At 37.8% G+C, this 115,343-nt stretch carries 101 protein-coding genes and 1 other RNA gene (2 of these 102 only partly in view); 43 read left to right on the forward strand and 59 right to left on the reverse strand.

Features of this window, described 5'->3' with window-relative positions; genetic code table 11:
• The 6 genes from RBH95_RS12765 to rlmB all read left to right on the forward strand — a co-directional run.
• Positions 1 to 174, forward strand: partial view of a POTRA domain-containing protein gene (locus RBH95_RS12765; RefSeq protein WP_307899960.1) — the 3' end only. Its footprint begins 1,515 nt before the window's first position; the window shows 174 of its 1,689 coding nt (coding positions 1,516–1,689); its start codon lies off the left edge, out of view; its stop codon occupies positions 172 to 174.
• Between the two features lie 100 nt (positions 175 to 274).
• Complete coding sequence (locus RBH95_RS12770) at positions 275 to 3,427, forward strand: SusC/RagA family TonB-linked outer membrane protein (RefSeq protein WP_307899961.1); 3,153 nt, start codon at positions 275 to 277, stop codon at positions 3,425 to 3,427.
• Positions 3,428 to 3,437: 10 nt separating this feature from the next.
• Positions 3,438 to 4,886 carry a SusD/RagB family nutrient-binding outer membrane lipoprotein gene (locus tag RBH95_RS12775; protein ID WP_307899962.1) on the forward strand — a complete coding sequence of 483 codons (1,449 nt, stop codon included), beginning with the start codon at positions 3,438 to 3,440 and terminating at the stop codon, positions 4,884 to 4,886.
• Positions 4,887 to 4,907: 21 nt separating this feature from the next.
• Positions 4,908 to 5,831: a hypothetical protein gene (locus tag RBH95_RS12780; RefSeq protein ID WP_307899963.1), complete on the forward strand. Its 924-nt coding sequence runs from the start codon at positions 4,908 to 4,910 to the stop codon at positions 5,829 to 5,831.
• 13 nt (positions 5,832 to 5,844) lie between these two features.
• Positions 5,845 to 7,071 (forward strand): hypothetical protein, encoded by a 1,227-nt coding sequence (locus RBH95_RS12785; RefSeq protein WP_307899964.1) that lies wholly within the window; start codon positions 5,845 to 5,847, stop codon positions 7,069 to 7,071.
• 134 nt (positions 7,072 to 7,205) lie between these two features.
• Entirely contained in the window at positions 7,206 to 7,940 is a 735-nt protein-coding gene (rlmB, locus tag RBH95_RS12790) for a 23S rRNA (guanosine(2251)-2'-O)-methyltransferase RlmB (RefSeq protein WP_307899965.1), read from the forward strand.
• On the opposite strand, the gene RBH95_RS12795 is transcribed toward rlmB, so the two are convergent.
• Positions 7,937 to 8,695 (reverse strand): rhomboid family intramembrane serine protease, encoded by a 759-nt coding sequence (locus tag RBH95_RS12795; protein WP_307899966.1) that lies wholly within the window; start codon positions 8,693 to 8,695, stop codon positions 7,937 to 7,939. The genes rlmB and RBH95_RS12795 overlap by 4 nt on opposite strands.
• A 146-nt stretch (positions 8,696 to 8,841) precedes the next feature.
• Here RBH95_RS12795 and RBH95_RS12800 point away from each other — a divergent pair, with 146 nt between their 5' ends.
• Entirely contained in the window at positions 8,842 to 10,122 is a 1,281-nt protein-coding gene (locus RBH95_RS12800; RefSeq protein WP_307899967.1) for a replication-associated recombination protein A, read from the forward strand.
• On the opposite strand, the gene RBH95_RS12805 is transcribed toward RBH95_RS12800, so the two are convergent.
• The 4 genes from RBH95_RS12805 to radC form a co-directional block, all read right to left on the reverse strand.
• On the reverse strand, positions 10,119 to 10,919 hold the full coding sequence (locus RBH95_RS12805; protein WP_307899968.1) for a hypothetical protein: 801 nt from the start codon (positions 10,917 to 10,919) through the stop codon (positions 10,119 to 10,121). The genes RBH95_RS12800 and RBH95_RS12805 overlap by 4 nt on opposite strands.
• Before the next feature lie 38 nt (positions 10,920 to 10,957).
• Positions 10,958 to 11,647: a YjjG family noncanonical pyrimidine nucleotidase gene (locus RBH95_RS12810; RefSeq protein ID WP_307899969.1), complete on the reverse strand. Its 690-nt coding sequence runs from the start codon at positions 11,645 to 11,647 to the stop codon at positions 10,958 to 10,960.
• Complete coding sequence (locus tag RBH95_RS12815; protein WP_307899970.1) at positions 11,634 to 12,938, reverse strand: polysaccharide deacetylase family protein; 1,305 nt, start codon at positions 12,936 to 12,938, stop codon at positions 11,634 to 11,636. The genes RBH95_RS12810 and RBH95_RS12815 overlap by 14 nt, the downstream gene beginning before the upstream one ends.
• 90 nt (positions 12,939 to 13,028) lie before the next feature.
• Complete coding sequence (radC, locus tag RBH95_RS12820; RefSeq protein ID WP_307899971.1) at positions 13,029 to 13,727, reverse strand: DNA repair protein RadC; 699 nt, start codon at positions 13,725 to 13,727, stop codon at positions 13,029 to 13,031.
• Positions 13,728 to 13,861: 134 nt separating this feature from the next.
• Here radC and RBH95_RS12825 point away from each other — a divergent pair, with 134 nt between their 5' ends.
• Together RBH95_RS12825 and RBH95_RS12830 are read left to right on the forward strand one after the other, a co-directional pair.
• Complete coding sequence (locus RBH95_RS12825; RefSeq protein ID WP_307899972.1) at positions 13,862 to 14,311, forward strand: DUF1569 domain-containing protein; 450 nt, start codon at positions 13,862 to 13,864, stop codon at positions 14,309 to 14,311.
• 6 nt (positions 14,312 to 14,317) lie between these two features.
• A complete protein-coding gene (locus tag RBH95_RS12830; RefSeq protein WP_307899973.1) occupies positions 14,318 to 14,911 on the forward strand; it encodes an FMN-binding negative transcriptional regulator in 594 nt (197 codons plus the stop codon).
• Between the two features lie 26 nt (positions 14,912 to 14,937).
• On the opposite strand, the gene RBH95_RS12835 is transcribed toward RBH95_RS12830, so the two are convergent.
• Both RBH95_RS12835 and RBH95_RS12840 read right to left on the reverse strand, forming a co-directional pair.
• Positions 14,938 to 15,576, reverse strand: a complete 639-nt coding sequence (locus RBH95_RS12835) for a hypothetical protein (protein WP_307899974.1) — start codon at positions 15,574 to 15,576, stop codon at positions 14,938 to 14,940.
• Between the two features lie 12 nt (positions 15,577 to 15,588).
• Positions 15,589 to 16,227: a hypothetical protein gene (locus RBH95_RS12840; protein WP_307899975.1), complete on the reverse strand. Its 639-nt coding sequence runs from the start codon at positions 16,225 to 16,227 to the stop codon at positions 15,589 to 15,591.
• A 228-nt stretch (positions 16,228 to 16,455) separates the two neighbouring features.
• On the opposite strand from RBH95_RS12840, the gene RBH95_RS12845 reads away from it, so the two are divergent.
• Positions 16,456 to 19,089: a mechanosensitive ion channel family protein gene (locus RBH95_RS12845; RefSeq protein WP_307899976.1), complete on the forward strand. Its 2,634-nt coding sequence runs from the start codon at positions 16,456 to 16,458 to the stop codon at positions 19,087 to 19,089.
• A 3-nt stretch (positions 19,090 to 19,092) separates the two neighbouring features.
• Entirely contained in the window at positions 19,093 to 19,302 is a 210-nt protein-coding gene (locus tag RBH95_RS12850) for a putative signal transducing protein (RefSeq protein ID WP_307899977.1), read from the forward strand.
• Between the two features lie 73 nt (positions 19,303 to 19,375).
• On the opposite strand, the gene RBH95_RS12855 is transcribed toward RBH95_RS12850, so the two are convergent.
• The 3 genes from RBH95_RS12855 to RBH95_RS12865 form a co-directional block, all read right to left on the reverse strand.
• Positions 19,376 to 20,380 (reverse strand): DUF6340 family protein, encoded by a 1,005-nt coding sequence (locus RBH95_RS12855; RefSeq protein ID WP_307899978.1) that lies wholly within the window; start codon positions 20,378 to 20,380, stop codon positions 19,376 to 19,378.
• A gap of 149 nt (positions 20,381 to 20,529) precedes the next feature.
• Complete coding sequence (locus RBH95_RS12860; protein ID WP_307899979.1) at positions 20,530 to 22,266, reverse strand: TonB-dependent receptor domain-containing protein; 1,737 nt, start codon at positions 22,264 to 22,266, stop codon at positions 20,530 to 20,532.
• Positions 22,267 to 22,296: 30 nt separating this feature from the next.
• Positions 22,297 to 25,323, reverse strand: a complete 3,027-nt coding sequence (locus RBH95_RS12865; RefSeq protein WP_307899980.1) for a tetratricopeptide repeat protein — start codon at positions 25,321 to 25,323, stop codon at positions 22,297 to 22,299.
• A 257-nt stretch (positions 25,324 to 25,580) separates the two neighbouring features.
• Between RBH95_RS12865 and RBH95_RS12870 the strand changes: the two genes are divergently transcribed.
• The 3 genes from RBH95_RS12870 to RBH95_RS12880 are packed head-to-tail and all read left to right on the forward strand — an operon-like array spanning position 25,581 to position 28,111.
• On the forward strand, positions 25,581 to 26,264 hold the full coding sequence (locus RBH95_RS12870) for a cell division ATP-binding protein FtsE (RefSeq protein ID WP_307899981.1): 684 nt from the start codon (positions 25,581 to 25,583) through the stop codon (positions 26,262 to 26,264).
• Between the two features lie 34 nt (positions 26,265 to 26,298).
• Positions 26,299 to 27,186, forward strand: coding sequence for a glycosyltransferase family 2 protein (locus RBH95_RS12875; protein ID WP_307899982.1), 888 nt, complete (start codon positions 26,299 to 26,301; stop codon positions 27,184 to 27,186).
• On the forward strand, positions 27,179 to 28,111 hold the full coding sequence (locus RBH95_RS12880; protein WP_307899983.1) for a glycosyltransferase family A protein: 933 nt from the start codon (positions 27,179 to 27,181) through the stop codon (positions 28,109 to 28,111). The genes RBH95_RS12875 and RBH95_RS12880 overlap by 8 nt, the downstream gene beginning before the upstream one ends.
• Here RBH95_RS12880 and RBH95_RS12885 read toward each other — a convergent pair.
• Together RBH95_RS12885 and RBH95_RS12890 are read right to left on the reverse strand one after the other, a co-directional pair.
• Positions 28,087 to 28,491, reverse strand: a complete 405-nt coding sequence (locus RBH95_RS12885; RefSeq protein WP_307899984.1) for an FdtA/QdtA family cupin domain-containing protein — start codon at positions 28,489 to 28,491, stop codon at positions 28,087 to 28,089. The genes RBH95_RS12880 and RBH95_RS12885 overlap by 25 nt on opposite strands.
• The gene (locus RBH95_RS12890; protein ID WP_307899985.1) at positions 28,488 to 29,552 is read right to left on the reverse strand and encodes a glycosyltransferase; all 1,065 of its coding nucleotides are present in this window, start codon (positions 29,550 to 29,552) and stop codon (positions 28,488 to 28,490) included. Before RBH95_RS12890 ends, RBH95_RS12885 begins: the two co-directional genes overlap by 4 nt.
• Before the next feature lie 73 nt (positions 29,553 to 29,625).
• On the opposite strand from RBH95_RS12890, the gene RBH95_RS12895 reads away from it, so the two are divergent.
• On the forward strand, positions 29,626 to 30,780 hold the full coding sequence (locus tag RBH95_RS12895) for a glycosyltransferase (RefSeq protein WP_307899986.1): 1,155 nt from the start codon (positions 29,626 to 29,628) through the stop codon (positions 30,778 to 30,780).
• On the opposite strand, the gene RBH95_RS12900 is transcribed toward RBH95_RS12895, so the two are convergent.
• From RBH95_RS12900 to typA, 10 genes are all read right to left on the reverse strand, one after another.
• A complete protein-coding gene (locus RBH95_RS12900) occupies positions 30,770 to 31,600 on the reverse strand; it encodes a phytanoyl-CoA dioxygenase family protein (RefSeq protein ID WP_307899987.1) in 831 nt (276 codons plus the stop codon). The genes RBH95_RS12895 and RBH95_RS12900 overlap by 11 nt on opposite strands.
• 21 nt (positions 31,601 to 31,621) lie before the next feature.
• Entirely contained in the window at positions 31,622 to 32,923 is a 1,302-nt protein-coding gene (locus RBH95_RS12905; RefSeq protein WP_307899988.1) for an O-antigen translocase, read from the reverse strand.
• A 20-nt stretch (positions 32,924 to 32,943) separates the two neighbouring features.
• Complete coding sequence (locus RBH95_RS12910; protein ID WP_307899989.1) at positions 32,944 to 34,272, reverse strand: O-antigen translocase; 1,329 nt, start codon at positions 34,270 to 34,272, stop codon at positions 32,944 to 32,946.
• On the reverse strand, positions 34,273 to 35,373 hold the full coding sequence (locus RBH95_RS12915) for a DegT/DnrJ/EryC1/StrS aminotransferase family protein (RefSeq protein WP_307899990.1): 1,101 nt from the start codon (positions 35,371 to 35,373) through the stop codon (positions 34,273 to 34,275). It abuts the gene before it with no gap.
• Positions 35,370 to 36,320: a FemAB family protein gene (locus RBH95_RS12920; protein WP_307899991.1), complete on the reverse strand. Its 951-nt coding sequence runs from the start codon at positions 36,318 to 36,320 to the stop codon at positions 35,370 to 35,372. Before RBH95_RS12920 ends, RBH95_RS12915 begins: the two co-directional genes overlap by 4 nt.
• A gap of 122 nt (positions 36,321 to 36,442) precedes the next feature.
• Entirely contained in the window at positions 36,443 to 36,676 is a 234-nt protein-coding gene (locus tag RBH95_RS12925; RefSeq protein ID WP_307899992.1) for a uroporphyrinogen decarboxylase, read from the reverse strand.
• Positions 36,677 to 36,765: 89 nt separating this feature from the next.
• Positions 36,766 to 38,247, reverse strand: a complete 1,482-nt coding sequence (locus RBH95_RS12930) for a sulfatase-like hydrolase/transferase (protein ID WP_307899993.1) — start codon at positions 38,245 to 38,247, stop codon at positions 36,766 to 36,768.
• Positions 38,237 to 39,625, reverse strand: a complete 1,389-nt coding sequence (locus RBH95_RS12935; protein ID WP_307899994.1) for a class I SAM-dependent methyltransferase — start codon at positions 39,623 to 39,625, stop codon at positions 38,237 to 38,239. The genes RBH95_RS12930 and RBH95_RS12935 overlap by 11 nt, the downstream gene beginning before the upstream one ends.
• Entirely contained in the window at positions 39,615 to 39,827 is a 213-nt protein-coding gene (locus tag RBH95_RS12940) for a hypothetical protein (protein ID WP_053991471.1), read from the reverse strand. Before RBH95_RS12940 ends, RBH95_RS12935 begins: the two co-directional genes overlap by 11 nt.
• Before the next feature lie 104 nt (positions 39,828 to 39,931).
• On the reverse strand, positions 39,932 to 41,731 hold the full coding sequence (gene typA, locus RBH95_RS12945) for a translational GTPase TypA (protein ID WP_307899995.1): 1,800 nt from the start codon (positions 41,729 to 41,731) through the stop codon (positions 39,932 to 39,934).
• 322 nt (positions 41,732 to 42,053) lie between these two features.
• Between typA and RBH95_RS12950 the strand changes: the two genes are divergently transcribed.
• The 10 genes from RBH95_RS12950 to RBH95_RS12995 all read left to right on the forward strand — a co-directional run bounded on the left by RBH95_RS12950 (position 42,054) and on the right by RBH95_RS12995 (position 48,560).
• Complete coding sequence (locus RBH95_RS12950) at positions 42,054 to 42,413, forward strand: hypothetical protein (protein ID WP_307899996.1); 360 nt, start codon at positions 42,054 to 42,056, stop codon at positions 42,411 to 42,413.
• 38 nt (positions 42,414 to 42,451) lie between these two features.
• Complete coding sequence (gene kdsA / locus RBH95_RS12955; RefSeq protein ID WP_307899997.1) at positions 42,452 to 43,270, forward strand: 3-deoxy-8-phosphooctulonate synthase; 819 nt, start codon at positions 42,452 to 42,454, stop codon at positions 43,268 to 43,270.
• A 12-nt stretch (positions 43,271 to 43,282) separates the two neighbouring features.
• Positions 43,283 to 44,143 (forward strand): hypothetical protein, encoded by an 861-nt coding sequence (locus RBH95_RS12960; protein ID WP_307899998.1) that lies wholly within the window; start codon positions 43,283 to 43,285, stop codon positions 44,141 to 44,143.
• Positions 44,144 to 44,222: 79 nt separating this feature from the next.
• Complete coding sequence (locus RBH95_RS12965) at positions 44,223 to 44,687, forward strand: GNAT family N-acetyltransferase (protein WP_307899999.1); 465 nt, start codon at positions 44,223 to 44,225, stop codon at positions 44,685 to 44,687.
• A gap of 134 nt (positions 44,688 to 44,821) precedes the next feature.
• Positions 44,822 to 45,430, forward strand: a complete 609-nt coding sequence (locus RBH95_RS12970) for a hypothetical protein (RefSeq protein WP_307900000.1) — start codon at positions 44,822 to 44,824, stop codon at positions 45,428 to 45,430.
• A 3-nt stretch (positions 45,431 to 45,433) separates the two neighbouring features.
• Complete coding sequence (locus RBH95_RS12975) at positions 45,434 to 45,727, forward strand: transcriptional regulator (protein ID WP_307900001.1); 294 nt, start codon at positions 45,434 to 45,436, stop codon at positions 45,725 to 45,727.
• Positions 45,728 to 45,780: 53 nt separating this feature from the next.
• Positions 45,781 to 47,154: a cell envelope integrity protein CreD gene (gene creD, locus RBH95_RS12980; RefSeq protein WP_307900002.1), complete on the forward strand. Its 1,374-nt coding sequence runs from the start codon at positions 45,781 to 45,783 to the stop codon at positions 47,152 to 47,154.
• Positions 47,155 to 47,215: 61 nt separating this feature from the next.
• Positions 47,216 to 47,527 carry a hypothetical protein gene (locus RBH95_RS12985; protein ID WP_307900003.1) on the forward strand — a complete coding sequence of 104 codons (312 nt, stop codon included), beginning with the start codon at positions 47,216 to 47,218 and terminating at the stop codon, positions 47,525 to 47,527.
• Between the two features lie 3 nt (positions 47,528 to 47,530).
• On the forward strand, positions 47,531 to 47,908 hold the full coding sequence (locus tag RBH95_RS12990) for a DUF2809 domain-containing protein (protein ID WP_307900004.1): 378 nt from the start codon (positions 47,531 to 47,533) through the stop codon (positions 47,906 to 47,908).
• Positions 47,901 to 48,560 (forward strand): DUF1361 domain-containing protein, encoded by a 660-nt coding sequence (locus tag RBH95_RS12995; RefSeq protein ID WP_307900005.1) that lies wholly within the window; start codon positions 47,901 to 47,903, stop codon positions 48,558 to 48,560. Before RBH95_RS12990 ends, RBH95_RS12995 begins: the two co-directional genes overlap by 8 nt.
• Here RBH95_RS12995 and RBH95_RS13000 read toward each other — a convergent pair.
• Positions 48,557 to 49,339, reverse strand: a complete 783-nt coding sequence (locus tag RBH95_RS13000; RefSeq protein ID WP_307900006.1) for an SDR family oxidoreductase — start codon at positions 49,337 to 49,339, stop codon at positions 48,557 to 48,559. The two genes, RBH95_RS12995 and RBH95_RS13000, sit on opposite strands and share 4 nt — an antisense overlap.
• Positions 49,340 to 49,593: 254 nt before the next feature.
• Here RBH95_RS13000 and RBH95_RS13005 point away from each other — a divergent pair, with 254 nt between their 5' ends.
• Together RBH95_RS13005 and RBH95_RS13010 are read left to right on the forward strand one after the other, a co-directional pair.
• Positions 49,594 to 50,310 (forward strand): glycosyltransferase family 2 protein, encoded by a 717-nt coding sequence (locus RBH95_RS13005; protein WP_307900007.1) that lies wholly within the window; start codon positions 49,594 to 49,596, stop codon positions 50,308 to 50,310.
• 50 nt (positions 50,311 to 50,360) lie between these two features.
• Positions 50,361 to 51,563 carry a hypothetical protein gene (locus tag RBH95_RS13010; protein ID WP_307900008.1) on the forward strand — a complete coding sequence of 401 codons (1,203 nt, stop codon included), beginning with the start codon at positions 50,361 to 50,363 and terminating at the stop codon, positions 51,561 to 51,563.
• Between the two features lie 20 nt (positions 51,564 to 51,583).
• Here RBH95_RS13010 and RBH95_RS13015 read toward each other — a convergent pair whose 3' ends face one another.
• Positions 51,584 to 52,786, reverse strand: coding sequence for an NAD(P)-dependent oxidoreductase (locus tag RBH95_RS13015; RefSeq protein WP_307900009.1), 1,203 nt, complete (start codon positions 52,784 to 52,786; stop codon positions 51,584 to 51,586).
• 236 nt (positions 52,787 to 53,022) lie between these two features.
• Between RBH95_RS13015 and ssrA the strand changes: the two genes are divergently transcribed.
• From ssrA to RBH95_RS13045, 6 genes are all read left to right on the forward strand, one after another.
• Positions 53,023 to 53,418: a transfer-messenger RNA gene (gene ssrA / locus RBH95_RS13020) on the forward strand.
• Positions 53,419 to 53,481: 63 nt separating this feature from the next.
• Positions 53,482 to 53,670 (forward strand): hypothetical protein, encoded by a 189-nt coding sequence (locus RBH95_RS13025; RefSeq protein WP_307900010.1) that lies wholly within the window; start codon positions 53,482 to 53,484, stop codon positions 53,668 to 53,670.
• A gap of 57 nt (positions 53,671 to 53,727) precedes the next feature.
• Entirely contained in the window at positions 53,728 to 54,591 is an 864-nt protein-coding gene (locus tag RBH95_RS13030; RefSeq protein ID WP_307900011.1) for an outer membrane beta-barrel protein, read from the forward strand.
• 173 nt (positions 54,592 to 54,764) lie between these two features.
• On the forward strand, positions 54,765 to 55,067 hold the full coding sequence (locus tag RBH95_RS13035; protein ID WP_307900012.1) for a hypothetical protein: 303 nt from the start codon (positions 54,765 to 54,767) through the stop codon (positions 55,065 to 55,067).
• 43 nt (positions 55,068 to 55,110) lie between these two features.
• Entirely contained in the window at positions 55,111 to 55,569 is a 459-nt protein-coding gene (locus tag RBH95_RS13040) for an RNA methyltransferase (RefSeq protein WP_053975800.1), read from the forward strand.
• A 133-nt stretch (positions 55,570 to 55,702) separates the two neighbouring features.
• Positions 55,703 to 56,725 (forward strand): hypothetical protein, encoded by a 1,023-nt coding sequence (locus tag RBH95_RS13045; RefSeq protein WP_307900013.1) that lies wholly within the window; start codon positions 55,703 to 55,705, stop codon positions 56,723 to 56,725.
• Between the two features lie 4 nt (positions 56,726 to 56,729).
• Here RBH95_RS13045 and RBH95_RS13050 read toward each other — a convergent pair whose 3' ends face one another.
• The 9 genes from RBH95_RS13050 to RBH95_RS13090 all read right to left on the reverse strand — a co-directional run bounded on the left by RBH95_RS13050 (position 56,730) and on the right by RBH95_RS13090 (position 65,081).
• A complete protein-coding gene (locus tag RBH95_RS13050) occupies positions 56,730 to 57,080 on the reverse strand; it encodes a hypothetical protein (RefSeq protein WP_307900014.1) in 351 nt (116 codons plus the stop codon).
• A 65-nt stretch (positions 57,081 to 57,145) separates the two neighbouring features.
• Positions 57,146 to 58,570, reverse strand: coding sequence for a hypothetical protein (locus RBH95_RS13055; protein ID WP_307900015.1), 1,425 nt, complete (start codon positions 58,568 to 58,570; stop codon positions 57,146 to 57,148).
• A 118-nt stretch (positions 58,571 to 58,688) separates the two neighbouring features.
• Positions 58,689 to 59,459, reverse strand: a complete 771-nt coding sequence (trpA, locus tag RBH95_RS13060; protein ID WP_307902256.1) for a tryptophan synthase subunit alpha — start codon at positions 59,457 to 59,459, stop codon at positions 58,689 to 58,691.
• Positions 59,460 to 59,467: 8 nt separating this feature from the next.
• Positions 59,468 to 60,649, reverse strand: coding sequence for a tryptophan synthase subunit beta (gene trpB, locus RBH95_RS13065; protein ID WP_307900016.1), 1,182 nt, complete (start codon positions 60,647 to 60,649; stop codon positions 59,468 to 59,470).
• Complete coding sequence (locus RBH95_RS13070) at positions 60,633 to 61,274, reverse strand: phosphoribosylanthranilate isomerase (protein WP_307900017.1); 642 nt, start codon at positions 61,272 to 61,274, stop codon at positions 60,633 to 60,635. The genes trpB and RBH95_RS13070 overlap by 17 nt, the downstream gene beginning before the upstream one ends.
• Positions 61,271 to 62,056: an indole-3-glycerol phosphate synthase TrpC gene (gene trpC / locus RBH95_RS13075; protein WP_307900018.1), complete on the reverse strand. Its 786-nt coding sequence runs from the start codon at positions 62,054 to 62,056 to the stop codon at positions 61,271 to 61,273. The genes RBH95_RS13070 and trpC overlap by 4 nt, the downstream gene beginning before the upstream one ends.
• Before the next feature lie 2 nt (positions 62,057 to 62,058).
• Positions 62,059 to 63,051 (reverse strand): anthranilate phosphoribosyltransferase, encoded by a 993-nt coding sequence (gene trpD, locus RBH95_RS13080; protein WP_307900019.1) that lies wholly within the window; start codon positions 63,049 to 63,051, stop codon positions 62,059 to 62,061.
• Between the two features lie 42 nt (positions 63,052 to 63,093).
• Complete coding sequence (locus tag RBH95_RS13085; protein WP_307900020.1) at positions 63,094 to 63,660, reverse strand: aminodeoxychorismate/anthranilate synthase component II; 567 nt, start codon at positions 63,658 to 63,660, stop codon at positions 63,094 to 63,096.
• A gap of 17 nt (positions 63,661 to 63,677) precedes the next feature.
• On the reverse strand, positions 63,678 to 65,081 hold the full coding sequence (locus RBH95_RS13090; RefSeq protein ID WP_307900021.1) for an anthranilate synthase component I family protein: 1,404 nt from the start codon (positions 65,079 to 65,081) through the stop codon (positions 63,678 to 63,680).
• A 309-nt stretch (positions 65,082 to 65,390) separates the two neighbouring features.
• Here RBH95_RS13090 and RBH95_RS13095 point away from each other — a divergent pair, with 309 nt between their 5' ends.
• From RBH95_RS13095 to RBH95_RS13115, 5 genes are all read left to right on the forward strand, one after another.
• Positions 65,391 to 65,915, forward strand: a complete 525-nt coding sequence (locus RBH95_RS13095; RefSeq protein WP_307900022.1) for a TlpA disulfide reductase family protein — start codon at positions 65,391 to 65,393, stop codon at positions 65,913 to 65,915.
• A gap of 5 nt (positions 65,916 to 65,920) precedes the next feature.
• Entirely contained in the window at positions 65,921 to 66,532 is a 612-nt protein-coding gene (locus RBH95_RS13100) for a thioredoxin family protein (RefSeq protein ID WP_307900023.1), read from the forward strand.
• Between the two features lie 104 nt (positions 66,533 to 66,636).
• Complete coding sequence (locus tag RBH95_RS13105) at positions 66,637 to 66,954, forward strand: rhodanese-like domain-containing protein (RefSeq protein ID WP_307900024.1); 318 nt, start codon at positions 66,637 to 66,639, stop codon at positions 66,952 to 66,954.
• Positions 66,955 to 66,964: 10 nt separating this feature from the next.
• Positions 66,965 to 67,369 (forward strand): rhodanese-like domain-containing protein, encoded by a 405-nt coding sequence (locus tag RBH95_RS13110; RefSeq protein WP_307900025.1) that lies wholly within the window; start codon positions 66,965 to 66,967, stop codon positions 67,367 to 67,369.
• A 193-nt stretch (positions 67,370 to 67,562) separates the two neighbouring features.
• Positions 67,563 to 69,983 (forward strand): protein-disulfide reductase DsbD domain-containing protein, encoded by a 2,421-nt coding sequence (locus RBH95_RS13115; protein ID WP_307900026.1) that lies wholly within the window; start codon positions 67,563 to 67,565, stop codon positions 69,981 to 69,983.
• 37 nt (positions 69,984 to 70,020) lie between these two features.
• Here the strand turns inward: RBH95_RS13115 and RBH95_RS13120 are convergent, their stop codons facing one another.
• The 9 genes from RBH95_RS13120 to RBH95_RS13160 all read right to left on the reverse strand — a co-directional run bounded on the left by RBH95_RS13120 (position 70,021) and on the right by RBH95_RS13160 (position 81,206).
• The gene (locus RBH95_RS13120; protein ID WP_307900027.1) at positions 70,021 to 71,205 is read right to left on the reverse strand and encodes an acetate/propionate family kinase; all 1,185 of its coding nucleotides are present in this window, start codon (positions 71,203 to 71,205) and stop codon (positions 70,021 to 70,023) included.
• 16 nt (positions 71,206 to 71,221) lie between these two features.
• A complete protein-coding gene (gene pta, locus RBH95_RS13125; RefSeq protein ID WP_307900028.1) occupies positions 71,222 to 73,315 on the reverse strand; it encodes a phosphate acetyltransferase in 2,094 nt (697 codons plus the stop codon).
• 450 nt (positions 73,316 to 73,765) lie between these two features.
• The gene (locus RBH95_RS13130; RefSeq protein WP_307900029.1) at positions 73,766 to 75,028 is read right to left on the reverse strand and encodes a hypothetical protein; all 1,263 of its coding nucleotides are present in this window, start codon (positions 75,026 to 75,028) and stop codon (positions 73,766 to 73,768) included.
• A gap of 40 nt (positions 75,029 to 75,068) precedes the next feature.
• A complete protein-coding gene (locus tag RBH95_RS13135; RefSeq protein ID WP_307900030.1) occupies positions 75,069 to 75,653 on the reverse strand; it encodes a YceI family protein in 585 nt (194 codons plus the stop codon).
• 203 nt (positions 75,654 to 75,856) lie between these two features.
• Positions 75,857 to 77,218 (reverse strand): oxygen-independent coproporphyrinogen III oxidase, encoded by a 1,362-nt coding sequence (gene hemN / locus RBH95_RS13140; protein ID WP_307900031.1) that lies wholly within the window; start codon positions 77,216 to 77,218, stop codon positions 75,857 to 75,859.
• A gap of 102 nt (positions 77,219 to 77,320) precedes the next feature.
• Positions 77,321 to 78,160, reverse strand: coding sequence for a universal stress protein (locus tag RBH95_RS13145; RefSeq protein WP_307900032.1), 840 nt, complete (start codon positions 78,158 to 78,160; stop codon positions 77,321 to 77,323).
• Between the two features lie 82 nt (positions 78,161 to 78,242).
• Entirely contained in the window at positions 78,243 to 79,298 is a 1,056-nt protein-coding gene (locus tag RBH95_RS13150) for a response regulator (RefSeq protein ID WP_307900033.1), read from the reverse strand.
• Positions 79,276 to 80,538 carry a PAS domain-containing sensor histidine kinase gene (locus RBH95_RS13155; RefSeq protein ID WP_307900034.1) on the reverse strand — a complete coding sequence of 421 codons (1,263 nt, stop codon included), beginning with the start codon at positions 80,536 to 80,538 and terminating at the stop codon, positions 79,276 to 79,278. Before RBH95_RS13155 ends, RBH95_RS13150 begins: the two co-directional genes overlap by 23 nt.
• A gap of 134 nt (positions 80,539 to 80,672) precedes the next feature.
• Entirely contained in the window at positions 80,673 to 81,206 is a 534-nt protein-coding gene (locus RBH95_RS13160; protein WP_307900035.1) for a lipid-binding SYLF domain-containing protein, read from the reverse strand.
• 201 nt (positions 81,207 to 81,407) lie between these two features.
• Here RBH95_RS13160 and RBH95_RS13165 point away from each other — a divergent pair, with 201 nt between their 5' ends.
• Positions 81,408 to 83,324, forward strand: a complete 1,917-nt coding sequence (locus RBH95_RS13165; protein WP_307900036.1) for a glycoside hydrolase family 97 protein — start codon at positions 81,408 to 81,410, stop codon at positions 83,322 to 83,324.
• Positions 83,325 to 83,388: 64 nt separating this feature from the next.
• Here RBH95_RS13165 and RBH95_RS13170 read toward each other — a convergent pair whose 3' ends face one another.
• From RBH95_RS13170 to RBH95_RS13240, 15 genes are all read right to left on the reverse strand, one after another.
• Positions 83,389 to 85,008, reverse strand: coding sequence for a sodium:solute symporter (locus RBH95_RS13170; RefSeq protein WP_307900037.1), 1,620 nt, complete (start codon positions 85,006 to 85,008; stop codon positions 83,389 to 83,391).
• Between the two features lie 9 nt (positions 85,009 to 85,017).
• Positions 85,018 to 86,196: an aldose epimerase family protein gene (locus RBH95_RS13175; RefSeq protein ID WP_307900038.1), complete on the reverse strand. Its 1,179-nt coding sequence runs from the start codon at positions 86,194 to 86,196 to the stop codon at positions 85,018 to 85,020.
• Between the two features lie 33 nt (positions 86,197 to 86,229).
• Complete coding sequence (gene araA / locus RBH95_RS13180) at positions 86,230 to 87,720, reverse strand: L-arabinose isomerase (protein ID WP_307900039.1); 1,491 nt, start codon at positions 87,718 to 87,720, stop codon at positions 86,230 to 86,232.
• 15 nt (positions 87,721 to 87,735) lie between these two features.
• Entirely contained in the window at positions 87,736 to 88,437 is a 702-nt protein-coding gene (locus tag RBH95_RS13185) for an L-ribulose-5-phosphate 4-epimerase (RefSeq protein ID WP_307900040.1), read from the reverse strand.
• On the reverse strand, positions 88,437 to 90,113 hold the full coding sequence (locus RBH95_RS13190) for a ribulokinase (RefSeq protein WP_307900041.1): 1,677 nt from the start codon (positions 90,111 to 90,113) through the stop codon (positions 88,437 to 88,439). The genes RBH95_RS13185 and RBH95_RS13190 overlap by 1 nt, the downstream gene beginning before the upstream one ends.
• A 59-nt stretch (positions 90,114 to 90,172) precedes the next feature.
• Positions 90,173 to 92,212 (reverse strand): alpha-L-arabinofuranosidase C-terminal domain-containing protein, encoded by a 2,040-nt coding sequence (locus tag RBH95_RS13195; protein ID WP_307900042.1) that lies wholly within the window; start codon positions 92,210 to 92,212, stop codon positions 90,173 to 90,175.
• Positions 92,213 to 92,222: 10 nt separating this feature from the next.
• Complete coding sequence (locus RBH95_RS13200; RefSeq protein WP_307900043.1) at positions 92,223 to 93,233, reverse strand: glycoside hydrolase family 43 protein; 1,011 nt, start codon at positions 93,231 to 93,233, stop codon at positions 92,223 to 92,225.
• Between the two features lie 2 nt (positions 93,234 to 93,235).
• On the reverse strand, positions 93,236 to 94,579 hold the full coding sequence (locus RBH95_RS13205; protein ID WP_307900044.1) for an MFS transporter: 1,344 nt from the start codon (positions 94,577 to 94,579) through the stop codon (positions 93,236 to 93,238).
• Positions 94,580 to 94,660: 81 nt separating this feature from the next.
• Entirely contained in the window at positions 94,661 to 97,033 is a 2,373-nt protein-coding gene (locus tag RBH95_RS13210; RefSeq protein ID WP_307900045.1) for a glycoside hydrolase family 127 protein, read from the reverse strand.
• A 1-nt stretch (position 97,034) separates the two neighbouring features.
• The gene (locus RBH95_RS13215; RefSeq protein WP_307900046.1) at positions 97,035 to 98,030 is read right to left on the reverse strand and encodes an arabinan endo-1,5-alpha-L-arabinosidase; all 996 of its coding nucleotides are present in this window, start codon (positions 98,028 to 98,030) and stop codon (positions 97,035 to 97,037) included.
• A 4-nt stretch (positions 98,031 to 98,034) separates the two neighbouring features.
• Positions 98,035 to 99,042, reverse strand: coding sequence for a glycoside hydrolase family 43 protein (locus RBH95_RS13220; protein ID WP_307900047.1), 1,008 nt, complete (start codon positions 99,040 to 99,042; stop codon positions 98,035 to 98,037).
• A 102-nt stretch (positions 99,043 to 99,144) separates the two neighbouring features.
• On the reverse strand, positions 99,145 to 100,722 hold the full coding sequence (locus tag RBH95_RS13225) for an arabinan endo-1,5-alpha-L-arabinosidase (protein ID WP_307900048.1): 1,578 nt from the start codon (positions 100,720 to 100,722) through the stop codon (positions 99,145 to 99,147).
• Positions 100,723 to 100,755: 33 nt separating this feature from the next.
• Positions 100,756 to 102,306, reverse strand: a complete 1,551-nt coding sequence (locus RBH95_RS13230) for an alpha-N-arabinofuranosidase (RefSeq protein ID WP_307900049.1) — start codon at positions 102,304 to 102,306, stop codon at positions 100,756 to 100,758.
• Positions 102,307 to 102,385: 79 nt separating this feature from the next.
• Positions 102,386 to 103,951: a RagB/SusD family nutrient uptake outer membrane protein gene (locus RBH95_RS13235; RefSeq protein WP_307900050.1), complete on the reverse strand. Its 1,566-nt coding sequence runs from the start codon at positions 103,949 to 103,951 to the stop codon at positions 102,386 to 102,388.
• A 24-nt stretch (positions 103,952 to 103,975) separates the two neighbouring features.
• On the reverse strand, positions 103,976 to 107,041 hold the full coding sequence (locus tag RBH95_RS13240; RefSeq protein WP_307900051.1) for a TonB-dependent receptor: 3,066 nt from the start codon (positions 107,039 to 107,041) through the stop codon (positions 103,976 to 103,978).
• Between the two features lie 241 nt (positions 107,042 to 107,282).
• Between RBH95_RS13240 and RBH95_RS13245 the strand changes: the two genes are divergently transcribed.
• The 4 genes from RBH95_RS13245 (at position 107,283) to RBH95_RS13260 (ending at position 112,709) form a co-directional block, all read left to right on the forward strand.
• The gene (locus RBH95_RS13245; RefSeq protein ID WP_307900052.1) at positions 107,283 to 107,972 is read left to right on the forward strand and encodes an NUDIX domain-containing protein; all 690 of its coding nucleotides are present in this window, start codon (positions 107,283 to 107,285) and stop codon (positions 107,970 to 107,972) included.
• A 162-nt stretch (positions 107,973 to 108,134) separates the two neighbouring features.
• Positions 108,135 to 109,361 (forward strand): glycoside hydrolase family 88 protein, encoded by a 1,227-nt coding sequence (locus RBH95_RS13250; protein WP_307900053.1) that lies wholly within the window; start codon positions 108,135 to 108,137, stop codon positions 109,359 to 109,361.
• Between the two features lie 13 nt (positions 109,362 to 109,374).
• Positions 109,375 to 110,682: a BNR repeat-containing protein gene (locus tag RBH95_RS13255; protein WP_307900054.1), complete on the forward strand. Its 1,308-nt coding sequence runs from the start codon at positions 109,375 to 109,377 to the stop codon at positions 110,680 to 110,682.
• An 11-nt stretch (positions 110,683 to 110,693) separates the two neighbouring features.
• Positions 110,694 to 112,709, forward strand: coding sequence for a DUF2264 domain-containing protein (locus RBH95_RS13260; protein ID WP_307900055.1), 2,016 nt, complete (start codon positions 110,694 to 110,696; stop codon positions 112,707 to 112,709).
• 1 nt (position 112,710) lies between these two features.
• On the opposite strand, the gene RBH95_RS13265 is transcribed toward RBH95_RS13260, so the two are convergent.
• Both RBH95_RS13265 and RBH95_RS13270 read right to left on the reverse strand, forming a co-directional pair.
• On the reverse strand, positions 112,711 to 114,216 hold the full coding sequence (locus tag RBH95_RS13265; protein ID WP_307900056.1) for a right-handed parallel beta-helix repeat-containing protein: 1,506 nt from the start codon (positions 114,214 to 114,216) through the stop codon (positions 112,711 to 112,713).
• A 458-nt stretch (positions 114,217 to 114,674) separates the two neighbouring features.
• Positions 114,675 to 115,343: the 3' portion of an alkaline phosphatase gene (locus RBH95_RS13270; RefSeq protein ID WP_307900057.1), read on the reverse strand. The gene runs 432 nt beyond the window's last position; the window shows 669 of its 1,101 coding nt (coding positions 433–1,101); the start codon falls outside the window, past its right edge — the gene reads right to left on this strand; the stop codon is at positions 114,675 to 114,677.

Here is a 115,343-nt window from a genome sequence, read left to right on the forward strand (position 1 = left end):
TTTGAAAATCAGTTAAACAATTCCAAAGAAAAACTATTCGGTATCGGATTTGGTTTTGGACTTCTTACCAACACTGGACTATTCAAGCTAAATTACTCTAACGGAAAGACTGAAAGTCAGAAATTTAAATTTTCGGACTCAAAAATTCATATCAGCGTTTCTTCTACGTTTTAACATATTATCTGAAATTCTTCTTGAAATTTTAGCTTCACTTTATTGTTTTATTAACTTTTTATTAAGATATTGGTGCTGGCTAATTCAAATTAATTTAAATATGAAAACAAAGTTTAGTGGAATTCTAACGCTAATACTGGCGTTTGTCGTGCAGCTAACTTTTGCACAAGAAAAAACAATTTCAGGAACGGTTACGGATGAAACCGGCCTACCGCTTCCTGGGGTTAACATCATCGTAAAAGGAACTACCACAGGAACCCAAACAGATTTTGATGGAAACTACTCCATCTCTGCAAAGACTGGTGACGTATTAACTTTTACCTACATCGGATTAAAATCTCAAGAAATCACGGTAGGCTCTTCAGACACTATTAACATCACCATGTTGGAAGATGCAGCAGTGCTTGACGAGGTCGTAGTGACTGCACTAGGAATCAAGAGAGAGGAGAAAGCTCTTGGTTATTCCGTACAAAGTATTAAAGGTGAAGGTATGACCGAAGCCCGAGAAAGCAACATATCAAATGCCATTAGTGGTAAAGTTGCTGGGGTACAGGTAACAGGTACTTCTGGTAGTGTAGGAGCCTCTTCCCGTATTGTTTTAAGGGGTAACTCCTCGATTACTGGTAACAATGAGCCACTTTATGTAGTTGATGGTGTGCCTATTGACAACCGATCTTTTGGTAACGCTGGAAGCGGCGGGGGTGTGGATTTACCCAATGGTGCCGCAGATATCAATCCAGACGACATTGAATCTGTAACAGTTCTTAAAGGACCTAACGCAGCCGCTCTATACGGTTTACGTGCTGGTAATGGAGTTATAGTAATTACCACAAAAAGTGGTAGTGGAGCTAAAAAATTTGGAATTTCAATCAATACTAACGTAACTTTCTCAAACCCATTATTATTACCGAACTACCAAAACTCTTACGGACAAGGAGGTGATCCTAGTTACTTTGAGTTTGTTAATGGTGCAGGAGCCGGTGTAGGCGATGGTGTAGATGAAAGTTGGGGACCTGCACTGGATACAGGGCTGGAATTTATACAATGGAACTCCCAGTTAAACGGAGGCTCCCCTCTACCTTGGCAATCATACCCAGATAACGTAAAAGATTTCTTAGACACCGGTATAAACATTAGTAACAATGTGTCTTTGACTACTGACAAATTAAGATTATCTATTGGTAACAGTGATGAAAAAGGAATGGTTCCTTTTACTGAATTGAAGAAAACAACTTTTGGACTTAATGGAACTCTTGATTTAGGAGAGCGCTTTACAGCCGTGGCTTCTGTGAACTATTTTAATATAGATAGTGATAACCTTCCCGTAACAGGATATAATAACGAAAACCCTTTCCAACAGTTCATCTGGTCCGCAAGACAGGTTAATTTTTCCGACTTAAGAGATTGGAGAAACTTCCCATTGGCTCCTGTAGGGACCGCTGCAGAAGGAACTCCTCTTAACTGGAACCACAACTTCCAAAATAACCCTTATTGGGTATTGGAAACCAACACCAATACGCTTGAAAAAGATCGTATAATTGGTAATGTTGATTTGAGTTATGAAGTTTTGGATTGGTTAACCGTTGGCGCTAAAGTAGGTATCGATTACTACAACCAATTTGAAACAAGAAGACAGGCAAAAGGAAGTAATAATGCTCCAGATGGTTCATACTATGAAATTGAAAGACGCTTTGAAGAAATTAACTCTAGTATTTTGGTTAGTATTAACAAGGATATTAATGATGATTTTAACTTCTCCTTGAATTTAGGAGCTAACAAAATGTCTCAAAAGAATAGCTTAACATCAGGATTCCTTCCTGCCTTGGAGCTACCAAATCTTTATACACTTTCTAATTTGCAAACTGGAGCCACTGCCGGGACCAATGTTAGTCCTACAGGAGCTCAATATTTATTTCCCCAAAGCTCTCAAGAAATTAGTAGTTTGTACGGATATGGGCAAATCGGATTTAGAAACTTCTTCTTTATTGATTTTACAGCTAGAAATGACTGGGCCAGTATTTTACCTATAGAAAACAATTCTTTCTTCTACCCATCTGTAAGTGGATCTATTGTACTTACTGATGCCTTTAATATGACTAGCGATGCAGTTAACTTTTTGAAAATTAGAGGTGGTTGGTCTAAAGTAGGTAGTACCGGAGCCTTAGGCCCATATAGATTAAACTCTATTTATAGTTTAGGTAATAATTCATTTGGAAATCAAGCTTCAGTTCCAGACATTCAATGGAATCCAAATTTGAAAGCTGAAACAGTAACAGGAGTAGAAGTTGGTATCGATGGTAAATTTTTCAAAAATAGATTACGCTTTGGATTCACTTACTACGATCAAAAATCAGAAGACCTTCTAGTGCCTATTCAAGTAACAGCAGCTACAGGTTTCACTAATGTATGGGACAACATAGCAGACATGACCAATAAAGGTTTTGAAGTACAATTTGGCGCTACCGTTATAGAAACAGAAGATTTCAGTTTTGATGTAGACCTTAACTGGGCTACGAATGATAACGAAGTAACATCTTTGGGTGAATTAGACACTTATATCTTAGGAGGCCAGTGGGGATTAAACCTAGAGGCTAGACCAGGTATGCCTTACGGCGTTCTTGTTGGTAGAGATTTTGAAAGAACAGAAGATGGACAAGTAATTTACGAGGACGGTCTTCCTGTTATCGACCAAGAATATAAAGTCTTAGGAGATATTGCTCCAGATTGGACTGGAGGTGCAAACTTTGCTATCAGAATTAAGAACTTTGAGCTTTCAACCCTTATTGACGCAAAAATAGGAGGAGATGTACATAGTATGACATACGCTTGGGGTAGATACGCAGGTACCTTGGAAGAATCCCTAATAGGAAGAGAGACTGGTGTAGTTGGAAATGGTGTAATGTCTGACGGTAACGGAGGATATGTACCTAACAATGTTGTAGTAGACGCTAAAGTATTCAACCAAGCATCTTATAGCAACGATGTAGAATCCAGCTCAATTTTTGATGCCTCTTATGTCAAATTAAGACAAGTAACTCTAGGATATTCACTTCCGAAGAAATTTTTCAAAAATTCAGCTATTGAAGGAATAAAGTTTTCTGTAGTAGGAAGAAACCTAGCGATGTTGTATAAAAAAGCGCCGCACATCGATCCAGAAACAGGATTTAGTAGTGCCAATGGACAACAAGGCCAAGAATTTGGTCAGTATCCTTCCGCTAGAAATATAGGTTTCAACATCAACTTAAAATTCTAAAAAAATGATTATGAAAAAAATAAAGTTCATTATTTGCACCTTTATCACATTATCAGTGATAACAGGATGTACAAAAGATTATGAAGAGTTAAACACAGATCCTAATAACCCAGTTGCAGTACCTGCCCACCTTTTATTAGGAACCACGCAAAGAGTATATATGAATGTTATGCATGGTGTTTTAGGAGGTGCCGGTGGCGACATGGGTTCTGTTTGGGCTCAATTATGGACAAAAGTCCAATACAATTCTGAAGAGCGCTACATACCAAGACGTACTGTTATTGATAATATTTGGGACAACGCCTTTGCTAGTGTAATTGCTGAAGCTGACGCCATGGAAAAGTTAGCTATTGATGAAGGCAACACTAACCTTCAGGCTGCCGCAATGATTATGAAAGCCAGTGGATTTCAATTTTTGACGGAACTTTTTGGACCTATTCCATTCACCGAAGCCATGGATCCAACAATATTAAAGCCTGTTTACGACGATGAGGCCACCATATATAACGGTATTATCGATATGTACACCGAGGCTGCTTCTATGCTTGCCAATGGATCGGGTGAAATAGTTGCTTCTTCCGACTTATTTTACGGAGGCGACGTAACTAAATGGAGAAAATTAGCAAACTCATTAAAATTTAGAGCTTTAATGAGAATTTCTTCAACTCAAGATGTAAGCTCTGAATTACAAGCCTTAGTGAATGGAGGATTTCTAATGTCTTCTAACGATGATGATGCTCAAGTAAACTATACTGCTACCCAACCAGACGCCAACCCTATCTATGAATTGATAGACTTTGGGTCTAGATTGGAATACAAAGTTAATTCCCTTGTAGTTGATAGAATGGTCACTTTAAATGATGACCGCTTACCCTTATATGCCGCCCCAGCTGAATCTGATGGAGCTTATAGAGGAAAGCCTGCGGGATATGGAGACCTTACCGCTCTACCTAACGAAGGATTGGGTTATACTTATGCTAATATTTCAGGAATCGGAGAATTTTATTTAAACCCTGAATTACCAGGTGTTTTAATGTCATTCTCAGAGCTTAGCTTCTTAATGGCCGAAGCGGCTAACGAAGGATATATCTCTGGAGGTCTTGACGCTGCTTTAGATTATTATTATACAGGAATTGAAGCCAGTTATGAATTCCACGGTATTAGTTCATCATCATACCTTTCTCAAGAAGGTTTGGGATTTGCCAATCAAAACGATGCTAGAGAAAAAATTGGTGAAGAAAAGTGGTTAGCCTTATTTGGGCAAGGTTTTGAAGCTTGGACTGAATGGAGAAGAACTAACATACCAGTTCTGACTCCTGCCATAGAAGGTGACATCAATCAAATCCCTTCTAGATATTACTACCCAACTACAGAACCTTCTCTTAATGGAGATAATCATGCTGCTGCATCATCTTCAATTGGTGGTGACGAATTGACTTCTTCTTTATTTTGGCAATAACAAACCTATAAATTTACAAGTATGAAAAATATAAAATTCTTAATATTAATGTTGTTTTCATTGTCAATGGTTGTATCATGTATAGACGATGATAATGACGAACTAACTGGTGGGGCATCTACGGGTGGGCTAATCACTCTAAACAACGCGGCCATAGGTTATGTTGTAGGTAACGGCGCTACTTATACGGCCTCTGGAAGTGTCTACCAAGGCAACACAAAGACTGTAAATATTGACATTTATAAATCTTTTACAAGTTCTGCCACGGGAAACAGTACTGAAGAAATCCTGTATGACTCAGTGGAAATTACAGAAACTGATTTAGGGACCAACGCTCCTTTTTCAACATCATTTACATATGAAGATTTAATTGAAGGATTAACCTTAGACGGAAGTCCGTTACCAGCAAGTGATAGCGAGCTAAACATCGGAGACTTTTGGACACTGCGCTATGAAGCTACCCTTGATACAGGGGAAGTTTTTGCCAGTGCTGCAAGTACAAAAGTTTCAGTTGGAACACGTTTTGCAGGCCTATACCGATGCTTGGAAGCGGAATATTACAGAATCGGTGTTCTTACATACACCGCTTCAGATTGGCCTTCAGAAACTACCATTGAATCTGTAGATGCTACTACCTATAGAGTTGTAGAATATTTTGGAGCATTTAACGGTAATGAATGGTATTTTCAAATTGACGAAAATGATAAAATAACCTATCCAGATGAAACTCCTAGCGGTGATGCTCAAAATGGAAATGGCCAACCTTTGATTACTTGTGAATCTTCTCCCGCAGACATGAGTAATGTTCCATGTGGTGCCGAAACAAATATTGTGGTTAGAGATGAAGTTAATGGGGAAGATTTACTGTATATGTCTTTTGGATATTATACTTCAGGTTCTGGATCAAGAGAATTCTATCAAGTCATGGAAAAAATTGTAGAATAATAAATGAAAAAACATGAAAAATAAATTTATAAAAATATCTCTTATGGTCTTTGCTATTATTGTTACTACTGCCTGTAGCGACGATGATTTAACAGGGCACAGCACCATGGAACCAAGCACGCCTACACTTAGTGTTGCATTGGATTTCGCCAATAACCAAACATTGGTCGAAGAAGAAACAACTTATGGTTTCACAGTAAGTATAAGTGAACCTCAAATTGTAAATGTTAGGGTTTATCTCGAGCAAACCGCAGGAGATGCAATTGACGGTGAAGATTTCTCATTCCCTCATAGCGTCACAATTCCAGCAGGATCCACTTCTGTTTCCGATGTTATAGCCATCCATGCAGATGATCTTATAGAAGAAACTGAAACTGCTACCATTAGAATTGGTACAGGTAACGAATCAAATGTTTCAGCTGTAAATGAGCAAGTAGTTACTTTCAATATTCAAAACCTAGTTGAAGGAGACTTAATGGTAGGTATGTCATGGGAAACAGCAACAACAGTTACTGATAACTTTGGCACAGAATTAGATGCTACGGATGTTGCTGATTTACGACTATTAATAACAGATGTACCCTATACAGAAATTATTGGTGGGGCAGATGGAGGAAGTTTTGAAACCTACACCCTTTCTTCTGATACTCCTGATGGTGAATACTATGTCGTAGCTGATTATTATTCCGCTATGGATATTCCAGTAGACCTTAACCTTCATTTGACATTTGACCAAATTGGAGTCATCAACGGAGAAGAGTATAGTTTCGCAGGAGCACTTAATACCGGAAACTCATGCTCTAGTGTATACTACATTATGGCTCAAATAACCAAAATGGGAGATAATTATACAATCACGGAAATTGGAGAAAGTAGCCCAGTTACGGCGGCACCTTTCATTGGAACAGCAACTGTTGTAACCGATGAATGGGCTGATTATGATCCAGGAGAAACTATAGAAATTGAAGAAGGCTCAAATGAAAATGAATTTTGGATAAGAGCATATGGTAATCCATATATTGAAAATCCTGATACAGCATACTTTATAGTTACTATTGATCCTGCAACCGCAAATGTCACCCTTATGTCCAATGAAGACTTTCAATACGGATGTAGTGAAGGTGTCGTAACTGGTTCTGGAACTGTAAATGCCTGTGCAGGTACAATTGACCTTGTCTTAGACTTTGGTCTTGGTAATTGTGGGGATTATCCTGGATATGGTTTCTCACTACAATTATAAACTCTGAATAATTAACCAATTATTATAGTTAGTCTTTAAACCACCTCTAAGAGGTGGTTTTTTTTATACAAGTACCCTAGGATTTATAGCCTCAATTACATTTTTGAAAATTAGATTTTCATACCTTTGTCCCAATGGAAAAAGAGACTACAATTTTTGGAATTAGAGCGGTTATTGAAGCTATTAAATCTGGTGAGAATATCGACAAGATTTTTATTCAAAAAGGCCTTCGTGGAGATTTGTTTTCAGAATTGGAACAGCTTCTTAAAAAAGAGCGATTAAACACCTCATTTGTGCCAATTGAAAAGCTCAACAAACTATCCAAGAAAAACCATCAAGGGGTCATTGCCCAAATTGCACCAATTACCTTTTACGATTTGGAAGATTTGGTAATGGAAGTGACTGAATCTGGAAAAACACCTCTCTTTCTGCTACTTGATCAACTTAGTGACGTTCGTAATTTTGGTGCCATTGTTAGGACGGCTGAATGTACAGGGGTTTCTGGAATTATTATCCAGAAAAAAGGAGGAGCACCTGTTAATGGCGATACGGTAAAGACCAGCGCTGGAGCCATCTTCAAAATGCCTATTTGCAAAGTCGATCATATTAAAGATGCTGTATTCTATATGCAGGCTTCAGGCATCAAAGTCATTGCTGCAACAGAAAAAACAGATCAAACACTATACGATGTTTCGTTTACAGAACCATGTGCCATCATTATGGGGTCTGAAGGAAAAGGAATCAATCCTTCCGTTTTAAATGTCGTGGACGATAAGGCTAAGCTTCCTATTTTAGGGGAAATCGAATCGCTGAACGTTTCTGTTGCTTGCGGCGCTTTCTTATATGAAGCAATTCGCCAAAGACGTTAATCTCCCCCCGGGTTTTCTTTAAAATTATAAACAATCTTTACTTGGCTTTGAGTTGAGAGATCTTCTGGAATGTCTTCAGGTTCCTCTTCTTCCTTAAGTTCAATAAAATTACCATTTTCATCAAAATGCCTTAAAAATGGATCGTCATCCTCATTATAATCGGGTTGTTGCCACACATAACGTTCCGGTTTAGCAATAGTCTTTCTAAACAATAACGAAAACAAAAAACCCGTAATCAAACCTGCTAAGTGACCTTCCCAAGACATTCCCCTCTCCCCCGGAAAAACATACCAAATCATACTTCCGTATAGAAAAACAATCAAAAAGGAAAGTGCCACCAACCTGTAATATTTGGCAAAAACCCCCTTAAAAAAAATAAAGCTTACCAAAACATAAATCAATCCACTAGCACCAATATGGTTTGCTGGCCTACCAATGCACCAGGTTATAAAGCCCGATAGTAGAATACCATAAAACAAGACCTTCCATGCTATTGTTCTGTAGAAATAGAACAAGGACATGGACAAGATTAAAAGCGGAAGACTGTTATGGTACAAATGTTTAATATCCGAATGAATAAAAGGGCTAAACAGCACACCTCGAAGCCCCTTAAAAGTCAGGGGATATACACCAAAATTTTTGATATCATGAAAAAACCTTACTTGAAGCCAAAACACAATCCATAGTGCAAGCACCATAAAAATAGGATAAGCAACGACTCCCGTCGAATATTTAAACTGTTGAGAATTATCCATACTTAAATTTATAATATTCTTTTCAAAATACTAACCATTTATAGGTTTTATGAAATATTGTCATCTTCATACTGTTCATGCAAAAGGAAAAATAGAATTGAGACCACTTTATAAAACTTGCCTTTCAATTTTGTAATTTTACCGCTATGAATGAACCTTTAGCAGAACGACTCAGACCCAAACACCTAAAAGAGTATCTAAGCCAAACTCACTTGGTTGGAGAGCAAGGCGCTCTTGCGCAACAATTGAGAAATGGTGTCATACCATCTATGATTTTTTGGGGACCTCCTGGGACTGGAAAAACCACATTAGCTAATATTATTGCCAACGAATCAGACCGTCCATTTTACACTTTGAGTGCCATTAGCTCTGGAGTGAAGGATGTTCGAGAAGTTATTGATAAAGCCAAGCAAAGTGGAGGTTTGTTCACCACAAAAAACCCTATCTTGTTTATTGATGAGATCCACAGGTTTAGTAAATCGCAACAAGATTCCCTGTTACAAGCTGTAGAAAAAGGTTGGGTAACTCTTATTGGCGCGACTACGGAAAACCCGAGTTTTGAAGTGATTCCTGCACTTATATCCCGCTGTCAGGTTTATGTATTGAATTCCTTTAGCAAAGAGGATTTGGAAGCGCTTCTTAATAGAGCCATTCATGAAGATACCATTCTATCCGCTAAGAATATCCAACTTAAGGAAACTGAAGCTTTAATTAGACTTTCGGGAGGTGATGGCCGAAAGCTTCTCAATATTTTTGAACTTATTGTCTCTTCATTCGGAGAAGATCAGGACATTGTCATCACCAATGACGATGTGTTTAAAAAAGTTCAGAACAATACAGTTCGATATGACAAAACCGGCGAACAGCATTACGACATTATTTCTGCATTTATAAAATCTATCAGGGGAAGTGATCCCAATGCTGCCGTATATTGGTTAGCCAGAATGATTGAAGGGGGAGAGGATGTTAAATTCATTGCACGTCGACTTCTTATCTTGGCTAGTGAAGACATTGGAAACGCCAACCCAACGGCCCTTGTTATTGCTAACAATTCCTTTCAGGCGGTTTCTACAATTGGCTACCCAGAGTCTCGCATAATTTTAAGTCAGTGCGCCATTTATTTGGCTACATCTCCCAAAAGCAATGCTTCCTATCAAGCTATTGGTAAGGCCCAACAACTTGTAAGACAAACGGGCGATTTATCGGTGCCATTGTCCATAAGAAATGCCCCTACCAAACTTATGAAAGAGTTAGGTTATGGTGAAGATTACCAATATGCCCATAATTACGAGAATAACTTCGCACCCCAAGAGTTTCTGCCAGATGAAATTAAAAACACCAGGTTTTACGAACCGGGAAACAATGCCAGGGAACAATCTCAACGTGAATTTTTAAAACAGCGTTGGAAAAACAAATACGGCTACTAGAACTTTATATTTAAACTTTTTGAAGCTATTGATGTCCCATCGTTATGAGAATAATACCATATTCCATTTTCCTTATACACAATGGCATTGCTTCCTTTGACCACAAAGACATCTGGTTTGGAAGTTTCCAAAAGAATCATCACTACTTTAGGTGTTCTATCCACTAGCTGAAATCCTTTATCCAAAGGCTGGGCATACAAAGTTTCTGTTTCTGCTACCGTTGAAGGATCTGATTTGATAGTATTGCTCACCGAAGCAGAAGTAGCTACTACCGGCGTACTTTTTGTTACTGAATTTGAAGTAACCGGAGAAGTTTCTGTCACCATTGCAGTTGTTTGGTTCGCTCCTGAAACTGGCTCATAAACATAGCCCATATACTGGAAGGTTTCAAAAGCATCTCTTAAGGCCTGGTTGTAGGCCGTATCGTATGATTTTTCTCTGGACTCCCCTACTTGTGATGATTCAATAATCTTTCCATCGCAACTCTTTAAGTCTATCTGCAATTTGGTTTTAAAGAGCCCGCCCTTTTCTTCCGTAACATCTACATATAGCGCCAAACACCTATTAGCCTGCAAGTCTGACGGAAGGGTTTCATTATTGAGAAAGGCCGTAAAACCATATTTATTAAACAGGAACTTGGTTAAAGAATTTAATTGATATTGATCTATTTCCTTTAAAAAACCATATTTGGTTGGAACAATAATATATTTATAGTTGTTAACAGCATCCTGAGCAAAACTCCCAAAAGAACTCAAAGTTAGTAATAAGAGTACAAGAAAACGTTTAGGAAAATTCATTGTATTTATATTTTAATTTTAAAGTTAGTTAATGTAGGCTAAAGATAGTTTTTTAATTGGATAAGATGACGCACTTGTTTTACAGATTGCCCTACATCTTCATTCCTACAGTTAAAAAATATGGCATCCAAACCAACTTCCATAGCCCCTTGAACATCTGCTTCTAAACTATCACCCACCATAATGCTCTCTTCCGGTTTGGCATTGGCTTCATTTAAAGCAAACATAAAAATTTCTGGATTGGGTTTCTTAACTCCAACGACTTCAGCGTTGGTCATAGTTTTGAAAAAATGCCCCATTTTTGAACCATCCATCTTTTTGTTTTGGGCCTCCTTAAAACCATTAGTAATGATATGTAGTTCATAGTTAGGTTTTAAATAATCCAAAATTTCCAAAGCTCCTTCATACACATGATTGAAGGTGGTTAGATAGGTTATATAATCTATCGACAATTGTAAAATAAGCTCATCAGATGCTTCAAACTCGATACTATCAAATGTGTCACGCAACCTCCCGTAACGTAACTTTTCCTTGTCTACCTTTTCATGCCTATAGAGTTTCCAATAATTTCGGTTCACTTCGTTATACACATGCAAAAAACTATCCAATGGCGCCTTTACACCATGAATTTGAAATATCTTTTCAAAGGTTAATGCCGAGTTTCGGTCAAAATCCCAAAGGGTATGATCCAAATCAAAAAATATATGCCTGATATTATGAAGCTTCATTTACAGAATCCAAAACAATGTTAAACAATTCCCTAAACCCTTTCCACCTATGGTTCTCACTAAACGTATAGTTGTGGAAAATAGGTGTAAAAGTACCGTTTACTTTTTGTACACTATGCATCAGTCGCTGTAATTCTTCCTTTTTATCTAAAAGAGATTGCTTTTTCAACAATGCAAAATCGATACAATGGAAGGAATTGATTTGCAGGGGGGTTTGGATTTCATAATCCAAATCGTAAAACTGAAAGGGCGTACAGGTACTTGCCCTAAAACCCAATTCGTTAATATAGCCCATGGTAAAATCCTGTGTCACTTCCAATTCAATCAAATTTCGATAGGTTTCCGGTAGATTGATTTTTGAAAACGAATTCCGGGATGCTTCCAAATTATAATTGGTAATGGCTTCCATTTTGGCCTTTTCTTTCTTCAAAACGTCCTTGTTGTCCAAGGCAAAATACGAAACCTTAAGTCCTACCTTACAATAGTCTGCCACCGATTTGATGAGAGCCACAAACTTTTTCTTGTTTACATTGATATTCTTATCATATGTAGAAAAATCCCCAATGAGGAAAAACACCATGAATTTCTCCTTGAATTGTTTTTGCCGGTTGATGATCCACTTAAAGTTATCGTAGGGATCTCTTTGGAACCCGAAAATCACCAAAAAACGGGTGTAGACACTTTTTAGTTTGAAGCGAATTAAATCACTCATCGTCCCCCCAATAGTCCTCAACAACCCTTTTTGTTTGTAGTAATAGGCCATTGGTACATCTATCACAGGTTGTACCCTATACTTCTTTTCAGGAAACTGAAAGGTTTCAAATTGCTCTTGAATGACAGCCTTGAATTTATAGGCCCAAATATCGATAACCGGTTGATTGAGAAACCCATTTTTATAGGCCAGACTTTCCTTGGCCACAAACCTCCCATATGGATCTTTTACGTGAGGCATATATTCCTCATAACGGCACAACAGATAAAATGCTGCAGCAAAAATATCGAAAGGCAAACTGCTTTTATCACTCGTGGTAAAAAAGCATTTGGTATCGTCCCACTCCATCACGTTAATTTCCACATCGCTCAGCCCCTGCTCAAACAACAACTCATGACTTCTTATAAAAATTTCATTGCCCAAAGGTTGTTTGGTATACGACATTTTAATGTCATCGTGTGCAATAAACTCTTCAATAGTAGTAGTAAAACCAACAGGTATTCCCAAAATCCTAGTGCAGATATGCTTGAAAGTATAGGTTAAACGCGGGGTTATTTTATGGGTATAGACTAATAGCATAGATAGTATTGGAAGGCCTCAACCAGTGTTGTCAATCAAAAATAAGAAATTCCGAAAGTCCACCGATAGCATCTCCCTATAAATTTAATTTTACAGAATGCCTTCATCGGCGAAACTAAAATAAGCTCTTTCGGTAATGATTAAATGATCCAACACTTTTATATCCAAACTAGAACTTGCCTGTTTTAATTTTTGGGTGATTTGTTTATCGGCTTCGCTAGCCACCAAAGTCCCAGAAGGGTGATTGTGAACCAAAATAAGTCCCGTGGCTCCCACCTGCAAGGCCGTTTTCAAAACCAATCGTACATCAACCAAAGTTCCTGTAATTCCACCTTTACTCAACAAATTTTTCTGAATTACCTTATTGGAATTGTTGAGATATAGTATCCAAAACTCTTCATGGGGCAACTCTCCCACAATGGGCTGCATAAGTTCAAACACCGAAGCACTCGAGAGAATTTTTTGTTTTTCCAAGGCTTCCTCTCCTCGTCGTCTTCTCCCCAATTCCATCGCCGCAACAATGCTAATGGCTTTGGCCTCACCGACCCCTTTGAATTCCATAAGCTGAGTGATGCTCAATTTTCCCAGATTGTTAAGATTGTTCTCTACACTGGCTAAAATGCGTTTGCAGAGTTCCACAGCACTTTCACTTCTACTTCCCGAACCTATTAAAATCGCAAGCAATTCCGCATCGCTCAATACCGATTTTCCTTTGTCTCGTAATTTTTCTCTGGGCTGGTCATGTTGCGACCAATTTTTAATGGAGAATGATGGCTGGTTATTCTTCATAAAGAAAACTTAAGGGTTAGTGTTCCATAAATTTACACAAAGTAAATCAAACATTTAAGCACTTAATTTTAGTTCAATAATCTTTCAAACTCTTTTTATTGTAAATTTACCCTAACACCATTTCAAACCCTATTATGAAATCCCTTTTTGACTCTTCGGCCCATACCGAAATTCTAGAGCGCATGGAAAACATTCAAGAACATAGTATTCCTCTTTGGGGAGAAATGAATGCAGCAAAAATGTTTGCTCACTGTTGCGGTCCTTTAAAAGTGTCGTTGGGGAAGCTTGAATTGGAAAAACCCAATTTTATGATGAAGTTTATGTTGTCATTTTTCAGAGCTTCCCTCTATGATGACAAACCCTGGAAAAAAGGGCTGCCAACCACCAAGGAATACAAAATTACCCAAGACACCAATTTCGGCAGTTCCAAAAAAGAACTGATAGACCTCATCAACGAATTCCATGCTAAAAAAGACCAAACCACTTGGCCTGTGCACCCTTATTTTGGATCCTTTACCCCCGAACAGTGGGGCATGATGCAGTATAAACATTTAGATCATCACTTTATACAATTTGGCGTATAACGGTTTATGGCCTATCCACCAAAAACATATCAGGACAGCTCTTTACCTCATTTGCTCGAAGTGATAAAAGCATATCCCTTGGCGACGGTAATTTCTGTAGAAAACAACCGTCCAATAGTTACTCATATCCCATTGGTCTATAAAGAGGGTAAACTCATTGGCCATTTGGACAAACAAAATCCGCAAGCTGAGCTTCTAAAAAACAGCCAACCGGTTACAGCTATATTTTCTGGGCCTCAAGCATACATTTCTCCCAGTAATTTTGAGTCGGAACAACTACCAACATGGAATTATATTTTTGTGCACGTTCAAGGAAATGCCATTGCAATTTCAGATGTAAATGCCATCAAGGACTCCATGGTAGCCATGACCCATTTTTTAGAAGCTCCAGACCATAAATACATTTTGGAACAGGACAATCCAAGAATGGAGCAACTTATCAACTACGTAAGTGGCTTTGAAATAGACATTACCCATTGGGAGGGCAAATTCAAACTTTCGCAGGACAAACCTCATCAAGAATTTGAACAGGCCAAAGAAGCCCTTATCACTGAAAACCAAAAGAGCATTCAAGAGTTTTTGAGGAGACTCTTTAAGTGAATGCCCTTTTCAAAAAATGATTTAAATTATTCCAAATGAAAGGAAACCAATCGTCTTTCTATGGCAGGAATGTCTAACGCTACATGTGATGGAGTATCCTTTACCAAGCCAATTCCTTCGGCATAGTAATAGTTAACTTTACCCGTATACATAGTTTCATCTTCATCATATTTCAAATAATACTCCATTTTCAAACATTCAAAATTTCCTGATTCCACATCAACCATAACAGGGTTTTCATCAACTTGAATATAATAGGAACCAAAACCTTCCAATTCCCTAACCAGAATTTCATCAAAATTGTTGTTTATAAATTTGATACTGTTATCCTGGTCTATTAGCGAGCCTTTATAAGCCCTTAAATATTCAAAGTACTCTCCGTTGGGATTACAGTAAGTTATCTCTGTATCATTTCCCGTTGTCTTTGTTCTAAACTCAAAATAAGAGTCCCCATAAATATTCTTTGTACCAACTATGGATACAGAATCTATAATGCCAGTATCTTCATATACGTGAGATGTTGTATTATATTTATAATTCTTATACACCCAAGAATTCCCCACTTTTAAGGCATAAAAGTCTTCAGGCGAAGGACCTGAATCGTCACTAGAGCTGCAAGACACAAGAAGGAACGTTACCATTATTGAGAATACAGATGCTTTCATTTTCATAAGCTATTAATTGTTAATTTCATAGGAATCCAATCTTCTATAAACAGATGGCACGGACTGACTGACAAACGACACCGTACTCAAAACCAAACCAATACCTTCGGCATAATAAAAACGATCTAGTCCTGGCAATTGTTCTCCAGAAGCAATGATTAGGTACATTTCAGAATTGATACATGTGAAAGTTCCCGCCTCAACCGTCAGTTCAGTAGTCCCCTCCACCAAGCGTTCATAAACCGATCCCCAATCCTCTTCCCAAATCAATCGTTCTGAATAATCATTATTTGTAAATTTCACAAAGCCATCATCCCGTAAAAGAGTCCCTTCATAATCTCTCAACAACTCAAAATATTCTCCATTGGCATTGTAAAGAGTGCTACCAGAGTCATTGCCTGTAGTCCAGGTTCGAACTTTATAATATGTATTACCATAAACTTGCTCCTTACCCACAATACTTACGGAATCCACGACACTGGTCTCCAAATACTCGTCTAGAGAAGGACTATATTTATAGTGTTTATAAACCCATGAGTTTCCAACTTTCAAAGCATAAAAATTGGAGGATTGATTGGAGGATTCATCGTCGCTCGAGTCACAGGCAATAAATAACGCCCAAAAGCATAAACAGAAAAGAATACGTTTCATAATTGATTGGTTAAAATTGATTAATTAAAAAACGTAGTTGTACTCTATGCTTGTGATTTTATGATTTACAATTCATTTAACGCAATAATTCCTACAATATTATTGAATTTTAAAATTTCTTATTCAATACTACAAGACTACAAACTACACCATTCATTTTCAATAAACTAAATATTTTTTAAGGGAATAAAATAGTATATTAGCTATGTAAGTCCATGGCCAATATTTATGTTTAAAATTTCCTCGCACACATATAAAACTATTGTATTTCTTGCGCTTCTTATATTTCCTATCCTTACCTACGGACAGATTTTGGATACGGAAATTCCCAATGTAATATCAGACTCTATAAAGAAAAATAAAATAAAGGTCATTCCCCTCACACATATTATAGAAGGAATAGAAATTACCAACAAGGAACTGAAGAGCATCCAAAAAAAAATCAACAAAGACACGAAGATTACTGAAATAGACTCTTTATTTCCTTTCTATGAAGAATTTTTGAAAATCCAAAAAGAGGAAGTTGACAAATTTCTAAAAGCCGACCCTAACCGTGAAAAAATTGACAACCTTATCATTAAATGGGATGGTTACAGTGAATATCTTGAAATCTGGCAAACTGAAATCAACGATTTTCAAGAACGTAACTCTAGACTTTATGAAACTATTGAACCTTCAGAAACCATTTGGAATTTAACCTATGACAATGCCCTAGAGGAAAATGCCCCGCCCGAAATTTTGAACAATATTGTAGCCATTAGGGACAGCGTTGTAAAACTCAAGGATATCATACTTAAAAACAACAATGACTTTTTGAGTATGGAGGCAAGGATTAATGTGGAATTAAATGAAATTGATGAAGTCATTGAAGAACTAACCTCTTTGAAAGATTCAGATGTATACAATTTGTTCAATCAACGCCTCACACCTGTTTGGACCACTTCCTTCAGTAATATTTGGGAACACTCCGGGACCAACAATATTGATACTGTCAAAATGAGCACCTTGGGAAATTTCGATTTTGTAAAGACCCTTAAAAGATCTCTTCCCCTCTTTTTGATTTTTGTAGCCTTAATTACACTCCTTGTACTCTACTTAAAAAAGGCTTTTGAAACCTATCCTTTTACTGAAGAGAATGCCGATTTACAACATGCAAAAAGCACTCTTACTGAACATTATTTGGCAACCATTTTCTTCCTTGTATTTCTGTTGGCTAGGTTCTATTTTGTGCCCGCTCCAAAATTATTTCTGGACATCTTGACCCTTTTTTCTCTGTTTTCGGCCATTGCATTGGTGAAACCTTTAATGTACAAGCGCTTTAAGAAACTTATTTATTTTGCCATATTTTTTTATGTTTTTGACTCTATCAAAACCTACGTTTGGTTCAATGCAGAACAATATAGACTGTATACATTCATAGAGGCAATTTTAGTTATAGTGGTCGTATTTTCCTTTACCCATCCGTATAGAGAAACGCTCAAAATGAAGATGGAAATTTTTGGAAAATTCCTATTGCGATTCACTCCATTGATTTATGTTCTGTGTGGTGCCTCCATACTTGCCAATATATTGGGATATATCAATCTAACAGACTTATCTCTAAAAATTAGTACCCGCAGTGGTGTATTCATCATTTTGTTTTATGCCCTATTGATTATTTCCAATTCCTTATTCCTCAGCATAATTCACAGGCATTTTAGTGTACAGTCATCCTTTGATCCTGATCACAAGCTACAAACAGAAAAGAAAGTCCTTAAATTCAATAGGGTAACTGTCATTATCATCTGGTCATTGGTCTTTTTAAAAATGATAGACCAATTAGCTCCTATCCTAACCTTTTTTACAGACACGTCCAGTGAACCATATAAGTTTGGAAATTTAACATTCACTCTCAACGAAGTCGTTTCGTTTTTACTAGTCCTATTTATCTCCTTTGCCTTAACCCGGATTGTCTCCTTCCTCATCAATGACGGACAAGGAATTTTAAGAGTCTTCAAATTCCCTAAAGGTATCCCCGCCGCTATCTCCCTTGTGATACGATATTTAATTATCGCTTTCGGAATAATCTTGGCGTTATCTTCCCTAGGAATCGACCTCAGTAAATTTAACCTTATGGCTGGAGCCCTTGGTTTAGGAATTGGATTTGGCTTACAGACGGTAATCTCCAACTTTGTTTCTGGACTGATTCTAGTTTTTGAGCGACCAATATTACAAGGAGATACAGTAGAAGTTGATAATCTGCTAGGAACAGTTAACAGAATTGGCGTTAGATCTTCCTCCATTACCACCTTTGAAGGTGCCGAAGTGATTGTACCCAACAACAACCTAATATCAAACGACCTCATCAACTGGACACTTTCCAATAACACGAAACGTGTAGAAATATTGGTAGGTACTTCTTACAGTTCTGATCCCAACCTCGTCCTTAAAATATTATATGAAGCGGCCAGCAACTATGAAGACACCCTTAAAAATCCACCTCCACAGGCCTTATTTGTAGACTTTGGGGATAATTCACTGAATTTTACACTTCGGTTTTGGGTACACTATGAATTATGGCTTCAGGCCAAAAGTGATGTCTCTATTGAAGTTTATAACCAATTTAAGGATGCAGGTATTGAAATTCCTTTCCCACAAAGAGACCTTCATATTAAAAATATTCCAGAAATTGTTTCCAATTACAAAACGCCACCACCCCATGATCCACCTGAAAGTGAAACCAATATGGACGACACTGAGATTCCGAAAGTGGTGATTCCAATTGAGCACAGAGATCCAGGACACGATTTAGAAGTAGAGGAAAAGGAAAGTGAAGCAAACGAAAATCAAGAACCAAACAATGACAACCAAGAAACCCAATAAATCATGAAACAAGTTACAATATATTCAGCAAAATCAGATGTTAAAGCCATGGCAATAAAGAATTTGTTAGCCGACAACACTATTTCCTTTACAGAAATTGATAAGAGAGACACCTCTTATGCCAATCTTTTTGGGAATATTGAAATTTCAGTTGATGAAACCGATGCTGAAAAAGCCCAATCTCTTATTGAAGAGCTTCAGTTTGAGGAATAAACTATAAAAAAGAAGTCTATTGGATCTTTGTTATTTCCCCAATAGACTTTTTTTCGCTGAAAGAAAATTTAATTTACAACTCCAAGTTCTTTCTTCTCAACAATATTTTAGCGTAATCTCTACTCAAATCATCTCCATAATCGCGGTAGGCACGTTGGGCCCACTCCAAAGCCAATTCGGTATCTCCCAACACTTCGTAAGCCACCGCAATATTTAAAGCAGCTCTTCCCGCCGACTTACTGCCAAAATCATTAACGATGTTTTTCCAAATTTCTATGGCGTCATTCCATTTGGCAACTTCGGCAGAGCGCCACCCCATTTCAAATTGTCGTTTATCAGCACCTTTTCCCTTTTTGTACATGTCTCGTTTCACTCTGTAGTAACTTGGCAAAAACCTAGACACATAATCCTGTCCAGCTGCATAAGCAGTCTCATGAAGTGCATTCAACGGCGGTAGACCATTTATTAAATTGAAATCCATGAAATACGTCTGTTGAAAATGGTCTGAAATAGTTTGGGTTGCGGGATCATAAAGTCTCCAATAACTTCTCACATCAATTCGTGCTTGGGTTGGGAATCTTGCACTAGGTTTGCCCGTGGTAATCACAGCGTTTACTTGATCTGCTACCGCCGATCTCAGAAGATCGGAATTAGAGTCGAAAGTTTCCAAAACCAACAGCATATCGGCATTGGCAGTATTACAGATTTGCGCCACCTGCTCCCAACTTAATCTATCAGGCGTTTGACGCGTTCCTGTACCATACATTCTTAGTGTGTCCGGGATAATAATCTTTAAATGACTTTTATTCTGCAAACCATCAAACACACCTTTAATAGCTTCATCAGAAGCCAATTTATCAGAGCCTGCTATTTCTCCAGTAGTGATGGCTTCAATTGCTTCAGAATTTTTATCTTCTACCCTTGTGAGCGATCTGTTCACTACTACAATATCATTGACTTCTCCAGGCAATGATACTATTGGAGCTTGCGGATAATTTAAGCGAACATATCCATATTTACTGCATGACGTAAGGCCCAGCAACACGATTGCCAAGCCTAAAAAGTAGATTTTTTTCATAATAATCGATTTAGTGCTGCTATGCAATTAACAATAAATATGCCATTTTTCGAAGAAAAACTGTGCCTACCAAATACAGTTAAAGCTCCAATCCAAGGTTTTACGCTTGGTTTGAAGCTTCAAAAAATATTATTCAACAAAAAGTTTATCTAAAAATCGAACTGGTAAGTTGCTCCTCCCAAAATCTGTAAACCTTGAACAGGGTAATTCATCCAACGTTCGTAATCCTGATTGAACAAGTTATTCCCTTTAAGGAAAATAGACAGTTTTTCGTTCACTCTATAGCCTGCATGTAAGTTGACATCAAAATAACCATCAAGCGTTCTGGTTTCTTCAATAGGCAACACCAAAGTACCTTCTTCATAAAACACATCCTTACGCTCCCCTACATAGAACAAACTAGCACCAGCAAACCATTGTTCGGTAATTTGATAATCCGCAAACAAAGAGGCCTTAAGTTCTGGAAGGTTCCATGCCTCGTCTTGATTATTCGTATTATACATAAAATATGCGGCCTTTGCTCCAAGGTTGAAATTTCTATTGATGTCTACGCTAAGCTCTCCTTCAAAAGAAAAGGTCTTGACATCGTCATAGACAACTCCAAAAGAGTTTCCGTATTGGTAATCTTCAGTGGCTTCTCCCAATACACTATTCGCCTTGAAAAGCGCTTTATTTCTATCGGCTGTATAATTTCCACTAACACTATACCCAATGGTATTGGTCAGTTTACCTTTCAAACCTAAAGTAGCATTGTACTGTTGGTCTGTTGGCACCACCAATAAGGTTGGTGACACAAATGGATTTTCCATTGCAAAATCCTCGTACGTGTTTTGAATCAAGCGACCTTCAATGCCTCCAAATGCAATCATCAACTCATCTACCAAACGGTAAGATCCCGTAATATTTGGATATATGTACAGTTTATTGTCACCATCTTTTGTATTGTTTAAATACACCAATCCAATTCCTAAATTAAGGGTTAAATCATCCTGCACCAACTGATAGCTAGGCGCTAATCCAACATTGAAATTACCGTATTCCAATTTATCCTCGGAATAATAGTTTCTTTCAAAAGAACCTCCCAAATAATCCACGGTTACTTCTGTTTTAATGGTTTCGTCCATTACAGGAATACCAAAAGTTCCTTTTACCAGCAAACGGTTTTCACTTGAACCTTGATCATCCCCAAAATGCCTAAAACGCAAACTAGCCTCCTCTGCTATGGCATCATCAAAAATAATCTTACCTCCTACATTGGCATTATAAAACGCATGCTTCACATTTAAATCGTTGGCGGTAGTTCCATCAAAATACGGTTGCGGCAATCCATACCAATTATAGGTAAGGAATTTTCCTCCTCCATCGACACGCCAAGTATAATCGCGCTGTCTTTGGGTAAAATTGGCGTGAAGGTTGGTATTTGAAAATTTATCATCCAATAGCAACCCATCGATGCCTCCTTGAGACGAATGGTGACTAAAATACCCACCAACCGTTTCAGTATTGCTCAATTTATGGTTTAGATACACTTCCCCTAAAATGGTCGTAAAGGTCCCCAACCCCAAAGAGGCATAATTATCATACAACTTTACAGATTTGGTCTTAGCAACTGCCTCTGCTTTCCCTTTGGCAGGCGTAAACGTGGACGCCACAGGAATAGAGAAAATATTGTATTTCACCTCCTTTTTGGTAGCGGTGGTTTTATCATCCAAAGTAGGTTCTTCCTTTATTTTAAAGGCATCGGAAATGGTAGGTGTATACGGTTTTACTACAGTTACCACTTGGGTGTCGATGGTGTCATTGGTTTGTTTACGCTCCTGCGCATAGGTTTGACATACAGTTCCCGTAAAGGCCGTAAGTACTATATATTTAAATTGCTTGAACATGAATATCTATTATTTGTTTTGAGGGAAAAATTAGTTGCCTGGTTCTGAAATTACCGATGAATTGGTCTTGGCCTGTTCGGTTTTGATTTTGTTCAATTCCTCTTGGGCTTCTTGCACAACATCATCAAACTCTACAAAGTTCTTGGTAACACTTTCCAAAATATAGGTAGCTTGGAAAGCATCATTCAAAGCATAGAAGTTTTTGGCCATGATCACCAAACCTTTGGCACTGTAATACTTGTAGCTGGAGTAATCTTTGGCCAATTGCTGAACCGTTGCGTTGGAAGCTTCAAACTGTCCTTCCTTATTTTTGAAATAGGCATTGTAGTAAAGTGCCTCTGCTGCCAAAGAACCTGTTGCTATCTTTTCAACATTGGCATAGGCCGTTTTAGCCTTGGCTTCATCACCTGTTTTAATAGCCGAACGCGCAATAATAATCTGGGCATCACTTTTTACCTTATTGTCAATTTTTGAATTCGACAATACCTTTTCGGCATAGCCTACTGCTTCTGAATAGTTTTCCTGCTTGTAGTACGCATTCATTAAGTTGGATTGCGCATAAGTGATATTTTGAGGATAATCCGCTTCGGTTTCCAAACGCTTCAACAAGGGAATGGCCTCATCCAATTGAGAGGTATTCAAATAAATTTCGGAAAGCTTTACCATGGCCTGCTCGGTGTATTCATTTTTCGGTTTGTCCACCACATATTCATAATGAGATTGGGCATTCTCTGGCAAATCCTTTTTGGTATACAGTTCTGCCAAATAGAAATGTGATTTCAAGGCGTGAATCCCATTAGGAAATTCCGTCAAGTAGGTATTGAATTGCTTGATGGCTTTTTCAGAATTATTATCCAAATACTGCTTTTCGGCAGCTAAATAGGATGTATTGTCCAACTCGGCATCGGAAACATCAATATAATCTAGAGTTCTTACCCATTCAGCATATTCGTCCACACGTCCCAAATCAATGTAAATCAAACGTGCTGTCGCAACCGCCTGCACTGCTTCTTCCGAATTTGGAAAATCCTTGGCGACTGTTTTAAACTTGGTCAAAGCTCTATTGTTATCATTGGTATTGTAGTAAGACAATCCCTGACGCAATAATGATTTCGAAACGAAAACGGAGTTTTTATATTCTGAATTCAATCGGTCGTACATGGCCATAGCCTTATCGGTTTCACCTACCTTTACATAAGAATTAGCCAATTCGTACATGGCATCATCACGTAACGAAGATTTAGAATAACTATTGATAAAAGCATTAAGCTCTTGGATTTTTTTAGAACCTTGTCCCAAATAACCATAACTCATCGCCTTCTGGAAAAATGGATAATCCGATTCCAAAACTTTAAGAGCAATCGCCTTATCATACGCAGCAATGGCATTGCTGTAATCGCTGGACACGAAATAACCGTCACCAAGTCTTAGGTAAGCGTCATTCACCCTTAATTTGTCATCTTTATTTGAATTGATAAATTCTTGAAAATGCTCTGTAGACTTCGGGTAATTTTTCAGTTTGAAATAGGTATAAGCCAAGTTATAATCTATATGCTCCATTTCTGGTACATTGTTGGCCTCTGCCTGTTGTAAAAATTGCTTAAAGCCAATAAGTGCATCGTTAAAATTATTCAACAAGTAATCTGTTTCCGCTTTCCAGTAAATAGCCCTAGCTGTGAACACGGGGTCCTTCGCTTCTTGAGCCGAACTGGAGAACATACCTTTAGCTTCGTTATACTTAGCCTCGTTGTACATTTCAATTCCGCGGTAAAAGGTCACTTTTTGATACGCCACCCTATTTTCGAAGCTGCGCTTTCCTTTCAACAGCTCCAAAGCCTCTTCATAATTTTTTGAAGTAATGTAAGAGTCAATCAATAAGGTCTCCACCTCTTCCTTATAAGCTGTATTAGGATACTTTTCCAGATAACCTGTCAATACCTGCGGCACGGATTGGTACGGATTTCCAATTTCATAACTGATCTTGGCATAATTCAACCAAGCATCTTCCTGAATTTTCAAATCGAAATCCATTTGAGATGCATTTCTAAAAGCATTCAAGGCTTCCTGCTTTTTATCCAAATTGATGTAACTTTCTCCTAAATGATAATAGGCATTTTGCGCCACACTGTTTGTTCCGTCTATAATTTTATTGAACTCCGAAATGGCACTTTCAAAATCATTTTGCTTGTAATAAGCATAACCCAACTGATAGTAATCTGTATTGGTCCACTTGCCCTTTTTACCCCTATAAGCTTTTAAATAAGTTACAGCTTGATCATATTGACCCAAATTAAAATAACTCTCCCCAATAATTTTGGAAAGGTCAGACACTTCATCACGATTCCCTTTTGCCATTTGGGCTTTGGCAAGTTCAATGGCTTTTTCAAAGTTTCCTAATTTGAAATTTAAATCCGCTTGGTAATAGGAAAGTTTTTCTTTGTAACCTTCTTGGTCGCTAACTTGGTCGAAGTATTCATTCGCGGTATCATAATCATCTCCTTCATAGGCCATATAACCAATATAATACTTAGCCTGTGACCCGTATGTTTTTGAATTGACCACACGGTTCAAATACTTTTGGGCTTCCACCTCTTCCTTAGTAGAATACAAGGAATACCCGTAGTTGAAATAGAAACGATCGCGCTCTGTACGCGAAATACTGTTTTCTTCCACACGCTCATACCACTTGCGAGCATACGAATATTTACCGTTGGCGAAATAGTAATCGGCCACATCCAAAAACGCCGTATTGCGCTTGGTACTCGTTGGATAATTGTCCACAAACTGCTGCATTAAAAAATCAGCATTCTTTTGATTCAACCGTACCGCACAATTGGCAATGTAATAGGCACAATCAGATTCCACCTGCTCATTATCGGCCTGGTCCTTAACCTGATCGAACAATGTTTGGGAAGCTTGGTACTGTTTGTTGTTGTAAAGTGTGAGGGCTTTTTGGTAATCCACCAAATCGTTGGTGTAAATTGAAGATTCCTGTGCTTGTATATAAACGTTTAGCATCGCAAAGCTTGCTAAAGTGATTATTTTTTTGTGAGCCATTAAGTTCGTTTTTTTGATGTTCAAAGATAAATGAATCCTTATACTATAACGACGGATTTTACGTATAATTATAAACGGATTTATTAAAAATTCCGTTTATAAAAAGAAGCTAAACCCTTACATTTTTGAATACTTACAATTTTCTGTTTGACGAATTCAAGTTGACATTCAGCCCATAGACTTTGGAAAACATAAAATTTGAATTTTGAATTTTAAAACAATACATTTACAACGCTTAAAAAATACCCCACTACAAAATGTCCGAAATGGTTTTACAATTAAAAGATGCCTCTATTTTCCAAGGAGAAAACATGGTGCTCAGCAATGTGAATTTTGAAATGCACAAGGGTGATTTTGTGTATTTAATTGGAAAAACCGGAAGTGGAAAAAGTAGTTTCATGAAAACACTTTACGGCGATTTGGAACTTACCAAAGGAGAAGGCTCCATTGTGGATTTTGATTTAAGAAAGCTAAAGGAAAAGGACATTCCTTTCCTACGTCGCAAGCTTGGAATTGTATTTCAGGATTTCAAATTACTACCGGATAGAACCATCAATGGCAATCTGGAATTCGTTTTAAAAGCAACTGGCTGGAAAAACAAAAACGAAATCACCGAACGCATCGATAAGGTATTGGACAAAGTAGGTATGAAGACCAAAGGGTTTAAATTTCCACATGAGCTTTCTGGAGGGGAACAGCAACGTATTGCTATTGCCAGAGCTTTATTGAACGAACCTGAACTCATCCTTGCCGATGAGCCTACTGGAAACCTAGATCCTCAAACTAGCATTGAGGTAATGGAAGTGCTGCGTGAAATCAACAAAAATGGCAACACCATCCTTATGGCTACACACGACTATGCCTTGCTTTTGAAATACCCAAGCAAGACCTTAAAATGTGACGAGAATAAGGTTTTTGAAGTGGTGCAGCGCAGAGGGTAATTTTTTCAATTAAATATTTCTGAGTTTCTTCAAAATGCTTTCAATACTAATTCCAACATACAATTATAATGTATTACCATTAGTAAAAAGTCTTTCGGAAGAAATTGCATCTCTGTCATTCCCTATTGAGATTATCGTTATAGATGATGCTTCCCCTGCCCCTAAAAATAAACAAGAAGATTTCATTCAATTTTCGCACGTTAATTTCTCAGCTTTAAATTCAAATCTAGGGAGAAGTAAAGTCAGAAATCTACTTGCCAAACACGCTTCGTTTGACAATCTTATTTTTTTGGATAGCGATACCCTTCCAGTCAACAATGACTTTATTTACAAATATCTTCAGTATTTCAATAATCATGAAGTTATTTTTGGAGGTATCGAGTACGCTCAAAATAAAAACCCAAAATTTTCATTAAGACATAAATACGGAACAAAAAGGGAAGCGATCCCATTTAGATCAAGGCAAACTAGTAAAATCCTTCATTTTACAACAGCTAATTTTGGGATTAAAAAATCGCTTTTCAACTCCATAATGTTTAATGAAACGCTTTCTGGCTATGGTTATGAAGACATTATATTTTCCAACAGCATATTAAAAAGAGGCTTCAGCATCAAACAAATCAACAATCCTGTTTACCATTTGCAATTGGACAATAATCAAGTCTATCTTGAAAAGATCAAACAATCTATCAAAAACTTATATACTTACAACCTAAAAAAAAAGGAACCGCCTCTTTCTATTAAAATATTAAAATATTACAATTTTATAGAATTGCTGCGGATACAACAGCCAATATCCTACGGTTTCTACAAGTTTGAAAAGCTCCTTTTAAAAAACCTACTCTCAAAAAATCCGAATTTATGGCTTTTTGATATGTACCGTATTGGATATTTCTGCACTTTAAAAAACAAAAATGATTAATATCTCCATCGTCATATCGGTCTATAACAAGGAAGGTTACCTAAAAAGCACCATTGAATCCGTACTCAATCAAACCTATCAAAATTTTGAGATTATTGCAGTTAACGATGGTTCTTCAGATAATAGTCTAAATATTCTAAAAGGGTTTTCAGACCCTCGTTTACGAATTATCACCCAAACCAACCAAGGTGCATCTGCTGCAAGAAACCAAGGAATTAAAGAAAGTAAGTATGAATATATTGCACTTCTTGACGGAGATGACTTATGGCTACCAAATTATTTGGCAGAAATGGCGACAAGCATTCAAAGATTCCCAAATGAGGCTGTTTTCGCTAGCGCCATTGCCAACACCTATGATGATAAAATAGTCCCCGTATCTTACGCCGTTAAGAATACTAATGCCATAAAAGTTATTGATTATTTTAAAAACAGTACTTATAACTACTCCCTACTTACCAGTTCTAGTATTATTTTCAAAAAGGAAATCATAAAAAAAACGGGGTGGTACGACACATCGATAGTCTCTGGACAAGATGTTGATTTTTGGATAAAAATAGGCTTAAATTTCCCTGTGGTTTTTATCAATAAAGTTCTTGTGCATTATAGGTTTAACGACTATAGCCTGTCCAACACTACTTTTGACCCTAAGTCCAAACCTAAATTCAACAATTATACAACTCAAGAAAACAACAATAAGCATTTAAAAAAATTCTTAGATGTCAATCGATATTCTTTAGCCCTAATGTGTAAGCTCCATGAGTATAACAATGAGTTTTCTGAATACAAGAATGCAATTGACGTAAAAAACCTAAAATGGCGTCATCGCATTTTTTTACAAAGTCCCAAATGGTTTTTGAAAATGCTTTTGGATTTAAAATCCTTAAAAAAAGAAAAAGTATATTACAAAGCCTTAAATCGTAAATAATCATTATAATCCCTAATATATTCAGCTTCCTCAAACTCCGTCGAGGCTAAGACCAAACACACAGCTCCTGCCGAAAAATTTTCCAATTCGCGCCACACTCCGGTAGAAATCAACAATCCTTTATCTGGTTTATTCAACATAATCCTTTCCTTCTTCAAACCATCATCTATAACAACTTCAAAACTACCACTTAAAGCAACCAAAAAAGACTCCTGTTTTTTATGAGCATGCCCTCCTCTGTAGGCGTCACTAGGCACATCAAATAAATAGTACACCCTTCTAATTTCAAACGGGACACAATCTTTTTCTATAATAGCAAGGTTGCCCCTTGCATCTTTTATTTTTGGAATTTCAATAATTCTAACACTATTTTCTGTCATAATATTTCTTGTAAAAGGATATCCCATTTTTCACATACATTGGCTATAGAAAACTCTCCTACACTGTCTTCTGCATTTTTTTTACAAAAAGCATACACCTTCTTATCCAAAACAAATTTATTCATTGCTTCAGCTAAAGACTTGACATCATGATTAGCAACCAAACACCCGTTGTACCCATCTTTTAAAACCTCTCTAGAAGATGGTAAATCTACAGATATTACTGGAGTACCTACAGACAGGCTTTCCATAATTACCATAGGAAATCCCTCATATTTACTGGTTAACAAAGTAAACCTCGCTCTTTTTATATAAGGAAATGGATTTTTAGTATAGGGTAAAAATAATACGTATTCAGATAGCTTCAGGTCACATACCTTTTTCTCTAAGTAATTCTTGTCCACACCATTTCCCAAAATCACCAACTTAACATTTTTAGACTTAAGCTTAGACAGATGATAAGCATCTATTAAAAGAGACACATTTTTTATTTTATCTACAAGCCTGCCAAAATACAAAACAAACTCATCTTCTATGGAAATCTTGTCTTCAGCATCTAATTTGTTGTTAACTATGTCTACAGCGTTATGAATTGTAGATACATTTGTAAGTGCATATTTCTCTCTCACCTTACTTTCAATAGATGTACTTACACAAACAAAATGATCCTCGGGTTTAAACATTAACGGTAACGCCCTTTTGCTCTTGGGTAGATATAAATCCAATTTTGAACTATGAACAAGATAAAGGACCTTACAATCCTTATAAATTAATCTTTTTATAGCTATCTCTTTTAAAAGAATTGGCCTGGATCGACTATCAATAATAAGATCAAAATGATGTTTATCCAAATAGGCCTTCATTACTTTCAACCTATTAAATCTACCGAACAAGCTATCATTCTTATCCTTTAAAGCACCTAAATTTAACAGTTTACCTTCAAAAGAATAATCAATAGCATTTAAAATAGATATAATATGAATATCATAACCCAAATTGGACAACATTTTAGAGAGTAATGCCGATGTTCGTTCCGCTCCTCCATTCGCTAATGAGGACACTAATATTGCTATTTTAATATTCTTTTTTTGCACAGCCAAACACTATCTTTGACAAAGATATAATTTAAAACACGTGAAGATATTATTAATTGGGGAATATAACCGTTCCCATAAATTCTTAAAGGAAGGCCTAATAAAATTAAACCACGAAGCTATCGTGGTTGGACTTAATGATGGTTTCAAAAAAGTAGACGTGGACCACCTTATAAAATCTTTCCCCAGCAATTGGATGGCAAGAAAAACAAGAACAGCACTATATAAAATCTTCAAGATAGACCTTCACTCCTATTATGTTAAAAGACAGGTTTTAAAACTCAAACCGTTGCTATCAGGATATGACATCGTCCAGTTTATCAACGAATCTCCTTTTTTGTGTACCCCAAAAGTGGAAAAGGAATTATTTAAATTAATTTCCTCTTGGAACAAGAATATCTTTTTGTCATCATGTGGTTGCGATTACCCCAGCGTAAAATACGCCTACGATAAAAAATTCACCTACTCCATTCTAACACCTTATTTTGAAAACCGAGGAACTCCCTTTAACTACAACCATGCCTTAAAATATTTGGAACCAAATTTTGTGGAGCTCCATAAATACATTTACAACACCATTAATGGAGTCGTTTCATACGACCTTGATTATTATTTACCTTTAAAAGACCACCCTAAACACCTTGGACTTATCCCGCACCCCATAAATGTTGACAGCATCCACTATTCAGAATTAAACATTGAAGATAAGATTGTAATTTTCCACGGCATTAACAGAACTACCTATTTCAAAAAAGGCAATGATATTTTTGAAAAAGCCTTGGCTATAGTTCATAAAAAACATAAAGATCTAATTGAAATAATCACCGTAGAAAGTGTGCCTTACCACATATACATCAAAGCGTTTGATCAAGCTCACATATTACTTGACCAAGTTTATGCCTACGATCAAGGCTACAATGCCCTTGAGGCTATGGCTAAAGGAAAAGTGGTCTTTACCGGGGCAGAACAAGAATGGCTAGACTATTACAGCTTAGAGGAAGACACCGTAGCCATCAATGCGTTACCTGATCCTAATGCTATTGCCGAAAAACTAGAATGGTTAATCCAAAATCCAAACAAACTAAAATCAATATCCAAAAATGCCCGCAAGTTTGTTGAAGACCACCACCATCACGTAAAATGCGCTAAAGACATACTTCAGAAATGGTCTGCTCAAACTAAGCTCATACCTTAGGAAAACGTAATTCCAAAGAGACCCTAGTTAAATTCTTATTTTCGTTGACTGCTGCTCCATGAATTAAAAACGGAGAAAATATTAAAGCTTCACAGGGTTTAGGATTGGGCCTAACCATTTCCATGATTCCATTTTTCGTTTCCAAAATACAAGGCACATAATAAATGTTCCCATTAATTTTAGCCCCTTTACTTTCTGTCCTTAAAATCTCATTTTCTGGTAAGAGATGACTTTTGGGAAGCACAGGCAATGAAGACTTTTCATTGCACCCCTCAATAGGAATCCATACGTTTATAATATCTTCCCAATAACTCAAATACCCATCTCTATGAGGCGGATTGATATCCAAGGTCTCAGGCCTGCTTATTCTAATTTGGATATGGGATTTCTGCAATTCTTCTACCCAAGAGGTAAGTTGACACCCTAAGATATTTCCAAAACGTTCTACAAGTAAATTAATATCAAAATCGAAATCCTCTACTTCTAAGTTTCTAGTGATATTTATCACCTCATTATGCATCTTATCAGTTCTAACAACTTCGTGATACTTTGACAAGGAAAAAGTCTTCTCATCAAAATCTATATTATTTACCTTAATCGCATCTAAAATATTTTTTGTCACAGATTTACTTAACAACTCGAACTCTCCTTCTGTAAAAGCCTCCACAACTGAATACCCAATATCTTTCCATGTTACTCCTGAAATAGGGCTATCTAATTCTGAATACAACACTTCATCTTCTCCCCAGAAAAATTCACCTTCAACATCAAAATTAAAAGGTTTATAGTCAATTAGCAGACTACATTTCTTATTTGGCATTATTACTATTAATTAGTTTCATTATTTTTTCTCTAACAGCTTTCCAAAAAGTGCCTTGTAAAAAATTGTCAATAACAATATATAGTACAACAGATAATCCACAAAATGGGCAATTACCACTCCTTTTAAACCATAAATATCTATGAAATAAATACTCGCAAAGTACAACAATGTAACAGAGAATATTTCACTGAGCATATAATGCCAGAGCATTTTTTTGGCCAAAAATTGATAGCTAACTACCATGGAAAGTACTTTTAGAAAATCCCCTAAAAGTTGCCAGAAAAACAATTCTTGCACTTCACTGAAATCTTTGGTAAAAATGACTTGAATTATCAAATTTCGGCATATATATATAACTACAAGTCCCAATCCAAATATAGGCACGATGGTTTTATAAAAACTCCAAACTTCCTTTCTAAACTCCAAATTGGTATGAATAGAAGCAAAGCGCGGCAAAATATACAGCGTCACCAAACTACTGATGAACATTAAATAATAATTGGAAATTCTTCCCATGGCCACCCAATATCCCGCTGCATTTTCTCCCAAACCATCGATGATATAATTTCGTATCAGAACTGATACCATTGGCAGTACCGTAGCAGAAAACAGAGCCATGATTGAAAAGACACTTAAATTTTTGATGCTCTTCAGGTTTATTTTTTTAAATGATATAACACGGGCTGTATTCCAAAATCTAGAAACACCAAATAAAGTGATTAGACACAAGACAATTTCAACCGCCGCTATATGAATTAAAGCCCCTTTAAGTTGAAATTTCCAAATAAGGAATCCATTTATAGCAACCCCGATAATGTGAGATAATATAGTGATAAAAAGAAGCTTCTTTTGTTTGGACAATCCGTTCAATACAGAGAACACCAATGTCTTCATAGTATAAAAAGGTAGCGCAACGGCCAAAATCTTTATGATATGCACATAATTATGTTCCCGTGTGAACAAAGCTTCGTTTAAATAGTGTGCATTAAAAAAACAATAGACTCCTACTATTGAAGAGGAAAATAAAAGCAAATAGAAGGTAGTAGAAATAGTTTTGCTCAACTCCTTAACATCAGACTTGAACTCAGCCACATATTTAATAATACCGTTATAGAGTCCTAGTGTAGAAAATGCCTGAACCGACGTCATAAAGTCTCTCAAATTCCCAACCAATGCCAAACCACTAGGTCCCACAAAAATGGCAATGAATTTTGACGTAATAAATCCTGTCAAAACTCTAACAACTATTGAAATAGAATTTAGTGAAGCTAATTTAATGAGGTGGTTATCGGTAAAAAAAGATTTTAATTTCTGCTTCATTTATCCCTTGAGTATTCTCCCTAATTATCATTTTCTGTAGATTTCTGTTCACTGTTTTTATCGGTAACAATACCAAAAAGAGAACTTCCAAATATCAACAGTATTACCCCATAATGCATTAAATAACTTGCAAAATGGCCCATTACCGCACCCTTTACTCCAAAATCATCGATTAAATAGACACTGGAAAAATACAGCATTACCACTAAAAACAATTGGATAATAATGAAATGGGTAAACATTTTCTTGGCCAAAAATTGAAATGCTATAACGAAGGAAAGCACCTTGACAAAATCTCCTAACAATTGCCATAAAAACAAACCTTCCACAGGCTGGAATTCCTCAGAAAAAATAATATCAATCAAAAATGACCTTAAAAAATAAATAGCCACCAATCCTAATCCAAATATTGGGATTATGGATTTATAGAAACTAAAAACTTCGGCCCGAAACTCAGTCTTGTTATCAATTTCGCTGAACCTCGGTAAAATATATAGTGACATTAAGGAATTGACGAACATTAAATAATAATCCGAAATCCGGTTCATGGCCTCCCAATAGCCCGCTTCTTTCAAACCAACTTCATCAATAATATAATTTCGGATTAAAATAGATACCAAAGGCAAGGCAAAAGTAGACACCAAAGCCATTAAGGTAAACGGACTGAATTTCTTTAGAATTTCAAAATTGACGTTGGTAATTTTGATAGAACCTACCAAACTTCTCTGGTTCATAAAGCCCACAAATGTTATCAAGAATATCAACGAAGGTGCTATTACCGCAGAAATCAATGCTCCATCAATATTGTTTTGATAGATCAATAGTAAGGTCACTAATAATCCTAAAATTTGCCCAATGATATTGATGATAAGAAGAATCTTGTATTTGGAAAATCCGTTCATAATAGAAAAACTAAACATATTCAGCGAATAGAACGGCAATGCCAAAGCCATAATTTTTATGATATAAGCGTAATTATGAATAGACGAAAACAAAAAGTCGTTGATAGCATTTGCATTGTAATAGCATATAAACGCAATGAGCATCGTGGCTATAAATCCAAAATAATAAGCCGAGGACAATGTCTGACTCAGTTTTAGGGAATCGTTTTTAAACTCGGCGATATACTTCACCACCCCCTTGTAAAACCCTAAAATAGAAAATGATTGAACCGCACTTAAGAAGTTTCTAATGTTTCCAATAAGTGCCAAACCTTCTACACCAATAAAAATAGCAATTGCCTTGGAAGTAACGATTCCTGCCAAAATTTTGGTAATGATTGTAGCAGAATTTAAATGGGCTACCTTAAATAAAACCTTTGTATTGATATAGTGCAGTAACTTTCTCAATTAGTAGGCATTTAGGATATCAATTACACGGCTTACCTCTTTATCCTCCATAACGGGGCTCATCGGGATACTTATCACTTTTTGATGTATTTGATCGGTTAATGGGAGTGACAAGTTACAAAAATTTATCAAGGCTTTTTGACGATGTGGCGGCGTTGGGTAGTGAATTAACCAACCAATGGCGTTATCATCCAGGTATTTTGAAAAATGATCTCTATTTTCAACCTCTACCACAAACACATGGAACACATGGTTGTCACTTCCATCATAAAAAGGCAACTTTATTTTTGAATTGTTGACCTCGGACAAATATCTACGAGCAACACTTCGACGCTTTTCATTGTCTCTATCTAAATTTGGGAGTTTGGCATTTAAAAACATGGCCTGCAATTCATCCATTCTGCTGTTATAGCCCACATACTCATTGACATATTTTTGCAATCCGCCGTAGTTCCTCAATCCTGAAATACACTTTGACAACTCCAAATCATTTGTAACCACCGCACCAGCATCACCCAAAGCTCCAAGATTTTTACTTGGATAAAAGCTAAATCCAGCAGCATCTGACAAATTTCCGGCTTTTGTACCTTTTGAATTGACTGCACCATGCGCCTGTGCGGCATCCTCAACTATCAACAAACCTTTGTCACTTACCAAAGAATTGATAGCATCCATCTCTGCTAATTGGCCGTAAAGATGCACAACCAAAATAGCTCTTGTTTTAGGAGATAAGTGCTTTTCAATTTCCTCAACTGAAATATTATAGGTATTTCTATCTGGTTCAACAAAAACAGGAATTAACCCAGCATGCAAGACTGACAATATGCTGGCGATATATGTATTGGCCGGCACAATAACTTCATCTCCTTCCTTTAGTTTTCCCAATTCCATATACCCTTTAAAAATCAGGGTAAGTGCGTCCAATCCATTTCCAACTCCTACACAATGTTTGGCACCACAATATTCCGCAAAATTAGTTTCAAACTGTTCTACGCCATTTCCTAAAATATAGTAGCCTGTATCTAAAAACTGTTGAAATTCAAAGTTGAATTTCTTCTCATATTCGGCATTTATTTTATGTAGATCAAGAAATTTAATCATGCTAATTTCAAACTATATATTTCCTGAAGATAAAGATCACAACCTAATTCTTCCTTTTGTTTTAAGAGCCCCGGATTATAGCCTTGTTCGAAGCTATCATCCATAACGGTTCCCATAGAAAAATAGTGTTTCCCTTTCCCTTGGAAATGTTTTATCAAGTGTATGAACAAATAATCAAATGCCCGTAATTTTTCACCTTCTTTGGTCGTTGCTCCATATTGGGATTTTACGACCAGTTCATTCTCAAATATGGTGATTCCCGCCAAAATTCTATCTTCGTAAAAAATATCAAACTGTTTAATATTCTTAGGAAACCTCTCCCTTAACAGCTGAATCTCTTCTAAACTATGAACGGGTCTTGTATCAAACTTACTTTGTAAACGTGGCTGTAATACTTCGTTCCAGAACAAAGAAAAGTCTGTGCTTTCTTTAATTACAAACCTCATATCACTATTCCGTTTGCAATGCTTAAGCTTCGTTTTGTGAATTGATAAAGGATGAGCATAATCAACGGCCAATACCATAAATGTCTTGGCTAAACTTGCCCCTTTATTTTGAAGCATAAAAGTCATTTCATTGGCTGCCGATTTGCAATAAAAAGAAGGCAAAGTTTTCACATTAAACTGTTTTATCCCTTGTTTTGGCAAAAACTCCAAAATGGCACTTATCATCTCGTTTACCTGCTCAAAACCTATATTGGGCTCCAAAAGTAATCCTCCAAAGGTCAATCCCTGATGTGAATGCAATACTTCTCCAACCCTATTTCCCGGTAATACAGCTTTAAGAACACTATCTTTAAATACCATAAGAGAAAAATCATGGAACCTATCACTATGATATTCCATAAAATTTCTATGAAATAAAAATGTAGAATTTTTTGCTTTAGCAACAAAAAGGTTCCAAACATCGAAGTCGTTTGGTGTATATAATTTTACAGTAAATTTCAAATCTTTGTTTGGTTAGTTCAAGGGTCCTAAAACTCGAAAATCACGCTTATTGCATGACTACTCATAACACTTTTCAAAGATAATATTATTTCGATGCCTTAGATAAAGGACATCTGTAGAATTTAAGTTTTCCTTTTGAATAATAAATAATAAAGGTTGATAAGCAGAATTGCTGCGTTGGTAACAATAATTGGCCATGCTGTCTGCAACATAAACCCATAAATTACAAACAATGCACACCCAACGGAATTAATAATGCGTAACTTCACCAAATCCTTCATGGTGAAAGATAGTAACAATCCAGCTGAGGCCAGATAACCCACCCATTCAGTAAAGCTCACTCCCAAAAATTCCATAATCTTAAATTGATTGATTAAGATAGTGAAAAAGTATGAAAATCACACTACAACAATGCTTCCTAAAGAACTTATCAAGAGAGTTAAAGTTACTTCTTTATAAACACTGGTTCCCCATCTTCATCAATATATTGATAAACACCAAAAGGGGCCCCCTCCTTAAGAACCACAAAACTGGTATCAGACTCCAAATTCTCCAAATACTTGGAATTTTCACTAAGATATGAAAACAACACTCTAAAGAGATTCACATTTGTTTTAAGATCCTTATCATAATTCATTGGGTTCTCCGGCCATTTAACAGCTAGGGCCGTTGAAAAAATAGAATAAATCAAATCCCTATTAGTTTGCTTTTCCTTACATTCCAATGTATAATCCATTCCAACAAACCCTCCATGATCTGCCACAATTAGGATTAATGCATTATCATCATGTGTTTGGATTAGCTGTACCATTTCCTTAAGCCAGTCGTTGGCGGACTTCAACTTTTCAAGATAATTCAAACGCTCTTGCTCCTTTCCCAAGGACCTATTTTTGTAAGTGGTAATATGCCCTGGAGCAATTTTTTCTATAAAATAAAAATTAGGCTCATTTGTTGGATTCTGCAAAGCATTTTCTAAATCAGCTTTTAAATCTTTTGTTATCTCAAAACCTCTTGCTAAAAATGACAGTTCATCTTGAGCTATATTGCAAAAATCATATTGTAGTTCTGGTTTATTAAGTAGTAAATAGGACTTCTCCAAAAGCAAAGACGTGTTATAGCCGTTATTCTTAAAAACTGAGACCACTGCGTTTTGCCCCACAATGATGTCCCTAGCATTATAAAACTCATTTTCATCTTTTGGCGGGTTGTTGTAATAATGATGTTTCATAGCAAACATCGAAGAGTTGGAACTAAGTGTGGAGAAGTAATTGCTTCTAAAACCTTCATAAAGTGTGAAACCATTATCCTGTAAAAATCCCTCAAACTGGCTATTATCAAAATTATAATAACCTCTTTTCAGCTCTTCAAAATTAGGATAGCCATCTGGTTGAATTACATATACATTTGGTTTTCTTGTAAACTTGACTTCTTCAATATTATCAGATAAGTTCATCCATGTTTTATCATAAGAAACATCTCTTTGAATATTCGCTATTAATTTTGGCACTGCCAGCAAGATCAATATAAATTGAATGACCAATATTTTCTTGAAATGTTTTTGAAGTAAAAAAGCCAACCCCAAAGCGACTACTGTTACCAAAAAATATCTCTTTTTACCAACTCCATAAGTACTTAGTATCATTAGCCATCCGAAAAGTACAAAATTGAGAACAGGCAAGACATAACCATAAAATCTTTGCGGTAATACTCTTTTGAAAAACAATAAAGCAATCTGAAAAACAGCAATAGGGACAACAAGAAACCACAACACAAATTGTACAAATTGCCCCCAGGAATTTACCAATGAAAAATTATTGTTATAATAATAAATCAGAGGGTACAATCCTGCTCCCAAAGCACTTAATATTGGATATTGTTTCTCGTTGGTCGTAAATTCCACTAACCGTTCCCTTAATTTATTTGGCATTCTTCGATTTTAATAAATACATGATTCGATGCGAATTGGCTATCACTTCCTTTTTCTCCAAACTGAAGTAGTTCATAAATTCCGTTTCAAAATTGTCTTGATTATAAAAATCAAAATGTCCCTTGAATTCAGATTTAGCATTTAACAGTCGTTGCACCCATGAGTCTTCTCGTTTGGGTAATTCAATAATTAAGTAGTTGGAAAAAGCAGCAAAAAACTCAGCCGACTTTTTAAAAGGCACATTCCCTGAAAGAGATATGTGATGTATCACCGCCAAAGCCAAGGTAATATCTGGAGAAAATTTCTGTAGCCTTTCCTTAAATGAAAATCGTTCATCATTATTAAACCCAATAGATGCCGATGGATTTAAAACGTCCTGTACAAAAGGAGTCATATAAATTTCCTTCCTACCTTTAACTTCCCTATAATTAATATCTACCGCATTATTGTCAATATCGCATACCAAAGCCTGTTTTAGCTCCGTATCTATCTTTCTAACAAAAGTACCATCGTTACCACCTACATCTATAAGTGTTTTGGCTTCGGTTTCTTTTACCCAAGCATTCACTATTTTTTCCTTTTGCAGAAAGGCATCACTTGTATAATTGGTTTTGTCATAATAATCGCCCCATTCGCTAGCCTCCTTAAGCTTCAACCTCTTAATATATTCGTAGAGACTTTTAATTATTTTTTGTTGAGCACCTTTGGATAATGTGCCATGCTTCACCTCTCCTTTATAATCTTCACTATGCTTATCTTCATATTTAGATAATAAATGAATGTTTGAGTATAAAAACGGAGAAAGCTTCGTTTTGCCAGGCAACATTGATGATATTAGTTTCACAGGAATCCCATCAATAAAACTGTGCATCAATTTCAAGGATTGCGCCCCATGATAATGGGCCAACAACAGAGGTCCAAAGAAATGACTAATAAATTGTTTATACGCCCGCCAAGGAGAATTGTCTTGATAAAAATCGAAAGACAATGTATCTATAAAAATGGCTTTGCCCTTATGAAAAGTTACATTAAATGCTGTGGCGTCCTTTAGTGAAAAATCATGGTCCAAACAAAATTTCTGTAGCTTTAAGGTTAAAAGGGCTGCTTCCTTATATTGGTTAAAACTCCATTCATAGGGATATGTTACAAAAGGAATAAATTCAGGCTGGATAACAATTCCTGTATTGTCTTCCGTAATTTCTTTGTGAGGAATCAACAGTCCTGCTTTGATCAATTTCTGATAAAAACCAGACTCCTTTAATGCTTTATATTGCTTAAAATAAAGGAGAGATATCTGTCTTTTTAAAATATTTCCCTCTGTAAAAACATACCCAGAAGGGTCTCTGAAGGAAGAAGAGTGTTGAATCTTATCGGTCACTATTCTCGGTATTTTCTATATCCTTGTCAGTAACATCTATATCGTCAAAAAGCTCTTCATTTTTATCCTGTGAAAAACCAAAGAGTGATTTGATCTTAAACATCAAATTTTTAGAAAACAAGACAACACCAGCAACTGCAGCAATAACGGCCTGTACAACCATCGCCCCTAAACCAGGATCGAAATATAGAAAATGTACCATTCTTCTTTTTTCTGTAAAGATAGAAAACCCCTGAGACCTATAAAGAAAAAAGAGAAACCTTTATGGCTTCTCTTTTTTTTATGATGTTTTGTAACACCTATAAATTAGATATTCTTATTACGCTTACGCTCTACTTCCGTCAATAAAATTTTTCGGATACGTAAGTGGTTTGGAGTAACCTCTACATACTCATCCTTTTGAATGTATTCCAAGGCTTCTTCCAAAGAGAATTTAATAGCAGGTACAATTCTAGCTTTATCATCTGCTCCAGCCGAACGTACGTTACTCAATTTTTTCGTCTTGGTAATGTTAACTGTCATATCATCTTGACGAGAGTTTTCTCCAATTACCTGACCTTCGTAAATATCCTCTCCCGGATCTACAAAGAATTTACCTCTATCCTGTAACTTATCAATGGAGTAAGGGATTGCTTGACCTTTTTCCATAGATACCAACGATCCATTTTGACGCTCAGGGATGCCTCCTTTTAAAGGTTGGTATTCTTTAAAGCGGTGCGCCATAATAGCCTCACCTGCTGTAGCTGTCAACAATTGATTACGCAAACCTATAATTCCACGAGATGGCACCATAAATTCAATCACCATACGGTCTCCTTTAGCTTCCATACTCAACATTTCTCCCTTACGCATGGTCACCAATTCAACTGCCTTACCAGAAACGTTTTCTGGCAAATCGATAGTCATCTCCTCAACTGGCTCACATTTCACACCATCAATTTCCTTGATGATTACCTGTGGCTGTCCAATTTGAAGCTCATACCCTTCGCGACGCATGGTTTCAATTAATACAGATAAGTGAAGTACCCCACGACCAAATACCAAAAACTTATCGGCACTATCCGTTTCCTGAACACGTAAGGCTAAGTTTTTCTCCAACTCTTTTGTCAAACGCTCTTTAATGTGACGAGATGTTACAAACTTTCCGTCTTTTCCGAAGAAAGGAGAATCGTTGATGGTAAACAACATACTCATTGTTGGCTCATCAATTGCGATGGTTTTTAAAGCTTCAGGATCTTCAAAATCGGCAACAGTATCACCAATCTCAAAACCTTCTAATCCAACAATAGCACAGATATCACCAGTTTGCACGTGATCTACTTTTACACGTCCAAGACCTTCAAATACATGAAGTTCTTTAATTTTATTTTTAACCACAGTTCCATCACGCTTTACCAACGAAATGTTCTGTCCTGCTTTCAATTCACCACGAGTTAAACGTCCAATAGCAATACGTCCTGTAAAGCTTGAGAAATCTAATGAAGTAATCAACATTTGGGTAGTTCCTTCATCAAATTTTGGCTCAGGAATATGCTCGATAACCATATCCAACAATGGTTCGATGTTTTCAGTCTGGTTTTTCCAGTCCTCGCTCATCCAATTGTTTTTCGCCGAACCATAAACTGTAGGGAAATCCAACTGCCACTCTTCAGCACCAAGTTCAAACATCAGGTCAAATACCTTCTCATGAACTTCCTCTGGAGTACAGTTTTCTTTGTCTACTTTATTGACTACCACACAAGGTTTCAAACCTAGGTCGATAGCTTTTTGTAATACGAATCTTGTTTGGGGCATCGGCCCTTCAAAGGCATCCACCAATAGCAACACACCGTCTGCCATATTAAGTACACGCTCTACTTCTCCTCCAAAATCGGCGTGACCAGGAGTATCAATAATATTGATTTTAGTGTCTTTGTAAGTTACGGACACGTTCTTGGAAGTAATGGTAATTCCCCTTTCACGTTCCAAATCGTTATTATCCAAAATAAGATCTCCTGTATTTTCGTTTTCACGAAACAGCTGACAGTGGTACATGATCTTATCAACCAAGGTTGTTTTACCGTGGTCTACGTGAGCAATAATTGCTATGTTTTTAATATTAGCCATAATGACGCCTTATTTTAAGCGTGCAAAGGTACATTAAATTCCTTTGGAAAAAGGAATTATCGTTAATTATTAACTCCCCATCATTTAATTTTTTAAAGCATTCTAATCCGTTTCAAGTCAATCAAGCAACCAACTGAATGTAAACACCTTAAAACTTCCCGTGTAATATTAAAGATTTATTAATTTAGTTAATTCTATGTTATAAAAATCCAAAAACAGGGGTTCAATACGTATATTTATGAGAAGAATGACCTACCATAAATCACTTCACCTACTTATCACAAATTAATATTTCAATTTTTAATTGAACTTTACGTTAACAATGAACCTCATTCAAAAATATTCGAAATTTATCCCCTACCTCTATTTTCTATCGGTAATTGCATTTTGGTTTACCGATATCAATAAACATCTAGGTATTGAAGCTTATCCTGTTTTAATATTTGCCTTGCCATTTCTTTGGCAACTTATAAAACCTAGCAAACAACTCAACTTTTCATTGGGAATTACTTTTGTCTGCCTGTCGTCTTATATGATTTGGGCCTATCTATCAGATTTACTTAATATCATTCAGTTTTCGGCCTTTGTAAAACGCTTTATCCTTTACAGCGGACTTTTCGTTTTCGCAAATTTTGTCATGTCCCTTTGGATGATCCGAAACAGTATTAAAAAAAGCTTTTAAATATGTATCTTTGCGGCTTAATTTAGAAAATCAAGCAGATGAAACTCAGCGATGTCCCTAAGATAAAACACACCAGTTCAAACAATTTCTTTTTGTTGGCTGGCCCCTGTGCCATTGAAGGCGAAGATATGGCAATGCGCATTGCCGAAAAAGTAGTTGACATAACCAATAAACTGGAAATTCCTTACGTATTCAAAGGGAGCTTTAAAAAAGCCAACAGAAGTAGAATTGATAGTTTCACGGGTATTGGAGATGAAAAAGCGCTTAAGATTTTACAAAAAGTTTCCAAAGAATTTGACATCCCAACGGTAACCGACATTCACGAGATTTCAGATGCAGCCAAGGCTGCTGAATATGTAGACGTACTTCAAATCCCTGCCTTTTTGGTAAGACAAACGGATTTGGTTGTAGCTGCTGCTGAAACCGGTAAGGTAGTTAACCTTAAAAAAGGACAGTTTATGAGTCCTGAAGCTATGAAACATGCGGTGCAAAAAGTTAAGGATTCGGGAAGTGACAAAGCTTGGATAACCGACCGAGGTACCATGTTTGGTTACCAAGACATGATTGTAGATTTTAGAGGCATCCCTACCATGAAGCAGTATGCCCCTGTAGTATTGGACGTGACTCATTCCCTCCAACAGCCTAACCAAACAGCAGGTGTAACAGGTGGAAGACCCGATATGATTGAAACCATTGCCCGCGCTGGAGTTGTAAATAACGTTGATGGATTATTTATTGAAACCCATTTTGACCCGGCTAATGCTAAAAGCGACGGCGCCAATATGTTGCATTTGGACAATCTGGAAAACCTTCTTACAAACCTTGTAGCAATCAGAAAAACTATAAACTCACTATAATAGCCTCAATTAATGAGAATACTTACAATTCCTTCATTATTGGGGGTACTTGTTGCTTTGTGCTCTACAGCAGCGCAATCACAAACTACAGACACTATTAAATACACAGCTTCCCATAAAGGGAAGCTCTTTTTTAGTTGGGGTGGCAACAGAGAAGTCTATTCGAAATCGGACATCCGCTTCAAAGGTGAAAACTATGATTTCACTATCAAAGATGCTACGGCACATGATAAGCCAAAAGGTTGGCATATTGATTATATCAACCCTACCCGAATTACCATTCCGCAAACAAATGCCAAATTAGGGTATTTTGTTTCCGACCATTACTATGTAGCCATTGGGGTGGACCATATGAAATATGTAATGGATCGTGACAGAACTAGAACAGTTAATGGATATATCGATTTACCTACTTCCGAAGAAGGTTCTCAATACAATGGCGTTTATGATAATGAAGAGTTTTTGGTTTCTGCCGATTTTTTAAAATTTGAACATACCAACGGATTGAATTATGTATATGTGGAAGTTGGTAGATCTGATGATATTTCATCTATTTTTCACCTTCCAAATACCGATAAATTCCAAATCAACTTGATGGAAGGTATTGGAGGCGGTCTACTTTTCCCTAAAACCAATACTACTTTACTCAATAAAGACCGCTATGATGAATTTCATGTGTCAGGTTATGGGCTCTCTGTAAATGCAGGTATTAACTTTACGTTTTTTAAATACTTTTTTATTCAAACAGACGTAAAAGGCGGCTACATTAATATGCCCGATATTAGAACCACCAGCAATGTAAAGGAAAGTGCCTCTCAACATTTCTTCTTTTTACAGAACATTATAGCCATTGGTGGGATTTTCAGAGTGTAACTTCTGAACCTCCCATCTCTACTTTATTCATTTGCTAGAATTGTTATAATTTTGTGGTTCCAAATCCAAACAAAAGGTCATGATTCAAATAAGAGAAGCAACCAAAGAGGACATCCCATTTATTACAGCTCTATTCAGAGACACCATTCAGAATATTAACAGGAAGGACTATTCTGAAAAACAGATAGAAATTTGGGCTTCTGGTGCCAATGATATTGAAAAATGGGAAGAACGGATTGATTCTCTTTATTTTATTGTAGCCGAACTTGATGATACCATCACAGGCTTTGCCTACCTTAAAAATGGCAATTATCTGGACGGCCTTTTTGTTCACAAGGATTACCAGCGCCAAGGTATTGCCTCTAAACTTTTAAGAGTTATGGAGTCTTATGCCATTGGAGAAGGCTTTGAAGAGATGCGCTCTGATGTAAGCAAAACAGCACTCCCCTTTTTTGAAAACCATTATTTTGATGTCATCAAAAAACAGAAGAAACCTTTTAAAGGCATCGTGTTCCAAAACTATTTGGTGAGTAAAGCTTTATAAGCTTTTGATCATTGATCTCTACTTAGATCCTTTACGATAATCTTTCAGTTCTTAAACCCCTAGATTTTTTTTCAAAAAAACATAGTTCAAAATTAAAATAAATTTACTTACTTTGTTTTTCAAAGTACTTTTATATGGAATCAAAAGATTATCTAAAAGACATTACCGAAATTAAAAACCTAATGAACAAATCCTCGCGATTTATTTCATTAAGTGGCCTCTCCGGAATTCTCGCTGGTATTTACGCCCTAATTGGAGCCAGTGTTGCCTATTGGCTCGTTGCCAATTCCGATAGGGAATATCTAATATTAGATGGGATGATTTTTAAATTGGTGATGTTAGATCTGTTTTTGATTGCCTTTTTAAGCGCAGTTACAGGCGTGATCCTAACCACCAGAAAGGCTAAAAAAGCTGGTGAAAAAATATGGGATGGCGCTTCCAAAAGATTGGTCATAAATTTTTTGATTCCTCTAGTTGTAGGCGGTATCTACATCTTGATAATTTTGGGTCAACAAAAATATGGTCAAACTGGTGCTCTAATGCTTATTTTTTATGGACTGGCATTAATCAATGCTTCTAAATATAGTATAGGAGATATTCGCTATTTAGGTTTCGCCGAACTAATTTTAGGCTTAATTTGCGCCCTATATCCTGGTTATGGTTTTTGGTTGTGGGTCATTGGCTTTGGCCTTATGCACATCATTTATGGTACTTGGATGCATTTTAAATATGACAGAGCATAGGTTTTGAGCATTATCAACAACATAAATAAAGTCTTTGACCATAGAATTAGGCTGGGCATTATGTCCATTTTAATGGTCAACGAATACGCCGATTTCAATACCTTAAAAGAACTTCTCGGTGCTACGGACGGGAATCTTGCCAGCCATACTAAGGCCCTGGAAAAGTCAGAATATATAAAAGTGGAAAAGCAATTTATAGGAAGAAAACCCAATACCCGCTATTCGGTGACAAAACTTGGCAGAGCCGAATTTCAAAAGCACATCGAAGCCCTTGAAAAATTGATCAATAAACAATAACATATTTTTTTATCAACTTACTTTGAATTTCAAAGTACTTTAAATACTTAACCATGGAACAACTACAAAAACCTCAACCGAACAAATTTGGCAACTGGCTAAAAACCTCCATTACAGCACGAATGCTCATGGTAGGCTTCTTGGTATTGATTTTATTGATTCCCCTTTCATTTATTGAAAGCCTCATTTTTGAACGTTCCATGCGACAACAGGATGTGGTCAACGAAATCAATGACAAATGGGGAAACCACGTGATGATTTACGGCCCTATTTTAAAACTCCCCTACAAAACCTATTCGGAAACAAAAACCTTCAACGAACAAACAAAAACCTATTTTACCGAAACGACTTCAGAAATAAAATATGCTTATATCTTTCCTGAATCGCTATCGTCTGATGTAGATGTCGATTCAAAATCTTTGAAACGAAACAATTATGAATCGGCAGTTTACACCGCTAACATGGATTTCAACGGGAATTTTCCAATCCCCAACCTTAAAATAAAAGACATCAAGGATGAGGATATCTTGTGGAACAAAGCCACAATTCTTATTAAAACGTCCAATCTAAAAGGCATAAAGAATGAAATGTCCTTAAAATTGAAGGACAGCACCTATTCTTTCGAAACCAACTTTAAATCCAATTCTAGAAATAACACGCAACTGGATGAATTGGAATCTGGATTTTTAAAAGAAACGGATGTCCCAAAATCTGCCAACACCAATTTCAGTTTCCACATGACCTTTAACGGAAGCCAGAACATTCAGCTCATTCCTATAGGAAAAACAACCACCATGCATATGACTTCCAATTGGGCGAACCCAAGTTTTATTGGCAATTTTCTTCCCAACGACGAAACAAAAACAATTACTGACGAAGGTTTTGAAGCCGATTGGAAAATCCTGCATATTAACAGGGCCTTTTCTCAGCAATACTTAAAAAACATACCAGATTTACAGGAGTTTGCCTTCGGCACCAAGTTTATCGTCATGGTAGACGAATACCAAAAAAGTGAGCGCTCTGCCAAATATGGCTTCCTTGTCATCGGGTTAACCTTCCTCATTTTCTTCCTCATACAAACCATGAGTAACATCCATATCCACCCATTTCAATATTTAATGATTGGTTTGGCACTCACCATGTTTTACACTTTGCTCGTTTCCATTTCGGAACACAGTAATTTCCTAAAAGCTTATTTGGTAGCAGGTATTTCGGTGGTAACACTTATAACACTGTACTCCAAATCCATACTCAAAACCTTTAAGTTCCCAATTTTTATTGGATTGAGCCTTACTGCGCTTTACACCTTCATCTACGTCATTATTCAATTGGAAAACTATGCACTTTTGGTTGGCAGTATTGGACTGTTCATCATTTTGGCAACCGTCATGTTTGTATCCAGAAAAATTGATTGGAATAACGGATAGTCCAGCAACTAAAACACTCCTATTCTGAATTTCAGAATAGGAGTTAAAATCTAAAAAAACTATGATACAGCAAACCATTTCAACGGCAAAATATTACACCTTGGTAAATCTTATAATTTGTTCTATTTTATTTGGTCTTTTTAATTTAACTAACCTTGCTAGTATTCTATTATTAAAACTGTCCATACTATTCATGGTGGCAACCTTAGCAATCAACAGTTTTGTAATTATTCATTTGGTAGGGTTGGCATTTGTTCATTTAAAAGAACGTCGCAAACTCATTAACACTTGCGGACTTGTACTTTTAAACATACCTTTTGGTATGCTATGCACCTATTTTACAGCATATACTATTTTCCCACCTAAAGGATAACTCATGATTTTAAATTTCAACCTCAAATATTTTATTGGTTTCATTACCCTTTTAGCTATTGAAACCCTCATCGCCACCTACCTCAGCACTGGCTTCATCCGCCATACCTTTGGAGATTTTTTGGTGGTGATCCTCCTGTACTGTTTAGTTAGAAGTTTTACAAAGCTAGCCATCTTTCCAACAGCCATATTGGTATTAGCAGTTTCCTATATCATTGAAATATTGCAAGCCTTCCACTTGTTGAAATTGCTAAACTTGGAACACAGTACATTCGCCAAATTAATCCTTGGCAACACTTTTAATTATACCGATCTCATGGCCTATTCCCTAGGCATTATTACCGTAATAATTGTTGAATTTAAATTGCTCACCAATGAATAATATTAAATACTTGCTGTTTTCCCGATTCAAGATTATGGTGCTGCCCATAGTGGCAGCCACTTTGAGCATAATCCTCCTCATGGTCCGGATGAAACTCACCTACTCCTTTTACTTTCTGTTTTTGGTCTGGAATCTATTTTTAGCGATAGTGCCCTTTGCGATTTCCACCTATATGAGGAGTCTGAATCAACTCAAAAAATTTGGCACACTTATAGGATTTGGCATTTGGTTACTCTTCGTCCCCAATGCCCCATATATCATCACGGATTTGTTTCACCTCAAGAATAGCAGTCATGACATTTTGTGGTTGGATGTATTGGTAGTAAGCTCTTTTGCGTTAACGGGAGTACTCCTGTTTTTCCTTTCCTTATTGGATATAGAATTGATTATGAAACGTTATTGGCAAAGCAAGACCATTTCCATCCTAATGTTGCCACTATTCTTTGTCATAAGTTTCGGAATGTACTTAGGTCGCTATTTACGTTTCAATTCTTGGGAAGTCTTACAACATCCCCTTACCATTTTCAATGATATTTGGAGTATTCTTATACAACCAAATCAACACCTCAGCGCATGGACCTTTACCATTAGCTTCGGTATCTTTTTAGGAATAGGTTATTGGCTTTTCAAAAGCATCCGAAATGCCAATTAATCGGCTCTGTTTTTCTCTTGGATATTTCTAACAATAGAGGTGGCTAATTTTCTAGGCATGATACGTGGAAGTGTTGCCAAAAACTTATTGAATCCACCAGGAATGGCCACAGATTTCCCTTTATTCATCGCTTTATAACCATAGGCAGCAACGTCCTTAGCCGTTGCCATATTAAAGGTGATTTTATTTTCGGAAGTTCCTTCCGAAACTACTTGTTGAAAGGACGTTTTTGTGGGACCAGGACAAAGTGCCGTAACCGTCACCCCTGTGCCTTTGAGTTCATTGGCAATGGCCTCTGAAAAAGATAAAATATAACCTTTAGTAGCATAATATAATGACATTAAAGGCCCTGGTTGAAAACCTGCTAAAGAAGATAGGTTTAAAATCTTCCCTGATCCTCGAGCCACCATACCTTTTAGTATAAGTTTGGTTAAATGCGTGGTGGTAACCACATGAAGGTTCAACATTTTGGCTTCACGGTCCCAATCGGTCGTGGCAAAAGTGCCGAACAATCCAAAACCGGCATTGTTTACCAGCACATCTATTGCAGTATCTCCCAGTTCAGCAACAATTTCTTCAGAGATATTGACTTGGCTCAAATCCTTCAGCATCACGCGGACATTGGCATTGTACTTCTTTTCCAAAGTCTCTTTTGCTTGTTTTAAATTATCTGCATTGATATCTACCAACACCAAATTATATGTATCCTTTGCAAACAGCAATGCCAATTCATATCCCAATCCTGAAGCCCCGCCTGTTATCAATACCGTTTTAGCCATAACTTATAGTTCAATTCAAAAAATAAAGAGCCTCAAAACTACCTAATTTACCAAAACATCCTATAGAAACACTTAAAGTTTTTTAAAATTTTCAATTTGAACTCGGTAACCTATTCAAAATTACTTTTAAACCTAAATCCTAAAAATTCCATTATTTTCATTGAACAAAAAAACAGAAAATTGACTTTTTAATCTAATTCCAATTTAACTACTTTTACAAGCTTACTTTAGCAACACCTCTACTATACTACCCCATGAAAAAAATATTATCCATTATTATCCCCGTTTATAATGAAGAAGCAACCATCCACACTCTATTGGACAAAATAAAACATGTAACATTGGACAATAACATTTCCAAATCGGTAATCATAATTGATGATTGTTCCAATGACAATACTGAAGATGTTGTTACTCATTACATAAAATCCAACAAAGAATTACCCATAACTTATTTAAAACATCAAAAAAATAAAGGAAAGGGAGCAGCTATTCGCACAGGTATTTCAAATGCCAATGGAGATTATATCGTCATTCAAGATGCAGATTTGGAATATGACCCAAATGAATTCAACAATTTACTAAAACCCATAATTTCCGGGTATGCAGATGTTGTTTATGGGTCAAGGTTTATGGGTGGAAATCCTCATAGAGTTTTATTTTTTTGGCATTCCATTGGAAATAAATTTCTTACTTTTCTATCTAACGCTTTCACTAATTTAAATTTAACAGATATGGAAACCTGTTATAAATTATTTAAAGCAGATATCTTAAAAACAATAGACCTTAAAGAAACTAGATTTGGTTTTGAACCTGAAGTTACCGCTAAAATAGCAAGAATTCCGAATATTAGAATCTACGAAATTGGCATATCATACTATGGTAGAACATATGCAGAAGGAAAAAAAATCAATTGGAAAGACGGATTTAGAGCCCTGTGGTGTATCTTTAAGTACAACATTTTTAAATGATAAACACACTTATATCAAATAGTTATTTCAAGTTTTCACCTCTACTTTTCTTGTATATCATTATTTGTTACGTAAAACAACAAAATGTACTTGTTGGAGATGAGGGAAGATATTTGGAATATGCCAATAATCTCCTTAATGGGTTTTATATAGGTTCCCAACAAAACGAATATATGTTTTTATGGAATGGGCCTGGCTATCCAATCTTTTTGACTCCATTCTTATATCTCAAAATCCCTCTTTTAATTCCAAAACTTTTCAATGCATTATTCATCTATCTTGGCATCATCTACCTTGATAAGTCCCTTCTATTTTTTATCAAAAAAAATAGGGCTTTCCTTATTAGTTTAATATTAGGTCTCTATTATCCTCTTTTATTAGAAAGCCTTCCTAGAATTTTAACCGAAGCCATTTCTTTCTTTCTAGTAGCATTTTTCACATATCAATCAATCAAATATATAAAACAAGACAAACTAAAAAACCTATTTTTCGCTTCCATCGCTCTAGGATATTTAACACTAACAAAGGTTATTTTTGCTTATGTAATTGTAACTACGTTTATGGCATTGGCGGTTCTGTTGTTAGTAAAACCAAGATTTCACACAAAAGCTCTGAAACAATCTTTAGTTATATTTTTATTGGGCTTTCTTACAATTGTTCCTTATTTAACCTACACATATAATGTTACTGATAAGTTCTTTTACTTTGGAAATTCAGGAGGGATGAGTCTTTATTGGATGAGTACACCTTATGAAAAAGAATCTGGGGACTGGCACTTCTTTAATACCATAGAAGAAAAACCGAACATAAAAAATAACCATATCGAATTTATAAATTCACTAAAGGACTTGACTCCCGTAGCAAAAGATGAAGCTCTAAAAAAGAAAGCCATAGAAAATATCATTAATCACAAATTAAAATATTTCAAAAATTGGATTTCAAATTTAGGTCGTATTTTCTTTGGTTATCCACATGACTTACAAACAACCTCAAATAGAATGCTTTTTTATGTGGTACCTGATACTCTTTTGGTAATATGCCTAATAATTACGTTCGTATTGAGCTTTTTAACATTTAAAGAAATAGAATTACCAATTATACTAATTTCTAGTTTTTCTCTTATATATTTAGGAGGCATAAGTTTGTTATCATCCTATCATCGTTTTCTGTATCCTATAATGCCCCCTATTTTAATCTGGAGTAGCTATATCCTAGATAGATATGTCACGTTCAAAATCAAGCTTAAATCATAACACAACGTCATTAATTAAAGCTAAATTCCATCCACATAATCCTGCAAATAAGTAAACCTCTCGGTTAACTTACCATTCTCGGTCACCTTTGCCCGCTGCAAGATACCATCTTTATCGGCATTAAAAAATGCAGGCAACACATACTCCAAAAACAAACTTCCAAAACCTTCGCTGGCATCTTTAGGCAATTCGCAAGGCAAATTATCTACTGCCATGACAACGATTGCTTTAGGCTCTTTATAATCGATTTCCGTTTCGGTTTGTGGGTCGTAGCCATAAATTGGTTCTGCAATGGTAGATGGCCTAATAGTAGTTGCCACTGGTCCATCGATATCACAACTAATATCTGCAATTACTGAAATATTGAAGTCTTTGGATTTGGCATCCTCCCGAGTAAACAAATAAGGTGCACCATCCCCATAAAAATGCCCGGCAATAAAGAAATCGGTGACTTTGGCAAAGCGCATAAAATTGGATTCATAAGCTTCAGGGTGGTTGAAGAAATCCAAATTATCAATGACCTTTCCATCCTTGCGTTTGTTGTAATCCAATACATCAATAACACAATACACAGGTTCGTCAAAAGTTTGCTCCAAATAGGCCGCTACCTCAACCTGTTTAATGTTCATGGCATCCAACATTTCCTTGGCACCTCCTGCCACCTTACCACTTCCTGTAAGCAGGATTTTTATTGGCGGTAAGGCAATGGTATTAAGCTTTGCTATCAAAGCCTGTTGGTCTGCCAAGGTCTCGGCTTTAGGTAAATTCCAAGCATCATGTTTTAGGCCCCAAGCCCTAAATCCATTATAAGCCCCAACAATACCTGCGTAACGTCCAAAACCTATGAGTCGTGCGCCATTTTCCCTAACAATGGTTTCGTGGTCATAAAGCGTGATGTTTTTTTCCAAAATGGAACGCAGCAAATCCCTGTTGTAAGGTTGCTTTTTAATGGTATGCGAAAAGAAGAAATAGGATTTATTTGGTATCAAGTAATCTACAGGAACTTCCTTTACGCCAATCAATACATCACAATCGCTAACATCGTCTACCACTTCAAACCCTTGACTGCGATATGCCTCATCTGGAAACACCCTAATATTGGAAGCTTCCACTTTAAAAGTGGCCTGAGGGAAGAACTGACTCGCTTTTTTTAGGGTTTCGGGCGAAAAAACCACACGTCTATCCGGTGGTGATTTACGCTCCTTGATGATGGCAAATTTCATAACAATGAAGCATTTAAGGTAACCGACACATACCGCTTTGGTATAATGATTGCACGAAAATAAGCGGAATAGTATGGTTATACAAACTTTTTAATAACTTTGCATTCGCGTTAAGGATTGAGCAATTTGTATGAGCTCTTTTTGGGCAAAGCTTCCAAAAAAGCGAGTTGCGAAAGCCTGCCCCGTAAGGGGAACGCCCACTTCTCGACCAACTCTAGAAGTGAAATGATTACCTTGGGGTCGACTGGTTTTGACAGCGAGATTAATTAAACGGTAAGCACGTCGTGTAATGACTTTGAAACACGTAAAAGGCTAGGTCAAACTTTTAAACGGCGAGAATAACTACGCTTTAGCTGCTTAATCTGAATTATAGTAAGATTTGCCTAGGTACACAAGGTGTACAAGCTAAATGTCTCCGGAAAGCCTTGATTGACGGCGTTCCATTTTGAGGCATCGTAAATGTCAAAATAGAAGGTAGGGCGCTTTGACCTGCTTTTGAAACTAAAAAAGATAAGTTGTCGCTAGGCTGTCTTTAGCCAGGTTGCAATCGAAAACACAAGAAAAGACTAAGCGTGTAGAAAGCTCTTTAGTTACTTGTTTGGACGAGAGTTCGATTCTCTCCGACTCCACCAAAACATCCCAGACCCCCTGTTTTTACAGGGGGTTTGTTTTTTTTAGTCATGAATTCACAACCAATGAACAAACTTTTATGGACCTTAGGAGCCCTTGTTTCTCTTGTATCCTTGGTGGTGCTAATTATTGCGCTTACAGATGTTTGGCCAAACAATCCGTTTATCAATCACAAATTTTTGATAAGCCTGTTCTTTATCACCTATAATAGATTCTTTCTAAAAGCCTATAAAAACCGAAACTTAGACCTCTAGTTTGTTGCTCTGGCTATTTAATGGTGGTATCTTTGCAAAAAATTTTACCACATAGATATGAAAACAAAACTATTTACAGTAGTGGGCCTATTATTGAGCGGTATGTCTTTTGCACAATTGCAAATTTCAGCTAGCGGAGGGTATGCAATAGGTAGTGCAGAAATGAAATTAGGAGAAAAAGTAAACACCTCTTCTACCGAGAACTCTTACGGAAGCTACGGAGAAGGTGTGAATTTCCAATTGCGAGGAACCTATTTCTTCAACGAACACTTTGGAGCCGATTTAGGGTTTGGGTACCTTCACGGGGCAGACCAAACAGTTTCCAAAGTAAACTTACCAAACCTGGAGTTAGACGCCATTGCTAGAGCCCGTGCTTATGGTGCCTCTTTATCCATGGTTTATAGATTTAGCAATAATATTTACGGACGCTTTGGAGCTTTAATTAAAGTTGGCGGAAAAACTGAAGCGGTTGTACATCAAAAATCAGTGTTCTCTGCAGCAGAAGCAACTGCTTTAAACCTTCCAGAAGGTTCTTATTCTGAAACGAACTACGTTGAAGATTTTCATGGGAAGTTCCCGCTAGGTTTTGTTGGAGCTTTAGGCTATAAATTTGAGGTAAGTCCCAACATTAGTTTGTTTGCTGAAGCGGAATATTACGGTATCAGCTTAAAGCGTAAAGACTCTGAACTTGCCGAATTCAACACCAACATTGTATTGCCTGATGGTACTGTGGCCGTTGAAGGATACTACAATTTGGACAATTTGCCTGCTGGATATTCTAAAAAAACTACCTATGTGGATGAATTGCCAAACGACAATACCGATCCGTCTAGAAAACTAGCACAAAAGGTGCCGTATTCATCCTTTGGAATCAATATTGGTATTACTTACACCTTTAAAGCAACCTCTAAAAAGGAATAAGTTGTTTTTGAACTTACACTAAAACACATTTAAAATCTTACCCTCTGAATCTACAGAGGGTATTTTTTTTCTATAAAACAAGCATTACAATAAAATAGTAACAGGACGCATAAATTGTGTTGTAAATTCCATAATTATTATTGAAATTCACCTTACCATTTAACCTACTTACTATGGACGTAAAATTTGAACTGCTTCGTCTTGGCGGCAAAAGAAAAGATGCTGCCGAAGAACTACTTATCCGCCAAAATCTCAATTTCTTAAGGGTGGGTATTCGCCATGTGCTGCAAAACTTAGAACCTGCCAATGACAATAGTCGGTTGGACATAGTATTGGTAATTCCTGATGACGGTGTGGATGTGAAAATTGTTTTGGACAACCTTGCTTCACCACGTATTGCAGAATTATTGAAAGCCCGCTACCCAAACAATATTTTTGAAGGCGATTATAAGATTATTTTGGCCACTAAGGTTTAATTGTACTTTTTAAAAGCTTGGGCTTTTCCTATTTTTGCAGCCTATGAACGATAACTTTACAAATGAGTTTTTTGGCATTGGGATTCAAAATGGAAAAACTCCAGAAAACCTGGGCATGCTGTGGCGTTCGGCACAAAACATGGGTGCTAGTTTTATCTTTACCATTGGCAACCGCTACGCTAAACAAGCTTGTGACACCCACAATGCCGTGAAGGCCATGCCTTATTTTCATTATGATACTTTTGAGGATTTTTTCAATAATATGCCCAAAGGTGCTCGTTTGGTTGGTGTAGAACTAACCGAAGATGCCGTTCCTTTGGAAACTTTCCATCACCCCAGACGTTGCGTTTACCTTTTGGGTGCCGAAGACCACGGACTTTCCAAAAAAGCCATTGAAAAGGCCCATTTCTTGGTAAAGTTTAATTCCCAGTTAAGTGTGAATGTTTCCGTGGCTGGAAGTATCGTAATGTACGATAGAGGCATTGCCAAACCTAGATCATAATAAATTCCATTTTTTGATTTAACGTTTTCATTAAAATCCATGTAATTTGCTTATATTCACTAAGGCGTAATTTACTTTAAGACAACTATTTTCTAGCCTTATTTCCGTATCAACCAAGCAACACCAATGGATTATGAAACAATTTAAATCTCACCGCAACTCCCTTAATTGGATTATAATTCTATTATGTTTCTCTTTCAGTTGTAAGCAATCTCAACACGACAACCAAACTTCTTTGGCAGTTGAAAAAACGTCTCCAGCAATTGACCAAAGTGGTTTTTCCCAAGCCCAGCCAAAGTCTACAGATATATCTCAAGATTTCGATCAACATGTATTTTGCTTTGCCCAAAAGACAGCCGCAATAAACCACCCAAATGAATATAATTACGAATTCATTAAACTGGAAAAGAACAGTAGCGGAAACGTTACGGGATCTTTTTATATTTCATACTTCGGGAAGGATGAAGCCAAAGGGCATTTAAAAGGCATATGGAATGAAACCACTCAAGCCTTCGAAGTTACTGCCATATATTGGGCAGAAGGTGAAGTATACGAAGAGCAAAGAACCTATCCCCTAGCCAACAATACTATTTTATTGGGCTATAAAACCACGGATGGCCAAGATGCCACTTTGCCAAGAATACATTGTGATGCTTATGAGTCCTTATTCAAAACATATAATCAAGGGTATCTAAACCACTTTTTAAATACAACCGATAGGAGCCGAATGAAAAAAGTAATGGCCTCGCAAAACCTTGGTTATTCCAATGAAGAGCTTGAGAAACTTAAATTTATGGAAGCCATGGTTGATTTGGATCGTGACCCTTCGGAGTTTGAATACCTGCTCTATATTATGGACCCCATGATTTGTGGTACTGGGGGCTGCACGCTATTTATCACCAATAAATCAGGGGACATACTCTCCAAAATTTCCGTTACTCGCCCTCCAATCTATATTCCCTTAACTTCGTTTGAAAACGATCAAAAACAAAAAGGTGAATGGAAAGCGCTTTATGTTTACAGCAAGGGATACAGGCTTTTAACACACAAAAACGGACACTACTCCACCAATGCTTCCATGGCGCCAGAAATTGAGGCATCCCAATTATTAAACTTTCCTAACGAATACAGATTGGTCATGGACTATTTAGATTGAAATACTATTGGATACGCTCCATTCGCCATTTCCATGAGGCATATTTACTCTTGGCCGTCCCCTCAATAACATTGGGTGAAATCATTTTGCCTAAGTATTTTGAGAAGCCATCATTAAATTCTAAAATAACCTCATCCCCTATTTGCTCCCACGTATCATTGTCTTTGGAATTATCATTGGGATGTGTTGTTTCCAATACACCTCCCTCCTTAAAGCGTACCTGGTAAGACCACTCTGAATCCATATAAGTCCAAAGAGTTTCCTTAAGAGAATGAGCCACCTCGATAGAACTTTTTGAAGAATTACAGCCCCAAATGGATACACAAAGCACTATTAACATCAATACATATTTCATTTTGAAAATTCTCATTGAAGGTAAACAACAAAACAAGGAGCTAAACATAAATAACCTTAAACTTGTTAAGGTTCATCGTCTTTTTCTTCATCCTTTTTAATAGGAATGATATTATCAAAAAATGGCACTTCAATACCAACTACAAAACGCCATCTTGTATAATCCAGTTTTGAAGTTTCGTTGGTGGCCCCCAGAAATGTTCCCAATAAATTTAAAGAAGTGGTATACTCCGAAGATCCATTGGCATAGGTGCACCCCAATATAATACGCCCCCATTTCAAAGAATAATCAAAACCTGCTGCCATATGTAGAAAATCATCCCCCATGTTAATCAAACTTCCATTAGAACTAGAAAGGTCAAAAAAATTGGCACTTTCCCTCTCTGCTGAAAAGTCAGTTGAGAAACTGGCATAGGCATTTAAATTGTGCCTAATGTAAATTTCGGCTCCAGCCCCAAAATTAACTACCGATTTTAAATCTTGGTAAAATTCTGGGGACAGCGTTTCCGTATCACTAATATCAAATTCTGGCACCGCAAAACGCGAATAATTCTTTAAACCATTAAACCATTCCACATTGAGATGCAACATGCTTTTCCCTAAAGGAACTCCTGCTCCAACAGCTATTCCAAATGGCTGTTTACGTGTGGCATCCAAATCCTTAAATCCAGCAATAACAGACTGATCACTTCCAGACCCTACTCCAGAAATAACCTTGTTGTAACCATATCGACTATTGCTTAGAAGTTCCCAATACGGCAAAGTCATGGTCATACCAAAGTCCACCCCTTTACCTCGATAGCTGGCTCCAATTTTCCAAAACAGCCCATAAGACTCCTGGCTGTAACTAATTTCCTCATTAAAATAGGCCACTCTATTTTCACCATACATTACGGTGTTACCTAAAGCAGTGCCACCTGAATTTCTATAAATAGAGAAAAAACCACTAACACCAATACTTAGGCGGTCGTTAAGAGATTTGGCCCAGGTAATACCAACCCATTCGTCCTTTACAGCATTATTTAGTTTAATTCTGGTTGAATACATTTCGTCCCCCTCCACAGCAGCCACTATATCAGCCTCCTTAAATGGGGTATCGTAATTAAGATTTATACTATTTCGAAATTTAGAAAATGAAGAATAAGCAAATTGTTCGCCCTTAAACTTAAAAGTTCCCGCCACCATGGATGGAATTCCGTCGAAATTTTTGCTACGTATAGCGGCATCTTCTGGCCCCACATTGTTATTAAGCCGAATCCTACTGTAATCGTAGGCCTTGGCGTTGATAGTAAAAGTAGTGTTTTTAGCCAATGCTAAACGCGATGGGTTGTAATAGGTAAGTCCCAAATCGTTTACACTTCCCGTTACATTACCTAAAAGCAGCACCGAACGGTTTCCGTAATTTTCAAACTTGTAGTTGGTTTCTTGAGCGAGCAATTGCAAGGAACACCCAAAGACCATAAAAATGCATAGTGGTAACTTTAGTTTCATTAACTGCAAATGACTTAAATTCAACAATCTATTATAAAAATACTACTTTTATTGTTGAAACAGACATTTCGCCGCTGAATTATGCCCGCTTAGAAACTATTAACCAAATCATTACACCTTAGCTCTTTTCCAAAATAGTCTTTACAAAATCATCTATAGTTCCTACTCCATTTTCCCTTAAATGCTTTATAAAGGCACTCCCAATAATTGCTCCCTTTGCATATGCTGTTGCCTGAGAAAAGGTTTGATTGTTAGAAATTCCAAACCCCACTATTTGAGGATTGCTTAGTTGCATTTTGGCAATTCGCTTAAAATAATTGGTTTGTTCCTCTCCAAATCCCTCTTGGCTCCCCGTAACACTGCTACTACTCACCATATAAATAAACCCATTAGAAATAGAATCGATAAATTTTATGCGTTCCTCAGAAGTTTGAGGCGTGATCAAAAATACGTTCAACAAGCCATAGGTTTCAAATATCTTTTGATAGTCCTCTACATAAACATCTACAGGTAAATCAGGAATGATCAAACCGTCAATTCCCACCTCCTGACATTTTTTACAAAAAGCTTCCACGCCATATTGCAGGATTGGATTGAAATAGCCCATAACTAATAATGGAATTGACACAGTTTTACGAATGTCTTTGAGTTGACGAAACAAAACCTCTGTGGTCATACTATTTTTTAAAGCTTGCGTAGAACTAGCCTGAATGGTCGGGCCATCCGCTAAAGGATCACTAAATGGTAAGCCAATTTCAATCATATCCACTCCGCTTTGCTCCAAATTCTGTATGATGGAAATGGTATCGTCCAGATTCGGAAACCCTGCCGTAAAATAAATGGACAGTAACTTTTTATCTTCTTTGAGCTTTCTTTGAATGCGGTTCATCATATCTTCTATAGCTTAAAATAATTGATGTATGTATCGAGATCCTTATCTCCCCTTCCTGACAAACAGAGCACTACAATATCGTTAGGATTGAATTGTTTCTTTTCAAAAACTGCCAAAGCATGCGCACTCTCAATAGCAGGAATAATCCCTTCCAATTGCGCCAAATTCATTCCAGCCCTCATAGCTTCGCCATCTGTAGCTGCCAAAAACTCAGCCCTCCCAGAAGCAAACAAATGCGCATGCATTGGCCCAACTCCAGGATAATCCAAGCCAGCAGAAATAGAATAAGGCTCAGTAATCTGGCCATCCTTGGTCTGCATCAATAAGGTTTTGCTTCCATGGATAATCCCCTCTCTTCCCAAAACTGACGTCGCCGCACTTTCTCCCGAATCAATTCCGTGACCTGCGGCCTCCACAGCAATCAATTTCACAGAAGTATCTTCTAAAAAATGATAGTAAGCGCCGGCTGCGTTACTGCCTCCTCCCACACAGGCTATCACATAGTTAGGTTTTGAGTTTTGTTCATGTGCCAGTAACTGTTCCTTAATTTCTTCTGAAATCACCGATTGGAACCTTGCCACCATATCAGGATAGGGGTGCGGCCCCACCACACTTCCTATAATGTAATGGGTATTGACAGGATTGTTGATCCAATCCCTAATGGCTTCATTGGTGGCATCCTTTAACGTCTTACTTCCTGACAAAGCAGGAACCACGGTGGCACCCAACATTTTCATTCGGGCTACATTAGGTGCTTGCCTTGCAATGTCAATTTCCCCCATATACACAATGCACTCCAATCCCATCAAGGCACATACTGTTGCGGTTGCCACACCGTGTTGCCCAGCCCCTGTTTCGGCAATAATTCGGGTTTTCCCCAAGCGTTTGGCCATCAAAATCTGGCCAATGGTATTGTTGATTTTATGAGCTCCTGTATGATTGAGGTCTTCCCGTTTCAAATAGATTCTGGTATTATACACTTCGGACAATCGCTTAGCAAAATATAATGGCGAAGGTCTGCCCACATAGTCTTTGAGCAATTGATTAAATTCAGCTTGAAACTCTGGCTCAGCCATTACCTTTACATAATTCTGCCGTAATTCCTCTACATTGGGATAAAGCATTTCGGGAATGAAAGCTCCTCCAAACTCCCCATAATATCCTTTGTTATTAACGTTGTAGCTCATTTATAAAGTTTTCTAGTTCATTCACATTCTTATGTCCTGCCGTAATTTCAAACCTGCTGTTTACATCAATGGCATAGCAATATGTTGCTGCCGAAGATTTGAGAAACCGCTTCAATACTGGCACATCTGTCGGTCCTATACCACCACTCAAAATATAGGGTTTCGTCGAGGGATAGCTTTCCAAAATTTTCCAATTGAACAACTCGCCATTGCCTCCAGGCAGATCTCCTTTGGTATCAAACAAAAAGTAGTCACTCACGGATTCGAAAGGTTTGATGGTATCAAAATTGAAATTCCTATCTACACTGAAAACTTTAATAATTTCCACAGATGAATCGGATATCTTGTTCAATTCCTTTTTCAAACCATTTATAAACGTTACCGATTCCGCACCATGCAACTGTACTGCTTTCAAGCCGTAATCAGTTACCTTTTTAATGACCTCTTGAATGGACGCATTTACAAACACCCCCGTCCTTTTTATGGTATCTGAAATTTCGGGAATGGTTCCCTTAAAAAACCGACTAGATTTCTCATAAAAAATGAACCCCAAATAATCTGGTTTCAAAGCAGCTACCGCCTTGATGTTATCCGAATATTTCATTCCACATACCTTCAGTTTCATTGCTCCAATTGTTTAATAAATTCCATTGCACTTTCCCCTGGACTACTTGTTTTCATAAAGTTTTCACCAATCAAGAAACCCGAAAACCCAAAGTCCCTTAATATTTTGATAGCCTCTACATTGCTTATACCACTTTCTGACACCTTTACAAATTCATCAGGAATTTGCGCGCTCAGCTCCTTGCTTGTATCCAAGCTCACTTCGAAAGTCTTTAGATTGCGATTGTTAACTCCCAATAGATCCAAACTAGGCATTAGGGATTTTTCGAGTTCTTCTTGGTTATGGACTTCCAGAAGTACCTCCAATCCCAACCTTTTTGCCAGTTCAGAAAATTTCTTGATATCTTCAGTACTCAAAACTGCTGCAATAAGTAAGATGGCATCAGCACCATAGGCCTTGGCCTCTACTATTTGGTATTCATCTATTATGAATTCCTTCCGCAACAATGGCAATCCACAACTGGCCCTAGCCAACAGCAAATCGTCGAGCGAACCTCCAAAATACTTTCCATCCGTTAACACCGACATGCCACAAGCCCCTACCTTTTCATAGCCTTTGGCCACATCAAACACATTGGCATCTTGATTGATTACGGCTTTGGACGGCGACCGTCGTTTATACTCAGCAATAATGCCCGAAGTACTATTTTTCAGCCGTTCACACATAGAAACCGTAGACCTACCAAACAATACTGATTGCTCCAATTGAGAAAAAGGAAAGAGTCCTTTTCGGAATTGTACTTCTTGTCTTTTATCCTTAATAATTCGTTGTAAAATATCCATAGCTACCGACTTAAATCGCACAACAGGTTAAAACGCTTTAGGGCTTCGCCACTTTCCAAAGATTCTTTGGCCATTCCATAGCTTGTTTCCAAATCGGTGCCCTTTACCGTCGCAATAGCCATAGCAGCATTGGCACATACCACACTGTTTTGAGCTTCGGTACCTTGACCTTGCAAAATATGCATGAATATTTTTGCTGAAGATTCTACAGACCCGCCTCCGTGAATAGAGTCGGAAGTTAAGGTTTGAACCCCAAATGATTCCGGAGTCAACATAAATTCAGCATCCCTTTGTACCACTTTGGCTGTTCCCGTTAAGGAAATTTCGTCATAACCATCCAATGCGTGAATGATACTGTATGTTTTATCGGAACCTTCGTATAAATAACTGTACAAACGCAGTAATTCCAAATTAAACACCCCAACCGCTTGGTATTTAGGTTTTGCAGGATTCACCATAGGACCTAGCATATTGAAAAACGTCTTCACTCCTAATTCCTTCCTAATCGGCGCCACATTTTTCATGGCAGGATGAAACAAAGGTGCATGCAAAATGCAAATACCCGTTTTATCCAAACTCCGTTTTAGAAAATTTCTTTTATTACTGAATTTAATACCCAAATGCTCCAACACATTGGAAGAGCCACTCGCCGAAGACACTCCATAATTACCATGTTTAGCTACATTTACTCCTGTTCCAGCAGTCACAAAAGAAGCCAAGGTTGAAATATTAAAGGTATGCTTGCCGTCGCCACCAGTACCACATAAATCTATAGCATCATAACCATCCAAATCCACATGGATACACAGTTCCAATAGAGCGTCCCTAAACCCTTTCAGTTCTTCCACCGTAATCCCGCGCATCATATAGATGGTGACGAAAGAGGCAATTTGGCTGTTGTTGTATTCCCCTTTGGAAATGTTCACCAAAACCTCTTTGGCTTCCTCACTGGAAATGTATTCCTGATTGATAAGTCTATTTAATATTTCTTTCATGTGTTTAAATCTTTTGTTGGAACTCGATTTTTCGTTTAAAACCTATTCCTTAATCCAATTTTCCAACATCTGTTTTCCCTGAGGCGTTAAAACAGATTCAGGATGGAACTGCACCCCTTTTACATCGTACACTTTATGACGCAAGGACATCACCTGTCCATTATTATCGTAAGAGGTTGCTTCCAAACTATCCGGTAAGTTTGGAGCTACCACCCAAGAATGGTAACGCCCTACTTCAATGGTTTTATCCAATCCATCGAAAAGTTGCTCATTATCCACACTAATGGTCACTTGAGTAGACACGCCATGAAACACAGTTTCTAAATTGATCAAACTTCCACCGAAAACCTCGCCAATGGCCTGTTGCCCCAAACACACCCCAAGAATACTTTTGGTAGGCGCATACTTTTGGATGATTGGCTTTAATAAACCAGCCTCATCAGGAATTCCCGGTCCCGGAGACAACAATATTTTATCGAAAGGGGCAACGTCCTCCAAACTTAACTGGTCATTTCGTATTACCGTTACCTCACAATCCAAGTCTTCCAAATAATGGACAAGGTTATAGGTAAAGCTGTCGTAATTGTCGATGACTAAAATCTTTTTCATTTTTCTATTGGTTAATTCTATATATTTTCGGCAAGCTCTAGAGCCTTGTTTAAAGCTCCCAACTTGTTATAAACTTCCTGTAGTTCGGTTTCTGGAACTGATTTAGAGACCAAACCTGCTCCCGCCTGCCAATGCAATACATGATCCTTGCTTACAAAGGTGCGAATCATAATGGCATGGTTAAAATTCCCTTCAAAATCCATAAATCCAATAGCTCCCCCATAAAACTCCCTACTTGTTTTTTCGTATTTCTCGATCAATTGCATGGCCCTATGTTTAGGAGCCCCCGTAAGTGTTCCTGCAGGAAAGGTATCGGCAACAATTTGCATGGTTTCTGTATCCGCATGCTTTTCCCCGATAACCTTACTAACCAAATGGATAACATGTGAGAAAAACTGAATTTCCCTATAAGTGTCCACCTTTACATCACGACCATGTCGACTCAAATCGTTACGTGCCAAATCCACTAACATGACATGTTCACTATTTTCCTTTACATCATTTGCCAATTGCTTTGCCAATTGTGCATCTTCTTCATCATTTCCAGTACGCTTAAAAGTGCCCGCAATGGGATGAATTTCCGTCCTTCCTTCCTTAACTACCAAATGCGCCTCTGGCGAACTTCCAAAGATTTTAAAGTTGCCATAATCGAAATAAAACAAATAAGGAGAAGGATTGATGCTTCGTAACGCCCTGTATACATTAAATTCATCTCCTTTAAAATGTTGAGAGAATTTTTTGGATAACACCAATTGAAACACATCTCCCCGTGAACAATGCTGTTTGGCCAATTCCACATTGGCCATATATTCTTCGTCGGTAAGATTGGAAGCTGGATCTCCTTCCTTAGAAAAATTGAATACCGTATAGTTTTTGGATTGTATCAATTGATGGATTTCATCAATGTTGTTTTCAGCTTCGAAACAATGGGCAAAAATATAAGCTTCGTTTTTATAATGATTAATAGCAATAATATTTTGGTATACCGCATAAAAAATATCTGGAATCCCCAAACAGTCCTCCTTTTTAGAAATTTCGATATCTTCAAAATATCTTACCGCATCATAGCCCATATAACCAAACACCCCATTATTGATAAACTTGAACTCCCGGTTTGAATGCACCTTGAAACGATGCGTAAACTTATGAATCTTCTCTATCACCTCATTGTTCTGCTTGATTTTATTAACCAAAACACTCCCGTCTGGAAAGGTGTGTGTTATGACATTATCCTGAACTTTAAAAGTAGCAATAGGATTACAGCAGATATAAGAAAAACTGTTGTCGCTTGCATGGTAATCGCTACTTTCCAACAAAATACTATTAGGATATTGATCCCTAATTTTAAGATATACGGATACAGGTGTGATGGTATCTGCCAGGATTTTCTTGTAATGGGTATAGAGACTAAAGGTTTTCATAAGGTTGGATAATTCATGATATAAAAAAAGGCTTGTCGTGAACGACAAGCCTTGATATTGGAATTTAAATATACAGCAGGGTCTAATTCACGAAAATGTTACTTCGGGAACTCCACCACCATGTATTATTTAAAATTATTTGCATTGTTTGTTTATTGAAATTCAAATATATAAATGTTCTCTTGTTTTTCAAATTATTTTACCTAAAAAGTGCCTTCTTCAAAAAAAGATCCAAAATCCATATTTTCTTAGCCCTTAATTTTTTGTTAAAAAATTAGTTGCTAAAAATCCTCTTTTTAACTTTAGCTAATGAAAAAGATTTTAATTTTTGTTACCATACTTGGCGTATTCTCTTGCCAAGATAATACTTCTAAGAAGACAATAGCTGAAAACAATACCGTTGAAGAGCAGCCTTATAACTTAGAAGTTCATAATTTTGACGGCATCCAACAATACCTTGAAACTTCTGATAACAAAACCTACGTCGTTAATTTTTGGGCCACTTGGTGCGCCCCCTGCGTCAAGGAACTTCCTTATTTTGAAGAATTGGGCACTAACTTTAAAGATAAAGATGTTGAAGTCATCTTAATAAGTCTAGATTTTCCGCAGCAGTACGAAGCTAAATTGATCCCGTTTATTGAAAAGAACAAATTACAATCTAAAGTTGTTGCCTTAAATGACCCAGATTCCAATTCTTGGATTCCAAAGGTAAGCGATGCTTGGACAGGAGCACTTCCTGCAACACTTATATTCAATGCCAAAGAACGTAAGTTTTTTGAAAAATCATTTGATTATAACGAACTAGAAACCGAACTTCAACACTTTATAAACTAATTATTATGAAAACAATGAAACTTTTATTTGCTTTTATAGCTGTACTATCCCTATCCGCCTTTACCACCGTACCAAATGAACCTGGCTATAGTGTGGGAGACATGGCTACCGATTTTAAACTAGAGAATACTGATGGAAGAATGATTTCCTTGTCCGATTACAAAAATGCCAAAGGATTCATCGTGATTTTCACTTGTAACACATGCCCTTATGCTGTTGCCTATGAAGACCGTATCAATGACTTGAACAAGAAATACGCTCAAAAAGGATATCCTGTAATTGCTATTATGCCAAATAATACAGACATCAAACCTGGAGATAACATGGACGCCATGAAAGTGAGAGCTCAAGAAAAGGGCTTTACCTTTCCTTATTTAATTGACAAAAATCAAGAAATTTTCCCACAATACGGAGCTACAAAAACTCCACACGTATATGTATTGGAAAAAACCAATAGCGGCAACCAAGTAAAATATATAGGTGCTATAGATGACAACTATCAAGATGCTTCGGCTGTTAACACCAAGTATGTTGAGAATGCTGTAGATGCCCTTTTACAAGGGAAACAAATTAAAGAGCCTCACACTAAAGCCATTGGATGTTCCATTAAAATATAAGTTCATCTTCCAAAAAATCGAAATCCGGAGTGTAACACTTCGGATTTTTTTTCGTCTATATGGTAAAGAAAAGTTAATTTTGTAGTTCAAAAAACACAAAAAGAATGGCAGATTTAACACAAGAAGAATGGGCAGAACAGCTATCCCAAGACAATAACGCTGTAGTATTAGACGTTAGAACCCAGGAAGAGGTTGAGGAGGAAGGTATAATCCCCAATGCCGTGCACATAGACATTTACAGAGGTCAGGAATTCATTAATGAAGTTGAAACCTTGGACAAGAGTAAAACCTTTTATGTTTACTGCAGATCTGGTAACCGAAGTGGCCAAGCCTGCGCCATTATGAACCAACTAGGCTTTGAAAACACCAACAATTTATTGGGTGGATTCAGCGAATGGACTGGGGATGTAGCGTCCATCTAAAATAATATTTATGAAACATGTTCTAATTATCTTAAGTTTAGCTTTGATGGTACTTTCCACAGGTTGTGGATTGGACTCTAAAGGAGACGGAGACATCAAACTGGTGACTCCTGAGGAAATGCAAACACTTTTAGAACTAGAAGATGTCCAACTTATTGATGTACGCACTCAAGAAGAACACGAAGAGGGATACATCCCTGAATCTCAAAACATAGATTTCAACTCCCCTACTTTTGAAGAGGATATTTCCAAATTAGATAAAAGCAAACCGGTGATACTGTATTGCAGAACAGGAAAACGCAGTGCAGAATGTTCGCAAAAACTCAAGGAAGCTGGATTTGTAAAAATCTATGATTTGGAAGGTGGTTTTTCCAAATGGAAGCACGACGGACTCGACATCGATTCAAAATCATAAAATACATTTAAAACAATTAAAAGGCCGAACTTTATTGATCGGCTTTTTTTATGGACTTATAACTTCATTTTAAAGCTAATTTTAAGAGTCCTTTATGGATTTATAAGATAACTTCTTTTAAATTTGCCGACAACCCTATAAATATCTGTAGAAACCGTTTTCTTTTGCAGATTTTTTAAAATTATGTTACCTAATGAACAAATTTTTAGCAAGCTTATTTATTCTTGTACTGTCCATTACCGCTACCAATGCACAAGTACTTGAGCCCGTAAAATGGTCGACTGCTGTTGAAAAAATTTCCGAAACTGAGTATTATTTAGTCTCCAAAGCTACCATCGACAAAGGATGGCACCTTTACTCCCAAAACGTTCCGGACAACGGCCCCATTCCAACAACATTTTCTTACAACAAAACAACAAATTTTGAACTTATCAATGAAACTTTGGAAGAAGAAGGGCACACCGTAGACGACCCTGTCTTCCAAATGGAGATTAAGTTTTTTGAAGATCATGCTGAGTTTAGACAACGCATCAAGGTATTGAATTCCGAGTTGTCCTTGGTAAAAGGAGAAGTGGAATTTATGGTTTGCGATGACCAACGCTGCTTACCTCCAAACTTTATTGATTTGGCTTTCGACCTTTCAAAAAGTACTGCCGCTGCTACTGAAAGCGCATCCATCTTTAACTCCAATGAGGAGAATGCTGCAGTAAATTCTAATATTATTGAACCTGTTAAATGGAGTACTGCTGTTGAAAGAGTATCCAACGACGAGTACAACCTGGTATCCAAAGCAACTATAGATAATGGGTGGCACCTGTATTCACAAAAAGTACCTGACAACGGTCCAATTGCTACCGCATTCATTTATAATGAAGACGCCAATTATCAAGTTGTTGGCACAACAACAGAAGCCGAAGGCCATACGGTAAACGACCCTGTTTTCAATATGGAAATCAAATTCTTTGAAACTACTACCGAGTTTAGACAGCGCATCAAAGTTTTGGACAAATCCCTAAAACATATCTCCGCAGAAGTGGAGTTTATGGCTTGTAACAATACTCAATGTACGGCACCAACATATGTAGATTTAAATTTCGATTTATCACAAAGTATAGCTGCATCAAAAGACAACGCTGCTGAAATTAGCGAACCATCATCTACCGAAGACGAAAAAGGCCTTTTGGGAATTTTCTTTGTAGCCTTCCTTTCTGGATTTGCCGCCTTGCTAACACCATGTGTTTTCCCTATGATTCCTATGACCGTAAGTTTCTTTACCAAACAAAGTAAAAGTAAAGCTGCAGGTATCAGAAATGCTATTATTTACGGTGTTTCAATCATTGTTATCTATGTGCTTTTAGGGATTTTGGTAAGTTTAATATTTGGGGCTGATGCCTTGAATGCCCTATCCACAAATGTATGGTTTAACCTCATATTCTTTGTCCTATTACTAGTTTTTGCAGCTTCCTTTTTGGGTGCTTTCGAAATATTACTACCTAACTCCTGGGCCAACAAAGTAGATTCCCAAGCCGATAGAGGTGGCATGATTGGTATCTTTTTTATGGCTTTGGCATTAGCTATCGTATCGTTCTCTTGTACAGGGCCAATTGTTGGAACCTTATTAGTACAAGCGGCAGCTGGAGGCAGTCAAGTAGGTCCAATTGTTGGAATGTTAGGATTCTCTTTAGCCATAGCATTACCATTTGCCTTGTTTGCAGCATTTCCAGGATGGTTAAACTCATTACCTAAATCTGGAGGATGGCTAAATACAGTTAAAGTTGTTCTTGGATTTTTAGAATTAGCTCTTGCCTTCAAATTCTTATCCAATGCCGACTTGGTACTACAAACACACCTATTAGAACGAGAAGTATTTATCGCTATTTGGATTGCGATTTTTGGTGCCTTGGCTTTTTACCTATTCGGAAAAATCCAATTACCACACGATTCACCTTTATCACACATTTCTGTAGGCCGATTAAGTTTAGGACTTTTAGTATTATCGTTTACTATTTATATGATTCCTGGACTATGGGGAGCGCCTTTAAATTTAATCAGTGCTTTTCCTCCTCCATTAGATTATAGTGAGTCACCGTATGGTGTAGGAAATTCAAAAGGTGGCGGTGGAGCTGCTTCTGCAAGTCATGAAGACCTTCCTGACGGTGCTCATTTATTAGCCCCTCACCAAATTTTAGCCTTTAATGATTATGACAAAGGCTTGGCGTATGCCAAAGAAGTTGGCAAACCTGTAATGCTGGACTTTACGGGATGGGCCTGCGTAAATTGCCGTAAAATGGAACAAAATGTTTGGGTGAAAGATAACATCCTAAACATTTTGAAAAACGATGTGGTATTGATTTCATTATATGTAGATGACAAACGTCCGCTTCCTGAGGGTGAAGTGATGGAATCGCAATTGAAACCAGGAAAACAGTTAAAGTATATTGGTCAAAAGTGGAGCGAATTCCAAACCATTAAATACAAAACCAATACACAGCCTTTCTATGTTTTAATGGGCCATGATGAAGCCAACTTGAATACGCCTGTTGGTTACACTCCCAATGCTGAAGAATATCACACTTGGCTAGAAAATGGTTTAAACAATTTCAAAACCGAATAACAATAAAAAAACCTTCCGATTGGGAGGTTTTTTTATACTATTTAGTGACTAGCTCATAACTCTGTTTGGCAATCTCCAACTCTTCATTAGTAGGAATAACCAATACTTTCACCCTAGAAGTTTCAGTGCTTATGTCCCTTGCATCTTTAGACCTTATAGCGTTTAGTTCAGTATTCAATTGAATTCCTAAAAAGTCCATATCCTCACACACTAAGCCTCTTAGCACATCACTGTTCTCGCCAATCCCTGCCGTAAACACAATGGCATCCAAACCGTTCATAGCCGCTGCGTAAGCGCCAATAAACTTTTTAATGCGGTAGGCATTCATCTCTAATGCCAGCAAACAATCCTTATTGCCATTACCAGCCTCGGCTTCTATTTCCCGTAAATCGCTAAATCCAGTCAAGCCCAACATACCACTCTTTTTGGATAAAATATCAGACATTTCCTCTTTGGAATATCCATACTTATTCATAAGATAAAAGATAACGGTTTGATCAATTGCACCACTTCGGGTTCCCATAATTAAACCTTCGTTAGGGCCAAACCCCAAAGTGTGATCCAAACTTTTACCTTCATGTACAGCCGTCATACTACAGCCATTCCCCAAGTGGATTGTGATAATTTTAGCGCTTGGATTTTTCAAGAATGCAACAGCCTCTTCGGAAACAAATTTGTGAGAAATCCCATGGAATCCATACACCCGAATTCCCTGATCCAAATACTTATTTTCAATAGCATATTTATATACTTTTTGAGGAAGTGATTGATGAAAAGCGGTATCGAATACGGCAACCTGTTTCGCATTTGGAAAAATACGCTCTGCCACCAATACACCTTCATAGTTTGGAGGATTATGCAAAGGTGCCAAGGAAAACAAACTTTTTATTTTATGTTTCACCTTCTCATCAATCTCTATGGTATCCGAGAAATCCTTACCGCCATGCACAATACGATGTCCTACAACATCAATTTCATCTACGTTTGCAATGACTCCCTTTTTGGGGTCCATCAGTAATTTAGCAACTTCAGACAAACCAAAGGCATGGTCTGCTACTGGAATGTTTAAAGTAATCCCTTCACTGCCCTTTTTATAAACAATTGCCCCTACATCCAAACCAATACGTTCCACCAATCCAGAGGCAACGACAGTTTCTGAAGGCATTTCAATCAATTGGAATTTAATAGAAGAACTTCCTGAATTTATTACAAGTGTTTTCATACAAAAATTATAAAGGTTATAGGCCCTGTGCCTGTATAGCGGTTAATACTACAGTGTTGAACACATCATCAATGGTACAACCTCTACTTAAATCGTTTACGGGTTTATTGAGCCCTTGCAACATTGGTCCAATGGCCAATGCACCGGTTTCTCGCTGAACGGCCTTATAGGTGTTGTTACCCGTATTTAAATCTGGGAATATTAACACCGTAGCTTGTCCTGCCACTTCAGAATCCGGCATTTTGTTTTTTCCTACTACAGGATCAACGGCTGCATCATATTGAATAGGACCTTCCACTTTTAAATCTGGGCACTGTTGTTTTACAATTTGAGTAGCTGCCCTTACCACCTCAACGTCTTCTCCTTTACCTGAGGAACCAGAAGAATAGGACAACATCGCTACTTTCGGTTCAATACCGAAGGCCTCACTACTTCTAGCTGAAGAAATAGCAATCTCAGCCAATTGTTCGGCATTAGGATTTGGATTGATGGCGCAATCGCCAAAAATAGATACCCTATCATCCAAACACATAAAGAAAATAGAGGACACAATGGAACACCCCGGTTTGGTTTTAATAAACTGAAGTGCGGGACGAATAGTATGCTGCGTAGTATGGATAGCTCCAGACACCATACCATCGGCATCGCCTTTGTAAATCATCATGGTACCAAAATAGGACAAATCGTTCATCAAGTCCCTGGCCATGTCCATGTTTACATTTTTATGTTTACGCAATTCGTAAAAGGTTTCCACATAATCCTCAAACTTCTCATATTTTGCAGGTTCAATAATCTGGACTTTGGAACGGTCCATATTCAAACCTAACTCATCTATTTTGGTTTTGATTTCCTTTTTATTTCCTAAGAGTACTAAATCTACCAAATCCAGCAATGAAAGTCTTGCGGCCGCCGTTAGGATACGTGCGTCTGTAGCTTCCGGCAGTACGATGCGCTTTTTCTCTTTTCTAGCCTTTTGAATTAATTTATACTGAAACATTCTAGGCGTCATCACCTTGGTCTCAAAAGCGGTTAATTTCTCAAATATGTCTTCCATAGACACATATTTTTGAAAGGTAGCTATCGAGGTAAGGATTTTCTCTTTACTCTCTGCATAAATATTAGACTTGATACCTCCTATTCTTTGGGTAACCTCAAAGGTCCCTTTGTTTACCGACACAATGGGCACTACATTTGAAAGTCCATCGATCAATTGTAAAATAGGTTCTTCTGGCATCAAACCTCCAGTTAGGATAATTCCAGAAATATTTGGATAATTACTTGATAAATGCGCTTGCAAAGAGCCTAAAATCAAATCGGCACGATCACCAGGCATAATCAACAAACTTCCTTCCTTTATATGTGTCAGGAAATTCCGAAGTTGCATGGCACCTACGGCAAAGCTTCCCGATTGGTTTCCCATGTGCTCTTCTCCAAATAAAACCTGTCCTTCTAAAGCATCCGTAATTTCCGTTAAAGTAGGGAATGCCAAAGTATCTACTAAGGGAATGGTAATAACCTCAACTTCTTCCGGAATAAATGCGTTGATGGACTTCTCCAGCAAAGTGGCATTTTTAGATTGAATTTTATTGGCTATCAAAGCCAAAATTTCCACATCTTGACTTTTAAAGGTTTGGTAAGCCATTTCCAAGCTTCCTATAAACTTATCCAACGTTTTTCCTACACCACTACTCACAATCACTGTAGGTAGCCCCAGGTTTTTTGCTATATTGACATTCCAATCAAACTCAAATACACTGCCTTCACCAACAAAATCGGTACCTTCTACCAATACAAAATCATATTGGTCTTCCAGTGCTTTATACTTCTTGATAATAATATCCAGAGACTCTCCAATTTTCCCTGCATTTCTATTCTGAATGATCTCTTGGCGTGTCAAGGCATAGGCATCTTCATAAGGTATGTCTAAATTAAAATAGGTAAGAATTGTATCAATATGATTATCCTTAACACCTTCTTCCTGATTACTTATAATTGGTCTGAAATAAGCTACTTTAGGTGTTTTCCCTAAAAGCGCCTGCATAAGTCCTAAGGACACAATTGACTTACCACTATTGGTCTCTAAGGTTGCAATGTAAAGCCCTTTATTCATGGTTGTTTACTTTTAGTTTGTAATTACAGAACCCCTTTGGTCGAGATTCCTGTTTATTTTAAGAATTGAAATCCCTTTGATCTGCATCAAAAAAGATTCCTGTTGTTTACCAACATCTTTTATCACTAATTGCTTGAAGCCGTTTCGGTAATTGGGGTGCGAATTTACATAAACTCTTCTTATTACTCCTATCCTTATGAAAGCCGTCCTAAAATAAACAGAGACAAACACAAATCCACTTAAATCACTGTAATAAAAATAGTTAAATACGAATTTAAGGATAATTTTCCAATCCAAAACCCTATATGGGCTAACAGCTTAATTTAATTAAAAAGATTGTTGCTACTTTCAAATTGATTAAAAACAAAGGCCCCATTTAGTATTTAAATGAGGCCTTATCCATCAATCAACACTAACTTAATACAACATATTAAGCAGCTCTTTTATAATTTAGAAGCTAATTACGGCTTCCATCATTAGTCCATCGAATTGACCATCGTGTAAGATGCTATCTGTTGCATAACCGTCATATGTTTGGTTAACATATTCCGCTTTTACAAGAATGTTGTTTGTCATGAACCAACCAGCTGCCAAGTTGAATCTTGAAATTTCAACATCATCTCCACTTCTGTCTTCTGCATCTACCATGTTGTAACGTCCACCTACGTAGAAGTTCTCGTTGCGACCAAATCTGTAGATTAACTCTCCAGCGTATTGGTTAGCGCTTCTTCTTTCAGCTTCAGAATTACGTCTACCGTTTGCAACCTCAACAGTTCCAAAAAACTCCAATCCTCTATATTTTACGAATGGGTTAATCATGTAAGCAGTTACTTTGTTACCAAAGTTTGGATTGTAACGTCCAGATCTGAAGTTGTCATCAGCACCTTCTTCCTGCATTACGTGGTAGTATCTTGCTCCCGTACGGTCTGCACTGTATAGGTAAGAACTTGCAACGCTACCTGTGTTGTAAAGAGACCCTGTTAAACGTAATCTCAAATCATCAGTAACTTGTTTGTCATATCCTAATTTTGCCAAGAAAGAAGCTCCATTAGCGTCATTTTTAACTGTAGATTGGTTCAATTTACCGTTAGAGAAGCCAACCATTCCAATGAAACCACTGTTTCTATAGTAAAGTTCTGCACCTACTTCTGTAGTGAAAGCGTCCATGATCAAGTTTCCAACAAATGGGTTGTAGATAGCTTGCGCGTTATCACTTCTTCTAAAGTGAGCATCACCATAGTTGTTTTCCATGTGCCCAATTCTAATAGTAGTGTGTTTCATTAGGTCTTCCAAAAGTCCTTCTTTGATGAAGTCTAATTTGTCAATTTGGAAGTACCCTCCTTTTACATATGGTTCTGGGTGGTGTCTAGAACTCAAGTAAGTTCTTAAGTGCATACGTACCCCATCTGCTAGTGCCACGTCCAAATCTAAGTTTGCGGTAGCTAGGTTAAAGTTACTTCCTAATTCGTCCAAAGCCACGGCTCCTGAGTTTTCATGATCTAATGCTTGGAATTGTAAAGCGAATGATCCACCTACTCTTACTCGAATACCATCAAAAGTTGAAATGGTATCTTTTGGAGATTCAAATACATTAACACCGTTTTTATCTGGCTCTCTGTAATTGTCTAAACTTCTATGATTTTTTTGGGCATAACTGTTAAGTCCTCCGATTAACATGACTGCCAGTACTGAATTTCTAAAAATTGATTTCATGTCTTAAGTTTTTTTTGCGTTAGATTTTGTTGTTTTTAATTTAGTTTATCATGATGGTATTAAATTCTATGGTAAGCGCATCTCCAGTGGTCACTGTTCCAAACAATGCCGTTGGAGGCTCTACATTAAAGTCGGTCATTTTAATATTCTTACTTCCTTTTAATGTAGCTTGATTGCCTTTTAATGCAAGCTCAAAATCCAATCCTACCTTCTTGGTGGTTCCTGAAATGGTTAAGTTTCCTTCAGCAGCTACTTTGTATGTTCCATTTCCTAGATCTTGAACACTTTTAGTATTTAAAAGTTCAAAAGTGATGTACTTGTACTTGTTCGTTTTTAAAGCTTTATAGGAGTTTTTGTCCATTGCAGACTTTCCGCTCTTCAAGCTTTCGGCTTCAATTTCTATTTTAAGATTATTAATTGTAAGGCCACCTGTTGTTGTAATGTCCAAACTTCCTTTTTGATTTTCCGCAGTTTCTTCCCAATCGTGCAAGCTTGAAGTTCCTTTTACTACCAAAGTAGAGCTTTGATTGTTCAACTTGAACTGTTGTGCAAAAGAAGCTGTAGATGAAATGAACAGTAACGCCAAAACACTAAGTGCGATGTTCATTTTTTTAAGCGTTTTCATAACCGTTTTGTTTATTATTATGGTACAAAGATGCAACGGACGTAAGAATTAAAATATGACATTCATCATACACCGACATAAACGACTGACAACATGACATTTATCATATGTAAAATTTTTACTACAAAGGATGGCAAAAATGAGAAATTCTCGTGAATTAAAAAGGCTTTTACAAAAAAAATCGCCCTTAGGCGATTTTCAATTTAAATGGTCATGGAAAAGATGGGTTTACCCGAGCTTTTCTGTTGAAGTTTAACATCAAACGCCATGCACACATTCCTTACAAAGGGCACTCCCTTTTCGGTAATCTTGATATTATTTTCTCCAATTTCAATAAGATCATCCTCTTCCATCTCTTTCAATTGCAAAACCACTTGCGGTAATGCATCAAAACACTCCTCTTTGTTTTCCCAAGATGTTTTAAACTGGCACATCAATCCCAAAATATGTTTTCTAATAATTAAATCTTCCTCATTTAAGATATGTCCCCTAAACACAGGAATCAATCCTTCGTCAATTAATTGCTTGTAGCTTTCTATGTCTTTGGCGTTTTGAGCAAAGGCGTACCAGCTATCTCCAATAGCAGACACGCCCAAGCCAATCATCATTTGGGTTTTGGAAGCTGTGTATCCCATAAAGTTTCTATGCAACTGTTCTGTTTTCATAGCTGTGTACATGGAATCTGTAGGCAAGGCAAAATGGTCCATTCCAATCTCTTTATAACCTACTTGCTCCAAAAGCGCCTTTCCGTTTTCATATTGCTGACGTCTACTTTCGGCGGACGGCAAATCCTGTTCATTAAATCCTCTTTGACCATTCCCTTTAATCCAAGGCGTATGAGCATAACCGTAAAATGCAATACGATCTGGTTTTAATGCCTTTGTATTTTCTATGGTTGTTTGAATATGCTCCATCTCCTGAAAAGGCAACCCAAAAATTAAATCATGGCCAATAGAGGTATACCCAATGGCCCTGGCGGCTTCTGTTACTCGTTTTACATTTTCAAAAGGTTGTACTCTATGAATGGCCTTTTGTACCTTCTCGTTATAATCCTGAACCCCAAAACTTACTCTTCTAAACCCCAAATCGAATAAGGTTTGTAAATGAGCCTTGGTAGTATTGTTTGGATGTCCTTCAAAACTAAACTCATAACCAGGAGCCAAATCGGCACTTTCCAATATCCCTTGTATTAAGCTTCGCAGATGCTCTGGTGAAAAGAATGTAGGTGTCCCCCCTCCTAAATGCAGTTCCTTAATACTTGGTCTTTCCGGCAATAACTCGCAATACAACTCCCATTCCCGCAACACATACTCTATATAGGGCTTTTCAACTTCATGGCGCTTGGTAATACGTTTATTACAACCACAAAAAGTGCACAGGCTTTCGCAATATGGTAAATGAACATAAAGGCTAATCCCTTCCTCCTTACTTTCAGCAAACGATGCTTTTAAGGACGCCTTCCACTGTTCTAAAGAAAAAGTGTCGGCATTCCAAAAGGGCACCGTAGGATAACTGGTATATCGAGGCCCTGGAACATTATATTTATTGACAAGATTACAATTCATTTTAGTTCAATTTTCGCCAAAAATAAAAGGTACACCATCCTTAGCATATGATATTTATCAGTGCAATATTTGGCTTCCTTACAGAACCATAGAGCTCAATAGCTATTTAGACGGTCTATGTTCGTGAAGTACCAAAAATGGAATATTGGTTAAATAGGTAAGTTTTTTAACACTTGGCTGAAACAACAAGCGTTGCATATAATTTAGGTTTTTAGCTACCATCGCAATTAAATCCACACCTTGATCCTCAACAAAAGACTGGATAGCAGCTTCTAGCTTTTTATCATTAAAGAAATTGAAACTATGATGGAAATAGCTTAAAAATGCCTCTAGGTACTTTTTGTTTTTAACCTGATCAGGAAACAACTCGCTGCCCTTTTTGCATACATGCAGCACTCTGAAATTGGTATTGAAACGTTTCAGGATAGCTCCAATAGATTGCAACGTATCATCATTATAGATCATGGAAAAATCTGTAGGAAATATAATTTCCTTGCAATCATGAAACTTGGCTTGCTGCGGTACCACCAGCGCATTACATTTTACCTTTGTAATAATTTCGTGGGTTCGAGTTCCAATTCCTGAATTTTCAAAAGTATTGGCTCCTTTAGTCCCAATAACAATGGCATCTATTTTCAGCTTTTTAACCTGACTTCTAACAGATTCAACAAAAAAATTATGATCAACTACCGTGTGAAATGTAAAATGATGCCCTTTTGGAAGCTCCTTTTCTATATTTGAGCGCAGCTGCTCTAATCGTCTATAGGTTTCATCCTGAAGGGTAACAAGCTCTGTTGCCGACAGATTTGCCATACCATTTCTCAACACATTTACATGCAGCAAAAAAAACTCACAGGACACCCCTTCATAAAACTTGATGGCGTATCTAATGGAGTTTAATGAGTTTTCTGAAAAATCTGTTGGTAATAGTATATTTTTCATTGTTCACACTTTCTTACACAAAAGTAATTTGAAAGTGTTTTTAAAAATATGATTTAAATCATACCCTCCTATTAACCCCTTGTTAGTGCATATCTTGCAACCTTTCCAAATCTAAAATTCGTATGTTTTTTCCTTTAATTTCAATAATACCCTGTTTCTTGAAATTGGAAAGGGTTCTAATTAAAGTTTCGGGAGCAATGCCAGCCACACTGGCCAAATCACTTCTAGAAATTGTTATGGCCTTATTGGTATCGTGGTTAAGTTTTTCTGCAAATTTTATAATCGTAGAAGCTGTTTTTTTATTGACAGAACTGTAGGCCATTTGCAACAATTGATCCTTAATACCTAAAATATCGTTGGTAAGAAGTTGCATTAATTCCAACGCAATTTTATGGTTATTATCCAACAAATCCTTCAGGGTCTTCTTGGAAATGCAAGCCACCTCTGTATCAACTATGGCTGTCGCCGTTTCTTGATAGGGTCTGTCTTGAGAAAAGGAGGCATAACCAAACAGGTCGTCTTCATTATAAAGTGACGTTGTTAGATCTTTACCCAGTTCATCCAACTTATGGCTTTTTACCGAACCCTTTGTAATTAAATAAATGAAGTTTGAATTTTGACCTTCTTCATATATCGTATCCCCTTTTTGAAAACAAATAACATCGCCATTGTCATCAAAAAAGTTTTTTAAATCGTTCAAGGTTTCCAACTCGTCCGCATTGGCTTCTGGAACAGGCATTTCTTGCGACGCACGCTGGTCCTTTAAAATTTCGGATTTTGCCAACCTGCTCTCAATGGCATTAATAAGTTCATCTTCTTGAAAAGGTTTAGGGATGTAATCATCGGCCCCCAATTCCATTCCCTTCCGTACGTCTTTACGTTCAGTTTTGGCAGATAAAAATATGAACGGAATATACTTAGTGTCTTCATCTTTAGATAAAGCCTCCAAGACGCCATATCCATCCAGTTCAGGCATCATAATATCACAAATTACAATGTTTGGAAGGTCGTCCTTTATGTGTTCAATTGCATGTTTACCATTAGGTGCCGTGTTCACCGAATACCCAGAGAGTTCTAATAATTCGGCGGTATTTTCCCTAAGCATGGTATCATCTTCAATCAACAGTATTTTCTTCATATTTTATTTTATTTGGGATGGACATTACAAAGGTGGTCCCTTGATTTTCTTTGCTGTCAAAGGTAAGATTCCCCCCTAAATTTTTCAAGTGACTTTTTACAATATTCAAGCCTATTCCGGTACCTTCTACCAACAGCACGTTTTCAGCCCTAAAATAGCGTTTAAATATATTTTTCTGATCTTTTTTAGGGATTCCCACCCCTTCATCAATCACTTTAAAGATAGTATTGTCCTTCTTCTGCTTAATTACAATTTTAATAGTAGAGTTTTCTGGGGAATATTTAATCGCGTTGCGCACCAAATTAGAAAGTCCCAATTCAACAATTTTCTCATCTTGAGTCAAACTAATGTCGTCAATATCTTCTGGGTAGATAATATTTTGGCCTTCCTTTAAAAGCATATTGGCATCGTAAATGACTTCATTAACCACTTTACTCAACTTAAAGGTGCTTACTTGGTAGCTTATGTTACCGGTTTCCAATTTTTCTATGGAAAGGAAGTCTGTAAGTATGTTATTAAGGTAATGTACCTTATTGGTGATATTCCCTATTTGCTTATCGCGCTTCTCTTGATGCTCTGTCAATTTATATTTTCCTAAAAGCATGGTAGAGGTTAAAATACCGCTGAGAGGTGTTTTAAACTCGTGAGACACCAAGGACAAAAATTTTGTCTTTAAATCGTTGAGCTCCTTTTCCTTTTTAAGGGCCTTTTTAACCTTCTTTTCAGCCTCCAGTCGCTTCTCGTTTTCCATCCTCAACTCCAAGTTCAACACTTTGAGTTCTTCTACCGATTCACTCAACGCCTCCGTTCTTTTAGCTACCTTCTGTTCCAATTCTGCATTCAAATCCAAAATTTCCTTTTCATGCTGCTTTCTAACGGAAATATCACTAATGATGGCCATTACAATCTTTTGACCATGAAGTTCTACAATGTTCAAACCTATTTCTACAGGAAACAAATTGCCATCCTTTTTAAGGGCAAACAAATCCATGCCCTTTCCCATTTGACGGGATCGATCCTCGGAAATGAACATGCTTACTTTTTTTTCATGACCATGTTGATGGTCTTTAGGAAGAAGAATAGACAACGGCTGCTGCAAGAGCTCATCATGCTCATAGCCAAACATATTCTCGGCAGAAGAGTTGGTCGCAATGATAGTATGATTTTGATTTACAACAACAACTCCTTCCGAAACAGATTCAAAAAGGAGCTGAAAAACGTCATTTTCTCTTTTTAACATGGCAAAACTTTACAAGCAACTAATGTACAAAAGAGTTTTGAAGAAGCTAGCAATATTCCAATTAACTTGCCCAAAATGACACACAAAAAAAGACCTTTTAAAAGGCCCTTTATAACGTCTTGAACACATCTTTTTTAGAATGATTTATATTTAAATTTTTGACCTCCCACAGACACTTCGGCCATCAAACCTCCCTTAGTATGTGTAAATACGGCCACACCGTCCTTGTATTTCATATCCAAACTTTTACCTTCTGTTAGAGCTGTTGCTGAAATCCCTGCGTCAAATTCAAATTTACTTTCCTTGAATTTATCGACCTCTTCCTTGGTTTCAAAAAAGATTACCTCTATCAAGGCTTGCCCCCCAATTTGGGCGCCTACACTTATCTCCTTAACACTAGCCATTCCCTTTTTATGACCATATTCATACAACACGCCATTTCCAGAAGCTCCTCCAATAATAAGCCCGCCCTTCCCTACATTGGGAAAGACTACACAACCAGCAGATTTATCGAAATACTCACGTAGCCCTGGATTTACTTCCAATAAGGTTGCCACAGCCTTATCGGCTTCCTCAATAATCTTTTGGTCTTTACTCGATTGTGCGGACAGCGTCAAAGCAAGGTTTCCTACAAATAGGAATACCATTAATTTTTTAAAATGTCTCATAGTCTTTTTACGGATTAAATAATTAATTAATAGACAGTTAAATTACCAAAATCCGATGACTTTTTGAAATTGACGACCGTTTATTTTTAACAAAACTTCTCTGTCACAGACAGTTGCAAAATATACACCCTTTCCTAACCAGAATGCACATTCAAAACCATAGATATTTAGTACTTTTAAAGTGTCTAATTAACATTTAAAATGAAAAAATTAACCCTACTTCTAATCGCTGTTATAAGTGTTTCTTGTTCCAAAAAAGAAACGCAAAAACTATTATCCAACCCCGCAAACACTTTATCTGTTGAAGTTGGTCTAAATGCTAACAAGCAACCTTACTACCTTGTGTTTGACAAAACTGAATTGGTGATTGACTCTTCAAGTTTGGGCCTTGTAAGAGAAGATGCCAACTTTTTCAACAACATGACCTTAAAAGGTATTTCTGAAGCAAAAAACGTTACTGACAAGTACAGCATGCTTCACGGCAAGCAAAAGCATATGACTTATGAGGCCAACCAATACACCGTTGACCTTGAAAACGCTAATGGACAACCTATGCAAATTGTCTTTAATCTCTCAGATGACGGGGTTGCCTTTAAATATGTGTTCCCAAACACCTCTGAAGACATTAAAAAAATCACGGAAGAACTGACTACCTACAACTTTCCTGAAACGGCTAAAGCTTGGGTGCAACCAATGTCAAAAGCAAAAACTGGCTGGAGCAGCACCAATCCTTCCTACGAAGAACACTATTATCAAAATGTAGCTATCAACACCAAATCGGAGATTGGTGAAGGTTGGGTATACCCTGCTCTTTTTAACAGCAATGACACTTGGGTGCTGATTTCAGAAACTGCTTTGGAACCTAATTATTGTGGTACCCATTTACAATATAAGGACGATAAAAAGTCGCCGCAAGTGGTATTTCCTCAAAAAGAAGAGTTCTTCCCAGGCGGTGCCCTTAACCCAGAATCCAAATTACCTTGGGAAACACCTTGGCGCATTCTTGCCATTGGCGATCTTGCTACGGTTACCGAAAGTACCTTGGGAACCGACCTTGCCAAGCCGGCCATAGATATGGACACGTCATTTATAAAAGGAGGACTTGCCTCTTGGAGTTGGGTTTTGTTGAAAGATGATTTTATCACTTACGACACTACCAAAAAGTTCATCGATTATTCCGCGTCCATGAACTGGCCTTACTGCCTTATCGATGTGAATTGGGACCAAAAAATTGGGAACGAAAAAATTAAAGAATTAGCCGAATATGCCAATTCTAAAGGCGTTAAAATATTGGTTTGGTACAATTCATCCGGAGATTGGAATGAGACGCCGTACACCCCTAAAAGCAAATTGCTTACCCATGAGAGCCGTACCACTGAATTTGAAAAGTTAGTGGATCTAGGAGTTTCTGGTGTTAAAATTGATTTCTTTGGAGGCGATGGACAATCTATGATTGCGTATTACCACGATATCTTAAAAGACGCCGCCCAACACAAGCTTTTGGTGAACTTCCATGGTTGCACCTTACCAAGAGGATGGCAACGTACCTACCCTAATTTAATGACCATGGAATCCATAATGGGAGAAGAATTTGTAACCTTTGACCAAAGAAACGCCGATTTACAGCCTAACCACTGTACCATGTTACCATTTACTAGAAATGTGTTTGATCCAATGGACTTTACTCCAATGGTATTGGATTCTATTACTAACATCAACAGAAAAACCACAAACACTTTTGAGTTGGCATTGCCTATTCTGTTTACATCAGGGGTGCAACATATGGCAGAAATCCCTGAAGGCATGCAAAAGCAACCCGACTATATCGTAGACTTTTTAAAGGATATTCCAGTAAATTGGGACAGCAGTAAATTTATATCCGGATTCCCAGGGAAAGATGTCGTAATAGCAAGAAAGTACAATGGGAATTGGTATGTAGTAGGCATCAATGGAGAAGACAAAGCCAAAACTTTAGAAATGGACCTTTCTTTTATTGGTGAAGGTAACGGCACCATGATTGCTGATGAAGATGATAAATTTGTATTGGAACCTGTAAACGCAGCTACCGTAAAAACTGTAGACGTACAACCTTATGGTGGATTTGTAATGAAGTTTTAAACCTCAACATCACAAATAAAAAAAGCGGGTCAAGGCCCGCTTTTTTCGTATTACACTTTATGTTTTATTTTCCATTGAAGAAAATCATAACTCCAACAACAATAACAACAACTAAGATGGATATCGCAATATCCACCCAGCTATAACTATTTTTATTGTTTGCTTTTTCTTCTTCAGAAATTGTAGAGAACGTAAGGTTTGCCACTTTTTCTTCTGAAGGAGCTTTGGTCAAGAAACTTACTGTAATGATCAAAAATACACAGAATAAGAAGAACCATGCACCAAAGGTCAAGAAATTCATATTACCTAAGAAGAACAATACGCCATTTGGATCCATAGAACCTTTTACCAATTCCAACACAATTCTAATGGCTGCTACTATCAATCCAACAACAAGGGTAACATAGGCGCCCGTTCCGTTGATTCTCTTTGAGAAGATCCCCAATAAGAATACCGCTGTAATTGGAGGCGCAATATAAGACTGTACACTTTGTAAATATTCATACAATACTCCAGAAATATTGGCCATAATAGGAATCCAAATTATTCCGATAATTACGATAAATACCGTTGCAATTTGTCCAGTTTGCACCAATTTCTTTTCAGGTGTATTTGGTCTTAATTTCTTATAGATATCCACTGTAAATAAGGTAGAACAAGAGTTGAACACCGATGCCAAAGAACTCATCAAGGCCGCCAAAAGTCCCGCTGCTACCAATCCTCTTAAACCAGAAGGCAACAAGTTACTCATCAATACAGGGAAGGCCTGATCTGGAGTGTCCCAATGTAATTCTCCTCTCATTTTTAATGCCAAGGCAATAATCCCTGGAACCAAGAATAAGAATACAGGAAGTAATTTCAACAAAGCTCCAAAAATAGTTCCTCGTCTACCCTCCTTAATGTTTTTAGCAGTCAAGGTTCTTTGAACAATATATTGGTCGGTACACCAATACCAAATCCCCACAATGGTACTTGTAATGAACAATGTTGGCCATGGAAAATCAGGATCTGTAGCAGGTCTCCACATGTTCAAGTACTCAGGAGATACGGTTTCAGCCATACTCTCCCAACCACCTACGTGGTCCAAACCTATAAAGGTTAATGCTGCTGCACCAATCACCAATACAATGGCTTGTAAGGTTTCGGTATACACTACGGCACGCATTCCTCCTACAACGGTATACAAACCTGTTAAGATTACCGTAGCCAAAGCTCCAGTCCAGAAATCAATTCCCAATAAGGCTGATACTACCACACCTCCTGCGTAAATGGTTACCGAAATTTTGGTAAGCACATAAGCTGCAATGGAGAAAATGGACAAAATCCAACGTGAACGAGAATCGAAACGTTTTTCCAAGAACTCAGGCATGGTAAACACACCACTTCTGGCATAAAAGGGTAAGAATACCCATCCGAGAATCAATACCACCCAGGCTTGAATCTCGTAAATAAGCATTGGTAATTTATTTCCTGCTCCAGCTCCTGCCAATCCTACAACGTGTTCTGACCCGATGTTGGAAGCAAAAATAGACGCTCCAACCACAAACCATCCCACATTTCTTCCTGCAAGGAAATAGTCTTCTGTATTATTTTGTTTTTTTCTGATGATCCAAACAGCAATTCCTACCAATACCAGAAAATATACCCCAATAAATATCCAATCTAAAGTATCTAATGTCTTCATCTGTTCTTCTTATTTAGTTGAAAATTTATAAATGGTCGTTGTTGTATACGTTTCTTTTGGTTGCAAAACCGTAGAAGGAAACTCAGGTTGATTAGGAGAATCTGGGTAATGTTGTGTTTCTAAACAAAATCCTGTTCTATGTCCATAAGTACCTCCATTTGGCATTGGCAACGTGCCATCCAAAAAGTTCCCGGTGTAGAATTGCATTCCAGGTTCATCGGTAAACACTTCCATAAAACGTCCACTAGTAGCATCAAAAGCAGAACCTACTTTTCTTAAGCTTCCAGCTTCTCCGTTCAATATCCAACAATGATCGTAACCTTTTCCTAGAGTCAATTGCTCATTATCTACTTCAATATCTTTTCCTACAGTTTTCGCAGTTCTGAAATCGAAAGGTGTTCCTTCCACTTTTCTGATTTCTCCTGTTGGAATCAAGGTAGCATCTACCGGTAAAAATGTATCGGCATCCAATATCACTTCATGGTCTAAAATAGATTTTGAAAAATCTCCCGACAGGTTAAAGTAACTGTGCTGGGTTAAATTCACCACCGTAGTTTTGTTGGTAGTGGCTTTATAGGAAACCTTCAACTCATTATCTTTGGTCAACACATACGTTACGGTCACGTTCAAATCTCCTGGATAACCTTCTTCTCCATTCTTGCTCAAATAATTCAATCTCAATGTTGAATCCTCTTCGCCTTCAATAGCCTCCGCTTTCCATACTACGCGATCGAAACCATCCACACCACCATGCAAGTGGTTTGGTCCATCGTTGGTTGCCAAGGTATATTCTTCTCCTTCCAAAGTGAATTTTCCTTTGGCAATTCGATTTCCGTAGCGTCCGATCAACGCACCAAAGAATGGGTTATCTGTCAAGTAATCCTCTAACTTATCAAACCCAAGTATGACATTCTCAAACGCTCCTTGCTTATTAGGTACTTTCAGGGAAGTAATCCTTCCACCATAAGTTATTACCTGCATTTCTACCCCGTTATGGTTCTTCAAGGTGAATTTCTCTACCTCTTGACCATCTGGCATCGTGCCAAATATTTCCTTATCAATTGTTAATTTCTCTTTCACTGGAATTGTTGTTTCTGATTCTTCCTTTTTTTCATTTTTACACTGAATATTACTCAAAGTTAACAGCAACATTAGTGCATAAAACAAGGAACGTTTTAGAATCTTCATGTTTAATTAATTTTAGTTAGTCCTAACCTACCATTATCTATAGTAGGCCTCATTGGTATGTATGGTATTTTTAAAATCCCTGATGGTTGTATGTTCATCAATCACCAAAGATTCGATACCTGCAATTTCGGCAAAATCTTCCAATTGCTCAACCGATACATTTTCACTGTAACAAGTATGGTGTGCTCCACCTCCTAAAATCCAAGCAGTACAAGCTGTTTCGAAATCAGGTAATGGTTTCCACATAATTCTTGCTACCGGCAATTTAGGCAAGGCTTCTTTTACTTCTTCACCAACTGTTTTATTGATTAACAATCTGAAACGGTTTCCAAAGTCCATTAAACCAGCAACCAAAGAATCGCCTGCTCTACCATTAAATACCAAACGTACAGGATCTGCTTTTCCACCAATTCCTAAAGGATGTACTTCACAAGAAGGTTTTGAAGCCGCCAATACAGGATCTACTTCCAACATGTGCGATCCTAAAATTCTAGGTTCTTTAGGGTCTAGGTGGTAAGTGTAGTCTTCCATAAAGGCATTTCCACCTTCCAATCCAGCTCCCATAACCTTCATAGCACGTACCAAAGCAGCCGTTTTCCAGTCACCTTCTCCTGCGAAGGAATATCCCTTTTGCATCAAACGTTGTACAGCAATACCTGGCAATTGTACCATTCCGTGTAAATCTTCAAACGTATCTGTGAATCCTTTAAACCCACCATCAACCAAGAACTTCTCAAGTCCTAATTCAATGCGAGCTGCTTCAATTAAAGACTGTCTATTCTCTCCGCCTTCCAACAAGGAATCAACCATGTTATAAGAACTTTCATATTCCTTAACCAATTCAGCAATAGCCTGGTCAGACACTCCATTGATAACTTCTACTAAATCACCAACAGCATAAGTGTTCACTGAAAAACCGAATTTAGTTTCCGCTTCTACTTTATCACCGTCGGTTACGGCAACAAAACGCATGTTGTCTCCAAAACGAGCAAACTTAGCACCTTGCCAATCGTCCCATCCTGCAGCTACACGAGTCCAATCTCCAATTTTCTTTTGAACAGATTCTTGAGACCAGTGACCAACCACTACTTTTCTGTTTTTACGCAATCTACTTACTATAAATCCAAACTCACGGTCACCGTGGGCAGCTTGGTTTAGGTTCATAAAGTCCATATCGATGGAATCCCAAGGAATGTCTCTGTTGAATTGCGTATGTAAATGACACAAAGGTTTTTGAAGTGCGGTTAACCCACGAATCCACATTTTAGCTGGTGAAAACGTGTGCATCCAAGTAATAATCCCGATACAGTTCGCCTCTTGGTTAGCTGCGGTTAAGGTTTCGTAAATTTCTTCGGTAGTCTTCACCGTAGGCTTGAAAACTACTTTTACAGGAATTTGTTGAGATGCGTTCAAAGCTTCAACAATTTCCAAAGAGTTTTTGGCCACTTGTTCTAATGTTTCTGGACCGTATAGATGTTGGCTTCCTGTAATGAACCAAACTTCCTTTTGTGATATATCAATCATAATTCTGTGTATTAATTATTGACCGTAATAGGCATTTTTACCGTGCTTACGCTCGTAGTGTTTTTTTATTAATGAATCTTTTAATCTTGGTGCACTTGGGTTGATTTGAAGTGTTAAATAGGCCATTTCTGCCACCACTTCAAGCACCTTACTGTTATATACTGCCTTAGCTGCATCTTTACCCCAAGTAAATGGACCATGGTTTCCAATAAGTACCATTTCCACTTCTTGATGCGAAATGTTTTTATCCTTGAAACAGTTCAAAATTTGAATCCCCGTGTTGTGCTCATAATTTCCTTCAATAAGGTCGTCGCTCATAGGTGGTGCACAAGGAATATCGGCTGTTAAATGATCGGCGTGGGTGGTTCCAAAAATAGGAATGTCTCTTTGCGCCTGTGCCCATGATACCGAATACGTAGCATGCGTGTGGGCAATCCCTCCGATGTCATCCCAATTTTTATACAAGAAGGAATGCGTTTTGGTATCGGAAGACGGTCTCATAGTTCCTTCCACAATAGTGTTGTCGTAATCCAAGATCACGATATCTTCAGGCTTCAAAATTTCATACGGCACGCCACTTGGCTTAATGGCAAATACGCCATTGGCTCTGTCTACAGCACTTACATTTCCGAAAGTGTACACTACAAGGTTCAAGGCATTCAATTGCATGTTTGCCTCGTAACATTCTTCTTTTAAAGATTTGTACTTAGAACTCATTACTTTTTGGATTTAATGTTAGTTTCAACAAAGGTTGCCAATGTTTTGTAGGCCTCCATATAATTGGCATACACCTTCACTTGTTCTGTTTGCGGGAAATATTCTGCTTCAAAGTCACTTCCCATGACTTTGCTGGCTTCAATTACGTTTGGATACAAACCTGCTGCTACAGCGGCATAAATGGCAGCCCCCAAAGCTGGTGCTTGGTCTGATTCCGCCACTTTAATAGGCATGTTTAATACGTTGGCCAAAGTTTGCATGATGAAAGGCGACTTTCTTGCCACGCCTCCAATTCCGATAACAGATTCTATTTTCACGCCTTCACTTTCAAAACGATCCACGATCATTTTGGAACCAAAACAAATAGAATTCACCAAAGCCTTGAAGATATGAGGCGCTTTTGTTCCCAATGAAATTCCAGAGATGGCACTTTTCAACTCTTGGTTGGCATCTGGCGTTCTTCTTCCGTTTACCCAATCCAATGCAATTGGAATAGCTTCTGAAATTGGAATTCTCTCTGCCTGCTCCGCCAAAGTACGAATGAACTTAGCTTCAACTTCTTCACTTAAAGCAGTCTTTTGCTCATCTGTCAAAACTTTTGAAGTCAACACTAGATTTTCAATAGGCCAAGACAACACATCCTTGAACCAAGCCAAGACATCCCCAAAGGCAGACTGACCTGCTTCCAAACCAATCATGCCAGGAATCACAGATCCATCTACTTGTCCACAAATTCCTTTTACACAGTTATCCCCAATCACTTCACGAGGTGATACCATAATATCGCAAGTAGAGGTTCCCATAACGCGTACCAACGCATTATTGTCAACCTTAGCTCCCACCGCACCAGAGTGTGCATCGAAAGTACCCACAGCAATTACTGTTTTAGTTGACAGACCTAATTTAGCGGCCCACTCTTCATTAAGGTGACCAGCAATATCATCGGACGTAAAGGTTTCTGTATATAAATTATCTTTTAAATCGGCTAAATATGGATCCAATTGCCCTAAGAATTCCTTAGCAGGCAATCCTCCCCAACTCTCATGCCACATAGCTTTATGTCCTGCAGCACAACGGCTTCTTTTAAACGTATTTAAATCTTTGTTATCGGCTAGTAAGTAAGTGATATAGTCACAATGCTCCATCCAAGTGTAAGCCTGCTCTTTTACAGCCTTATCCTCTCTGGCAATATGTAATATTTTTGCCCAAAACCATTCAGAAGAATAAATTCCTCCTTCAAATTTGGTGTAATCTTCACCGCCCCAAGTTCTGGCCAGTTCGTTGATTTCATTCGCCTCTGCAACAGAGGTATGGTCTTTCCAAAGTACCATCATGGCATTTGGATTTTCTGTGAACCCTTCCACCAAAGCCAATGGTGTCCCTTCTGCGGTTAATGGCATTGGGGATGACCCCGTGGTATCGATACAAATTCCCACTACCGCTTCCGGGTTCACATCGCTTTGCTGCATTACCGAAGTAATGGTATGTTGTAACCCTTCAATATGATCTAGAGGGTGTTGTCTGAACTGGTTAATACCAGCGTTACAATATTTTTGTTCCTTCCAACGTGGATACCAAAATACTTCAGATGCCAATTCGGCACCATTTTGAGTATCAATCAAGACGGCACGAACAGAATCTGAACCATAATCTAAACCTATGACATATGTTTTCATCTTTCCTAATTTAGTATTGCTGTATACAAAGATACGCTTTAGATTAAATTAAGTGTATTTTATACACTTTTAAATTTTACTTTTAACACATATAAAGAACTAGGTTCCAATTCCATTTCAATCTGTCCGTTCTTTAATTCAATTTCTATAGTTTTTGGGCTTATTGCTTTTGGAGCATCAAAGGAATTACTTCGTGTTCTATCTTCATTTTGCAGAACAATCACAGTTCCCTTTTGTTCTAAAGTAGTATCCCCCATATTTAGTGAAATGCTCCTTCCTTCTTCAGCCGCATTCACTAATTTCACAATCAGCTCCTTTGTATTGACATCCTTTACGGCTGAGGCATACAATTGCTCTTGGCCAGTTAGCGGTTGTCCATCCTTGGTGATTTGTAACAAATCCGTTCCTGGATTATTGGCATATAACTTCTGCACATAATAATTAGGTGTTCCGTAAGCTTCCAAATTGTTAAACCAAATCATATCCGGAGCCCATTGGTAAGCATCTATATGTGCCATTAAAGGAGCATACGATGTTAATTGCACCACATCGGCATTCCGTTCCAATCCTGTCATGAATGCCGCTTCAGAAAGTGCTGCCAACCAATTATTCTCTTTAGGACCGTCTTCAACGTCTTTGGGATGTGCGGCATACTCTCCAGCAAAGACTTTTGGGCCATTCCGGTCATAACTGTCATATCTGTTGGCGTTTTCCAAAAACCATTCAGGAGAACGATAGTAATGCTCATCAACAATCTCGGCATCCATTTTCTTAAGTTCTTCCCAACCATATTCAAATTGGTCCCCATCGGGAAATGGTCCACTACCAGATACTATAATAATCTCAGGATATTTAGCTTTTATAGCCTGATGAAACACCTTGTAACGCTCAATATAAGCAGGTCCCCATTGTTCATTCCCTACCCCAATATATTTTAAGTTGAAAGGCTCTGGATGCCCCATATCGGCACGTAGTTTTCCCCAAGTTGTAGCGGTACTTCCATTGGCAAATTCTATTAAATCAAGAGCGTCTTGAACATAAGGATCCAAATCTTCCATTGGTACCAACTCCCCCGTGTTGAACTGACAAGCAATTCCGCAACTCAAAATAGGAAGCGGCTCAGCACCCAAATCTTCCGATAGTTGGAAATATTCAAAAAAGCCAACTCCAAAGCTTTGGTAATAATCTGGCGCCGGTTTATGCGCGAACTCCGTATTCCAACGGTTCACCAAAATTTCTCGGTCTTCTATATCTCCAACAGTTTTTTTCCATTGGTAGCGTCTTTCCAAAGTTCTCCCTTCAACAATGCAGCCACCAGGAAACCTTAAAAATCCAGGATTTAAACCATCCAATAACTCAACGATATCCTTTCGTAAACCTTTCTTTCTACCTTTCCAAGTATCTTCGGGAAACAAGGAAATCATATCCAAATCAATAACGCCTGTACCTTCAAACGTGATTTTTAGCTGGGCTTTCATTTGGGTTTGATTGGCAGCCAATTGGGCCTCGTAGTTCGTCCACGAAGTTCCTTTCGGGACAATGCTAGTTTCCCCTAAAACTTGGTTTAGGGAGTCTATAAACTGAAACCGAATTTTTTGAATATCCCCACTTACCATTTTCGCATCCAAGGTCAGGTTGTATTGAGCATCCTTTTTAATACCCATACCTCTAAACCCTTCATTGAGCAATTCGTAGTTTGGCCCTTTCACCTCCACACGAGCATAGGTATGATTGGTATTTTCTCCTGTATACTTAATTGGACTTAAATACCCTGATTCCGTATTATGACTATGCGTATTACTATTAGGCTCCTTCCAGCCCATTTTTGGGTTTAAGAATTCAAACGAACGGTTTTTTACCATTTCCGCATAAAGCCCCCCATCAGCGGCAAAGTTGATGTCCTCAAAAAAGATCCCGTACATGGTAGGTTGAATTTTGACACCAGTATCTTTTAAATCGACTACCAGATGCGTAATTTCTTTTGAAGCGATATTTGTTTTGGAAATAGACTGTTCCTCTGTCGTTTCATTTTTGCAACCAGTTATGCCTCCAAACATCATGGCAGTTAACAAGGAATATGTTATAAATGGTCGTTTCATTCAAATATTATTAAAACAATTCAAAAAGAGGCTTCCCTTTTTCATCAAATTTCACCTCCAACATTCTAGCATGTCGGTTTGGATCGTATAGTGGATCAGCAACAATCTCCTCCAAAGGCCTGGTATCAGTTTTTGGAACCACTGCTGGATCACCAACTGCATTTTCATAATCTCTTGCGTGATAAATGCACAGCGGTGTTGTATCATTTTCTGCCACGGTAAAGCAATTATGTCCTGGGCCAAAAATTTTCTTATCGTAATTGGTCTCCAATACCGGATATCTGGTTTTTGTCCATGAATTTCTATCTAGTAAATCGGCAGTTTCATCCGCTTCCATATAGCCCATACAATAACAGGCTCCTGTGGCACTAGCCGAAAAGGTGATAAATATTTTACCATTGTGTTTTAAAACTGCTGGACCTTCATTCACCCAAAAGCCGATACGCTCCCAATCGTAATCTGGCGTGGTCAGCATGAACTGGGATGTTTTAAGTTTGATTGGCGATTCCATTTCTGCCAAATACAAATTGGACGCCGCAAATTGACCTCCTGTTTTTTCAGCCCAACAGAAATAACGCCTGCCATTATTTTCAAACACAGTACCATCCAATGAAAAGTCGATGAATGATTTTTCGTCACCATCGGCAGCTTGCATCATCCCCAACTCAATCCATTCATCCTTAAGAGGGTCTTCTCCTGTACATTCTAAAACATAAGGTCGTAATGCCCAGATATCCTCCTCTTCACTAGCCGCAAAATATACATACCATTTACCGTCCAAATAATGAATCTCAGGCGCCCAGATATGACGGCTCATTGGCCCGCTTTCATGCTTGAACCAAACATCAAAGGTTTCGGCATTCGGCAGTTCAGCAATTGTTTTCGCTCTTCTCAGTTCAATACGATCATAGGTTGGCACAGACCCCGTGAAATAGTAATAACCATCAATGTGCTTATAAATAAACGGATCGGCACGTTGTTCTACAATCGGTGCATTTTTTTCAGAACTCTCCATCTTCATTGTTATATATTTAATTTCTTTTTAATTGTTTCGTAATATGAATCGGTGATTTTATATCGGAACATCATTCCTCCCATAATCACATGGAAGATTCCTGGAATTACAGTTAGCATTAAGGCGATTCCCCAAAGGGCAAATTCAGTTTGCGTTTCTGCTTTTGGTACATATTCGAAGAAATCCAATAAATATCCTACGGCAGCTCCTGCAATTCCCATTCCCAATTTTTGAGCAAAGGAAATTCCTCCAAAGGACAAACCAGACACGCGTTTTCCTGATTCGGCATGACCGTAATCCACCGCTTCTGCGATAGCCGACCAGAAAACTGGCGCATGTAAATCGACTACAAAAGACAAGATGAAATACAGTACATAGGCCATCACAAGGTTTCCTGGCTGTACTACCAATAACATAATAAGACTAATCACTCCCACCGCAATTTGGGACCATTTAAACAATTTTACCTTACAGTATTTTTTGGTAATAAACGTAGAGGCTGGCATTGCCAAAATAGCCGCCGCAACACCAGTTGCCATAAACGATGATTGCACACTGGCATCACCACCCAAGAAATATTTAGCATAAAAAATGGCTACTGAATTACGGATTACGTAACCCACGGTACCGAAGAAACACACCCCAAATAAAAGGGTCCACTGACCATTTTTCAACAACAACTGAAACTGTTCTTTCAAAGGCTTATCCTCTACCACATGTTCTACGCGTTCTCTTGTGGTAAAAAAGCTAAATAAGAACAATAGGGTTCCTAAAAGGGCCATTAAACCCATGGCCATTTGATAACCTCTACCCAAATCATCTTTTCCAAACTTCTCCGCCAAAATAGGTACGACGATAGACACTAAGAAGGCTGCTACCTTAGCAAAGAACAGTCGGTAACCATTGGCAGACAAACGTTCTTGAGGGTCGCTGGTCAACACACCAATTAAGGAGATATACGGAATTGTTACCGATGTAAACATTATCGTCACAAATATGTAAGTGATGTACGCATAGATCATTTTGCCGGCATAATCAAAATCGGGTGTGGTGAAGGTTAAAAACACCGAAATCCCAAAAGGCACCGCTAAGAACAAAAAGTAATGCCTGTAACGTCCCCATTTAGTCGTAAACTTATCGGTGATCAACCCCATTAAAGGATCCGTAATAGCATCGATTAATCTTACCAATAAAAACAATAGGGCCATGTCTTTAGGTTTTAACCCAAACACATCGGTATAAAAGAAGGTAATGATTAGGAACATCGAAGATATCACAACATTTACGGCTGCGTCTCCAGAACCATATCCTATTTTTTCAAGAATGCTTAATTTTTGATTTTCTGATTTCATATAGTCTTTTTCAAAATGCTATTTCTAGCAACTAGTCTCAATTCCCATTGAGCTCCATTAGCAATTACTTTTTTTTCTTTTTTATTCATTTGAAGTACCCAAAACACTCATTAAACGCACTCCGTAAACTCCAGCAGTTGTTGAATTTTCATCCGCTTCAAAACGCACTTCTAAAAGTTCGTTATCTTTCACAACATTCTCCGGTAATTCATAATCCACTTCAAAAAACATATTGCCTTTATTTCCTTTTAGTTTAGGATTGGCAATAGTCTCTCCGTTCACAATAATTTTAAAATTCCTATTTCCGTCCAGTCCAAAATAAGTGATGCGTAAGGCTTTTGCTTCAGCTTCCTTATTTTTCAACTCATAACTAAACCAACCCGAGGCATCGCGCCAGTGACGGTTTTGGTTCACTCCTGAATTGGAATGCTCCGACTTAAAACCATGGTCTGACTCCGGTTGCTGTTCTCCCGGCGCCACATAATCCAAGGTTATGGAACGTAAATAGGCTTGGGCTTTTTCCTTTTCTGCCAACTCCAGTTGCATTTGCTCTAGGCCTTCAGGTGTTTCATTTTTGAAATAAATAGCATAGCGCTTTTCATGGATTTTATAAAATGGCTGAAGTACCAAGTTCTCGTAGGTTTGTGGATAGATTAAATCTTCTACGGCAAACTGTAGCGGCTTTCCTTTAACCGGTTTTATTTTCGATAAAATGTTCTCTCCTTTTTCTGCTAGGAACATTGGAGCTTCCGTCATTGGTAAAAACGGCCCGTGGGCTATATGGCCGCCTCGGCTATCATCGGCAAACAAACCATCTTGACGCTCATCTCCCGTTACTGCTGCTAAAACAATTGGTCCATATTTTACAGAGACATAAGCTGACTGATCAGGGATTTGCTCCAAACTTAAATGCATTGGCAATTCCATAGTGATGCGGTCACCAGATTTCCATTTTCTATAAATTGGAATATAAGATCCTGGAGTTCCTTCAAATTCAATAGACTTTCCATTAATAGAAATTTTTAAATCACCGGCTGTTACCCATTGTGGATATCGCAACATCAAGGTCGCTTTTCTTGCTTTTTTACTCTCCCAAATCAAGGTTGTAGCTGCTTCCTCTGGAAACTTGGTTTCTTGTGTAATGCTTGCTTGTTGCGCTTCCCAATTTACTTTGGAAGGCATGAAAAGATTCACATAAAGTGCATCGTCAGTTTTCGCATAAATCAACTCATTGTATTTGGTATGGTTTTCCATCCCAGAGCCAACGCAACACCAAAAACTGGTTTCCGGTTGCGAGTACACGCGGTAATGCCCCGGACGCATTGGTGTGAAATACACAAAACCTCCTTTAGGATTTTGTGAGGACAAAATATGATTGTAAAGACCGCGTTCGTAAAAATCGATATAAGCTTCGTTTGCAGTATCCTCAAACAAAAGCTTGCTCAACTTTAGCATATTGTAGGTGTTACAGGTCTCAGGTCCCTCTTGACTACTTAGCACATCGCTAAAATCATCGATTGGGTTAAAATGTTCCCGAACACTATTCCCACCAATACTAAGAGTGCGCTCCTTAGTAACATTGTCATAAAAATTATAAGCTGCATCATGGTAAATAGCATCATGATCCAACTGAGAAATACGCTCGAACCCAATAAATTTTGGAATCTGCGTATTGGCATGCATGCCTGTTAAAATATCTTTGTTTTCTGCCAGTGGCTCTAACAAGGCTTTTTCAGAAAAGCGCTTGGCCAACTGCAAATATTTTGTTTCCCCTGTGATGTGATACAACTCTGCGAACACTTCATTCAATCCACCATGTTCCGAACGCAACATATCTTGCACCTGTGCCTCTGATAAATTTTTGGTCACTCCAATAAACCAATCGGTTAAAGCAACCAACATAATTTTGGCTTGAGGTTTTTGGGCATATACCCAAGCATCCTTTAAGCCTGCAAAGGTTTTATGGATGTTATAAAGTGGCACCCATTTATCGTTCAAACTGAAACTTCCAGCATTGATCTGTCCATTTTCAATTTCGGTCCATAAAGCTTTACTGCCTGGGATTCCACCTATGTATCCATTGCCGTTTGCCTGTTGTACACGCTGCAATTCGGACAACACGTAATCTATCAACTCATTGGCTTTTGCATCATTTGTTGAAGCGTAATACATAGACAACGCCGACAAATAATGTCCGAACGTATGCCCATCTAATCCTGTATTTTCCCAATTGGTGTAAGATGGCGCTTTAGGCTCCAAACCTGCTTCTCGTAGAAATGGCGACAGCAGTCGGTCTGGATTTAACTGTTGTATATAATTGAAATCAGTTTCTGCGGCTTCCTTGAATACACCGGAAGTCACAGAAACTTGATTTAACGGGAATAGATTTACCGCTTCCTGTGCTGAAGCCGTAAGCGTGCAAATAATTCCCAAACTTGCTATTAATGATTTCATTTTAATCTAGTACATTGTCTTTTAGACTTGGCCATAAATTGGCATCCCATTGCAATTCAGAAACTCGAAGTTTAGGCAAACCTTTATCGGATGCATCATAACCATGGAAGAAAATATAATCCTTACCATTGAAGGTATAGACACTATTATGCCCTGCGCCATACCATTTCTCATTGCCTTCAAGCACCAAAGTTCCGCCTCCTTCATTTAAGGACTTTCCGTCTCTATCTACATAAGGTCCCGTCACTGTTTTGGAACGTCCAACCACCACTTTATAGGTGCTGTTTTCTCCGCGACAACAATAGTCCCAAGACAAAAACTGATAGTAGTAATCGCCTTTTTTGAAAATGAACGGACCTTCCAAAGCGGCATCCCCAGCATCAGCATCTTCTTTTTCAAATGAACGCTCCCGACGAGCAATGGTATACCATTCTTCAGGTTCTGCAAGTGATTTTAAATCTTGTGTCATTTTCACCATTTTCAGACCACCCCAAAACGATCCAAAAGCCATCCAAGGCGTTCCTTGTTCGTCAAAAATTAAATTAGGGTCAATGGCATTCCAATAATCCCTATTCGGGATGGACTGAATGACAATTCCTTGATCTTCCCATTGGTAATTTTTGTCCTTAGGATTTAAGGTCGTATTGGTTACCAAACCTATGGCTGACGTATTTTTTCCAAAAGCAGAAATGGAATAATACAAATAATAGGTCCCCTTATACAATGTAATATCCGGCGCCCAAATATGTCCATTGAATCCAGGTGCTACATCTTTGGCCCATTTTGGATTTACAGCGAATACAGGATCGGCCTGTATCCATGTTTTTAAATCTTTCGAGGTAAAACTTGTAATCCCAGGTCCTGTACAAAATAAATAATAGGTATCCCCTTGTTTGGCTACAACAGGATCGTGGGTAATTGGTTTGTCTGTTTGGGCCGTTAACACCATTCCTGCCAACAAACCAAAAACTACTATAGATTGTTTTATAAACTTCATAACTCTATTTTTGAATTCCTTCGGAAGTCATTATTACACGTTGCAGCGTACCATCTGGGTTATAGTTTAACTCATCGATACACACCGATCTTCTAAAACTTCCTCCATTAGGATTGATACCTCCCGTATGATAGATGAAATAATCCTTTCCTTTATATTCAATAATTGCTTGGTGGTTGGTATTGCTATTACCTGCCAGCTCATTTAAGATCCCTTTGTATTCCCATGGTCCAGTAACCGATTTACTCATGGCATACACAATTTTCTCAGGGAATTCAGAGGCGTACGATAAATAATACCAATCGCCCTTTTTATGAATCCAAGGTGCTTCGGTAAACTTAGGAACATCAATTACGTGGATTGGCCCGTCAAGTTCTACCATATTTTCTTTCAACTTAGCATACTTACACACGGTATTACCCCAAAATAAATATGCCTGACCATCATCATCTATAATCACAGATGGATCAATATCATCCCAAGAAATATCAGTTTGAGAGGTCATATCGTTAGTTACTAAAGCTTTTCCCAAAGCATCCTTAAAAGGTCCTATTGGAGAATCAGCAACTGCTACTCCAACTGCTTTACCAGGATGTGTATCATCATGTTCTACAGTAACGTACCAATAGAATTTTCCGTTACGCTCGATTACTTGAGCGGCCCACGCATCGCCTTTGGCCCATTCAAAATCTGAAGGCTTTAATGGTACGGGATGTTCCTGCCAATCTACCATATTGGTAGACGAATATACCAACCATTCGTTCATTCTATAGAAATGAAAATCGTTAGGCGCTTCATCATGCCCGGCATATAGGTAAACTTTTCCATCGTGCACCAAAGCAGCAGGATCCGCGGTAAACTTATCTTTAATAATTGGATTATTAATTTGCAATGGTACTTTTACAACTTCCTTTTCCGAAGGTGTTATCTCAGCAATTTCAGGAGATTTATCCTGTTCTTTACATGACATGAACAAGGCCACACCTAGTGTTAGTGCGATACTATATTTCATTTGTTCGATTTTATTTCAATTGTCAGATGAAACTTTATATGATTTTTTGATACTTCATCAGTTAATTAAGCATCTAAAAATTCATAGTGGTTTCATCGTTAATTAATTAATTTTTTTAGCCCAAATAGGTTTTCCATCCACAGTTAAACCAGAATATGAAATGGTAACTTTTCTTGGTGAACTTTCCCAATCCCAAGCATCAAACAACTTACACTCATTACCATTTATAGTAAGTGTATTAGTATCTGTATCCAAGTTCCATGTTCCTGAAATGGCACCAGATAACGTTCCGTTACTATTGAAAATGATTGTTTCTGATGTTTGCATGACTTGATATTGGTAATCCATTGTAATTTGTTCCCAAATTCCAGTAATGTCCTCTGCCGTAATTTCGGTTTCTGGAACTGCGGCATATCTTTCAGGTGCCACCACTGGCCATCCATCTGAAGTCCACTTTAACTCCCTAACGTGCCCCATCATCACAGCGTTGGATACATTGATTCCCGGAACACCTTCTGGCAATCTCCCTTGAGAGGAGAAATACCATTTTTGAGTAGCTTCATCCTGAAACACGGTACAATGCGAAATCCCAACCCATCCTGTATGGTTGTTGAATTTATAAGGATGTGTTAACATTGGCCAACACTCGGCTCCTTCGGATACATTTTGATTATCGATACCGTAATAAGGCCCCATTATATCGGTAGCTCTAGCTACCCTAGTATTATAAGCTTTTGACAATTCGTCATAAGCCAAAAACAAATAATAATATCCAGTATCCGGATTGTAAATGATTTCGGCTCCTTCGGTTCCTTGCCATCTGTTAGTAGCAAGATTACCGCGCCCTGCTATTCTCATACCATAATCTTCCTCAGTCTCTAATTGAAAAGGTTTTCCTGTAGCAGGATCTAATTGTACGGCTGCAATCCCTGTCATCCAAGAACCATAAACCAACCAATGTTCCCCTCCTGGAGTTACAATATAACTAGGGTCGATGCCATTAAACTTATAGTAGGAACTCCAATCGTTGCAGCTTGTTCTGTAACGATCTTCAAGTCCATCAGGAATGGCTGTTACTACCATACCTTTATCTTCCCAATTGTTGGAAGCCAAATCGGTAGTTTCCATCATACCAATATAAGGGCGCTCTCCCCATGAGGCACATGGATCGGTTCCTTCTATCAATTCATCCACCACAATGCTATAGTACATTCTATAAACCCCATTCACATTTTTCACACATGGTGCCCAATAGCCATATTTAGGACTATCAATTTCCGGCAATCCCATTTGTACTCTTTTGGTATTCATGGAATCCTTCACCCAAGCAGGCGCATTATCCATAGTGCTTCCCAAATATTCCCAATTCACCAAATCGGTAGAGCGTCGACCATGAAAATGGCCATGTCCGTCATGGGCATTCCCGTAGGACGCATCGGTTTGGTACATATAAAAATAATTGTCTTGCTTTACTACTGTTGGATCATGCACATTAGCTAAGTTCCAATTGCTTCTATTGGTCCAAGAGGCTATAGGCGTATAGTTATCGGAATAGGTTGGACCATCAAAGGTATTCTCTATTGGACCATCATCTGTTGGATCTTCACCTCCAATAGGATCTTCTGTGTTACCGTCGTCTTTGGAACAGCCAAAGACCGTTCCTAAGATCAACAGTATCATAAATATTCTTTTTACAGTTATCATGACTATATATTATTTAGCTTCCAATACTACTACTGATAAAGCAGGAACTGTTATCTGAAGCTTTCCTTTTTTCAATTTGAAATCCTTAAATGTTTTTGGAGTAATTTTATTTGGATTATCAAAAGAATTATGATCGTGCACATCTGAAGAGGTCAATACCATTCCAGACACATCCTTAAGTTTTAAATCGTCCACATCGATACTGATAACATGATCATTTTTTGGGTCGATATTAACCAAGGAAATATGTTTTTGGTTGTTTTCGTTATAAGAAGCTGAAATTGAAATTGCCGGTAAAGATTTCCCATCCAAAGTATATTGTGGCGATGTAAATGATACAGGCATCAAGGTAGCATCTTGGTGTACATTGTACATTTTCATAACATGGTAAGTTGGTGTCAGCAACATTTTATTCCCCTCAGTTAAAATAACTGCTTGCAATACATTTACCGTTTGTGCTAGATTTGCCACCTTTACTCTTTCTGCCCAGTTGTTGAAGATATTTAAAGTTACCCCAGCAATCATAGCATCACGCATCGTATTTTGTTGGTACAATACACCTTTATCTTTGGCTTCACCATCATACCAGCCTCCCCACTCGTCTACTACCAAAGCAATTTTATGTTCGGCATCGTACTTGTCCATGATAGCCGTATGCTTAGTTATCAATTCATCCATTTTCAAGGCCTGCTCCATAATTTTGAAGTATTGAGCATTTGTAAAGGATTTATCCGGTCCTTTATCTCCCCAATCCAACACACAATAGTGGTGTAGCGCTACTCCATCGATAAGAGCCTTAGGAATCTCACGCATCAATACTTCCGTCCAATGGTAATCTTCACTGTTGGCTCCGGAAGCCACTCTAAACAACGCGTTGCTATTGGTCCAGTCCGTCATGAAAGTAGCATACTTTCTATAAACATCGGCATAGTATTCTGGACGCATGTTACCACCACATCCCCACATTTCATTTCCTACACCCCAAATTCTAACATTCCAAGGTTTTTCACGACCATTTTCACGTCTTAATTTAGCCATAGGACTGATACCGTCATGGTTTACATATTGCAACCATTCGGCAAATTCCTGAACCGTTCCACTACCAACATTGGCAGCCAAATATGGTTCAGCGTTTAAAGCTTCACATAAATTTAGGAAGTCGTGAGTTCCAAAACTGTTATCCTCGGTTGACCCTCCCCACCATTGGTTTACAATCGTAGGTCTATCTTCCTTAGGTCCAATTCCATCTTTCCAGTGATAGGTATCTGCAAAACAACCTCCAGGCCATCTTAGGTTAGGAACTTTTAAATCCTTTAGCGCCTCGATTATATCATTTCTAACCCCATTGGTATTTGGTATAGAGCTATCTTCCCCTACATAAAAACCATCGTAGATACAACGTCCTAGATGCTCTGCAAAGTGACCATAAATATGTTTGCTGATTTGAGGGGCGTCCTCCTGTTTTGTAAGTTTTACTTCTACCGTATTTTGTGCGCTAAGGGAATGTCCTAAACACAAAAATACAGCGATTAACAAAGTTGTAATGCTGTTCTTTTTCATATGATTTATTTTTTAAAAGAAAGGCCGCGCGATGAACGCGGCCTTTCGAAACTGAAGACTAATTCAAAATTAACAAATATTAATATCCATCGTTTTGACCTATGGTCATTAATGGGTTATTATCCATTTCTGATTGTGGAATTGGGAAATACTCTCTACCTGGAGTGTAACTATTGTACTCAGGATCTCTAGATTTCAACCATTCCAATTTCGCAGAATCTTGTAACCATCCCCAACGACGAATGTCATCGAAACGGTGTCCTTCCAAAGAGAACTCCAAGAAACGCTCATGTGCAATTTGATCGCGCATTTGCTGTTGATTCATACCAGGGTTTACGGTTGCTAAATCTGGTAAATTTACACGGTCTCTTACTTGTTGGATATATGGATACGCTGCATCGGTTTGTCCTAATTCGTTCAAACACTCCGCGTACATTAACAACACATCTGCATAACGCATGATACGTTCGTTGATACCAGATCTCCAATCATATTCATTAGCTTGACTACCATCTGAATTTTGGTATTTGGCACAATAGATGTCATTTAACTGAGACTCATTACCAGCATAATGCGAAGCGAACTCCACTCCATACAACATCATCCCTGGTTTGTTGTAGAACATAGTGGCATCTAATCTAGGATCTACTTCTCCATCTACAGTTAACTCTTCTTGGTACTCGTTAAATAATGTCCATGTTGGCTGCACATCGGTAAACCCAAAGGTTGGTGGCCCATAGGTGATAGCTCTAGCCGAAGTTTTACCCCAAGCGGAAGAAGGCGCACCACCCCAACCTAAATCAACTCCACCAACTTCTCTATTGAATTGCACCTCAAAAATAGACTCCACATTATTCTCATTCACCTTTGTAAAGTTATCTCTATAATTAGGGACCAAATCATAAGCTCCTAAGTTTATGACTTGTTCAAACGCTGTTTTTGCTGAAGCAAAATCTTGTGTAAACAAATGTGCTTTTCCTAAATAAGCCAAGGCTGCCCCTTTAGTGGCGCGTCCTTTTTGACCTTGGTCGAGGCCAGAAACATCATCGTAAGACACCGGTAACAAACTAGCTGCCATTTCCAAATCAGACTTCACCTGCGCCCAACCTTCTTCCTGTGATTTTTGTTCATGGTAAATTTCCAAACTAGTCATTGGAAGCGGTACATTTTTAAACATGTTCACTAAATGAAAAAAGTACAATCCTCTCATAAAGTAGGCCTGTCCTAAAATTCTATCCTTTAAGGCCGTGTCTTCCATTTCTATCCCAGGAACATTTTCCAATACCTGATTAGCACGAAAAACTCCTTGATAGAAGGTTTCGAAAGCCCAACCATAAATGGCCGCATCAGCAACATTTGAATTAAATTTCCCAACATTGGACATAGCTCCCCAAGGTGAGTTACTTCTTGTCCCATCTCCCTTTAAGTCCAACAATAATGGTGTACTCCTCATATAGGAACCATCCGTCAACAAGCTACCATAAACAGCATTAACTCCTTTAAGAGCATCTTCACCATTTTGCCAAAAAGACTCGGCCGTTTCAAAATTTGGAGAGATCTGATCAAGATCCTCATCCTTTACACAACTAGTGGCTATTACGGAGGTCGCCACTGCTATAGAATATAATATATGTTTCGTTTTCATAATTTCTAAATTTTATTTTACTCATTAAAAGTCTACCTGCACTCCTAAAGCCAAAGTTCTTGGATTAGGGAACGATCCAAATTCTACACCTCTATTAAACAACCCATCACTTATAAAATCAGGATCATACCCATTATATTTAGTAATTAAAAATAAGTTTTGTCCTGATGCAAATACTCTAGCTTTAGTAAATACTTTTGTATCCAATGGAATGTTAAATCCAAGTTCCAAACTTTGTAATCTTACAAAATCACCATCTTCGATAAATCTATCTGACTCTCTATTATTACCATTAGGATCTCCTACAATAGGTCTAGGCACATTGGTATTGGTATTTTCCGGAGACCAATAGTTTAACATATCTGTATGACTATTACCTAAGTCACCTAGCATTAAACTTTGATAAGTACGATTGAAAATTTTATGACCTCCAGCTCCTGTAAAGAAAACTGAGGCATCAAAGTTTTTGTAACGTGCACTTAAATTCAATCCAAAATTAAACTTAGGAATTGCAACCCCTTGAAACGTTCTGTCATCTGCATTAATTTCACCGTCACCATTCACATCTCTAAACTTCACATCTCCGGGCATTGTAATTCCTGGTTGAGATGCATGATTATCGATTTCTTCTTGAGTTTGAAAAATACCTTCAGTCTCGTAAGCATAAATTTCCCCTGCAGATCTTCCTACTTCAGTTCTGGATGCATAACCAGGAATTGGAGTATCGTCATTCCCTATCTTCAATACTTCATTCTTTAAGGTTCCAAGGTTCGCTGAAATGTTATAACTGAAGTCTTCTTTGGTATCACTCCAACCTAAGGTAAATTCCACCCCTGTGTTTTGCACGGTTCCCGCATTGGTTGTCAATTCAATTGGAAAAGACCCTGAAGAGTACGGGATTGGCACATTAGCCAGCAAATCTGTGGATTTCTTTTTAAAATACTCCGCTGTAAACTGTAATCTGTTATTAAACATTCCAAACTCAGCAGCTACATTTGTTGACTCTGTGTCCTCCCATTTGATGTCTGGATCCACAATTTTAGTAACCGTTGTTCCTGGAGCAAGTTCATTTACACCTCCATTATTAAACAAATAATTTGCAAAAGGATTAGTCGTCAAGGCAAACTCATATAATCCGATTGTGTTATTCCCTAACTGCCCATAACCTCCACGAATTTTCAAGGTATTCCACCACTCTGGAAGGTTAATATCGTTGTGCGCTTTCCAAGCACCAGATACAGAAAAGTAATTTCCCGTATTATTTCTTGGTGCAAACTTAGACGACTTATCTTGTCTAAAGTTTACCTCCAATAAATATTTATCATCAAAAGTATAATCAACTCGCCCAATATACGATTTATAGGTTTCTGTTGTATAGCGTTCTATAGCATCTCTATTGTCTGCATATTGGAACTGTGCTATTTCCCCCGGCTCAAAACCAGTACCCCTAGTCGTTAAATTGTAATCATCCGAACGCTCTTGAATCATTCCTCCTAAAACATTGAAAATATGCTTTTCACCTAAAGTAAATTCATAAGTTAATAAATTATTAACAATTGTCCTTGTATCATGACCAACATTAGTCTCCAACCTTGCCTCAGCATTTTCAGTTACATAGTACCACCCTAAATCACTTGGAGGGTTAAAAAACCTATTATTCCAATCCGTTCTATCACCACTTACATTTAATTTGTATTTCAAGCCCTTCAGAATCTCAAATTCCCCCCAAATATTTCCAACAAAACGATTACGTTTACTTTCATTGGTAATCAAATTATTATAACCAATCACATTTAAGGAAATTACACGTTGTGCAATACCATCGGTACCACCGTAACCTCCAAGCCTATTTTCATCATAAACAGGCATGGTAGGCACAGCACCTAACAAATTAATGATAGAACTTGTTCCCGCCAAGTATTCGTTAAAGTTTTCTTTATCAGACTGAGAATAAGCTAATTTAGCACCATATTTAAAACGTCCTTTCTCACCCCCTAAGTTCACATTAGTAGAATAACGTTCGTAGGCTTGAGGTGTCTCAAAGTAACTCGTATTTTTAAAGTAATCTAAGTTAACGTTATAACTTAAGGATTCTGCTCCTCCATTAAAGGCCAAAGAATGATTTTCTAAAACCCCTGTTCTAAAAGCCTCATCCTGCCAATCGGTATCAACGTCGTCAATAAACAAATCGTTATCAGGGTATACTCCTGGTGAAATAGGTAAATCAGCACCTTGACTATTTGCATTAGTTTCCGCTGCTCTCACCAACTCTTGATACTGCTCTCTGTTAGCCAAATCATACCATCTATTTTTAGCCACGTTCTGAAAACCTAGGGTTGTTTTATAGCTGATACTCAATTTTCCTTCCTTACCTTTTTTAGTAGTAATGATTACAACCCCATTAGCCCCCCGAGCACCGTAGATGGCTGCAGAAGACGCATCCTTCAAAATCTGGATGGACTCGATGTCTCCAGTGGCGAAATCATAAGGAGCGTCTACAATCACTCCATCAATAACCCATAAAGGACCATTATTTCTAAAAGAAGTAATCCCTCTAATTTTAATGTTTACAAATCCTCCAGGCTCTCCAGAAGACTGAACGGTCACCCCTGGTGCTTGGCCTTGGATCATTTTGGCCACATCATAAGTTATGGTCTTTTTTGCATCCTCTACATCAACCACACTTACCGAACCTGTTAAGTTCTCTTTCTTTTTGGCGCCATACCCAACTACAACGATTTCGTCAAGAGCTGCAACATTCTCCTCCATCGATACATTAAGTACAGAAGAATCACCTACGGTCACCTCCTTAGAGACAAACCCTACAAAAGAGAATACTAAAACATCCCCTACAGAAGTATCCAAGGAATAATTTCCATCAAAATCTGTAGCGGTACCATTAGAGGTCCCCTTTATAATTACATTCACACCAGGAAGAGTCATGCCATCTGTTGCAGATGTCACTGTTCCTGTAATGGTCTTTTGTTGGGCAAAACCTGTTGCCGACAACAGCACCATAATCATCACAAAAAAACACTTCGGAACCCTAAGTGTCAAATGATTACCAATCAAAAATTTGGTCGCTATCATACTAGAATAATTTAGAATTAGTTTTAAATTTTAGCTATAAGTGTCAATTATACACTTCCAAAGGAATTAAAGTTTTTTCATATAAGCAAGTTTTTTTATGATTTTTTTAAGAATTACATATTTAAGCACTATATTTATTACCGAATTAATAATTGTATTTTTCACATTTATTAATTTAAGTTTAAATTGATTAATTATATTTTTTTAATAAACTTGCCTAGCAATGTTCAAATAATTTTAAATGCTTAATAACTATAGTAAAGAGGACAAAGTTTTATTAGCAGTAGACTGTATCATTTTTGGTTTTGACAAGGACAAGCTGAAAATTTTGCTCATTAAAAGGGATTTTGAGCCCGAAAAAGGAAAATGGTCCCTGATTGGGGGATTCCTAAAAAAAGAAGAAAACTTGGATGATGCCGCCAATAGAGTCCTTGAACATCTTACTGGACTTGACGAAGTCTACCTGGAACAATTTTTCACCTACAGTGAAGTGGACAGGGACCCTGAAGAGCGAACTATATCGGTAGCTTATTATGCGCTCATCAATATTGAAGACCATGATGAAGAACTCATAGAACAATATTCAGCAAAATGGTTTAGCATTGACAAAATTCCAAACCTCATTTTTGACCACAATCAAATGGTGGACCAGGCCATTAAACGCCTGCAGTACAGAGCCTCTACCAAACCTATTGGATTTGAATTGCTGCCAGAGAAATTTACCATGCGGCAATTGCAAAAGCTCTACGAATCCATTTTAGACACCGACTTGGATAAACGGAATTTCATCAGTAAAATAAATGCTCTAGACATTCTGATTAAACTGGACGAAAAAGACATGGAGTCATCCAGAAAGGGATCCTTTCTACATATGTTTGACAAAGAAAAGTATGACAAAAAAACCCATGAAGGGTTCATTTTTAAAATCTAAAAAAGAAGAGCCTATATAGGTTCTTTTTTTAGTCTTCTAGGAAAAAAGTAGCACAAATTCAGAAATAATCGGCAGTACAAATTTAGCTTTGTAAGTCTAAACACAACATATTAGAATTGTGTAAAAAATAGCCACAGGTTCTCTGAATTAGAAATACAACACATGAAACATCTACATTCCATAAAACTTTATTCACTTCTCAGTCTTGCTTCTTTAATTAATTTTACCGCCTGTAAAACAGAAAATAACACACCACAAAAAGCAGAACCCAATTGGGCTGAGCAGCATTTGGAAATGGCAGCCAACAATTACAAAACCCTTTCCAAAAACGTTCCTGTCAACCAATTTCCCACTACTTATACCAACGATACTCTTAGATTTAGTGACTCCGGTTGGTGGTGCAGTGGTTTTTACCCGGGTACTTTGGTGTATTTATTTGAAGGTACTCAAGATTCCCTGTTTTTAAAAACCGTCGAAACAAAATTGACAGAACTTGAAAAAGAACAATTCAACACCACCACTCATGATTTAGGATTTATGATGTTCTGCAGTTTTGGTAATGCTTATCAAGTAACGCACAATCCTGAATATGCCGAAATCATCAAAAATGCATCACAATCTATAAGCTCTCGTTTCAATCCAAAAACGGGAACTATCCGTTCCTGGGATCCTGCACCGTGGAATGACAAATGGGAATACCCTGTAATCATTGACAATATGATGAACCTGGAAATGCTTCTTTGGGCAGGAAAACATGTCAACAACCATAAATTTACCGAAGTAGCCCTAACGCATGCCGATACCACGCTAAACAATCATTTCCGTAAAGATTTTAGCAGCTACCATGTTGTCTCCTACGATACCATTTCAGGAAATGTTGAAATGAAAAATACCGATCAAGGCTATGCCGATGAATCCTCTTGGGCACGAGGACAAGCCTGGGGATTGTACGGCTACACCACCATGTACCGATATACCAAAAACCAAAAGTATTTAGAACATGCCATGGGTATTGCAGACTTTATAGTTAACCATCCCAACCTTCCTGAAGATAAAATTCCGTATTGGGATTTTGACGCTCCTAATATTCCAAATGCCAAAAGAGACGCCTCGGCTGCGGCTATCATGGCTTCTGCCTTTTTGGAACTCAAAAACTACGCTTCTGAAAACAAAGCCAAAATCTACTTCAACACTGCCGAACAAATGCTCAAAAGTCTCTCTTCTCCAGAATATTTTGCATCGCAAGATGAACAAGGCGGTTTTATCATCAAACATTGTGTTGGGAATATGCCTGATAATACCGAAGTTGACGTTCCCCTCTCCTATGCCGACTATTATTACGTGGAAGCTCTTTTAAGATACTTAAACAAAATAGAACTCATCAATTAGACATTAGGCAATCATGTTAAAACATACGTTTTCCTATCTTTTACTTTTTCTTTTAGCAGCATCTTGCCATAAGACTTCGTTCCAAAAACCTTTAGAAACCAACATCTCCCAAGTGGGTGAAGGATGGGCCAAAAATTCTATCAACACGGTTATTTTTAGAAAAAATTCTTTAGTAACACACAACAAACACCAGTACATTGCTTACTATAATCCAGAAGGCCATGTGGTATTGGGAAAAAGACTCCTAAAATCTAGCCAATGGGAAACCCTAGTTACTCCTTATACTGCCCATGTAGAAGATGCCCATAACTCAATCAGCATTATGGTAGATGGTGACGGCTATTTACATGTGGCTTGGGGCAACCACAACAATCAGCTTAACTATGCGAAAAGTGTCCGTCCCAATTCATTGGAACTAGGCAAAAAAATACAAATGTTAGGAGATAAAGAGCAACAGGTCAGTTACCCTGAATTCTACGCCTTACAGGATGGCAACCTCCTGTTTTTCTACAGAGATGGAGGTTCTGGAAACGGCAATCTTGTCATTAACCACTACAATACCCAAACCCAAACTTGGCACAGGGTACAGGATAATCTGATAGATGGAGAAAGTTTGAGGAATGCCTATTGGCAGGCCTATGTAGACAAAAATGATCAAATGCATATTTCCTGGGTTTGGAGAGAAAGCCCCGATGTGGCTAGCAATCACGATTTGGCTTACGCCACTTCCAAAGATGGTGGGAAAACCTGGCAAAAATCGACAGGAGAAGTCTACCAACTTCCTATTACAGAAAGCTCTGCTGAAGTGATTGAAAACATCCCTCAAAACAGCGAGCTTATCAACCAAACTTCCATGACCTCCGACAAGCATGGCAATCCTTTCATTGTTAGTTATTGGCGTGAAGCAGATAGTGAGATTCCGCAATTCCATCTTACCTACAAAACAGACCAATGGCAAACTATCGATTTAGGTTTCAGAAAAACACCTTTTAGCCTAAGCGGACTAGGCACGAAATCCATTCCTATTTCCAGACCACAAATAGTAGCAACCGACTCAGAGGACATTATTGTCATATTCAGGGATGAAGAGCGCGGTAGCAAAGTATCAATTGCCTATAACACATTTCCTTTTGATAGCAACTGGCAAATTTTGGATGTAACCGAGGACTCTTACGAAGCGTGGGAACCGACTTTAGACACAGAACTTTGGAAAAGTTCAAAAATACTGAGTCTGTTTTTACAAAAAACCTATCAAGTAGACAGTGAAGGCTTATCCGACATTCAAGAAAGTGATGTTGAAGTTTTAGACTGGCAACCTTAAAAAATAAAACGGTGAGAATCATATTTACACTAATAGCACTCTTTATAGCAGCAAACTTCACAATACTTAATGCCCAAAGCAACCAAAAGGAAGCGGCTGTTTTTCAAATTGACCAACCTGATTACAAACAGAGTCCTTATACTGGAATGACCAAACAACACTGGAAGGATGCTGCATTATACATTTTGGAAGGCGCCTTTTCATACATCAATTCCTATGAAGACCCGATGAAGTTTCCCAAGTTGCCAGGAAAAAGCTATCCGCATAACGAAGATCAGGTACCAACGGAAAAGCTAGAAGGCTTATGCCGTACGTTGTTTGTAGCAGCCCCTCTGTTAAAAGAAAATCCTTCACTACAAGTCAACGGCATTGATGTAGCAAAATATTATCGCCTTCAAATTTTAAATTTACTAGATCCTTCTAAGGCCTCCTATATCCCACCTAGAACTCAAGATCAGGGGCCTACGCAAATTCTCGTAGAGTTTGGAGCATTGGCCATTTCACTTTTTGTAGCACCGGAGGCCATTTGGGAACCATTGTCCCAAGAGCAAAAAGACGCCTTAGCCCATACCATGCTTAGCTATGGGAATGGACCAACTGTACCTTCCAACTGGAGGTTTTTCAACATTTTTGTGATGAGTTTTTTCAAAGATCAAGGATACCCCATAAACGAGGAATTATTAACCGAATATTTAAATCTATCCCTAGATCAATACCGTGCGGATGGCTGGTATAATGACGCTCCTGCATATGATTATTACAGCATGTGGGCCTTTCAGCTTTACGGTATTTTATGGTCTGAATTTTACGGACAGAAGTACCTTCCAGAGATTGCAGCTAAGTTCACCAGTAATTTTACAGACATGACCGACAATTATCCTTATCTATTTTCAGAAAATGGAGAAATGATCATGTATGGTAGAAGTATCAGCTATCGGTTTGCATCTATTAGCCCGCTACCCTTTTTCGGAACCTTGAAAAATGAAGACATTAATTATGGTTGGATGCGCCGAATTTCCTCTGGTGTCCTAATGCAGTTTTTGTCCAACCCAGAATTTCTGGAAGACGAAGTTCCTACTCTCGGCTTTTACGGACATTTTGAACCTGCCGTTCAAAATTACAGCTGTCGCGGCAGTGTGTATTGGATGGGCAAAGCCTTTCTTGGATTGCTCATTCCTGACAACAATCCATTTTGGACCACCACAGAAAACAACGGCCCTTGGGAAACCGATTTTAAAAAAGATACGGTTTACAATAAATTTCAAGAAAAGTCGAACACCTTAATTACAGATTACCCCAATATTGGTGCTTCCGAAATACGTGCTTGGTGCCACGAAAAAGTAGCGGATGATTGGCAAAAGTTCCGTTCTTCGGAAAATTACAATAAACTGTCCTACAACAGTGCCTTTCCTTGGCAAGCAGATGGACCAAACGGAGAAGTCTCCATGAATTATGCCATCAAAAACAAAAAAAATGAATGGGAAGTATTTAGACTTTACGATTTCAAAAAATTTGAAGACGGCATTTACTATCGAGATGCTGTTTTGGAAACCGATGAAACCGTTACCATGCAATTGGCAGACATCCCCTTACCCAATGGGGTACTACGTATAGACCTGAACACAACCAACAAGCCATTAGAAATGCGTTTGGGACATTACCCTCTTCCCAAATTGAAAAAAGATATCAAGTACTCCAGAAAACACATTGATGGCCACGAGGCATTGATTATGGATAACGGCACCTACCAACTTGCCATGGTCATACTGAGTGGTTGGGACAACTTAGAATTTGTTGAAACCACAGGATTGCATCCTGTATCCAAAGAAAGTAGTGTTTTAAATTCCATTGCCCAATACACACCAAAAGAAGACAGTGTTTTTGCTACTTTGATGCTTTGGAAAGCATCTGGAGACTCTTGGAGTAAAGAGGATTTAGTTCCTGTAAAAAGTCTAAAATTGAAAAATGACCAGATTATTGTCAAAATGAAAGATGGCACTACCAAAACCTGTACGTTTTCAAATTAAGCTACTCTATACTCAAAGTATTACTAAATTCATGGGCTCCTATATCTTGTGATTCACCAGACAAGGAAGCATTTCCAAAATAATCATAATTCCCGATATTGTAGTCTAGATTGACACCTGCATCAATAAGCGGCGATCCGGGCTCCAATTTATAGTTGACTAAATTAGGTTCCTCGTAATAGTTTCCTTGGAAGGATATATTATCATCAGAATTCACCCCTCCACTCAGGATGTTATTTTTCACAAATACCACATCGGGATTCCAGCTATTTATGGTTTTAAAGGCTAATTTATTATCCTGAACAACAGTATTGTTGTAAAAGAATATATCTGACACCGAGTTTTTGCTACTCATATTAAACAAAAACAAACTTCCACTATAACCATTGGCATCATTGTTGGATATGTTATAACGAACTGTTATGTTTGACATTGGTCGCGCCCCGCTGAACTGCCCCACCTGAAATCCAGCTCCATGGTTGTCATGAGAGTAATTGTACTGCATAACTCCATTCACCACACCTCCATCCAAGTCGAAGCCTGCTGCATCACACCCAAGCGTTTCAATATTATAGGCCTCACAATATTCAATACTGACATCTTTGGCATCCCAATACCAAATACCACAATTTCCCCCACAATGTGTGTTTTGATACCCGCTATCATGAACAACACAATTACTGATAGATGAAAATTGCACATCAGACAATACAATTCCATTTCCGGTATGACTCCAAGCATTATCCCAACCACTGATATTATAAACCGTACATCCCTGCACATATATATGCTCATGAGAATACCCTACTTTATTTTGATTGAAATAGCCTTTGGATATGATACCGCTATCCATACAATCGAAAATCGTACAGTTAAGTATACTCACATCGGAGAAGCCTGAAGTATCGTTAACACCTTCTATTGCAATCCCACCATAGCCTCCGCTGATATTTAAATTGGAAAATTGATATCCTTGTAATTTAACATCCCCCTGTAAAGTACTGTACAGATTGATTCCATTCCGAGGGAACTCCCCTTCTGCTACTTGAGGAATGACCACATCAACACCACTCACGTTAAAACCAGATGTATTTACAAAATCCATTCCTTCAAAAACAGCCACGTCTTCACCGTAAGATGTGATAGTAATCCTGTTATTAGCATTACCTCCATCGTTGGCATCAAAGGCAATACTTTGGTAGGTATATCCTCCTTCAAATTTAATGGTATATCCTGCAGGAATCTCTAGGCTATTTACCTTGGCACTGGTTTGCCAAGGCGTATCTGGAGACAAACCATTATTGGCATCATTACCATCTGGAGACACATAAAAAGTCGTGGTAGTTTCTATAGAATAAGGCTGTTCTTCGGCTGTAGTACATCCTAAAACCAACAACAGTAAAGCTATGGTTCCAAATTCCTTGGTACGGTCCAAAACTAATGTAAGTCTGGGCAGCCAAGTTTTTTGAATTTGAAAACGGTTTAATTTGGGGCAAATCGTATTCAATCTCGTCTAGTTATGTCAGCGTTGTCCAACCGCAACAATCCAAACATAAACGAAACTGCACTGTAGGTTACTTTTGAAACAGCAGAAGCGTAAAGGCACAAAAAAATGACTTTGAGCTGAAAAATTCCATTTTGAATTCCTCAACTTTTCAATTCACTTTAAGCTCAATAAATGATCAGAAAATTGCTATTTGAACAAAAAATTCAAGCAAATATATCAATCTTTTTTGACCAAAAAAGTTCTGAAGAAACACCTTACTTTTATATTGAAATTTAACAAATTACTACCTACAAACACTCAAAAATTTCGCACTAAAAAACACTTCTTTATTTATTGAAAATAAACAATCGCTTTTGCCGCCAAACCCTTCATAAAAGCCTTATTCCTCACAAAAAAGGTGCTTAAAAATCCTATAATGGACTTCTAAGCACCCGCTTTTTTATATCTATTTTTGTTATTTACTCCACAACTCTATCCTGTTGAATCAAAGACAAGATTTTATGATATAACTCGTTGTTTTCATAAATACCACCAAAATGTTCAGCACCCTTTCCATAGGCCAACACGGGCACCATGGTTGCAGAATGCCCTCCAGTAGAAAATTTGGGCGTTACCGAATTGTAATCGCCCTCGTCTGATGCCAGTGTAAACCCTCCCGTTTCGTGGTCGGCCGTCAATAACACTAAGGTATTTCCATCCTTTTTGGCAAAATCAAGTACTGCTCCAATCACATTGTCAAAATCCTTCATTTCATCAATTAGATACTGCGCCTCATTGTCATGACCTCCCCAATCAATTTGTGAGCCTTCTACCATTAAAAAGAACCCTCCAGAAGTTTGAGACAAATAACTTAGGGCCTTTTCAGTACCTTCCTGTAAAAAATCACCTCGTCCTTCTTCCATTTTAGGCATGCCATCTGCCGCCAATAAATACCCGTATTTACGGTTCCTTTTAAGTTTTTTATCTCCTAATTGCACGGTATCCATTTCAAAACCTTTCTTTTCCAAAGCCGTCAAATAATTGACTCCATCCTTTCTTTTGTTGAAGAATTTAAGTCCTCCTGCCGCAAAAAAGTCAATATTGGAAGTTGGCAATTGCGCCGCAATAGCTTCGTCCATTTTTCTGCT

This window comes from Mangrovimonas sp. YM274 (assembly GCF_030908385.1).
In the GTDB taxonomy this organism is placed as follows: Bacteria; Bacteroidota; Bacteroidia; order Flavobacteriales; family Flavobacteriaceae; genus Mangrovimonas_A.

Coding starts and splice junctions, on each gene's coding strand:
- RBH95_RS12770 (WP_307899961.1), top strand. CDS start 275: ATGAAAACAAAGTTTAGTGGAATTCTAACGCTAATACTGGCGTTTGTC.
- RBH95_RS12775 (WP_307899962.1), top strand. CDS start 3,438: ATGAAAAAAATAAAGTTCATTATTTGCACCTTTATCACATTATCAGTG.
- RBH95_RS12780 (WP_307899963.1), top strand. CDS start 4,908: ATGAAAAATATAAAATTCTTAATATTAATGTTGTTTTCATTGTCAATG.
- RBH95_RS12785 (WP_307899964.1), top strand. CDS start 5,845: ATGAAAAATAAATTTATAAAAATATCTCTTATGGTCTTTGCTATTATT.
- rlmB (WP_307899965.1), top strand. CDS start 7,206: ATGGAAAAAGAGACTACAATTTTTGGAATTAGAGCGGTTATTGAAGCT.
- RBH95_RS12795 (WP_307899966.1), bottom strand. CDS start 8,695: ATGGATAATTCTCAACAGTTTAAATATTCGACGGGAGTCGTTGCTTAT.
- RBH95_RS12800 (WP_307899967.1), top strand. CDS start 8,842: ATGAATGAACCTTTAGCAGAACGACTCAGACCCAAACACCTAAAAGAG.
- RBH95_RS12805 (WP_307899968.1), bottom strand. CDS start 10,919: ATGAATTTTCCTAAACGTTTTCTTGTACTCTTATTACTAACTTTGAGT.
- RBH95_RS12810 (WP_307899969.1), bottom strand. CDS start 11,647: ATGAAGCTTCATAATATCAGGCATATATTTTTTGATTTGGATCATACC.
- RBH95_RS12815 (WP_307899970.1), bottom strand. CDS start 12,938: ATGCTATTAGTCTATACCCATAAAATAACCCCGCGTTTAACCTATACT.
- radC (WP_307899971.1), bottom strand. CDS start 13,727: ATGAAGAATAACCAGCCATCATTCTCCATTAAAAATTGGTCGCAACAT.
- RBH95_RS12825 (WP_307899972.1), top strand. CDS start 13,862: ATGAAATCCCTTTTTGACTCTTCGGCCCATACCGAAATTCTAGAGCGC.
- RBH95_RS12830 (WP_307899973.1), top strand. CDS start 14,318: ATGGCCTATCCACCAAAAACATATCAGGACAGCTCTTTACCTCATTTG.
- RBH95_RS12835 (WP_307899974.1), bottom strand. CDS start 15,576: ATGAAAGCATCTGTATTCTCAATAATGGTAACGTTCCTTCTTGTGTCT.
- RBH95_RS12840 (WP_307899975.1), bottom strand. CDS start 16,227: ATGAAACGTATTCTTTTCTGTTTATGCTTTTGGGCGTTATTTATTGCC.
- RBH95_RS12845 (WP_307899976.1), top strand. CDS start 16,456: ATGTTTAAAATTTCCTCGCACACATATAAAACTATTGTATTTCTTGCG.
- RBH95_RS12850 (WP_307899977.1), top strand. CDS start 19,093: ATGAAACAAGTTACAATATATTCAGCAAAATCAGATGTTAAAGCCATG.
- RBH95_RS12855 (WP_307899978.1), bottom strand. CDS start 20,380: ATGAAAAAAATCTACTTTTTAGGCTTGGCAATCGTGTTGCTGGGCCTT.
- RBH95_RS12860 (WP_307899979.1), bottom strand. CDS start 22,266: ATGTTCAAGCAATTTAAATATATAGTACTTACGGCCTTTACGGGAACT.
- RBH95_RS12865 (WP_307899980.1), bottom strand. CDS start 25,323: ATGGCTCACAAAAAAATAATCACTTTAGCAAGCTTTGCGATGCTAAAC.
- RBH95_RS12870 (WP_307899981.1), top strand. CDS start 25,581: ATGTCCGAAATGGTTTTACAATTAAAAGATGCCTCTATTTTCCAAGGA.
- RBH95_RS12875 (WP_307899982.1), top strand. CDS start 26,299: ATGCTTTCAATACTAATTCCAACATACAATTATAATGTATTACCATTA.
- RBH95_RS12880 (WP_307899983.1), top strand. CDS start 27,179: ATGATTAATATCTCCATCGTCATATCGGTCTATAACAAGGAAGGTTAC.
- RBH95_RS12885 (WP_307899984.1), bottom strand. CDS start 28,491: ATGACAGAAAATAGTGTTAGAATTATTGAAATTCCAAAAATAAAAGAT.
- RBH95_RS12900 (WP_307899987.1), bottom strand. CDS start 31,600: ATGCCAAATAAGAAATGTAGTCTGCTAATTGACTATAAACCTTTTAAT.
- RBH95_RS12905 (WP_307899988.1), bottom strand. CDS start 32,923: ATGAAGCAGAAATTAAAATCTTTTTTTACCGATAACCACCTCATTAAA.
- RBH95_RS12915 (WP_307899990.1), bottom strand. CDS start 35,373: ATGATTAAATTTCTTGATCTACATAAAATAAATGCCGAATATGAGAAG.
- RBH95_RS12925 (WP_307899992.1), bottom strand. CDS start 36,676: ATGGAATTTTTGGGAGTGAGCTTTACTGAATGGGTGGGTTATCTGGCC.
- RBH95_RS12930 (WP_307899993.1), bottom strand. CDS start 38,247: ATGCCAAATAAATTAAGGGAACGGTTAGTGGAATTTACGACCAACGAG.
- RBH95_RS12940 (WP_053991471.1), bottom strand. CDS start 39,827: ATGGTACATTTTCTATATTTCGATCCTGGTTTAGGGGCGATGGTTGTA.
- typA (WP_307899995.1), bottom strand. CDS start 41,731: ATGGCTAATATTAAAAACATAGCAATTATTGCTCACGTAGACCACGGT.
- RBH95_RS12950 (WP_307899996.1), top strand. CDS start 42,054: ATGAACCTCATTCAAAAATATTCGAAATTTATCCCCTACCTCTATTTT.
- kdsA (WP_307899997.1), top strand. CDS start 42,452: ATGAAACTCAGCGATGTCCCTAAGATAAAACACACCAGTTCAAACAAT.
- RBH95_RS12960 (WP_307899998.1), top strand. CDS start 43,283: ATGAGAATACTTACAATTCCTTCATTATTGGGGGTACTTGTTGCTTTG.
- RBH95_RS12965 (WP_307899999.1), top strand. CDS start 44,223: ATGATTCAAATAAGAGAAGCAACCAAAGAGGACATCCCATTTATTACA.
- RBH95_RS12970 (WP_307900000.1), top strand. CDS start 44,822: ATGGAATCAAAAGATTATCTAAAAGACATTACCGAAATTAAAAACCTA.
- creD (WP_307900002.1), top strand. CDS start 45,781: ATGGAACAACTACAAAAACCTCAACCGAACAAATTTGGCAACTGGCTA.
- RBH95_RS12985 (WP_307900003.1), top strand. CDS start 47,216: ATGATACAGCAAACCATTTCAACGGCAAAATATTACACCTTGGTAAAT.
- RBH95_RS12990 (WP_307900004.1), top strand. CDS start 47,531: ATGATTTTAAATTTCAACCTCAAATATTTTATTGGTTTCATTACCCTT.
- RBH95_RS12995 (WP_307900005.1), top strand. CDS start 47,901: ATGAATAATATTAAATACTTGCTGTTTTCCCGATTCAAGATTATGGTG.
- RBH95_RS13000 (WP_307900006.1), bottom strand. CDS start 49,339: ATGGCTAAAACGGTATTGATAACAGGCGGGGCTTCAGGATTGGGATAT.
- RBH95_RS13005 (WP_307900007.1), top strand. CDS start 49,594: ATGAAAAAAATATTATCCATTATTATCCCCGTTTATAATGAAGAAGCA.
- RBH95_RS13015 (WP_307900009.1), bottom strand. CDS start 52,786: ATGAAATTTGCCATCATCAAGGAGCGTAAATCACCACCGGATAGACGT.
- RBH95_RS13025 (WP_307900010.1), top strand. CDS start 53,482: ATGAACAAACTTTTATGGACCTTAGGAGCCCTTGTTTCTCTTGTATCC.
- RBH95_RS13030 (WP_307900011.1), top strand. CDS start 53,728: ATGAAAACAAAACTATTTACAGTAGTGGGCCTATTATTGAGCGGTATG.
- RBH95_RS13035 (WP_307900012.1), top strand. CDS start 54,765: ATGGACGTAAAATTTGAACTGCTTCGTCTTGGCGGCAAAAGAAAAGAT.
- RBH95_RS13040 (WP_053975800.1), top strand. CDS start 55,111: ATGAACGATAACTTTACAAATGAGTTTTTTGGCATTGGGATTCAAAAT.
- RBH95_RS13045 (WP_307900013.1), top strand. CDS start 55,703: ATGAAACAATTTAAATCTCACCGCAACTCCCTTAATTGGATTATAATT.
- RBH95_RS13050 (WP_307900014.1), bottom strand. CDS start 57,080: ATGAAATATGTATTGATGTTAATAGTGCTTTGTGTATCCATTTGGGGC.
- RBH95_RS13055 (WP_307900015.1), bottom strand. CDS start 58,570: ATGAAACTAAAGTTACCACTATGCATTTTTATGGTCTTTGGGTGTTCC.
- trpA (WP_307902256.1), bottom strand. CDS start 59,459: ATGAACCGCATTCAAAGAAAGCTCAAAGAAGATAAAAAGTTACTGTCC.
- trpB (WP_307900016.1), bottom strand. CDS start 60,649: ATGAGCTACAACGTTAATAACAAAGGATATTATGGGGAGTTTGGAGGA.
- RBH95_RS13070 (WP_307900017.1), bottom strand. CDS start 61,274: ATGAAACTGAAGGTATGTGGAATGAAATATTCGGATAACATCAAGGCG.
- trpC (WP_307900018.1), bottom strand. CDS start 62,056: ATGGATATTTTACAACGAATTATTAAGGATAAAAGACAAGAAGTACAA.
- trpD (WP_307900019.1), bottom strand. CDS start 63,051: ATGAAAGAAATATTAAATAGACTTATCAATCAGGAATACATTTCCAGT.
- RBH95_RS13085 (WP_307900020.1), bottom strand. CDS start 63,660: ATGAAAAAGATTTTAGTCATCGACAATTACGACAGCTTTACCTATAAC.
- RBH95_RS13090 (WP_307900021.1), bottom strand. CDS start 65,081: ATGAAAACCTTTAGTCTCTATACCCATTACAAGAAAATCCTGGCAGAT.
- RBH95_RS13095 (WP_307900022.1), top strand. CDS start 65,391: ATGAAAAAGATTTTAATTTTTGTTACCATACTTGGCGTATTCTCTTGC.
- RBH95_RS13100 (WP_307900023.1), top strand. CDS start 65,921: ATGAAAACAATGAAACTTTTATTTGCTTTTATAGCTGTACTATCCCTA.
- RBH95_RS13105 (WP_307900024.1), top strand. CDS start 66,637: ATGGCAGATTTAACACAAGAAGAATGGGCAGAACAGCTATCCCAAGAC.
- RBH95_RS13110 (WP_307900025.1), top strand. CDS start 66,965: ATGAAACATGTTCTAATTATCTTAAGTTTAGCTTTGATGGTACTTTCC.
- RBH95_RS13115 (WP_307900026.1), top strand. CDS start 67,563: ATGAACAAATTTTTAGCAAGCTTATTTATTCTTGTACTGTCCATTACC.
- RBH95_RS13120 (WP_307900027.1), bottom strand. CDS start 71,205: ATGAAAACACTTGTAATAAATTCAGGAAGTTCTTCTATTAAATTCCAA.
- pta (WP_307900028.1), bottom strand. CDS start 73,315: ATGAATAAAGGGCTTTACATTGCAACCTTAGAGACCAATAGTGGTAAG.
- RBH95_RS13130 (WP_307900029.1), bottom strand. CDS start 75,028: ATGAAATCAATTTTTAGAAATTCAGTACTGGCAGTCATGTTAATCGGA.
- RBH95_RS13135 (WP_307900030.1), bottom strand. CDS start 75,653: ATGAAAACGCTTAAAAAAATGAACATCGCACTTAGTGTTTTGGCGTTA.
- hemN (WP_307900031.1), bottom strand. CDS start 77,218: ATGAATTGTAATCTTGTCAATAAATATAATGTTCCAGGGCCTCGATAT.
- RBH95_RS13145 (WP_307900032.1), bottom strand. CDS start 78,160: ATGAAAAATATACTATTACCAACAGATTTTTCAGAAAACTCATTAAAC.
- RBH95_RS13150 (WP_307900033.1), bottom strand. CDS start 79,298: ATGAAGAAAATACTGTTGATTGAAGATGATACCATGCTTAGGGAAAAT.
- RBH95_RS13155 (WP_307900034.1), bottom strand. CDS start 80,538: ATGTTAAAAAGAGAAAATGACGTTTTTCAGCTCCTTTTTGAATCTGTT.
- RBH95_RS13160 (WP_307900035.1), bottom strand. CDS start 81,206: ATGAGACATTTTAAAAAATTAATGGTATTCCTATTTGTAGGAAACCTT.
- RBH95_RS13165 (WP_307900036.1), top strand. CDS start 81,408: ATGAAAAAATTAACCCTACTTCTAATCGCTGTTATAAGTGTTTCTTGT.
- RBH95_RS13170 (WP_307900037.1), bottom strand. CDS start 85,008: ATGAAGACATTAGATACTTTAGATTGGATATTTATTGGGGTATATTTT.
- RBH95_RS13175 (WP_307900038.1), bottom strand. CDS start 86,196: ATGAAGATTCTAAAACGTTCCTTGTTTTATGCACTAATGTTGCTGTTA.
- araA (WP_307900039.1), bottom strand. CDS start 87,720: ATGATTGATATATCACAAAAGGAAGTTTGGTTCATTACAGGAAGCCAA.
- RBH95_RS13185 (WP_307900040.1), bottom strand. CDS start 88,437: ATGAGTTCTAAGTACAAATCTTTAAAAGAAGAATGTTACGAGGCAAAC.
- RBH95_RS13190 (WP_307900041.1), bottom strand. CDS start 90,113: ATGAAAACATATGTCATAGGTTTAGATTATGGTTCAGATTCTGTTCGT.
- RBH95_RS13195 (WP_307900042.1), bottom strand. CDS start 92,212: ATGAAACGACCATTTATAACATATTCCTTGTTAACTGCCATGATGTTT.
- RBH95_RS13200 (WP_307900043.1), bottom strand. CDS start 93,233: ATGAAGATGGAGAGTTCTGAAAAAAATGCACCGATTGTAGAACAACGT.
- RBH95_RS13205 (WP_307900044.1), bottom strand. CDS start 94,579: ATGAAATCAGAAAATCAAAAATTAAGCATTCTTGAAAAAATAGGATAT.
- RBH95_RS13210 (WP_307900045.1), bottom strand. CDS start 97,033: ATGAAATCATTAATAGCAAGTTTGGGAATTATTTGCACGCTTACGGCT.
- RBH95_RS13215 (WP_307900046.1), bottom strand. CDS start 98,030: ATGAAGTTTATAAAACAATCTATAGTAGTTTTTGGTTTGTTGGCAGGA.
- RBH95_RS13220 (WP_307900047.1), bottom strand. CDS start 99,042: ATGAAATATAGTATCGCACTAACACTAGGTGTGGCCTTGTTCATGTCA.
- RBH95_RS13225 (WP_307900048.1), bottom strand. CDS start 100,722: ATGATACTGTTGATCTTAGGAACGGTCTTTGGCTGTTCCAAAGACGAC.
- RBH95_RS13230 (WP_307900049.1), bottom strand. CDS start 102,306: ATGAAAAAGAACAGCATTACAACTTTGTTAATCGCTGTATTTTTGTGT.
- RBH95_RS13235 (WP_307900050.1), bottom strand. CDS start 103,951: ATGAAAACGAAACATATATTATATTCTATAGCAGTGGCGACCTCCGTA.
- RBH95_RS13240 (WP_307900051.1), bottom strand. CDS start 107,041: ATGATAGCGACCAAATTTTTGATTGGTAATCATTTGACACTTAGGGTT.
- RBH95_RS13245 (WP_307900052.1), top strand. CDS start 107,283: ATGCTTAATAACTATAGTAAAGAGGACAAAGTTTTATTAGCAGTAGAC.
- RBH95_RS13250 (WP_307900053.1), top strand. CDS start 108,135: ATGAAACATCTACATTCCATAAAACTTTATTCACTTCTCAGTCTTGCT.
- RBH95_RS13255 (WP_307900054.1), top strand. CDS start 109,375: ATGTTAAAACATACGTTTTCCTATCTTTTACTTTTTCTTTTAGCAGCA.